The following is a 115,343-nucleotide window of genomic DNA, read 5'->3' as shown; positions in this document are numbered from 1 at the left end:
TTTACCAGTTCGAGCGCAAGGTCCACACCGCCCGCAAGGAAGGCGAGTTGACCGCCGAGCAGATCGGCGAACTGTGGCTTTCCGTCCAGGGCGAGAGCCTGGGACCGGCGATCAGGATCTCGGAGGGTTATGAAAGCTGGTGGACCTATATCCCCCACTTCATCCACTCGCCCTTCTATGTTTATGCCTATGCCTTCGGCGATTGCCTGGTGAACTCGCTTTATGCAGTCTACAGTCAAGCCGCTCCGGGCTTCCAGCAGAAATATTTCGAGCTTCTGAAGGCCGGCGGCACCAAACATCACTCGGAACTGCTGAAGCCCTTCGGCCTCGACGCCACCGATCCATCCTTCTGGTCCAAGGGCCTGTCGATGATCGAAGGCCTGATCGACGAGCTGGAGGCCCTGGACAAGGCTTGAGGCATTCCCTTAATGCACGCCCATGCCCATAATACACTGCCATGAATGAGAAAGCGCCCTTCGCGCTCTTTCGCGACGACCCCGCCGGCCGGAGCCTCGTCTTCGACCGGCCGAAGGAAATCGTCATCGCCCGGACTGCCGCCGAGGTGCTGCCCGCACTTCGGCGCCTGGAAGAGGCGCGCCTCGCCGGTCAGTGGCTGGCGGGCTATATCTCGTATGAGACAGGCTACGTCTTCGAGGAAAAGCTCCGGCCGCTGATCGTCGACGACCGGCCGACGCCGCTGATCGCCATGGGCATATTCGACAAACCCTCGGGCAACAAACATCCGCTCGCCGGACCGCCCAGCACGATCGTGGACGACGGTTCTTCGCAGGGCTCCTTCCTCAGCGAACCGCATGCCGGCTGGGATTTTGCGACCTACCAAGAACGGTTCGACCGGCTTCACCAGCACCTGCGCAACGGCGACTGTTACCAGGCGAACCTGACCATGCCGGTCGCAGCACGCTGGCACGGCGATCCGCTTTCCGCTTTCTGGTCCCTCGTCGCCCGCCAGCCGGTGCGCTACGGCGCATTCGTCGACCTCGGCGGCCCCGTCATCCTGTCGCGTTCGCCCGAACTGTTCTTTTCGGTCGATGCGGATCGTTTCATCGAAACCCATCCGATGAAGGGCACCGCCCCGCGCGGCGCCACCGCGGAGGAAGACGAGGCGATCATCGCGGAAATGCTCGCCGACGAGAAGACGCTGGCCGAAAACCGGATGATCGTCGATCTCCTGCGCAATGACATCTCCGTGGTCAGCGAGGTCGGCACGCTGTCGGTTCCGAGGTTGTTCGACGTCGAAACCTATCCGACCGTCCACCAGATGGTGAGCCACGTGCGGGCAAAGCTGCTGCCCGAAATCGGTTTGCCCGAGATCCTCGCCGCTCTCTTCCCCTGCGGCTCGATCACCGGAGCGCCAAAAATGTGGGCCATGCGCATCCTTGCCGATCTCGAAAGGGAGCCGCGCGACGTCTATTGCGGCGCCGTCGGCTGGTGCGATCCGGCAGGCCCGATGCGATTTTCGGTGGCGATCCGCACGATCACGCTTTTCAACGACGAAAAAGCCGTCTTCAATGTCGGCGGCGGCATCGTCTTCGACTCGAAGGCGGAAGCCGAATATGACGAGTGCCTTCTGAAGGCACGCTTTGCGGTGGGCGACCAATGGATTTCTCGCTGATCGAAACAATGCGCTGGGAACCGGGCAATGGCTTGCTCCGGGTCGACCAGCATCTGCGCCGGCTCAGCCGCTCGGCGGATGCGTTGGGTTTCCGCCAGCCGCCGGCGGATACGCTGAAACAGCTTGAAGCGGCCGCAGCCGGCGGCGAGACGCCGCTCCGCGTCCGCCTGGTCATGACCTATCGCGGCAAGATCGAGATCACCACCACGCCGTTCACGCCTCTGCCCGCCGACACGCTCTGGCGGATCCGCGTCGCCAGGACGACGCTTCCCTCGGACGATCCCACCTATCGCCACAAGACCTCCCGGCGAGAACTCTACGAGACTGCCCGCGCGGAGTTTACACCGGAAGAGGCGGACGAGGTTCTGCTTCTCAACGAGCGCGGCGAGGTCTGCGAAGGCACGATCACCAACGTCTTCGTCGAACAGTCGGACGGTTCGCTGCTGACCCCGGCGCTGTCGAGCGGCCTCCTGCCCGGCATCCTGCGCGCCGACCTGATCCGCGAAGGAAGAGCGAAAAGCCAGGTCCTGCGCCTCGCCGACCTCGGGAACCGCCGCTTCTTCGTCGGCAATTCGCTGCGCGGCCTGATCCCCGCCGAACTTGTCGCCCAGGCTGCGCGATTGGAAACGCCAGCAGAAGCGCCTCGCCCTACCGCGCGCGCCGCCAAAATGGCGAGAGCTGGTCGATAGATGACCGCGCCCAGCCCCCTCGCGGATCATCTGCTTGCGCTTGAAACCGCACTGCAGACCCGCGAAGTCCGCAGTTCCGAGGAAAAGCTGCGCGAACTGCTGACGCCGGAATTCCGCGAATTCGGCCGCTCCGGCCTCGCCTACACGTTCGACGACATCGTCACCCACCTCACCGCCGAGACCGGTCCGGACAACAGTTCGATCTCGGATTTCAGCGCAACGATGCTGAGCGACACGATCGCGCTCGCGACCTATCGCGGCACCCGCGTCAAGGACGACGGCAGCAGGCTCTTTACCAACCGCAGCTCCATCTGGCGCCTCGACCCCGACGGCAAATGGCGCATGGTCTTTCACCAGGGCACCGCGACGGAGTGATCAGCCCGCCAGGTCCGTGCGGGCTTTGCGCCGGCGGCCGTCGAACACTTCGATGATTTCAATATCCTCGTCCAGCATCCGATAGATCAGAGAATAGACGGATTGCGGCACGATGAGACGGCGCACGCCAAGCTTCGCCGTCTGCAGGCCCGCTTCGGGATGCTCTATCAACAGTTCCGCGATGTCGAGCAATCTCGCCGCCATCTCGTTTGCTGCCTGGGGGTTATGCTCGGCGATGTAGGTGCGAAGATGTACAAGATCGGCAATCGCCGCCTCAGCCCATATGAGCCTCATCGACGGGTCTTGATGATGTCCGGCTTCGGGGCGGCACGTTCGTCGGCCGTCCCCCAGGTCTTCAGCCAGCCGGCCACCGCTTCATGCGACACGAAACCGCCCCTATCGGCGCGCTCGACCGCAGCATCAAGGCCCTGGATCTCCAGCTCGCGTTGCGAGAGATAGTCTTCGAGCGCTTCCTCGGCGAGCGCGGTCGAGGACCGATTGGTAGCCGAAGACAATCGGTCGAGCCGTTCCTTCATCTCTCCCGAGATGCGAAGTGAAACCACATGCGACGTCATGAACCATATGTCTCCGATTTTCCCGACATGTAGCACAAAATCCGATGTCATGAAAACTCTCCTACACAGCCAACGGCGGCTCTTCGGAGGCCTTCACGATCTGGTTTCTCGCGACTCCCAAGGATCCGCAACGACGCCCGCCGCAATCGAATAACCTCCTCGATTCATCTGCCGAAAATCGACAGGCTCTTTATTGTGACGAAGTTTTATGATCTAGAGCGCCGCGAATTGCCCGAGTGCAGCCTTTAATTTCCATTCCACTGCCGAATAAGCGGGGCAGCGGCCCACCAGGCCGCGATCAAGGAGAAAGACATGTCAGAGACTACCTATCCGGTTTATGGCGAAATCACCGGTCCGATCGTGATGATCGGTTTCGGCTCGATCGGCCGTGGCACGCTGCCGCTGATCGAACGCCATTTCAAGTTCGACAAGAGCCGGATGGTCGTCATCGACCCGCGCGACGAACCCTCCGACATGGAGATCCTGAAGAAGCACGGCGTCCGTCACATCAAGGAATATGTGACTAAGGACAACTACAAGGACCTGCTGAAGCCGCTTCTGACAGCTGGCGAAGGCCAGGGCTTCTGCGTCAACCTCTCGGTCGACACCGGTTCGCTCGACCTGATGAAACTCTGCCGCAAGCTCGACGTCCTCTACATCGACACGGTCGTCGAGCCCTGGCTCGGCTTCTATTTCGACAAGAACATGAAGAATGCCGAGCGCACCAACTATGCGCTGCGCGAAACCGTTCGGCATGAAAAGAAGAAGAACCCCGGCGGCGCGACCGCCGTTTCCACCTGCGGCGCCAACCCGGGCATGGTCTCCTGGTTCGTCAAGCAGGCGCTGGTCAACCTCGCCAACGACACCGGCCTGAAGTTCGACGAACCGGATCAGCACGACCGCGAGGGCTGGGCGAAGCTGATGAAGAAGCTCGGCGTCAAGGGCGTCCACATCGCCGAACGCGACACCCAGCGCACCAAGCACCCGAAGCCGCTCAACGTGTTCTGGAACACCTGGTCGGTCGAAGGCTTCATCTCCGAAGGCATGCAGCCGGCCGAACTCGGCTGGGGCACCCATGAGGAGTGGATGCCGAAGAACGGCAAGAAGCACAAGAAGGGCAACAAGGCCGCCATCTATCTCGAACAGCCGGGCGCCAACACCCGCGTCCGTTCCTGGTGCCCGACGCCCGGACCGCAGTATGGCTTCCTGGTCACCCATAACGAATCAATCTCGATCGCCGACTATTTCACGGTGCGCGACAAGGACGGCGAAGTAACCTTCCGTCCGACCTGCCACTATGCCTACCATCCGGCCAATGACGCGGTTCTGTCGCTGCATGAGATGTTCGGCAATGGCGGCACTCCGCAGCCGGTCCACCACGTTCTCAACGAGGACGAGCTGGAGGACGGCATCGACGAACTCGGCGTGCTGCTCTACGGCCACGAGAAGAACGCCTACTGGTTCGGTTCGCGCCTGTCGCTCGAGGAAACCCGCCGTATCGCGCCTTACCAGAATGCCACCGGCCTGCAGGTGACCTCCGCCGTTCTCTCCGGCATGGTCTGGGCGCTCGAAAACCCGACGGCCGGCATCGTCGAAGCAGACGAGATCGACTACAAGCGCTGCCTCGAAGTGCAGCTGCCTTATCTCGGCCCGGTCGAAGGCCACTATACCGACTGGACCCCGCTCGACGGCCGCCCGGGCCTCTTCCCGGAAGACATCGACACCAAGGATCCGTGGCAGTTCAAGAACATCCTGGTTCGCTAATCTCGCGAACGGGTTCGCTAGTCTCGCGAATGGGTTCGCTGATTTCGCGAACGGGTTCGCTGATCCAATAAAGCACAATGGAAACCGCCTGCCTCACCGCAGGCGGTTTTTTGCATGTTGAAAGCTCTTGCCTTTTCAAGGCCACATCTTGCGTTACATAGGGCGATGGCGGCAAGGTTTGCCAACCGAAGCCGGACCGAATCGCGGGAGACTGATCATGAAATTTAAAGTGAGCTTTGCGCTCATCGCCGCAGCCAGCTTGACCGCCTGCGTTTCTTCCCCTCCACCGCAACAGATGGCGGCCGTGCAGCCGCAGGGCGTCGAAGGAAGCTGGGTCGATCCGAACGGCATCGTTTCCTCGTTCCAGGCCGGCACGTTCAACACCCGCTCCAGCGACAGCAACACGCTGCTCGCCTCGGGCACCTATACCAGCCTCTCGCCGACGCTGGTCGAGATCAACATGACCTCGCTGGTGCGCAAGACCCAGTCGCGCGTCAACTGCTCGCTGGTCAGCATCAACCAGCTCAACTGCACGCAGGATAGCGGCGCGCAGTTCTCGCTTGCCCGCCGCGGTTAAGGCGGCGCATCCTCGACCGCACATCGCGACCCCGCTCCGGCGGGGTTTTCGCGTTTTGCGCGCATTCATTTCCCAATGCGCCACTGTCACATTTCCCTTGAACCCACCGTCGGTTGATGAAAACATGCCCGCCGGAACGGTTGTCACATTGAAAAACTAGAACAGATAAAAGGGGCGGCGCAGCCGGCCGAATTAAGAAAGAGGAGAGATCAGATGAAGAAGACATTGGGGTTCGGGCTGCTGACTGCGTCGGTCATGGCTCTTTCGAGCGGCGCGGCATTTGCCGATTTCGAACTCAATATCCTGCACATCAACGACTTCCATTCGCGTCTTGAATCCATCAATGCGACGGATTCCACCTGCTCGGCCGAGGATGAAGGCAAGGGCGTCTGCTTCGGCGGCGCAGCCCGGCTGCTGACCGCAATCAACCAGACGCGCGACGCGCTGAAGGCTCAGAACAAGAACGTCATCCTCCTCAACGCCGGCGACAACTTCCAGGGTTCGCTCTTCTACACGACCTATAAGGGTGCGGCCGAAGCCGAAGCGCTGAACGCCATGAAGTTCGACGCGATGACCGTCGGCAACCATGAATTCGACGACAGCGACGACGTGCTTGCTACCTTCCTCGATAAGATCCAGTTCCCGGTCGTTACCGCCAACGTCGTTCCGAGCGCCGCCGCCAAGATCGGCAACCGCATCAAGCCGTCGCTGGTGCTGACCGTCGGCGGCCAGAAGATCGGCATCGTCGGCGCCGTCACCAACGACACCGCCGAGATCGCCAATCCCGGCCCGAACATCACCATTGCAGACGACGTCGCCAAGATCACCGAAGCCGTTCAGGGCCTGAAGGCTCAAGGCGTCGACAAGATCATCGCGTTGACCCATGTCGGTTACCCGCGCGACCTCGCCATCATCGCCAAGATCCCGGATGTCGACATCGTCGTCGGCGGCCACACCCACACACTGCTCTCGAACGTGGCCAAGGGCGCCGAAGGCCCCTACCCGACCTGGTCGGACAATCCAGGCGGCTACAAGGTCCCGGTGGTCCAGGCTTTCCAGTATTCGAAATATCTCGGCGACATCAAAATCGTCTTCGACGACAGCGGTGTCGTAAAAAGCGCCGAGGGCGAGCCGATCCTCATGGATAAGTCGATCACGCCCGATCCGGCCTTTCTGGCTCGCGTAGCCGAGCTGAAGAAGCCGATCGAGGACATGAAGAAGAAGGTCGTCGGCGCTTCCGACGCGGTCATTGATGGCGACCGCCGCGTTTGCCGCGCCAAGGAATGCTCGATGGGCAACCTCGTCGCCGACGCCATACTTGACCGCACCAAGGGCCAGGGCATCACCATCGCCATCCAGAACGGTGGCGGCTTGCGCGCGTCGATCGATGCCGGCGAGGTCACCCAGGGTGAGGTCGTCAGTGTCCTGCCCTTCCAGAACACGCTCGCGACCTTCCAGCTTACCGGCGCCGATGTCGTCAAGGCGCTCGAAAACGGCGTCAGCCAGATCGATGACGGCGCAGGCCGCTTCCCGCAGGTCGCGGGTCTCAAATATTCCTTCGACAAGTCGAAGCCGGCCGGAGCCAAGGTCAGCGACGTGCAGGTCAAGGAAGGCGACAAGTTCGTACCGATCGACCCGGCCAAGACCTACGGCGTTGCCACCAACAATTTCATGCGCGCAGGCGGCGATGGCTACGCCATCTTCAAGACCGGCGGCAAGAACGCCTATGACTACGGCCCGGACCTCGCCGACGTGACGGCGGAATTTGTTGCCGCACACAATCCCTACAAGCCCTATACGGACGGCCGCGTCACCGACCTGACCCCGGCCAGCTATACCCCGCCGGCCAAGCCCGCGCCTGCCGCCCCGCCGGCAGCTGCTCCGGCTCCGACGGCTGCCGCTCCCGCTACCCCGGCTCCTGCCGCCCCTGCACCTGCCGCTCCGGCCCCCACGGCAGCCGCTCCGGCCGCGCCGGCGAGCCCTGCCCCGGCAGCACCCGCAGCTCCGGCACCGAACACCATGGCTGCAGCTCCGGCGAAACCTGCTCCGGCAGCGGCTCCCGCCGCACCGAAGCCGGCCGGCCCCACCAAGTACACGGTCGCCAAGGGTGACTCGCTCTGGAAGATCGCCGAAGCCACCTATGGCAACGGCGAGAAGTGGACCGAGATCGCCAAGCTCAACGCGCTGCGCCATCCAAACGTCATCCAGGTCGGCGCCGAGCTGGAACTGCCGGCGAAGTGACACCGCTTGACCCGGATCAAGGTTCGGGCCGGCGACTTCACGCAACACATTGGGACGATTTGTCCCGATCCCATGATCGGCCCAGGCTTTCCCGGGCCGATTTTTGTTTCTAAGTAATTTGCGAAACAAACGAGTGCGTCGTCGCCCGTGCAAGACTTAATCGAAAGTATCCGCATGACCTCCCATTCCGCCCATATGCCCTCCGATCATCCGAAGGTGAGTTTCGGCAAAGTCGGCGTATTGCTCGTCAATCTCGGCACCCCAGACGGCACGGATTACTGGTCGATGCGGCGTTATCTCGCCGAGTTTCTCTCCGACAAGCGGGTGATCGAGTGGTCGCGGTTCTACTGGTACCCGATCCTTTACGGCATCGTGCTCAACAAGCGGCCGCAGAAGGTCGGCAAGGCCTATGAGGCGATCTGGAACAAGGATTTTAACGAGAGCTACCTGCGCACCTATACCCGCAGCCAGGGCGAACTGATGGCCGAACGGCTGAAGGATCTGCCGAATGTCGTCGTCGACTGGGCGATGCGTTATGGAAAACCGTCGATCGCCGAACGCATCGACGCCTTGAAGGAAAAGGGCTGCGAGAAGATCGTCCTCTTCCCGCTCTATCCGCAATATGCCGCCTCGACCACCGCTACTGTCAACGACAAGGCCTTCGAGCACCTGATGAAGCTGCGCTGGCAGCCGGCCTTGCGCACCGTGCCGCCCTATCACGACGAACCGGCCTATATCGAGGCGCTGGCGGATTCCGTCAGGGCGAAATACGCGGCGCTCGACTGGGAGCCGGAAATGCTGATTGCGTCCTTCCACGGTATCCCGCAATCTTATTTCAAGGCGGGAGACCCCTATTACTGTCATTGCCAGAAGACTGCCCGGCTCCTGAAGGAGGCCCTCGGCTTCACGGACAGGAACTTCATGATCACCTTCCAGTCCCGTTTCGGGCCGGAGGAATGGCTGCAGCCCTATACCGACAAGACGGTCGAAAAGCTCGCTCAGGACGGCATCAGGCGCATCGCTGTCATGAATCCCGGTTTCGTCTCCGACTGTCTGGAAACGCTCGAGGAAATCGCCGAAGAAGCGGGCGAGATCTTCCGCCACAATGGCGGCGAAAAGTTCGCCCATGTCCCCTGTCTGAACGACAGCCCCGGCGGCATGACGGTGTTGGAAAAGGTCGTCCGCCGCGAGCTCCAAGGCTGGGTTTAAGGCGCCTTACCGAACTTCGGTCGCCTTGAAACCATCCGTGGCGGCCTTCCAGAAATCCGGGTCCTCGTACTCCGTCGGGTCTTCGATGCCGGCGAGGTGAAAGGCTTCGCGCCGCTCGACGCAGGTGCCGCAGCGGCCGCAATGCAGGGTACCGCCCTTGTAGCAGGACCAGGTCTCGGCAAACGGCGTTCCGTGCCGGGCGCCATCAGTGACGATATCCGCTTTCGATCCGGCGACGTAAGGCGCAAGCAGCCGGATCGACGCGTAGCCTTCCAAGGCATGATCCTGCATCGCCTGGAAGGCATCGATGAAACCGGGCCGGCAGTCGGGATAGATGAAATGGTCGCCGCCATGCACGGCGATCGCCACCGCATCCGCATGCCGCGCCGCGGCCACGCCGAAGGCGACCGACAGCATGATCGCATTGCGGTTCGGCACCACGGTCACCCGCATCGTCTCCTCGGCATAATGTCCGTCCGGCACATCGAGATCGTCGGTCAAGGCCGAACCGGTCAGCCGGCTGCCGATCCCGCGCATGTCGATGATCTCGTGGAAGACGCCGAGCCGCGCGGCGCAGGCGGCGGCGAAATCGAGTTCCTTGCGGTGCCGCTGGCCATAGTCGAAGGAAATCAGCCCCAACAGCTCCTGCTCTGCGGCAATCCTGTGGGCGAGCGAAACGGAATCCAGTCCGCCGGAGCAGACGACGATGGTTTTCATGGGCGTTTATCCTTGTTTTGACCGGGTAGGCTGCGACCGGGTGTTCTCACCCGCTCTCTAGACCGCCGGTGCGTCCTTGTGAATAACCTGGGGCGACATCGACGGCGTCGAGCTGTCATTTCTTCCCTGCAAAGAACGTGCTAACTCATCACGTGTGACCTGGCGGGCTTACCGCCTGCAATGGAGGAATGTCATGAACTTGGGCGGCCTGGGTGGCTTCGATATCGTCGTGATCGGCGTGGTGGTGCTGATCATTCTGGTCCTGTTTGCCGGGATCAAGACTGTGCCGCAGGGTTATCGCTACACTGTGGAGCGCTTCGGCCGCTACACCCGCACGCTGGACCCGGGCCTCAACCTGCTGACACCTTTCATCGAGCGCATCGGCGTGCGCATGAACGTCATGGAGCAGGTCCTCAGCATCCCGACCCAAGAGGTCATCACCAAGGACAATGCCAGCGTCTCCGCAGATGCGGTGTCCTTCTACCAAGTCCTCAATCCGGCCCAGGCCGCCTACCAGATTTCCAATCTCGAAAATGCCATCCAGAACCTCACCATGACCAATATCCGCTCGGTCATGGGTTCGATGGATCTCGATGAACTGCTCTCCAACCGTGAAGTCATCAACGAGCGGCTGCTGCGCGTCGTCGACGAGGCCGTCGGTCCCTGGGGCATCAAGGTCACCCGCGTCGAGATCAAGGACATCCAGCCGCCCGCCGACCTCGTCGAATCGATGGGACGGCAGATGAAGGCCGAGCGCGAGAAGCGCGCCCAGATCCTCGAAGCCGAAGGCTCGCGCAGCGCCCAGATCCTGCGCGCCGAGGGCGCCAAGCAGGCAGCCGTTCTGGAAGCGGAAGGCAAGCGCGAAGCAGCCTTCCGCGAGGCAGAAGCCCGCGAGCGTCTGGCGGAAGCCGAAGCGCGGGCCACACAGGCCGTCTCCCAGGCGATCGCCGCCGGCGACGTGCAGGCGATCAACTATTTCGTGGCGCAGAAATACACCGAAGCTTTGGTCGCGATCGGCAAGGCGCCGAATTCCAAAATCGTGCTGATGCCGCTGGAGGCTTCGTCGATCATCGGTTCGCTCGGCGGTATCGGTGCCATTGCCAAGGAGGTTTTCGGCAATGGTTCTGGGCATGCCGCACCGCCGCGCCCACCGGCCGGCCCGCGTCCTCAGCCCGGTCCGCGCACCACGCCGATCCTCAATCCGTTCAACCCGACGTCTTCAGAGACCTGAGCCATGCTGCATGATGCTGTGGTCAATCTTGGTCCCTGGAGTTGGTGGATTTTAGGCGTCGTCCTGTTGTGCGCCGAACTCGCGGCACCAGGCGTGTTCCTGATCTGGATCGGCGCGGCCGCGATCGTCATCGGCGCGCTGTCTCTGGCGCTCTGGGACGCGGCCTTCTGGAGCTGGCACGTCCAGCTTCTGCTGTTTGCAGTGCTCTCAGGCGCCTTCGCGCTGGCAGGCCGCCGTTTCTATTCCAGCCGCAACCAAGCGACCGACGAACCCAATCTCAACCGCCGCGGCGAAAGCCTGGTCGGCCGCACCGCAACTCTCCACGAGCCGATCGCCGAGGGGCGCGGCCGCATCCGGCTCGACGATACATGGTGGTCGGTGATGGGACCGGATCTGCCGGCCGGCACGCAGGTGAAGGTCGTGGCGGCAAGCGGCCGAGACCTGAAGGTCGAAGCGGCCTAGTTTCGCCGGACGGAAGCGGCTTGGAGCCTAGCTCGATATCAAGCCACACCGACGCGCAGCAGGTCATGAAAGTGAACGATGCCGATCGGCTTACGCTCTTCGTCGACGACGAGCAGCGCGCCGATGCTGTGCTTGTTGAGCAGCGCCATGGCCTTGGTGGCGAGCGTTTCCTTGCTAATGGTCTTCGGATTACGCGTCATCACCTCATCGACCCGCGTCTCGCGCAGGTCGAGATGAAGGTGCCGGGAAATATCGCCATCGCTGATGAAGCCGCAGAGCCTGCCATCCTCGTCGACTATGCCGACGCAGCCGAAGCGCTTGCGCGACAGCTCCTGGATCGCCTCCAGCATGAGGACGCCCTTTTTGACCAAAGGCATGCGATCGCCGGTATGCATCAGATCGCCGACATGGCTGAGCATCGCCCCGAGCTTGCCGCCCGGATGATAGACACGGAAATCGGTTGCCGAAAAACCGCGCGCTTCGAGCAGCGCCACGGCAAGCGCATCGCCCATCGCAAGCTGCATCAGCGTCGACGTGGTCGGCGCCAGGCCGTGCGGGCAGGCTTCCTGTTCCTTGGGCAACAGCAGGACGACATCGGCCTCGCGGGCCAGCGTCGAAACCTCGCCTGACGTCATGGCGATCAGCGGAATGGAGAAGCGACGGGTGAAGGAAACGATGCCCTGCAGCTCGGCCGTCTCGCCGCTCCAGGACAGAGCCAACACCACGTCCCCCGAGCCGATCATGCCGAGATCGCCGTGATTGGCTTCGACGGGATGCACGAAGAAGGAGGGCGTGCCCGTCGAGGCGAGGCTGGCAGCGATCTTGCGGCCGATATGTCCGCTCTTGCCGATGCCGGTCACGACCACCCTGCCGTCGATGTCGCCGATCAGTTCCGCAGCCTTGCGGAAGGCTTCGCCGAGGCCGTTCTGAAGCGCCAGCTCCAGCGCATTAAGCCCTTGTTTCCCGAAGGAAATTGTCCTCAAGGCGGAATCGACAAGGTCGTTCTCGACCAGTTGCAAAGCTCTCTTGATCATGGGCAAGCCTTAACGCTTTTCGCCCACCAAGTCTATCGGCTTCGGGCCGGGGCCACTAAGTTGGCCGCTGCCATAGCGTCGCAACCAAACGTTAACCACATGGCTTTACGTTTGGGTAAGCATTTGCGATTGCCCGGGCAGGCCTATGAAGATCACCACAACGACAGGCGGGACGCGCCAGAGGCGCCGGACGGCACTCGGCCTTCTGCTGGCCTGTTCGGCGCTTGTCTCGCCCGCAGCCGCCCAGACCCGCAACGTGTTTCCGCCGCAAAGCGGCTCTCTTCCATCGGTCACAGACACCAGTTCGCCCGCGTCGAATCCCGCTTCCGGCACGGCCTTGAGAGGCAATACCTCGGCGCAGCCGTCCGCCAACGCCGCCGACGACCAGAATCAGGATGACCCGAATGTCGCGACCGGCACCACGCCCGGCCGCAACCGTGCGGCAACCCAGGAGCCTCCCTATGAGGACGACCTGAACCAGCCCCATGAAGAGCCGCTCGACCGTGGCGCCGAGCCGGTCGAGACCCAGGAACAGCCCCGCGAACCGGGTGATCCGACCGGCATTCGGATGGGCAGCTTCCTGCTCCGTCCTTCGATCAACCAGGGTATCAACACCGAGATCCGCCGCTCGAGCGGCACCAAGATCCGCCGCGATTATCTGTCGACGGCGATCCGAGGCACGCTGACCTCCGACTGGTCGCGCCACTCGTTGACTGTCACAGGTGAAGGCACGCTGGAGCGCAATCTCGGCAGCAGCAGCCAAGGTGAGCAGCCGGAAGCGAACATCAATGCCGACCTGCGGCTCGATCTCTCCAACGATACGGTCGCCCATGTCACCGGCGGCTATAAGTTCTCCCGCGAGAACGACTACGATCCGAACGCGCTCGGCGGCGCATCGACCCAGTCGGGCGTCCATGAATTCACCGGCGGCGCCTCCGTCCAGCGCGACTTCGGCAAGATCCGCGGCACGGCCGCACTCGACCTTTCCCGCGCCTCCTATACGGATGCAAAGCTCTCCGACGGCACGATCGTCAGCATGAAGGATCGCAACCGGACCGGCATCGACGGTCGACTGCGGCTTGGCTACGAACTGTCGCCGGCGCTCGTTCCCTATGTGGAAGTGGCGACCGGCCACACGTTCTATGACCTCAGGCACGACAATTCCGGTTATGCCCGTTCGTCGCAGAGCTATGCCGCGCGCACCGGCGTCGAATTCGATCTTGGCGAAAAGCTGCGTGGCGAAATCGGCACCGGCTACGAGGTCGTCGATTACGAGGACGACCGCCTGAAATCGGTCGGCGCGGTCACCTTCAGCGGCAGCGCCACCTGGTCGCCGCAGCGCGGCACCAATGTCGATCTCGGCCTGCGCACCACGGTGCAGGATTCGACCACGCCCGGCCAGAGCGGCTGGGTCGAATACCGCGCGACGGCAGCCTTGACCCATGAGATGCGCGACAACCTCATCGCCCGGCTGACCGGCAGCTCGACTTTGCGCAATTTCCCGAGCGGCGGCCCAAGCGACGAAACCGTCTGGATCGGCGGTGCAGGCCTCACCTGGGCGATCAACCGTTACCTCGACCTGACCGGCGACGTCGAATACGAACAGGCGGGCGGCGGCGGCACCAACGACAAGATCGTCCGCGCCGGCGTCGGCCTCACCTTGAAGCGTTAAGCTTTCGTTCGACCGGTCATCCATTCCATCAGCGCATTCTGCGCATGCAGCAGGAAGGCTTTCGCCGGCGTGCTCTGGCAGGCCGCGTGCGTCATCGCATCCGCTGTGACTTCCTGTCCGCGCGCCACCGGCGGACAGGGGATGAAGATCGCATCGGGACGGCAGCGATCGAGAACCGCCGCCGAGATCCGGTAATCCGCAAGCGTACTTTCAGCGACCCCGCCCGGCCAGCTATCGGTGAAGATGACATCCGCATCCTCAAGCTCCCGCATATCCGTGCTCCGCCGGAAATTGTCGTTGAGCAGTGCCGTGTCGCCCACGTGCCAACCGTCCGGATAAACCTGTACCACCTTGATCGGCAGCGAGATCGACGCCTCGATCCAGGACCGCAGAATATTGGCGTCCGGCGCCACGCCGACGATCTTCAACCCCTCGATGCCGCCCCTTTTGGCTCTGACATAGGCAAGGTCTCCGAGCGTCTCGCAAGGATGGTTCGATCGCGTCCGGGCATTGATGACCGGTGCCCGGACGTATGCCGCAAGCTCCCGGAGCGACGTGAGTTCCGGCGTGCGGATGACAACCATGTCGAACCAGTTGTCGAGATAACCCGCCAGGTCGGCGATCGTCTCACGCCCGCCGAGGCTCGCCGGCACATGTGCGCAAATGCCGCCCATCGCCTGGATGCCGAGATCGAAAGCTGTCGTATTGCGCCAGCCGCCGTCATCGACGATCAACGCGACCCGACGGCCCTCGAGGCTTTTCGGCATCCGCCGCTCCCGCCACGCCTCGGCAAGCACGCCGGCGCGATCGAGGATCGCCGTTATGGCACCCGCCGAAAAATCGTGGAATTCCAGAAAATCGAGACCCGCAGAGACAGCCATGGCACCCGGCACCGTGAAAACAAAACCCCTCATAGCAGGACCATGAGGGGTTTGCGTGACGTCCGGACCGGCAAATCGCCGGTCGGAAAGATTTACTTCAGCGAGGCGAGCAGCGCCTTCATCGGTCCTTCGATTGCAGGACGGATATCGGCGCGCTGCAGGGCAAAGGCGAGGTTTGCCAGGATGAAGCCGTCCTTGGCGCCGCAGTCGAACGTGTCGCCCTTGAACGGATAGGCGGCGAATTCCTGAGCCTTGGCGAGCGTCAGCATGCCGTCGGTGAGCTGGATCTCGTTGCCGGCGCCGCGCTCCTGGGTTTCCAGGATCTTGAAGATCTCCGGCTGCAGGATGTAGCGGCCGTTGATGTAGAGGTTGGACGGTGCCGTGCCTTTGGCGGGCTTTTCGACCATCTGGGTGATCTTGAAACCTTCGCCAACCGGCGCGCCGATGCCGACGATGCCGTATTTATGCGCCTGGTCCGGATCACATTCCTGCACCGCGACGACGTTGCCGCCGCTTTCGGCATAAAGATCGACCATGCCCTTCAGGCAGCCCTTGCCACCGGCCATGATCATGTCCGGAAGCAGGACTGCGAAAGGCTCGTTGCCGACGATGTCGCGGGCGCACCAGACCGCATGGCCAAGCCCGAGCGGCACCTGCTGGCGCGTGAAGCTGGCGGTGCCGGCAACCGGCAGAAGGCCGGCGAGCAGGGTTAGCTCGGCATTCTTGTTGCGCTCGCGCAGCATCTGCTCCAGCTCGTACTGAATGTCGAAATAGTCTTCGATGACCCCCTTGCCGCGACCCGTCACGAAAACGAAGTGCTCGATCCCGGCTTCGGCCGCCTCATCCACGACGTACTGGATGACCGGCTTGTCGACCACGGTCAGCATTTCCTTCGGCACTGCCTTGGTCGCGGGCAGGAAGCGCGTGCCCAGACCTGCTACCGGAAACACTGCCTTACGGATCTTTTGTTGTTGTGCCACTCACGCCTCCTGAAAGCACGTCATTGTGCGAATATTCAAATCTCGGCATCTAATGACGAATTGCTACCGTTTCGCAAAGACTGCCGTGGGTCCGGTTTCTATGGTAAAGAATTTGTTGACCCAATCCTGTTATTACATCGTTAAGCCGCATGCCACTCTTGCCGCAAGGCTTGGTAAAAAGAAGACTGGACCCGACTGCCGATGAAGACCCTTCGCACCAACCTCTTTCGAGGGTTTGCCTTCTCCCTGATCGCCGGGCTCGCCGCGGCGGCCATGCCGATAGATGCCCAAGCAGACGCCGGTTTCAAGGCGTGGATCGTAAAATTCTACGATACCGCCGCCAAGAGCGGAATCACCCGTTCCACCTATGAGAAAGCGTTCGCCGGTGTCAGCGAACCCGATCAGGACGTGCTTGAGAAGGCGAACTATCAGCCCGAATTCACGTCCAGGATCTGGGATTACCTCGACAGCCGCGTGAACCCTTATACGGTCAAGATCGGCCGCGAGATGGCGGCCAAGCATGGCTCGACGCTTGCTGCACTGGAACGCCATTTCGGCGTCGACAAGAACATCCTGCTCGCCATCTGGTCGATGGAATCCAACTACGGCGCTGCGCTCGAAAAACCCGAGCGCCTGCACCACGTGCCGCAGGCGCTCGCCACACTTGCCTGGGGCGATCCCAAGCGTGCCAAGTTCGCCCGCACCCAGCTGATCGCAGCGCTCAAGATCCTGCAGTCGGGCGATATCACCCCCAAGCAGCTGACCGGCTCCTGGGCCGGCGCCATGGGCCATACCCAGTTCATCCCGACCAGTTATCTGCTCTACGCGGTCGACGCGGATGGCAACGGCAAGCGCGACATCTGGCATTCGGTCCCGGATGCGCTCGCCACGTCCGCCAACCTGCTCGCCAAGAACGGCTGGCAGAGCGGCAAGACCTGGGGTTATGAAACCGTGCTTCCGGCCAATGGCACCCGCTACGAAGGCCAGACCAAGGCGCTCGGCGAATGGGCGAAGCTCGGTTTTGCCCGCCCGAACGGCAAAAGTTTCCCGCGCGGCGCCGACAGGGCGACGCTGAAGATGATGGCCGGTGAGAGTGGACCGGCCTTCCTGATGCTCGGCAATTTCTTCACCGTCAAGAAATACAACGCCGCCGACAGCTATGCGCTGGCCGTCGGCCTGCTCGCCGACGAGATCGCCGGCTTCGGCGGCGTCCAGCAGAGCTGGCCGCGTCCCGACGGCACGCTCGACATCAAGCAGAAGTTCGAACTGCAGAACCGCATGAAGCAACTCGGTTATTACGAGGGCGAAGTCGACGGCAATTTCGGCTCCGGCTCGAAGGCTGCGATCTCGGCAATCCAGAAACGCCTCGGCATGCAGCAGAGCGGCGAGCCGTCGAAGTCGCTTCTCGAAGCTTTGCGTTGACAAGAAGGTGCTTCGCGCCACATCGTTTACAAGGAATCTCCCGCAAGCGTGCGGGACGGCGGAGACATGAAGGCTTTGCATAAATCCGGGCAAAACGAGGCCGGCTGCAACGGGGCCGGGCTGAACAAGCCCCTGCGGAGCAGAGGATGGGCACGCTTGGCTCTCCTCCTCCTCGCGGTGCTGCTCGCCCTGCCGGTCGCGCCGCGGCCGGCCGCCGCCCAGGAGCCTCTCCCGCGCCGCAACCTCTTCGATTACCTGTTCGGCGGCCCGCGTTACGAGCGCGACGACCGCTATGAGCAACCTCCTCCTTATAGCCGACGCCGTTACGACCGGGATGGCTCGATCATCGATATGAGGCCGCGTCCGCGCCGCAGCACGGGACGGGCGGCCGCTCCACGCCCGGTGCAGCCAATGGTGCCGGCGGCGCCGGAACCGGTTGCCAAAATCGACAATGCCAAACAGGTTCTGGTGGTCGGCGACTTCATGGCCGGCGGCATCGGCAGCGAACTGGAAACGGCGTTCGCGACCGCTCCCGGCGTCGCGATCACCGAGCGCAGCGACGGCTCCTCCGGTCTCGTCCGCGAGGATCACTTCGATTGGCCGGGCGAACTCCCCGCCATGCTCGACGAGGTGAAGCCGGCCGTCGTCGTCGTCATGCTCGGCGCCAACGACCGCCAGCAGATGACGATCGGCAACACCAAGGAAAAGTTCCGCAGCGACGCCTGGTTCAAGGAATACGAGCGGCGGGTGACCCGGCTCGTTGGCATCGTCACTTCCCGCAAGCTGCCGCTTCTCTGGGTCGGCCTGCCCTCCTTCCAGTCGCCGACCGCAACCGCAGACGCCGTGACGCTCAACGCCATCTATCGCAACCAGGTTGAAAAGGCCGGCGGCGAATTCGTCGACATCTGGGAAGGTTTCGTCGACGAGGACGGCAAGTTCGTCATCACCGGCTCAGACGTCAACGGCCAGCAGGTGCGCCTGCGCGGTTCCGACGGCATCACCTTCACCAAGGCCGGCAAACAGAAGCTCGCCTTCTACGTGGAAAAACTGGCCCGCCGGCATCTCGGCGAAATGGCAAGCCCCGATGTCATCAAGCTCGATGGTTCCAACCTGCCGGCACTATCGTCCCTTCCCGCCTCACCCGGCCAGGCGGTCCCGACCCATCCGATCAGCCTCTCCGACCCCGAACTTGACGGCGGCAAGGATCTTCTCGGCGCAGCCCCGCTCCCGCCGGTCCTCGTCGAAACGCCGCGCGACAAACTGGTCAGGCGCGGCGAACTGGCCCCCGCACCGGCCGGACGGGTTGATGATTACAAGGTGAAAGTGGCCCAGTAGCAGCAGTTGTCATCGTTGGCGTGGGAGCAAGATCGCTCCCACGTTATTGAATTCCGCTCCCGCTTACCGCGGCAGAACCGAGCTTCCCATCAGCGCCTCGTCGATCGCCCGTGCTGCCTGGCGGCCTTCGCGGATCGCCCAGACGACCAGCGACTGGCCACGGCGCACGTCGCCGGCGGTCCAGAACTTGTCGACTGAAGTCTTGTAGTCCTTGTCGTTGGCGACGACATTGGTCGAGCCGCGGCGGTCGACATTCAGCGTCAGCTTGCCTTCGAGCTCGTTCAGAACACCGTCCGTCAGAGGGCCTGAAAAGCCGATGGCGATGAAGGCGAGATCCGCCTTGATGATGAAATCCGTGCCGGCGATCGGCTTGCGGCTTTCGTCGACTTCGCAACAGCGCACGCCGATGAGCTGGCCGTCTTCGCCGACGAATTCGAGCGTCGCCACCTGGAACTCGCGCACCGCACCTTCGGCCTGCGAAGACGAGGTGCGCATCTTGGTGGCCCAGAACGGCCAGACGGCGAGCTTGTCTTCCTTTTCCGGCGGCTGCGGGCGGATGTCGAGCTGGGTTACCTTGACTGCGCCCTGGCGGAAGGCCGTGCCGACGCAGTCCGACGCCGTATCACCGCCGCCGACGACGACGACATGCTTGGCACCGGCGAGGATCGGGTCGGCCGGCCAGGCGACGCTGTCGATGTTTTCGCGGCCGAGGCGGCGGTTCTGCTGCACGAGGTAAGGCATCGCGTCATAGACACCATGCAGCTCGACGCCTGGAATGCCGGCCGGCCGCGGGGTTTCCGAACCGCCGCAATAAAGAACGGCATCGTGTTCGGCGATCAGCTTCTCGACGGGAATGTCGACGCCGATATTGGCACCGTAATGGAAGGTCACGCCTTCGCCGGTGATTTGCTCGACGCGACGGTCGATGAAGTTCTTCTCCATCTTGAAGTCCGGAATGCCGTAGCGCAGCAGGCCGCCGGCCTTGGACTCGCGCTCGTAGACATGCACCTCATGGCCGGCGCGACCAAGCTGCTGGGCAGCCGCCATGCCGGCGGGGCCGGAACCGATGATCGCCACTCGTCTGCCGGTATGAACGGTTGCGGGCTGCGGCGCGATGAAGCCGAGCTCATAGGCCTTATCGGCGATGGCCTGCTCGACCGTCTTGATCGCGACCGGCGCATCCTCGAGGTTCAGCGTGCAGGCTTCCTCGCAAGGGGCGGGGCAGACGCGGCCGGTGAATTCCGGGAAGTTGTTGGTGGAATGGAGGTTGCGGATCGCCTCCTCCCACTTGTTGTTGTAGACGAGGTCGTTCCAGTCCGGGATCTGGTTGTGAACCGGACAGCCGGTCGGACCGTGGCAATAGGGAATGCCACAGTCCATGCAGCGCGCCGCCTGCTTGGTGACCTCCGCATCCGACATCGGGATGGTGAATTCGCGGAAATGGCGGATGCGGTCGGAGGCCGGCTGATACTTGCCCACCTGCCGGTCGATCTCCAGGAAACCCGTTACCTTGCCCATGTTCTACCTCTACTTCGCCGCTACCGCAGCCAGTTCTCAATCTTCAATCCCGGCACCCGGGAAAACTCACTCTCGTTGTTCGTCACCAAGACCGCATCCAATGCAAGGGCATGAGCAGCAATCCAGAGGTCGTTTGGACCGATATTCTTGCCCTGTCTCAATGCCTGCCGGATGTCGGCATAGCGCTGGTCTACCGGCAGGTTGAGCGGAGCGACATAAAACCTCCGCGTGACTGCGGCGACCTTACGCGCCAATTCCTCAGAGCCGTTCTTCTTGACGCCATACCAGACCTCACCATGGGTGATGATGCTGATGAAGACGTTCTGTTCTCCCACTTCAGCCAACCGCTCGAACACCTTGCCGCGAGGATCACGGACGATGGCCGAAACGATGTTGGTATCGAGCATGAAGCGCATCAAAGGTCGATCTCATGAAGCGGCGCCAGATCGTCGTCACTCGCGATAAAATCTTCCCCAGTCCAAGCTTCAGCTTGCCTGAGATAGTCGATCAGCCCGGCAGTTACCGCCGTTCGAATGAGGATCGATCCATCTGGCTGCTTCACCATCACGACCTTGTCCCCATCCAGATCGAATTCCTTCGGTATGCGTACTGCACGGCTGCGACCATTTTTGAAGATGCTGACGGTAACGCCACCATCCTCACGAGACTCCCTTATGTGTTCGTTCATCTCCATACTCCATCGTCGTCATATGCCGCCAGCATATCACAGCAATGATGCCCGGTGAAGTTACTCCGCAGCGACGCCCATCCGCATCCGCTCCATCTCCACCAGAGCACGGCGGTATTCGACCGGCATGACCTTGCGGAATTTCGGGCGGTATTCGCTCCAGCGGTCGAGGATTTCCTTGGCGCGGTTGGAGCCCGTGTAGTGCAGGTGGTTGGAGATCAGCTGGTAGAGGCGTTCCTCGTCGTGGCGCGTCATGTCCTCGGAAACGTCGACGCGTCCCTTGTGCATGAGGTCGCCACCGTGATGGTGCAGCTTCTCCAGCATGTCGTCCTCTTCCGGAACCGGTTCGAGTTCGACCATCGCCATGTTGCAGCGCTTGGCGAAATCGCCGGTCTCGTCGAGCACGTAGGCGACGCCGCCGGACATGCCCGCCGCGAAGTTGCGGCCCGTCTCGCCGAGCACGACGACGATGCCGCCGGTCATGTATTCGCAGCCGTGGTCACCCACGCCCTCGACCACCGCGATCGCGCCGGAATTGCGAACGGCGAAACGCTCGCCGGCAACGCCGCGGAAATAGCACTCGCCGGTGATCGCGCCGTAAAGCACGGTGTTGCCGACGATGATCGAGTTCTCCGCGACGATCCTGGAGTTCTCCGGCGGGCGCACGATGATGCGGCCGCCCGACAGGCCCTTGCCGACATAGTCGTTGCCGTCACCGACCAGATCGAACGTGATGCCGTGCGCAAGGAACGCACCGAACGACTGTCCGGCCGTGCCGCGCAGCGTCACATGGATCGTGTCGTCCTTGAGGCCCTTGTGGCGCCAGCGCTTGGCAAGCGCACCCGAAAGCATGGCACCGACGGAACGGTCGACGTTTTTGATCGGCACTTCAAAGACCACCGGCTCCTTGTTCTCAAGGGCAGCCTGCGACTTCTCGATCAGCTTGCGGTCAAGAATGTCGTCTATCGGATGCTTCTGGCGCTGCGTCCAGTAGGTCGCCTCCTTCGGAGCCTCCACCTTGTGGAAGATCTTCGAGAAATCGAGGCCCTTGGACTTCCAGTGGGCGATCATCTCGTCCTTTTCCAGAAGCTCGACCATGCCGATAATCTCGTCGAAGCGGGTAAAGCCCAGAGACGCCAGGATCTCGCGCACTTCTTCGGCGACGAAGAAGAAATAGTTGATGACATGCTCCGGCGTGCCCTTGAAGCGCTTGCGCAGAACCGGATCCTGCGTCGCCACACCCACCGGACAGGTGTTCAGGTGGCACTTGCGCATCATGATGCAGCCGGCGGCGATGACCGGAGCGGTCGCAAAGCCGAATTCGTCGGCACCCAGCAGCGCGCCGATGATGACGTCGCGGCCGGTCTTCAGGCCACCGTCGACCTGCAGGGCGATGCGCGAGCGAAGACCGTTCAGCACCAGCGTCTGCTGGGTTTCGGCAAGGCCGATTTCCCAAGGGGAACCCGCATGCTTCAGCGAGGTCAGCGGCGATGCGCCGGTGCCGCCGTCGAAACCGGCAACCGTGATATGGTCAGCACGCGCCTTGGCCACACCTGCGGCAACCGTGCCGACGCCCACTTCCGAGACGAGCTTGACGGAAATGTCGGCGGTCGAGTTGACGTTCTTCAAGTCGTAGATCAGCTGCGCCAGATCTTCGATCGAATAGATGTCGTGGTGCGGAGGCGGCGAGATGAGGCCGACGCCCGGCGTCGAATGCCGGGTCTTGGCGACCGTCGCGTCGACCTTGTGGCCGGGCAGCTGGCCGCCTTCGCCGGGCTTTGCACCCTGCGCCACCTTGATCTGCAGCATGTCGGCGTTGACCAGGTATTCGGTCGTGACGCCGAAGCGGCCGGACGCGACCTGCTTGATCGCCGAGCGTTCGGGGTTCTGAGAACCGTCCGGCAGCGGCATGTAGCGGTCGCTTTCCTCGCCGCCCTCGCCAGTGTTCGACTTGCCGCCGATCCGGTTCATGGCGATGGCGAGCGTCGTATGCGCCTCACGGCTGATCGAACCGAACGACATGGCGCCGGTCGAGAACCGCTTGACGATATCGACGGCCGGCTCCACCTCGTCGATCGAGACAGGCTCGCGGCCGATCGCTTCGGCAGACTTGATCTTGAACAGGCCGCGAATGGTGTTCATCCGCACCGCCGTCTCGTTCACCATCTCGGCGAATTCGCGGTACCGCTCCTGGCTGTTGCCGCGCACCGCGTGCTGCAGCGTTGCGACCACATCCGGCGTCCAGGCATGGCTTTCGCCGCGCATCCGGTAGGCATATTCGCCGCCGATATCGAGCGTCGAGGCCAGGACCGGGTCCTTGCCGAACGCGGCGTGGTGCCGGGAAACCGTTTCCTCAGCGATCTCTTCCAGACCGACGCCTTCGATGTTCGAAGCCGTGCCGAAGAAATACTTCTCGACCAGACCCGAAGACAGGCCGATGGCATCGAAGATCTGCGCACCGCAATAGGACTGGTAGGTCGAGATGCCCATCTTGGACATGACCTTGAGGATGCCCTTACCGACCGCCTTGATATAGCGATAGACGATTTCCGAGGAATCCACTTCCTTGGGGAATTCGCCGCGCATGTGCATGTCGGTCAGCGTGTCGAAGGCAAGATAGGGGTTGATGGCTTCCGCGCCATAACCGGCGAGACAGCAGAAGTGATGGATCTCGCGCGGCTCGCCGCTCTCGACGACGAGGCCGACCGAGGTTCTGAGCCCCTTGCGGATCAGGTGATGGTGCACGGCAGCCGTCGCCAGCAGTGCCGGGATCGCGATGCGGTCCGGGCCGATCTGGCGGTCGGAGAGCACGATGATGTTGTAGCCGCCCTTGACCGCTGCTTCCGCGCGTTCACAGAGACGGTCCAGCATTTCCGGCATGCCTTCGGCGCCACGCTCGATATCATAGGTAAAATCGAGCGTCTTGGTGTCGAACCGGTCTTCGGTGTGGCCGATCGAGCGGATCTTCTCGAGGTCGCCATTGGTCAGGATCGGCTGGCGCACTTCCAGGCGCTTGGCGTTCGCAGCCCCCTCGTGGTCGAGAATGTTCGGGCGCGGGCCGATGAACGACACGAGGCTCATGACCAGCTCCTCGCGGATCGGGTCGATCGGCGGGTTGGTGACCTGCGCAAAGTTCTGCTTGAAATAGGTGTAGAGCAGCTTCGACTTTTCAGACATCGCCGAGATCGGCGTGTCGGTGCCCATCGAACCGATGGCTTCCTGGCCCGTCGTCGCCATTGGCGACATCAGGATCTTGGTGTCTTCCGAGGTGTAGCCGAAGGCCTGCTGACGGTCGAGCAGCGACACGTCGCGACGTAGCGCCCGCGGCTCCACCGGCTTCAGATCTTCGAGGATGAGCTGGGTCTTGTCCAGCCACTTGCCGTAGGGATGCTTGGTCGCAAGTTCGGACTTTAGCTCCTCGTCGGAGATGATCTGGCCCTTTTCCATGTCGATCAGCAGCATCTTGCCGGGCTGCAGGCGCCACTTCTTGACGATGTTCTCTTCCGGCACCGGCAGCACGCCCGCTTCGGACGCCATGATGATGCGGTCGTCATCGGTGACCATGTAGCGGGCCGGACGCAGGCCGTTACGGTCGAGCGTCGCGCCGATTTGGCGACCGTCGGTGAAGGCAACGGCGGCCGGACCGTCCCACGGCTCCATCAGGGCGGCATGGTATTCGTAGAAGGCCTTACGCTCCTTCGACATCGACTGGTTGCCGGCCCAGGCTTCCGGGATCAGCATCATCACCGCATGGGCGAGCGAATACCCGCCGCGCACGAGGAACTCGAGCGCGTTGTCGAAACAGGCCGTGTCCGACTGGCCTTCGTAGGAAATCGGCCAGAGTTTGGAAATGTCGTCGCCGAAGAGAGGCGAAGAAACCGACGCCTGGCGCGCCGCCATCCAGTTGACGTTGCCGCGCAGCGTGTTGATTTCGCCGTTATGGGCGACCATGCGGTAGGGATGCGCGAGCTTCCAGGACGGGAATGTGTTGGTCGAGAAGCGCTGGTGGACAAGCGCCACCGCCGTCTCGAACCGAGGGTCGGCAAGATCCTTGTAATAGGCACCGACCTGATAGGCGAGGAACATGCCCTTGTAGACGATCGTCGAGGACGACAGCGACACCGGATAGAAACCCATGTCGACGCCACCGAACGCGTCATAGATGCGGTTGGAGATCACCTTGCGGATCAGGAACAGCTTGCGCTCGAAATCATGGTTGGTCGCGGCATCCTTGCCGGCGCCGATGAAGACCTGAACGTGATGCGGTTCGGTGGCGGCGATGTCAGGCGCCTTGGAGAGTGACGCGTTATCGACCGGCACATCGCGGAAACCGAGGAACTGCTGCCCCTCCTCCGCGACGACGTCCTGGATTACCTTCTTATAGTGCTCGATTTCATCCGCCTTGCGCGGCATGAAGATGTGGCCGACGGCATATTCGCCGGCCTTCGGCAGGGTGACACCCTGCTTTGCCATCTCCTCGCGGAAAAAACGGTCGGGGATCTGCACCAGAATGCCGGCACCATCGCCCATCAGCGGATCAGCGCCGACGGCACCGCGATGCGTCAGGTTTTCGAGGATGAACAGGCCATCCTTGACGATCTGGTGCGACTTCTTGCCCTTCATATGGGCAATAAAGCCGACGCCGCAGGCATCGTGCTCATTGCGCGGGTGATAGAGGCCCTGAGCCATCGGCAAACCGCCGGCGGCAAATGGAACGCGAACTGTCGTCTCAGCCGACATCGGGGCTTCAGCGCCGGATATCTCGGAGATGGTCTTCGTCATCGTCATTCCTCCTGTTGGCCGCCTTCGGCAGCGGGCAAAGTGGCTCTCAATTGTCTCTTGGGGATGACAGGGCCGAGGCTCCATCCCGTGCTTCATGCGATGGCGCCGCTCCGGTGCGGTTGCAGCTTCGCAGCGCAACATAACCCGGATCGGCGCGAACGTCAGCGGGAAAGACACGCAAAATAACGCTTCTTTTCCCGAAATTAGGACAGCACTTCTGTCCTAATTTCCAAAATCTATGCCATAGAAGTTAACCCGCGACAAGAGCGGTCATTAAAAATCTCCCGCCTTTTGCGACAGAAGATTACGCCGAATGGCGTAGATGTGGAAATTTAATTACAATCGAGGGCGTTTTAAAGCGTGGCGGGTGCTGACCTAACCGTTTTGGCCGCTCGACCGCCCTCGCCGATTGATTACCGGTTCAAAAAGATTAATCTCCCCAAGCTTCCGAGACAAAACTTCCAGGGTATTTTTCAGAATGTTTTTCGCTTCCGACAATTGGGCCGGCGCCCATCCTTCGATCAATGAACGCCTCTCCAAGGAGTCGACCCGGTTTGCCGCCGCCTATGGCAACAGCGATCTCGACAAGGCGGTCGAAGCCCGTTTCAACGAGATTTTCGAGCGGGACGTCTCGGTCTATTTCGTCTCTACTGGTACGGCTGCCAATTCGCTGTCGCTCGCCAGCATCGCGCGGGTCGGCGGCGTCACCTTCTCTCACACGGAAGCGCATGTAATCGAGGATGAGTGCGGCGCGCCCGACTTCTTTTCGGGCATGCGCATGGTCCCCGTCGAAGGCGAAGACGGCAAGATGGATCCGGAGAAGCTCAGCGCCCGCATCGCCGGCTTTCCGCAGGATTCGCTGCATCACGGCCGCGCCGCTGCCGTCACCCTCACCCAGGCGACCGAGACCGGCACCATCTACACGCTCGACGAGATCGACGCGATCACCGCGATTGCCAAGGCGAACGGCCTGCCCGTGCATATGGACGGCGCCCGTTTCGCCAACGCACTGGTCTCGCTCGACGTCTCCCCCGCCGAAATGACCTGGAAGCGCGGCATCGACATCCTCTCCTTCGGCGGCACCAAGAACGGCTGCTGGTGTGCCGAAGCGATCGTGTTCTTCAATCCGGAACTCGCCAGGGACTTCGCCTTCATCCGCAAGCGCGCCGCCCAGCTCTTTTCCAAGACCCGCTTCATCTCGGCCCAGTTCGACGCCTACCTGCAGGATGGGCTCTGGCTCAACATGGCAAGCCACGCCAACAGCATGGCCGACCGCCTGCGCGCCGGCATCGGCTCGCTGAACAGCACGCGGCTTGCCTGGGACACGACCTCCAACGAGGTTTTCGCCGTCCTCAACAAGGCGTCGGCAGAAGCCGCCGAAGCAAGGGGTGCAAAATTCTACGGCTGGCCGGTGCCGACCAACATGCCGGAGCCGGTCAGGGACGACGAAACCCTGATCCGCCTCGTCACCTCGTTCGCCACCACCGAAGAGGACATCGACCAGTTTTTGGCGATCTGCAAGGCGGGTTGAAGCCTCAAGCTACACCTGACGCTGCGGCGCGATCTGCGCCACGATCAGGCTCGACAGCGCTTCCATGAGCGCGGCATCGGCGCCGCGCCGTGGGACCAGCACGAACTCCACGTCTTCCAGCACCGGCAGCCGGTCCGCGGCGATTTCCTTGAGCCCCGCCGGCGCCATGCTGCGCGGCTGGACAAGCACGCCCATGCCGGCCCGCGCCGCCGCCGTCAGTCCACTCAAGCTGCCGCAGGTGCAGACGATCCGCCAGGCCATCTTTTCCCGGTCGAGCGCTTCCTGGGCGACACGCCTCGTAATGCTCGGCGGCGGAAAGGCGATCAGCGGCAACGCATCGCCACGCGACAGGACATGGTCCGGATCGCGTGCCAGCCAGACCAGCGGTTCGCGATAAAGCAGCCGCCCATGCGTCTCGCCGATATGCCGCTTGGCGAGCACCAGGTCGAGATCGCCAATGTCCTGCATCTGGTAAAGCACGGCCGAGAGCGCCACGGTCAGTTCCAGATCGACCAGCGGATAAAGCCGGATGAAATCCTCGAGGATCGAGGTCAGCCGGCTCGCCACCACGTCTTCCGAAACTCCGAGCCGCAACCGCCCACGCAACCGGCTTTCGCCGAACAGCGAGGCGACCTTGCCGTTCAGATCCAGCATGCCGCGCGCATAGCCGACGAGTGCCTCGCCCTCCGCCGTCAGCCTCACCTGATGGGTATCGCGAAACACCAACTGACGGCCGAGCGATTTTTCCAGCCGTTGGATATGCTGGGTGACGGTCGACTGGCCGACGCCCAGCCGGGCCGCCGCTTCCGTGAAACTGCCGGTCTGCTGCAGCATGACGAAACTGTTCAGGTGATGAAGGTTCAGCATGGCTATCCGTTACCGTGATAACTGTTAGTGTTTGAATTCTGCTTCATGATAAGTGAAGGGTAAATCCTCAAATCCGAGGAATCTCGCCCATGAGCCGTTTTCTGCCGGACCACTTCACGGTCGTTCTCGTCTGCACCGTCATCCTCGCTTCGGTCCTGCCGATCCATGGCATCTATGCGGATTGGTTCAACGTCGCGACCGACATCGCCATTGGCCTGTTGTTCTTCCTGCATGGTGCGCGCCTGTCGCGCGACGTAGTGGTGGCCGGCGTCCTGCACTGGCGCCTGCACCTGACGATCCTGCTGACGACATTCGCGATCTTCCCGATTCTCGGGCTGATGATCGGATTTATTCCGGAAGATATCCTGGCGGCACCGCTTTATGCCGGCATCCTCTTCCTTTGCGTGCTCCCGTCGACCGTGCAGTCCTCGATCGCGTTTACCTCCATGGCCGGCGGCAACGTGCCGGCGGCGATCTGCGCCGCCTCCGGCTCCAACATCTTCGGCATGTTCCTGACGCCGCTTCTCGCCGGCATCCTGCTGTCGACCACCGGTGACGCCGGTTTCTCCTGGGATGCGCTCGAAAGCATCCTGCTGCAGCTTCTCGCCCCCTTCGTCGTCGGCCAGATCCTGCAGCCCTGGATCGGCAGCTGGATCCGCTCGAAGAAGAAGATGCTCGCCCCCGTCGACCGCGGCTCGATCCTGATGGTCGTCTACCTCGCCTTCTCGGAAGCGGTCATGGAAGGCCTGTGGCACACCTTCTCCGCGCTCGATATCGGCGTCGTCATCCTCGTCGACATGGCGCTGCTGGCAGTCGTCATCTGCATCACCATGTTCGGCAGCCGCGCGCTCGGCTTCAACAAGGAAGACGAGATCACCATCACCTTCTGCGGTTCGAAAAAGTCGCTCGCAAGCGGCGTGCCGATGGCCAATGCCATCTTCTCCGGCCAGTCCTCGTCGATCGGCGCCATCGTCCTGCCGCTGATGCTCTTCCACCAGATCCAGCTGATGGCCTGCGCCGTCATCGCCCAGAAATATGCGAACCGCCTGAAGGCGAAGAAGAAGGCTGTCGCGGCACCGGCTGCGGCTTGAGGGGCCGTGTTATTCACCTTTTACGATGAGAGATAGTAAAACCCAGGCGCTTTCCAAAGCGCTTGGGTTTTACTATATTGAGCCATGCCGACCGTTTTACGCTTTGCTGGCCTGCGCGTCGTGATCTATCCCAACGATCACCGTCCCGCGCATGTTCACGTAAAGGGCGGTGGAGAAGCGGTCTTCATCCTGAATTGTCCCGGCGGACCACTGGAGTTGCGGGAAAGCTACGGTTTCAAGCTCACGGAACTCCGCCGCATCGAGGAAGCCCTCGCAGAAGAAATAGCCGCTCTTTGTGCGGCATGGAGTGCCCATCATGGCGATTTCTGAACAGGAACTGAGAGCAGCCGAAGAACGTATGCAGGCTCTGCGGGAGGCGGGTTATGCCGTGTCGGCCCGTTATGATCGACGCTCGTCCCGCGTCGTGATCGGACTGAACACTGATGTCCAGGTGGCTATTCCGACGGGAAAGATCGAAGGCCTTTCCGAAGCCTCCCCGGATGAACTCTCCGGGATTGAGATCAGCCCCACGGGCCTTGGCCTTCATTGGCCGAAACTTGACGTCGACGTCTATGTCCCCGGCCTCCTCCAGGGCATTTTTGGATCGAAACGCTGGATGGCCGCTCAATTGGGTGCAGCCGGAGGTAAGGTCCGCTCAGCGGCGAAAGCGGCAACGGCCCGGGAAAATGGTCGCAAGGGTGGCCGTCCGCGAAAGACCGCAGCAAGTTAATCCCCCAAAAAGCGAAAAACGGCCCTTCCCCCAAGAGGAAGGGCCGCATTGGGCTTGCTCGACTATATCGACCGGGTGCCCGGCAGCGGGTTAGTTGACCTGCTGCGGGGTGACCTGAGCCTCGATCGTCTTCGGAGCGACTGCGTCTGCGGCAATCGCGATCCGACGGGGCTTCATGGCTTCCGGAATGTTCCGGAGGAGATCGATATGGAGCAGGCCGTTCTTCAGCGAAGCGGACTGCACTTCGACATGATCGGCGAGCTGGAAGCGGCGCTCGAAGGCGCGCTTGGCGATGCCGCGATAGAGGTATTCGCTCTGTTCGGCAGCAGTTTCGTCTTCGCTCTTTTCACCCTTCACGGTCAGCACGTTCGCATGGGCTTCGAGGCTCAGTTCCTTTTCATCGAAACCGGCAACGGCCATGGTGATGCGATAGGTGTTATCGCCGGTCCGCTCGATATTGTAGGGCGGATAGCTCGGCGTCTGATCTGCCGGCCCGCGATTGTCGAGCAGGTTGAAAAGACGGTCGAAACCGACGGTGGAACGATAAAGGGGCGAGAAATCGACGTGACGCATGGAGTCCTCCTTGGGAAGCGACGTTGCGGTTTTTATCTGGGTTTGCGCATCCCTTGATAGGCGATGCGGTCCCGTTCAGCGGACCCGTTTGGCGCCCGCAGAGTTCAGATGGGGATTGGTTTCCGCGGCTTCAAGAGCCCGGTTCGGGGCGCAGTTTTGCGCGTGAACCTGACATGAACGGCCCGTTTCGGGCCGGTTCAGGATCGTTTTGATAGAAAAGACAGTGGAAGGCAGACTGTCTCTCTCGACCGAAGCTCCATTCGTCCCTTCGCTTCGGTCATCAATTGCCGGAATCGCTTGGGGTATCCCTAGCCCCGCGATTCCGGCTTCTTTTTTCCTGCTGAAAACGCCTTCAGTCCTCGGCCCGAGACTCCAGCGATGCGCCCGGCAGATAAAGCAGGATCGGCCTGATTTCGTAGACCGCCGTCGGATTGGCCCGGCGCAGATCTCGGGCGGCAGCAATGGCCCCCTCGATCGTCGGAAAATCCACTACGTAGAGGCCGAGCAATTGCTCCTTGGTCTCGGCAAACGGTCCGTCGATGACCATGCCTTCGCTCTTGCCGCGCAGCGTCACCGCGCCCTCCGTCGGCCCGAGCCGGGCGGCAGGTCCCAGGGATTTCTGCGCAACCAGGCGGTCATTGACCTCGAGCAGCTCGGTCATCAGCGCCTGATCCTCCTCCTCGGTCCAGGATTGGACCACCCCCTCCTGGTGATAGGCAAGAATTGCGTAATACATGGCTTGTCTCCTCCCGATCTGGCCGGCATTGCGCGCAGAGCTCCATGGCCTTGACTACACATATTTGATCGCCACCGCGCAAGTCATCCGTCCAATCAGTGATTGCGGCAACCTCTCAGGTTGCGGTTGCCCCTCATCCGGCTGCCGCCACCTTCTCCCCGTTCTGACGGGGAGAAGAGGATATGCCGCACCCTCCTCGTCCCTCATAGGTCCTTGGGAAACACTAACTTCTTGCGAAAAGAGGGAGCGACGAACCGGCCACTTGCGTCCTTCTTCCCGTCAGAACGGGGAGAAGGTCCCGGCAGGGGGATGAGGGGCAACCCTGCACGCACCCCAACCCACATCACATCCTCCAAACAACAATCTCCTTGACGTCCCGCCGCCGCTGGCTGACGCTGGCCGGCATGAGCGAAGCAGCAGATTCCATCGGCGACATTCTCCACCCGACCCCGGGCAACCCGGCGCCGGCCAATTATTCGGCCGGCTATTTCACCGGCCATCGCGGCACAAGGTTGCGCTACGGTCTGTTTCGCTCCGAGATATCACCGGCGATCGGCACTATCGTGCTCGTGCAGGGCCGCAACGAGTCCATCGAAAAATACTTCGAAACGATCCGTGACCTCAACGCCATGGGCCTCTGGGTCGCGACCTTCGATCTGCGCGGCCAGGGCGGATCGCAACGACTGACGAAAAACCCGCGCAAGGGCCATGTCCGCCGCTTTTCCGATTACGAGCGGGATCTCGAGATCTTCCTCGAACATATCGTACTGCCGGATGCCCGCCTGCCGTTCTTCCTTGTTGCCCATTCGACCGGCGCCCTGATCGCGCTCTCGGCCGCCCCGCGGCTTTCGAACCGCATCAACCGGATGGCGGTTGCGGCGCCCTATATCGCGCTCTCGGGTCAGGGTGTCCCGGAAGGCTTCATCCGCACGCTTGCCGGGATTGCGAGCTGGACCGGTTTCGGCCGCGTCTCGATGGGCACCGATCGCAGCAACCGCGCCTTCGAAGGCAACCCGCTGACCTCCGACCGCAAGCGTTTCGCCCGCAACATGGAGATCGGCGCCGCCCATCCGGAGCTGGCGATCGGCCCGCCGACGGCCCGCTGGCTGCACGAGACGTTCAAGGCCGCTCGCCGCGTATCTTCTCAATCGCATCTGACCAGGATCACCATTCCGACCCTGATCCTCGCTCCCGTTCTCGACGCCATCGTCCCCTATGCGGCGCAGGAGGAACTGTCGCGTAATTTCCGCGCCGGCCAGCTCATCACCATCAACGGCGGGCGCCACGAAGTGTTTCACGACAAGGATATCTATCGCGCCCAGGCGCTCGCGGCGATCGAGGCCTTCATGCCCGGCCAGGATGGCAGCTTCGGGCTTTCCGAAACCGCTGCTTGATCCGCGGGTCTGTCTGCCAACCTATTTGCCGGAAAGCAGCTTCATCGCTTCCGCATGCACAGCCTTGCTGCCTGCTGCAAGAATATTGCCGCCGTTTTCCGGGCGCCCGCCGTCCCAGGTGGTGATGATGCCGCCCGCCTGCTCGATGATCGGGATCAGCGCGCCGACGTCATAAGGCTTCAGGTTGTTCTCGACCACGATATCCACATGGCCGGAGGCGAGCAGCACATAGGCGTAGCAATCGCAGCCGTAACGGAACAGCTGCACCTTTTCCTCGACCGAACGGTATCTCGCCAGATCGTCGCCGGCAAAGATATGTGGCGACGTGGTGAACAGGGTGGCATCGGCAAGGCTGCCGCAGTCGCGCACCGAAATCTGGCGCTCGCCATCCGGGCCGGAATACCAGGCGCGGGTGCCGTCGGCGAAATAACGCTCGCCTATAAAGGGCTGGTCCATCATCCCCATGGCGGCGCGGCCGTTCGACTGGAAGCCGATCAGCGTGCCCCAAACCGGCAGGCCGGAAATGAAGGCGCGCGTACCGTCGATCGGATCGATCACCCAGACATGTTCGCGGTCGAGGCCGACATTGCCATGCTCTTCGCCGAGAATGCCGTGCTCGGGAAACTTCTCACTGATCATCGCCCGGATCGCCGTCTCGGCGGCGCGGTCGCCTTCGGTCACCGGGTCGAACCCGCCCGGCAACTTGTTGACCACCGAAAGGCCGGTTCGGAAGCGTGGCAGGGTCTCGGCCTTGGCGGCGGCAGCAAGCGCATCGAAGAAGTCGCGATCGGGGAGCATGGGGAGATCCGCTGAGGAAGAGGTGATCTCTTCTAGGATACTCGCCTGAAACTGAAAACCGGATTCGCGTGATCCTGGGCAGAAAATCAAAAAACAATCGACCGGCGCCGAAAAACTCACCAAACCGCCCAAAAATGGCGCATATTTAATCAGTCAAAAAAGATGCTTGACATTTGTGCAGCGCACTCATAGCTTCAATGCACAGTCTTTGACTGTAAATACCCTCCTTGGGTGTTTCCTCCCTAGACTTAGCCGCGCCCACAAGCGCGGTTTTTTTTGCCCGCAATCGAGCTGGCGAGCCAGTCGCCCCGGCAGGCGGTAGACCAAACCTGTGGAAAACTTTTAAGGGAAGTTATTCGGCTGCGAGCGCGCTGTCGCCGCCTGCGAAGTCGACGACGAAGTCCGCCATCTGCCGCATGAAGGTCGAAAGTGCGGCTGCGATCACCGGGAATTCCGGCCGTCGAGCAAGCGTCATCTCGTCCACATAGAGCGCGCGGTTGATCTCGATCTGCAGCGCGTGCAGGCCGCGCACCGGTCGTCCGTAATGTTCGGTAATGAAGCCGCCGGCATAAGGTTTGTTGCGCACCGCCGAAAAACCCATGCCGTCGAGGAACTGCATCGCCGCCCGAGAGAGCTCGGCCGAGGCGCTGGTGCCGTAGCGGTCGCCGATGATGAAGTCGGGCCGCACATCCGAACCGGAGAGCCGGATATTGCCTGGCATCGAATGACAGTCGATCAGGATGGCAAGCCCGAAGCGGGCATGGGTGCGGGCAATCAGTTTGCGAAGGCAGGCGTGGTAAGGCTTGTAGATCGTTTCGATGCGGGACATCGCCTCGTCGACGGGCAGCCGGCGGCGGTAGATCTCCATGTTTTCGGCGACGATCCGCGGAATCGTGCCCAGCCCGCCTGCGACCCGCATAGAGCCGATATTGACGAAAGGCGGCAAAGGCCCGTCGAACATCCGCGGATCGAGCTCGTAGGGCTCCCGGTTGACGTCGAGATAGGCGCGCGGGAAATGGGCGAGAAGCAGCGGCGCACCAAGCTCCGGTGCGTCGGCGAAAAGCTCGTCGACATAATGGTCTGCGGAGCGGCGGATGGCGAGCGAATCAAGGCCGCTTTCGGCGAGAAATTCAGGCGGGTAGAAGCTGCCGCTATGAGGCGAATTGAAGACGAAGGGGATAGTCTGCGTGGCGGGCTCCCTCACTTCGAAATGTCCAAAATCACCTACGTTGCAATCCATCCTGCCTTTACCATGTCACGAACTTGTTCAGGAACTCATGTTGCCAGTTGCCCGAGGCGAAGTCCATACTATCTATACCCTACCAAATCCTCTTACACCCTCATTAAACGGATGTTTACCGCGCGTAGGCAGTGTAAGAGATACCGACAACTCTAAAAATTTGCATTGGATAACGGTCCTGGAGATGATTCAGAAAATCCTTCTCGCCGAAGACGATAACGACATGCGTCGTTTCCTGGTGAAGGCGCTTGAAAAGGCGGGCTACAAGGTCGCGTCCTTCGACAACGGCGCGAGCGCTTACGATCGCCTGCGCGAAGAACCCTTCTCGCTGCTCCTGACCGACATCGTCATGCCGGAAATGGACGGGATCGAACTCGCCCGCCGGGCGACGGAACTCGATCCTGACCTGAAGGTGATGTTCATCACCGGTTTTGCCGCCGTCGCGCTGAACTCCGATTCCAAGGCCCCGAAGGATGCCAAGGTGCTGTCGAAGCCCTTCCACCTGCGCGATCTTGTGGACGAAGTGAACAAGCTTCTGGCGGCCTGAAACCGGAAACCCGGCCGCAAAAGCCCTGATCTGCAAGGCCTTCAAAAAACCTTCGCATTTCCTAGAAAAAACCTGTTGACGGCCCGACCAGTCTATGGTCTATGCGCCGCCACGGATGGGCGTGTAGCTCAGCGGGAGAGCACTACGTTGACATCGTAGGGGTCACAGGTTCAATCCCTGTCACGCCCACCATCCGGTTTCCCTGCCCGCGCAGGCGTTTATGAGGTTAACGACATAACCCATTGTCCTCCTTTAATTTATTTGCCCAAGTTTCGCCCATGAAATCGCCGTTTGGCGGTTTCTAAGTGGTGGGGCGAGTGGTGCCCGTACGTGTCACGAATGGTCTTCTCAGAAGTCCCCGTGAAGCCAGAGACCTCCCAGAATGGGACACCTCGCTGAAGCATCCAGGTGATGCAGGTGTGCTTCATGACGTGCGGTGTAACCTCTTCGCCGAGGCCGGCCAAGTCGCGAGCACGATCCCAACCGCGCCTCTCTTTCTTGATCAACCTGCCTGCATATTCGACCGGCCCGATGGTCGTGATTCTGCGCCAACGGCTGACGTGTGGAATTAAGTTTTCGGGAATCGGAACCGGTGTTCGGCGCTTGTTCGTTTCTGTTTGCCCCTGCCCTCGCCTATAGAGAATGCCATTATGAAGATCTATCCACCCGCCGGACGAATTCGCGCCCCAGCGCAGCGCAAGGATCGCCTCATGTCGGGTGCCGCTATAGAGAGCCAGCAGGATGAACCGGGCTACATGGTAGGCGGGCTTGAACATCCTACCCCATTTGACCGGCTCCCGTGTCTCGATGTCGTACGCGACTGGAACGATCCCTAGTGACCCTGCCAAGAGCATTGCCACTTCAGAACGCGTGAGCCAACGTTCGCGAGCCGGTGACTTGGCCGGGAAGGTGACGGGCACGGGGTAGAGAAGCTTTTTCTCCCTATGGGCGAAGTTCAACGCCGAAGCGAGTGTTTCGAGTTCTCGCCGGGCAGTTCCTGCCTTCACGGCGCGCTTGCCAATCCTACCGCTGGTACGCGCCGCGACATAACCGCGGCAGGAGGTGCCGTCGATAGACGAGCACATCTTATCGCCGAAGAATTCGAGAAGAGTCCCGATGTGCCAACCGACGAGTTCGGGATGAGCAAGTTCCGGCGCACGCTGTTCACCGTAGAAAGCGAGTATATTAGCGACCGGCACCTCGCCCGGATTGCCCCGCCCCCATTCCGGGCGATGTTTTTCCGCTAAATACGTTTGGAGGGCGATCTCAGCCTTTGCGCGACCATCTTCGCCGCATCCCGTGCTACGCTCAGTTGTTCCGTCGAGGATGACCCATTGACCCGCACGACCCGAGCGGGGTTTACGCCAGTGGAGTCGGGCTCCTTTTGATTTTCGCGGCATTTCATCCTCATATCGACGATATCGCCGAGGGTTGTATAAATTTTGCCTGCTACCCGCTCATGGGCGAGGTTACCTTTCTCGATTTCTCTCCTAAGGCCGTTTGCCGTCATCGAACCGTCGGGAAAGCCTAGTTGGGCAGCTACTGAAAGCCTGAGGGGGCTATCCCGCTGTATTTCGCCTACAGCAACAAATTCTGACGAGGCCATCGCCAACGCCTCCTTCTATCTAAACAACCGGCGCTAGTTGTGCCAGTAGCACTATCATCACCTCATTTACATATGGGGGGATGTATGTCAAGGCTACTTGTGCCAGTAGCCCAAGGAGAAGACATGACCGAGCCCCGCGAAAAACGTGTCCCATTCATGATGTCAGAACGCGAACTACTGGAGGTGGACGAATGGCGATACGCGAACAAAGTGGCGACGAGAGCAGATGCGCTTCGCCGACTTTGCAAACTCGGCTTGGCGCTGGATCAACTCCTGCCCCAATTGCAGGAGGCGCTCGATGAAGCCCGAGGTGCTGCCACTAGAGCGCAGCGGGAGCTGTCGGGCGCCTCTCCAGGGAGGGACAAACAAAAGTCCCAAATCCCCGTCGAACTCGCTCTTACGTCGTTAAAGATGGGCACCGCGGTTGACGCAATGACGAGACGGGCTCGCATTTTAAAACAGTTTGAATATCCAGAAGAAAAACTAAAGGGGCTGGACGAACAAGGTGACGAGGTAACGGCCGCCTTCAAGGTTTTGGAGGCTCACCTTCAGCGCAAGCGCGACTAGCTGCCTGGGATTTTCTATCGTGATATGCCGTAGCGCTCGCTGGTTGCGAATTTCCTTAGAACTACTCTTGGTTGACATTTTGTAGTTTTTGTCTTATAAGTTGCATGTCATCGCAGTTTAATCGCCAATTTTCGAATGCCTGCGACTGACGACCCTGAGCGCCAATTTGGCGCTCTTTGCTTTTCAGGAGAACCCTCATGCACGCATCATCAAATGCAGTTTCGCACACCCGTTCATCGAAGATCACATTGCCGCCGGTTTCGATACTCGGTGGGCCACCGACAATAGCCGCCGTAACGCCAACGGCAGCAGCGGCCGAAGCCCCCATCCCCCTGCACATCCTCGTCGGCCTCGATGATCAAGGCAAGGCTCACGCATCCTGGTTCGGTGAAGAGGATGGCGATGCCGCAGCCGTCGCCGCCGACCTCATGGATATGGCGTTGCTCGATATTACTGGCGAGGAGCTGAGCGCCATCGCGGCGAAGCTGCCACGAGGCAAGCTGTTCGAAAGTGGCAAGGCATTCGTACCGTTCGTCAAGCGCACGGTGTACGACCAGCTCGCGACGTACTTCGATGAGGAGTTCCTAGCCTCGACTGCCGCTCGGGTGGAAGCTGCACAGGCGGCAGCAGCCGAAGGATATGCCAAGGCCAGCAAGGGCGAAGTGCCGCCCCGCCAGCCGGAAGATTGGTCGAAGATCATGGTCGGTGATTTGGTTCTGGCAGAAGACGCCCCGTCGGAAGGTTGGTTCGAGGCCGAGGTGATCGAACAGTCCGCCAACGACCAGTTTCGTCTGAAGTGGCGTGATTGGCCCGATCTTCCGAATTTCACCCGGGGCATCACCGATATCGCCCTGCTGCATCCCAAGCATGTGGCCGCGTGAGGCGATCATGCAGACGATCACGATATTGCCGATGATTGATATCGGTCCAGGCCCTTACAACAACCTTCGGCAGCTTACTGCGATGAACGTGGACAAGACCCGACTGATCAGCGACCTCAACGATCGGCTAAGAGAAACGTTCAGCGGCGGGAGGGTGATGTTGACGCGTGTTGTTCAAGCTCTCCCCGACGATGAGCGGGCGCAGCTGCTGCAGGCCGTGCGCCAGTTTGATGCCTTCGATGCGGCCAACGATCCGCACGGCGAACATGACTTCGGTCGCGTGCTGGTGGCAGGGCAAGGGTACTTTTGGAAGATCGACTATTTCGATAGCGACCTTCAGTACCTGTCACCCGATTCAGCCGACCCGGCGGTGACGACGCGCGTCATGACAATCATGCGGGAGGACGAATATTGAGCCTCCTGCTTCAAGTGAACGTTGACCCCAAAAGCCGCGATCGTTTCGCGGCTTCTTTTTTGTCAGCTGTTGCTCGGTTTTCGTCCTGCTCGCATTGCCGCAGGTCGGGGCCGGGCCGGGTCAACCTCAGCAAAAAAACGGCCGACCCGGACATCCAAGGCCGCGGCCAGAGCTTCCAAGACCAAGATAGTGACGTTCTCCTCGCCCCGTTCGATTCGGCCGACGTACGACCGGTCGATCGCCGCCTCAAGCGCAAGCCGTTCTTGAGAAAGGCCTCGCTCGACGCGCAGCTCGCGCAGATTCCAACCGATGAGTTTGCGGGCGTCCATGATGGCGCACAAGGCCACATTGAGTGCTTGACAATCGACGGACTGTCAGTCCCATATTCGTTGCAACACGTTTCACCTCGCAACCGAACCGATGCTTCCGGGGGAGCTCATCGCATCCGGGTATGCAGGTATTCTAAGGAACTGGACGATGACCGCCTATATTGACGCCATGCGCCGCTATATCGACTTCTCTGGGCGATCGACGCGAGCGCAGTTTTGGTTCTACCACCTCACGCTCGTCGGAATCGCGGTGGGCGCCTTCATCATCGATATCCTCATCAGCGGAGGCGGTGAACCGCAGCCGCTCATCTCTGCAGTGGTCGTGATGGGGCATTATATCCCCTCGTTGGCAATCATCGTCAGACGACTTCACGATTCCGGCAGCAGCGGTTGGCTGGTGTTGTTGTGCCTGATCCCCGGTATTGGGATCGTCGCCTTCATCGCCATCGGCTGCTTCGAGCCTACGCCGGGGCCGAACAGGTACGGCCTACCCCCTCAGCCTCACGCACATCCCGCCCTTGCTGCAGTCAGGGCAGCACCTCAACCCGCAACCGGGTCGGTGGTCGACCGCATCGAGAAGCTCGCAGCGTTGCGTGCGTCTGGTGCGATCGATGACGCCGAATACGCGCAGTTAAAGAACCAGATCTTGACCGGCGCAGGTCGCTGACGCTGCGGACCGCTGGCTTGCGGCCCCTCCCGCTGGGCGGGGTGCCTATTCATTTGGGAATCAAAAAAGTTCGTGAAATTTGGAGGGACAATGAAAATCGCGATCGGGATTATTTCGATGTTTTTGGGATTGCTGGTGCTGCTGCAGTCCTGCACGGTGGGCACCGCGTCCCATATGCTCGGGGAGCAAGCCACGGCGGATGCCGGTGCGGTCGGCATGCTGGTCGGGCTTCTCTACTTCGTCGGCGGAGCCTTTTCATTTGGCCTGCCGGTGGTGGCGATGGTTGTATTCGCGGTGGCCTCACTGCTGGCTTTGGCGGCGGGTGCACGCGGGAGCTTCAGCGACATGACGGTTTGGGCGGTCGTCGCCCTCATCCTCGCTGTAGGGGCCTTTTTCGCGTGGCGTTCGGCCCGCAAGGCGACGGTGGCGGCGAACAATGCGTAGTTTCATCCGTGCCGCCCTGATCTCGATTGGCCTGCTGGCGGGGGCAGGCAGTGCTCGCAGCGAGGACTTGCCCTATTTCGTTGGCAACGTCTGGGGCGTGTGGCAGCACCTCCCCCCGAAAAATGCCGAACCTGACGACAAGCCTCATTGCAGGCTGGGAACCACGACGTGGCCGAACAGGGGGCTGAACTTCGTGTACGTCCTCACCAGCGTCGATTACATCGAGCCCTGGCTGCAGATCTATTCAGAGAGCTGGGAGCTGACGGTCGGTAAAAAGACGAACGTCGACCTAATGACCATCGCCGGACCGTTAGGCTTCGAGCTGGCAGCTGAGAGCACCACATCCCTCGTTGGCTCAACCGATCCCAAGGTTGTCGGCAAGGACAAATCCTTCAACGTTGAAGCTGCCCTTTCCTACATGCTGGACTCGCGCCGAACAGGCATCAGCACGCGGGTCAAGTTCGCCGGTAACGAGCCGGAATGGTATATTTCGCCCATGGGGCAGTTCGAAACGTATCAGATCAACGCCAAGCTTAACGGCTGCATCGCCGACCTTCGTGGCAAAGCGGCTGATCTCTTCAGGCGCGACGGCGGCAAGCCTGACCGCAAAACCTCACCGTTTGCTGATTAGCTCGAATTCCACATCCTACCTCACACATGAACGCTCACTCGCACAGGTAAACAGCTAGCCTTAAAAATGTCCAATTTCGCGATGGCCCCCTTGCGCGTCAACAGAGGGTTATGGTAGCGCTCGCTTAGGTAGCAATCGCATCACCTTTTCCGAGTAGCCGCGGGAAATAAATGGAGCAACGTTGGTAGGGTTTCCATTTTTTCGAGAAACATCGATCAAACAAGATAGCAAGGAGCACGCTTGGCAATGATGAATGGTGATAACCGTCTATGAACCGCTACTTATGGTGCTTCTACAAAATAGACATACCCGCTTTCTTCATATTTCTCACCCCCATCTCCACTTACTTTCTTTTCCCGAAAGCTCCGAGTCTTGAGATTTATTCAACGATTGGCAGGGTTTTATATCCCAGGCTCAATTGTGACGTTGCGGTCATTTTGTCTTTCGGCGGCGTTTACCCGGAGTTCTACGCTCTCTCGTATTTTCTCGGGCTTGCTATGGCTTTGTTTTTTTTGCTTACACACATCGTCAATATCTGCATCAGCGGAAGAAACATACTTAACTTTTTCAAATTTAAGCGCGCGCCCCATTTCCCTCCTAGTGTTGTATTCCTGTCGTTACTTTCTGCGAGCCTTTTCTTCTTTTTTACGCTTTCCACTTGGAAAACCTCCTCAGCAATCGGCTGCTCATGGTTCTCGAAATCCAATGATGCCCACCAATTTCAACAACAATTTTGGAAAACCCTTTTGTTTATCGGGTTCGCGTGGTTCGCGATCTACTCAGCTATAGTTGGGAGCACCGTAAGCTTGCTTCGAATTTTGAATAGAAATCGTTAATAATCGGCTGGAGGCAAAAGATGACTGATCAAAATTCACGGACATCGTATTATGGTCTTGATCCTTATGGCTTGATGGATGCGACATCGGATGGGCTATTGGGATTTCTTGGTGCCACCTTTGATGCAGCGGCAAAGCTAGAGCGAAATCCTTTAATTGGAACGACGATGAAGGTTACAGGCCTAGGCCTGATGACCGGCGTTGCCGCACTGTTTGAAATCAAAAATCTAAGCGAGGCAGCGGGGAAGACTGGAGTTGACCCAGAGGCATTGCAGGTCGAGGCTGCAGGAAGTCTTGGGCGCATCGCGGGTGGGCTTTTTTTCGGAACAGTCGGAACTGGCAGCTTGAACCCTTTGGGAGTGATTGCTGTCGGTGCCTTCGGGGCCTATGCAACTGGGCAGGTTGCAGAGTTCGGCATGAGAACCTACCTCGACTGGGACAAAAATCTGGACTATCCGGATCACGGATGGCAGCTAAGCCCCTATGCTCAGCGTTACGAGCCTAATCCTTACCAAAAGCTCGATCCAGAATTAGGGAGCGTTCGGTACTCGGGTTATACGGGCATCAACACTGGCTTTGACACCCCTTCCGAAATCAATCCTGGCGATCGGCCAAGCTCGCTTCCCGTGGAGCCAGAAATTGCACCTACCGCATCCGCTGTTGACCTAGGAAATTTACCGGTCTCGGATCCCTACTTTTTTGCACCAAATCCTGTTGTCACTCCGACAAACCCGGTACCTACGCTTGAGCAAGTCGTACCGACGCCAATCGAGCCTATCTCGCCCCCTCCCTCCCAACCGAGTGCGCCTCCCAGCCCTAGCGTCGACCCTCAGGGTGGAATAGACGGGCATTACTGGGGTCCGGGTCGTGGCAACGGCTTTGGTGGCGGTTTCGGCAATGGAGGAAACGGAGAGTACTACGACGGGAGCGGTAGTGGTTATGGCGGGGGCGGCTCCGGCGGGGGGCGTGGCGGCTCCGGCGGGGGGCGTGGCGGCTCCGGCGGGGGGCGTGGAAGCGCCGGCGGCGGCGGCTGGTATGATGCCTTCTCGGGCTACGACTGGGCCAGTCCCCAAACTTTGGATTATTATAGTGGTGGCGGTCAACGCGATAATCAGGACAGCCATTACAATGACTATGGCGGCTCTAGCGGTGGTGGCAGTGGCAGCGGGCGCGGGAGCGGCGGCGGCGGCAGCGGCAACGGCGGACCTGCGAGCGGCGGCGGGACGACCGGCGGTCATTCGGGCGGCAACAGTGGTGGCTGGGACGGATTCGAAGGCGTTCCCGTCCTTCTCGACCTTCAAGGCGATGGCCTCGATGTCGCTGAACTCTCAGCTTCGAGCAAATTTATCGATTTGAACGGCAATGGTTATCAGCAGCGAACCGCATGGGCCGCTGACGGCACAGGGGTGCTTGTGCTGGACGCCGATGGCGACGGAAAGATTAGCCGCTCCAATGAGTTCATCTTCACGGAGTGGGACTCCTCTGCGAGCGGCGATCTTGAAGCCATCAAGAACGTTTTCGACTCCAACGGCAATGGCAAGCTTGATAGCGGTGACGCACGGTGGTCGCAGTTCAAGGTCGAGGTCGATGGCCAGCTCGTTTCGCTGGATAGCCTCGGCATCGTGTCGATCGACCTGACGCCAACGGGTAGCGGCCAAACCTTTACCGACGGCTCCGCCATCACGGGAACGGCAAAGTTCACCCGCGCCGACGGCACGACCGGAACGGTCGGCGACACCGTCCTTGCGGTTGACGGCAAAGACTACGTTATTCGGCAGGCAAGCACGACCAACGACGACGGCTCGATCACCAACACCATCCTTGGCTACAACAAAGACGGCAGCCTTGCCTTCCGGAACCTCGTTACGACAAACACAGACGAAAACACCGTCCAGACGCAATTTGACGACGACGGGAACGGGACAATCGACCGGTCCCAGACCAATGCCATGTCGGTGGATGACCTGGGCGGGCGCACGAAGACTATTTCCAATTTCAATGCCGATGGTTCACTGCGCGACTATACCGTAACGGTCACCAGCGCTGATATGTCGACGATTACGACGACGATCGACCAAGATGGTGACGGGTGGGATGACCAACGCCAAACCTTTGTCAAAGATGCCGACGGCTCGTCGACGACCACCACTGAGCGTTTGAGCTCCGATGGCACTATTCTCAGCAGGCTCGTTATCGACGCCGCGGCTGATGGCTTGAGCAAGACCAGCATCATCGATATCAACGGTGACGGCAGGAGCGACCTTCTTATATCGGAAACCACGGTCATCGCCGCAGATGGAGGCCGGTCCAGGACTGTTACGCAACAGGCGGAAAACGGAACCCGTCTGTCCGAAACCACGACTACAACCTCGGCCAACAACAAGACCAAGACGATTTCCGAGGATACTGACGGCGATGGCAGCATAGACTCCCGCTCCGTGACCGAAACGGCCGTGTCGGCTTCGGGAGATATCATCGCTCAATCGTCGATCTTCAACGGCAATGGCACACTGCGCGGCAAGACCACCATTATCACCAGCGCCGATGGACTATCAACGTCGGTCTCCTCGGACGTTACGGGCGACGGGGTAGCCGACCGGATCGCGAGTGACACCAAGATCATCGCCGGTGACGGCACTCAGACGCAGACGCTCCGGACCATTAGCGCGGACGGCACCTTGTTATCCAAGTCGGTCACCACGACCAGCGGCGACCGCAAGACGATGACGATTGCCTCCGACACAAACGGCGATGGCGCGAATGATATCGTTTCGAACACCGCAGTCGGGGTCAACGGCACCACCACCACCGTTCGAGTGTTGAACGCCGACGGCTCGCTCGTGCGCCAGAGCGTTGCCGTGGCTTCGGCCGATGGTCTGACGAGGACCACTCGTGAAGACATCGATGGCGATGGCACCGATGATCGGACCATCTCCACCGTCCTTGTCGCAATTGGCGGCGACACAGAAGAGACGGACACGATTACAAGCGGCAGCGGTGCCCTGCTTGGCAAGACCGTCACCATCACGAGTGCCGACAGCCTTAGCCAGGTGGTCCAAGTCGATCTAGACGGTGATGGTACCTTTGACCAAACCACGATCGACGTCATTTCTCTCGACGCGGGTGGGGCGCGAACCGAAACCGTGACCGTCCTTAGCGCCAATGGTACCCTCAATGGCCAGGTGACCACCATTGTTGGTGAGGATCGCAAAACGACGTTTGTCGAAACCGATACAAACGGTGACTATATTTCCGACAACGTCCAGATTCGCTCTGTAAGCCCCGACGGCCAGATATTCATCGAAAGCGCCGACTTATATCTGGGCAATGTTATCGCGATGCGCTCGCATAACATCAGCGCAGATGGTTTGACCGTTACTTCCATGATGGATTTGAACGGTGACTTTCTCATGGATCGTGTGGCGACCGATCAGACGGTGATTGGAGACGACGGTAGCCGCACGCGAACGGTCTCGGTAGCAGCAGAGAACGGAAAACTTCTAAGTGGAACGACGACCGTCACCAGCGGTAGTGGCTTGTCCGTCATCACGAGCGACGACCTGAACGGCGACGACACAGTTGACGTGGGTCACACGCAGAACGTGACACTGAATGTCGACGGATCGGTAACGAAGACGGTTTCATCCAGCGCGGGGACGACGCTCATCGGCAGCAGCGTGACGACTGTTAACGCCACTGGCTTCGCCTCTCAGATCGAAGTCGACGCTGATGGCGATGGTACGATCGATAGGCATTCTGTCACGATCAAGACGCTCAATGCCAACGGATCGTCGCAGACGACGGAACTCGTGAAAGCTGCGGATAATTCGCTTCTTTCAAGCATCACGACGCATCTCAGCGCCGACGGCAAGTCCGGCAGCAAAACGATCGATCTCGACGGAAACGGAATAGTCGATGTTAGCGAGACCGTTTCGACCAACGCGGCCGGTGTGTCGACCAATGCCGTGGAGACCTATAACGCTAACGGTAGCCTGAACAGTCGGTCGGTAGTGAGCTCTGCTGCAAGCGGGCTCTCCAGGACATCGAGTTCCGACGCAGACGGTGATGGCGTCTTCGATCACGTTGTAACGGATATAACCACTATCGATAGCGACGGCGGGCAGACGCGCACCGTCTCAAAGTTCGGGGCGGGTAGCACGCTCACGTCGCGGATCATCACTCGCGTTAGCGCCGACGGCTTGACCAAGACCGAGACATGGGCCGATGGAAGTGGTGCGACGGTACGTTCGTTAAGCGACGTTACTGTTCGCGATGTCGATGGCGGACTGACAGAAACGCTCTCCTATTTCAAAGCTGATGGATCGCTCGAAAGCGAGCAGATAACGACGACCCCGTTCCACGGACTGATGACTACCGTCTCGCTCGATATTGATGGGGACGGCAGGGCCGACCAGTTCTCGATCCTGATGAAAAATAGTGAGTCGATCGAGCAGGTCTTGGCGGATCTGCCAACAAATGGTGAATTCAACGACTACAGAATTAAAAGGATTAAGTCGTCCGCAGACGGTCTAAGCCGCATCGTTGAATTCCACAGTGATGCCAGTGGCGATGACACTACCGACAAAAAGGTCAGCAGCGTCGCCGTTCTAAATGCCGATGGTAGCAAGACCACGACGATCCAGGAGTCCGTTTCCAGCGCAGATGAGTTCGTCCTCACGTCGACAACGATCGTCGACCTTTCCGGTGACGGGCTCAGTGTCTCCACCCAGTGGGATACCACCGGTTCAGGCTCCTTCGACAAGAGCCAGACCGATATCACCGTTTTGAACGCTGACGGTTCGCGAGAGCGGACAATCAGTACCTACAATGGCGCTTCACTTGCCAGCCGTTATGAGATCACCAAAAGCGCGAATGGGCTATCGGTGACGGAGAAATGGGATAGGTCAGGTTCCGATTCCTATAGTCAGACCGCAACGGACGTAACGACGATCAACGTAAACGGGACGACTACGCGAACGATTACTAATACAAAGTCCGACGGAACGTTGATCTCGAAATCCGTCACGACCACGGACATTAGCGGGAGGGTTCTTTCGACTTCGGAAGAACGACCAGACTTTATCAATCAGAGTCGAACGGCAAAACGCGAGGTTCTAGCGGATGGAGCAGTCCGCGAAACATTCACCCAGTCGAATTCGGCCGGGAGCGTTGTCGACAAGACCACCGCCCTTACTAGCGCCGATAAGCTGACGGTCACCGTCGAACGCGACGTCAACGGCGACGGTATCGTGGACCAGCGCCAGCAGACGGTTAGGACCGATGCCGGCATCCTGACGTCCGTTACGACCGACCTGAGGAGCGACGGCACGGTCCGAGACAGTTTCACGAGCACGGTTTCGGCCGATGGGCGTAAGACTACCATCGACTGGGACCTCGACGGTGACGGCAGCATTGATCGGCGCCGCGTCATTGATGACTCTCGGTATGCAGACGGCAGCCGAACAACGATGTCCGCCGATACCGATCTTCGGACGGGAGCTCTTTCATCCACGGCAATCACGCAGTTCTCGGCAGACGGGAGGACCGTGTCCACCTCTCAGGACGTCGACGGCGATGGTACTGTGGACCAGGTCGAAACCACGACGACCGATGCCACCGGGGCGGAGATCTCCATCGTTACCACCAATGCGACGGCTTGCGATGTCAAATACCTCAATCAAGGTGGGGTGTATTGGAAGCAGGCGGTCGCAGTTGCTAGCGAAACCAGTACTTCGCTCGACGGCAGAACCTCGACCCTTAAATATGATTACGACGGCGACGGCATCTTCGAGACGACCATGCAGACGGTCGTGCGAATAGACGGTTCAGTTGTCACCAACATTGTTGAGACGGTCGCTGGTGGAGCAATTACAGCGGTCGGTACGATTTCGACAAGCGCCGATGGGCTGATCACCAAGCTTTCCAAGGATACCGACAATAACGGTACCTTTGATCACACGGAAACGGCCGTCAGGCATGGTGATGGTTCGGTAACGCTGACCAAGTCCGACTTCGACGCAAACGGCAACCTGACAAAGATGGTCGCCGACAAGATCAACTCCTTGGGATCCCTGACTGGCGGCATCACCTTCGATGGACAAGGGCGAAGGACCGTACAGACGGACCTCGGAGTTGACGGCAGCTCTGTCACGACAACCTATGATCCGGCAAGCGGACAAATCCTGACCATCACTCGGTTCAACAAGGCCGGCCTGCCGACAAGTGCATCCCTCTACGACCCGCTCAACACGGATGGGTGGTCGAGAGTCGAACAACAGTTCGACGCATCGGGTAAAAAGGTCGCGGCGACCGAATATGGCGACGATGGCAGCTGGGGTGAACTGACATTCGATATCACAACCGGAGCCCAGCAACGCGTCCGGTATTTTAACGCCGGAGGACAACTGACCAGCGTCGTTGACTTCGACGTTACCAGTTCAGCCGGATGGTCGCGAGTGACGAGGACATACGATACCGCTGGCAGAGTCACCGCTGAACTCTACGTCAACGACAACGGCACCAAGACGCAGATCAACTATGATACGGCCGGTCGCAAGACCGGGCAGACAGACGTTGCAGTCGATGGCACTTTCGTTGCCACGACCTATGACGCGGCAAGCGGACAAATCGTTGCCGCAACCCGATGGACCAGTGCGGGCGTTCAAACCGGCGCCACGATTTACGATCTCTTGGGAACGCAACTTTGGACGCGGGTCGAGCAGCAATTCGACGCATCGGGTAAAAAGACGGCGGAAACGCAGTACAATGACAACGGAACTAAAGCCGAGATAACATTCCACGTGACTAGTGGTGCTCAGCAGCGCGTCCGGTATTTCAACGCCGGAGGACAGCTGAGCAGCGTCGTCGAGTTCGACGTGACCAATTCTGCCGGGTGGTCGCAGCTGACGAGAACATACAACACGGCTGGCGGGGTTACCGCTGAGCTTTACGTCAACGACAATGGCACCAAAACGCAGATCAACTACGACACTGCCGCTCGCAAGACTGCGCAGATCGAAACGGCAACGGACGGAAGCACGGTTACAAGCACCTTCGATCCCGCCAGCGGCCAACTGTTGAGTATTAGCCGGCACACCGGTGCTGGAGTGCAAACGAGTGCGGTGATCTACGATCCCGTCGGCGTACAGCCTTGGGCGAGGGTCGAACAGCAGTTCGACTCGGCTGGAAACAAAACAATTGAAAACCAGTATAACGACAATGAGACCAGAACGGAGATTACGTTCTATGGGGCCAACGGGGCGCAGCAGCGTATTCGGTACTTCAACGCCGGAGGTGAACTGACTGGTCTGGTTGACTTCGACGTTACCAATGCTGCCGCCTGGTCACAGATCTCCAAGAATTATGACGCAGGCGGTCAAGTCGCCGCTCAATTGACCATCAATGACGACGGAACAAAACTTCAATATAATTATGATCTCGCAAACACCCAGGCTTGGTCTACTTATGCCCAGCATTACGACTCCGCTGGGCGCCTATATTATGTCGATCAGGTAAACGATAACGGCACCCACAATACCGTAAACTACGACGTCGCCAATACGCAAACCTGGTCCAGGTACGAGCGATCGACTGACGCCGCTGGAACGGTATTGAGCGAGGTTAAATTTGGAGACGATGGCCTTCGTACAACCTTCCTCTATGACGTCAGCAATGCGCAGGCGTGGTCGCGTCAGGAGCAAACCTACGACGCTTCCGACAGATTGTTGAGCGTCAATCAACTGAACGACAACGGCACTCGGAACACGACCAACTACGACGTGAGCAACGCCTACATCTGGTCCCGCGAAGAGCGATATTTGGACGGCGCGAGCAATATCCTGCAGCAGACGACCTTCAATGACGACGGAAGCCGCAACGCCTATCACTACGATTTGCCAAACATGCAGGTGTGGTCCAGCATTGAGCAGCGTTACAACGGCGCGGGTGTCCTGGAATGGCAACTCAACCGATGGGATGACGGCTCTACCGAGAAGACAACTTATAATGTTTCAAACAATCAGCCGTGGTTGAAGCAGGTAGAAACGAAGAACGCTGCTGGAGCCATCACCACTTTATTCGACTACTTCACCGACAACTCAAGCCATCGGAGATACTGGGATCTGGCAGGCGTTCAGGCGTGGTCCCAGCTTGAACAATACGTGGACGCGGCAGGTAAGGTGACGGCTCAATACCTTGTTCGGGACAACGGGGTTGTGGAGGAATACCGTGCCAGCGGGCTAACCGCTCGGCAGATGGCGACGTTTGATCCGAATTACTACCTGTCCCAATACCCCGACATTGCAGCCAGCTGGAATGCTCCGCCAATCGAACACTTCATTCAGTACGGATGGAAGCAAGGCCGCAATCCCAACGCCTCGTTCGATACCAATTTCTATCTGAATACCTATCCCGATGTTCGAAACAGTGGCGTCGACCCGTTCGCTGAATGGCGTACTCAAGGCTACGCCCAGGGGCGCGCGCCGAACGCGACCTACCAGGTGTTCGACGCGCGGCGCGCTTCCGATATCGCCGGAATCTCCGAGCCTGCATTCGCCGATCTCCAATTGGCCCGAATTGCCGAAATGCGGGATTTTCTCGGCCGCGCTATTGCCACGTTCCACGAGAGCAGCAGTGATAATGCAGGAGTACAAAACACACTTCAGCAGCGTAAGAAAAAGCTTATAGATATCCTCAACTCAGATAATCGCACCCTTTTAGCGAGATATCCGGAGTACGTTTCCAATCGTTTTGGTGTGACATGGGTGCGGCCGATCGTCCTCGACCTCGATCGTGACCAGCACATAGATCTTCGAATGTTCTCTCCCGCCGAGTTTGAAGCTGGCGACGGCCCACGCTTCGATTGGGACGATGACGGGATCGTCGACGGTAGTACCTGGGCGGGGGCTTCTGACGGATGGCTGGCGATTGACCTTGCGGCCGACGGAGGCGTCGGGCCCGATGGCATCATCGACCAGGCAAGGGAGTTGGCGTTTACGATGTGGAAAACGCCGGGCGAACTTGCTGAAGAACAGCAATCGATTTCCGATCTGGATGCGCTGCGCCTTGTGTTCGACACTAACCACAACAATGTCTTGGACGCAGGAGACCAGCGCTGGAGTGAGTTCCGGATCTGGCAGGATGGCAACCAGAACGGAGTAGCCGATGCAGGAGAGCTTCGTACGCTTGAAGAGGCCGACATCCGGTTGATCGGTCTTGTTCCGTCGTCCGATGGGGCACGCGATTTCGCGGATGGGTCGGCCATCACCGGAACCAGTTCCTACTTGAAGGGAGATGGAACGAGTGCGCTCGTTGGCGACGTCACGCTGACCTACCAGCATGCACCAGTGCCAGCGCAATCCGCTTTCCAATAGAACTCACTTTCGAATGCTCAACATTAGCCTGCCCCCGTCAGAGGGGCAGGCGATCTTTCACTTGCGATCCGGCGTCAGACGACTTTCGACAGATTGACCTTTCCTCATGGATACTTCGCCCGTTTCGCTGCAAGCCCTTGGCGCCCCACCGTCATCAGAAGTCCGAAAGGATGCAGGCTTAACAGCGCTCTGCCTTGTCGCCGGCTTTTACCGCATAGCCGCTCAGGCCGAGGTTCTTTCAAAGCAACTGGCGTTGCTGCAGCCGGCGACCGCCGACGATATTCTTCGCGCATCACGGTTAGTTGGGCTGAAAGCTCGACAGGTGAACCGGCTGTCAGCTCTCCGCCTGAGCGGTCTACCTACTCCCGCTATTGCTTGTTTTAAGAACGGGGGCTTCGCGATCCTGGCTGGGGCAACCTCAGCTGGCGAATATCGTGTCGTCGACCCCAACACGATGGAAGCCCGCGAACTCGGCGCAGCGGCGCTTCTGGAGATGACGGATGGACGCTTTGTCCTCCTTCAGCGCAAATTACTAGGGCCGGGCGCCTCAGCTGCAACCTTCGGATTCCGTTGGTTCCTGCCGTCTCTCTGGCGCTACCGCCGGTCGTTGAGTAACGTGCTGCTGGCGAGCCTGTTCGTTCAGCTGTTCGCGTTGATTACCCCTATGTTCTTTCAGGTCGTGGTTGACAAGGTTCTCGCACACCGAAGCTATTCAACCCTAACCGTCCTGGTTGTCGGACTTGTTGTCGTTGGCTTGTTCGATGTGATCCTGCAATACCTTCGCACCTATGCACTTTCGCATACAACCAGCCGGATCGACGTCGAATTGGGAAGGCGCTTGTTCCGCCATCTGCTTAATCTGCCCTTGAGCTATTTCGAGACACGGGCGGCCGGCCAGACGGTGGCGCGGATGCGGGAACTTGAAACAATCCGCGAGTTCCTGACCGGGCAAGGGCTATTCAGCGGCTTGGACGCTATCTTTGCATTCGTGTTCATAGCCGTGCTTTTCGCATATTCGACGACGCTCGCCTGGATTGTCATCGCCTCTATCCCCTTCTATGTCGCGATCGGATTCTTAATCCGACCCTTTCTGCGTGAACGTATCGACGAGAAATTTGAGCGAGGCGCATTCAGTCAGCAACTGCTCGTCGAGTCCGTCGTTGGCATGCAAACATTGAAAGCGTCTGCAATTGAGCCGGTGGTCGCTTCGCAGTGGGAAGAGCGACTGGCGGGCTACGTCCGCTCCTCGTTCCTCGCGACCATGCTTGCGGCAAAGGGGCAAAACGCAATTCAGTACGTCAGTAAGATCACGAGCGCTGCACTTCTACTGTTTGGTGCACAAGCGGTTATCAACGGCGAACTCAGCGTTGGGGCGTTGGTTGCCTTCAACATGATCGCTGGGCAGGTGGCTCAACCGATCCTTCGTCTATCCCAGCTATGGCAGGATTTCCAGCAGGTGCAGATTTCTGTCACGCGTCTGGCCGACATCTTGAATGCGCCAGCAGAGCCGCGGCCATCGCAGCCGATTTCATTGCCGAAGCCCCGCGGAGCGATTTCCTTCAAGAACGTCAGCTTTCGATACTCGCCAAACGGGCCGGAGATCCTGAAGGCGGTCAATCTTGATATCGAGGCCGGTGAGGTAATCGGCATCGTCGGGCCCTCGGGATCGGGCAAGTCGACAATGACGAAGCTAATGCAGCGCTTTTACATCCCCAATTCTGGTCAGGTGTTCGTAGACGGCTTGGATATTGCCCAGGTGGATCCTGCCTGGCTCCGGTCGCATGTGGGCGTTGTCCTGCAGGAGAACTTACTCTTCAACCGCAGCATTCACGACAATATCGCGTTGGCGAACCCGGCGATGTCTCGAGAAGCGGTTATTAATCTGGCACGCTTGTCAGGTGCCGACGAGTTCGTCGCCAAGCTCCCAAGCGGTTACGACACCATGATCGAGGAGCGCGGCGCGAACCTCTCTGGGGGCCAGCGGCAAAGGATCGCCATTGCGAGGGCGCTTTCCACCAATCCCCCGATCCTTATTCTGGATGAGGCAACCAGTGCGCTTGACTATGACAGTGAGCGGATTGTGCTTTCAAACATGCGTCAGATCGTCCGCGGGCGGACCGTGGTCATCATAGCTCACCGCTTGGCGACGGTGAGAGCGTGCAATCGGATCATCGGCATGACCGAAGGCCGCATCGTAGAAATCGGCACCCATGACGACCTGATCCAGCGCCCGGATGGGCTTTATGCTCATCTCTGGCAATTGCAGAGCGGCATGGCCACCGCTACGATAGGGACGCCCGCATGAGCCCGCAGCGCCCGTCAAATAGGAAACCTAGCCACCGCGGCGATAGCGAGTTCCTGCCTGCTGCAATTGAAATCCTTGAAACGCCGGCTTCGCCGATACGCGGGGCATTGATCTGGCTGATCTGCACGTTCGCTGCGCTCAGCTTGGTATGGGCGTATTTTGGTCATTTCGATATTCTCGCCACCGCACAAGGGAAGGTCCAGCCGATTGGTCGAGTGAAGATTGTGCAATCGGAGGAACTGGGCCGGGTGGTTGTCGCGAACGCGGCGAATGGCACAGTGGTGACGAAGGGTGATATCCTCGTCGAACTTGATGCCACTGCCGCCAAGGCGGAGGAGCAGGCACTTGAATTCCGCCGTCAGGCTCTGGGCGGGGAGATTGCCCGCCGTTCAGCTTTGAGGGATGCCGTGAAGGCATGGTCCACGAAGGACATACTGGAATTTGATGTAGAACCGGATCTTCTTCGTCCATCCTTTCCCGAAGGAACAATCGCCGCAATCAGGGACCGGGAACAGCAGCTCTACGAGGCCGAGCTTGCAAAGCTTAAAGGCACCATATCCAATCTTAGGGCACAGCACCGCAAAGGAGTTGCGCAGGTCGAAAGCCTCGAAAATACCATTCTCGCGCAACAGGTGTTCGTGTCGACCCTTGGTCAGCGGGTATCCATGCGGAGCCGACTGGTCGATGTTGAGGCCGGGACCAAGGCGGTGGTCATCGATGCACAAGAGGCCCTGCAGGAGGCTGAACGTGATCTTGTTTCCCGTAGGGGCGAACAGCGCGAAGCTACCTCCGCGCTGGAAGTGGTCAGAACCGAGGCAGCGAGTCAGTTCAGCATATTCTTGTCAGACAACATGCAGCGCTTGACCGAAGCCCTTCGTGAAGCTGATCAGGTGGTGCAAGAATTGGCGAAGGCAAATCGCAAATTGGCGGCAATGACTATTCGAAGTCCTGAGACGGGCGTCGTCCAAGCATCTGCGATCACCACGCTCGGGCAAGTAATATCTCCCGGGACGGAGTTGATGCGGATCGTGCCAACTGACCAGAAGCTCGAAATCGAAGCCTTCATTCCGAATCGTGATGTTGGTTTCGTGTCAGCAGGTCAGGAGGCTGTCATCAAGGTCGAGGCCTTCCCCTTCACCCGCTTCGGAAGCTTGCACGGGGAAGTGCTGCGTGTGGCCACGGACGCCATTCCTGAGCCGGACGCTCGTCAGCTGGAAGAAATGTCGTCAGGGCAGTCACAATCGCTCGTCCCAGTCACCAACGCGCAACGCGTACAGAACCTGGTATACCCTGTCGTCATCAATCCGCATCAAACCGCTCTCAACGTAAACGGTCAGATGATACCCCTTGCGCCAGGCATGACGGTCACGGTTGAAATCAAAACCGGGCGGCGCCGAATTCTTGAATACCTTTTCTCGCCACTTGCCGAGGTAACGTCGACTGCGATGGGTGAGCGTTAAAGGTTCGGCTGTCACGCCTGGGTATAGGCTGGTGTAACGTCACGTTGTCGTGCCCCGATGCCGTAACATCCGGGTTGACATCGACTGTTTGTGACAAGGTAGCCTTGAGCCTAAAGCTTGAGGTGACATATGGCCCGCATTGGCTACGCACGCGTCAGTACGACTGATCAAGATCTGGATATTCAGCACGCCAGGTTGAAGGCTGAGGGCTGCGAGATAGTCCGATCGGAGAAAATATCGGGAGCAAGTCGAGAGGGACGAGGTGAACTGGCCACGGTCATTGAGTTTCTACGGCCGGGCGATGAACTGGTCGTTTCGCGCCTTGATCGCTTAGGTCGCGATACCCGGGATGTGCTCAATATCATTTATGAATGCGAGCAGCGCGGGGCCTTCGTTACGGTGCTGGACCCGCATGTGACGACACGTGGCGAAATGGGGCATCTGGTGCTGACCGTTCTAGGCATGGTGGCCCAGATGGAGCGCCGTTTTATCAAGGAAAGGCAGCGGGAGGGTATCGAACGGGCCAAGTCAGCAGGGCAGTACAAAGGTGGAAAGGTCCGAATCGATCATGAGAAAATTCGCCACCTTTCGGCTTCGGGCATGGGCGTCACGATAATCGCCAAAGAAATCGGTTGCTCGCGAATGCATGTCTATCGCGTGCTAAACGCGCAGAACGCATGACCGCTTTGCGCCTTCAATGTCGCCGCCGGGTGAGCAGGTTGTTGTTCCTAAAAGCTGTCGTAGGTCTACATTGACGATCGCTGCTGTGCCGACGATCGTCGCTCTTAGATTTTCCTCAGATTGATGCCCGTCGCTGTGCTAAAACCAAGCGGAGTCATTGCTCACCTTCTGTCAATTGGTATGTGAACGGTAAATGTATTTGAGATCGAGCATCGACAAACCCGAGAGCACATCAACATCCGACGCCGAGCTGAACGGTCCGGTGCCCGCCTCTCCACGACGTTCAAAGAGACAATTCGCTGTCGCTGGGCTGTTTGCTGGAATAGGTGGCCTAGAGAGGGGCTTTCACGAACAGGGCCATCGAAGCGTTCTGCTCTGCGATGCCGACGATCGTGCCCGAGCCGTGCTTTCCAATCGCTTCCCAAAGGTGAGGATCTCCGACGATGTTCGGGCGCTCGGCGAGCTTCCGGAATGCGACGTCCTGACCGCGGGATTCCCTTGTCAGGATCTTAGCCAAGTCGGCCGGCGGCAGGGAATATCGGGGCCTAACTCGGGGTTGATCGATGTCGTGCTCGACCTGCTCCTGAAAGCACGGCCAGGACCAACCTGGCTTGTTCTTGAGAACGTGCCTTTCATGCTGAGCCTCGACGGCGGCCGCGCGATCGATCGGATTGTGACGGCACTTGAGGCAATGGGTTTCATGTGGGCCTATCGCACCGTCGATTCTCGCGCGTTCGGATTACCGCAACGCCGCCGCCGCGTCGTGATCCTAGCCTCGCGCTACGAAGACCCTCGACCCGCACTTCTTGGTGTGGACGCCTCACCTCCTGTCATGGACAAGCGCGGCGCTCATGCCTGCGGGTTTTATTGGACAGAGGGGAATACGGGGCTCGGTTGGGCCATCGATGCGACACCGCCCTTGAAGGGCGGTTCGGCGCTGCACATCCCTTCGCCGCCTGCCATCTGGTTTCCACAACGTCGCTTGATCGGCGTGCCCTCGATTGAGGATGCGGAAAGACTTCAGGGATTCGACGCAAAATGGACAGAAGTTCCGGGGGAGGATGTCCGCCAGACACGCCAGCGCTGGCGTTTAGTCGGCAATGCTGTCAGCGTGCCATTTGCCTCTTGGATCGCGCAGCGATTGCAAACGACTGGCGACTATCATTCGAATGACGAGTTCCACGTTGGCGGAACACGCTGGCCGAGCGCGGGTTGGGGCTTCGAAGGCCAGCGCGGTCGATCCGCGGTGTCGGAATGGCCAGTATTGAAGCCGCAGTTGCACCTTTCTTCATTCATATCGCGCCCTCTGAAACCATTGTCCCGAAAGGCGACTGCCGGTTTTCTCTCTCGTCTCGAACGAAGCACGCTGCGTTACGAGGAAGCTTTTCGCCTCGATCTCCATCACCATATTGCAGCGTATGACGCATCCGAAACCAGTTGATGCCGTCGCGCCGGCGACGTCCAAACGAATGGCAGCGACGGCAGGGCGCAACAATCGGCGCGAGCGCGCCTTGCGATCCGAGCTCCATCGGCGTGGACTCCGATTTCGGCTGCACCAACGCCTACTAACCAACTCGCGGCGAACCGTGGACATAGTTTTCAGCCGCTCACGCGTTGCCGTCTTGCTTGACGGCTGCTTCTGGCACGGCTGCCCAACGCACGGCACTTGGCCCAAGAATAATGCGGCATGGTGGCGGGAAAAGATCGAAGCCAATACTGCGCGCGATCGCGACACGGATCGCAGACTGACAGACGCGGGCTGGCACGTATTGCGTATATGGGAGCACGAACCAATCGAGGTCGCCGCCGACCTGATCGAAGCATTGGTGCTCCTATGCAGCAATGCAAAATCTCTTCCCGCCTTGCGTCAGCCGACCGGCAAGCCTGACAGCAATTAACAAATCACGATGTGACATCGGCGCGCCAGAAAAGCAAGGCTGCGCAATTCGCTCGATTCCGGATTAATTCAATCTGACGGCGAAGAACGTGCCGTTTGGGCTGTTCTCGACCACAAAGGGTTCCTGAATCGCCGCGATTTGAACATGAGCCGATGCCATCGGGTCGAAGGAAACCACGCTTTGCGTGGTCCAAGAGCCGACGCCCTGATCGAAGAATATCGTTCCCGCCCCTTTCGCGGATCGGAATTCAAGCCGGCGCCGGTGCGGCAAATGCTGGTGCAGGCGAAGCTTTGCCGTCGGAGCAATCGTCGCGAGCAGGTGGCGAAGGACAATGTCACGTTCGGTGACATCCGGCCAATCGTCCCTCAAGGTCTTGCCCACGCGCGGGCGACGACCGTCACGGCGTTGGATTAACGTGTCAACGTTGATGAGTGTGTCGGGGTTCGAAAACCCCATCAAGAATTCGGTCACAAGCCGCGCCACCAGTGGACTGAAGAGATACCGATCCGAATAGGTCAGCTCAAGGCACGGCTCGTCGAAGACGGTCGCCAGCGCCTCGTTGCGCATAATCATCGCACGTCTTAGCCGCTCCCCGAAGCCGCTCGCCGGGCCATCGATCTGGTCGTCAATCTCGAAGATGTTTTCACGCATGCGTTCGATCAACAAGGAGGATGTATCGATCGGCACGACCGCTCGCCCGTCGAGGTTAATCGGACCACGTACGACCGGGGCGGTCGAAGTGCTCGCCCAGGTCGCTGAGATGCCACCGGCCGCAGGATCGAGGGATCGCCAAGCCGTCGCTTGATCGCCTCGGTCAGTGATCGCGAGAAGGTTAAGTTCAGCGGTGGAAATGTTCCGCAGGTGCGCCCGTGCGCGCTCGATCCAAAGAGCAATACGCCGCCGTGTTACAGCATCGGCTCCTGCGACTGCGCTTGCATCGACCAGTACCGACACCGCTCGTCCGCGAGCGCCCCATCGCTCGACAATTGGCGCCATCGGCCAAGCGTCGAAATCCCATTCCAACGGCGTGCCGTGTAGAACGACTGACAATTCGGTGGACGAATCGGTGGACATCCTTTCGTTCAGAGCGTCGGCAAGGGGCGCCGCCTCGTAAACGGTGGCATCTCCGAAAAATCGATGTTGTTCGGGAAGCGCGATGCGACCGAGTGTAGCTCCGAGCAATGCTGCCGCTGCCGCGCGATCAGTCGTGTCGGCTACGTGCTGCGCGTCCGGTGCTAGGACGCAACGCGGACAGGCACGCTGTGCTTCGGGATCGCCGCAGCGACCGGGACGCATGCATTCCAGAAAGGTCGTAGCCTCGCGCAACAGGTTCACGGGATCTCGCGAAATGGTGGTTGAGAATCCAGCGCCGCCGCTTGCACGATCGAAGACCACGGCGCTGAAATTGTCGCGCCCACGCGCGCTCGGCGCGGCAGGCGCCGCGAAACCCATTTCGTCGGCGTCGATACCCAGTCGCTGGGCGACGGCCTCCCGCAGGGCAAGCGCGACGGTGAGCGCCACGTCCTTGGAACGACACTCGTAGAGCTGGATCTCGCAGAGGTCGGTGCGGATCTCGTGACCCAGCATCAGATTACGGGTGACGGCATATGGCGCGAATTCGGGCGCACCACTGCAGGTGACCTGATCGATTGCCGTTGGCGCACCACGCAGTGGCCTATGACCGGAGAGTCCCGGTCCACCGGCGGCATCGGATTCGGATTCGGCCCGGCCACAGTGGAGACAGAGAGCATAGCCGTGACCGTGGTCTCCCGGGTTGAACCAGAACACGGTACCGTCGGCGCTTGCGCGCACGCGTCCGACGTCGGGATCCGGGAGCGAGCGCCATGGGGCGTCCCGCGCGGACACCCAAGGATCGACGACTTTGCTGCTCCCAACGTCGGAAGGGTCGTCGTGGACGTGGAAGCGAACGTCGACAGAGAACCCGTTCGGACTGAGATAACGCCTGGGTTCGAGGTTACTCGATCCGCATTCCACGCACGGTGTCTCCTCGACCGCGGACGGCTTGGACGAAAGCGCGCCGCAGGTCCTGCAGGACCACATAGTCCTCAAGCTCTGGATCTCGCGCAAACCAGCTTCCGACACCGGTCGTTGCCAATTGAGGGTGACACCCGCCGATTCCCGCACCACCCCGTCGACGACGATCCCTCGTCCTGGCGCGTACTCATAGATCCCTACTTCGCGCGACCGCGATGGATAGCCACGGCCGAAACTTCGCTCTTGGGGCTCCGCACCGGCATCGCTTGCTCGTTGCTTCGCGACCTTTTCACTGGCGGTTTCTGTCACGAATTGAACGACGTCAGTCGGAAATCCATAGGATGGCAGGAACCCGCGCCCGGCGAGTTCGCCAAGCAGATAACCCCGTTCGAGGCGCCGACGTTGAAGTTCACGGGCCTTGTTCACGGCCGCTAGCTCAACGTCGCCCGATACCGTTGCCGCCACCTCTGGCGCGAGCGCCTCCCATTCGGCGCGGACCTCGGCCGAGATGCGCTGGATTCGGTCCCGAAGAACCTCGACCAGGTCCCAACCCGGCATGACAGGCGTTCCCGCGAGCAAGGTCCTCAACTGATCCGTTAGCGCAGTATCGCCCGGGACTCGATCGAGCCACGCCTGGAACGCCGTCGCCGGTGGCGAGTCCGTGGCGGTATTCGAATCGTCCAACAGACCGAAGAATGTTCCGTTCGTGAGCTTGTGGAGTTCCGCGCCCAATCCGGAGAGAAACCGGGCCAGCAGGAGCGCCGCGGCGTGACGCGTTGCGATCGTCGGACTCTCAAGGCTCACGCGAGGCGTCTTGACCTGCCGCAGCAGGTAATCGAGCGGATTGGCAATGGTCATGCGATCGAGAGGACGATCCTTGCACAATGTCAGGCCTACAGCGATCGGTTGACGTTGACGTCCCGCGCGACCGACGCGTTGCCGATAATTGGCGATCTCGGGCGGTGCGTTGCTGTTCAGCACGGCTTCGATGCTGCCGATGTCGACACCCATCTCCATTGTGGTCGAACAGCCCAGGACGTTGATCTGTCCAGCCTTGAACTCGCTCTCGTACCGTCTGAGCGTCGTGCTGGCCTGTTGGGCGGAATGCTCGGCGGCGCGGAGCCACGGCAGGAATTTGGCCGCGCGATCGTGCTGATCACCCCACCGGCCGGCATCTCGAAGCTCCGTGACGATCGGATCGGCGGCCAACCATTCGTCCAGGCGATCTTCGTCGACGGCATGACCGAGCGCATCCCGGCGCCAAGGGTATTTCAATGTCGGCATCCTGATAGGTGCCGCCACGGGATGAGTTCCATCGACGTCGTAAGGGCTCAATCCGCGCAACGTCGTATCGAGGACCCGACGCGTGGTCGGGCACCAGTATGCGTTCTCGACCTTCGCGACGGAGAGATCACCGAGTTTGAGGCGGTAGCCATTGCCGGTGTCGACCATGAAACGCATGAGCGTGCGCCACGCGTCGGCGAGCACTTCACCAACTGCGTCCTTATCGCTACGATTGTCGGGGTCGAGCCTCACGGCTTGAAACAGCAGCCGGACGACGCGGGTCAGACGCACGCCATAGGGGTTCGGCCAAAGACGAACGTACCTGCTCGATTTCTCGCCAGGCGCCCAAGGTTTGACCTCGATGTGGCTCTGCCGTCGGTCGATCCAATTGAGCCACCAGCGATCGAAGTCCAGGGCAACGTTGGTCCTGAGGAAGTGCGTCACCAGCAGCCTTAGAAGGTCTCGCCAGTCGGCGTCGTTCAACCCTAACGTCCGCACCGATGCCGGAAGCGGCGTCGCTGCATCGTCGATACCGGGTAGCTCGAACCGAAACAGACCCAGTGTCTCGGCCGAATTTGCGCGGACCGGCCGTCGCATGGCTTCACGATAGAGCAGGAATTCCGCGAGGGTCTCCGGGTCACCGAACCGAGGATCGCGGTTCGTCGTCGTCCAGAGCGAGCGCAAGAAATGATCGACGGTCGTATGGGTCGACAACCGTCGAACCAGGTCTTTCCACGGTTTCGGTCCGCTACCGATCATCTTGGCGCGCGCGCGCTCGAGATCGTCGGCGAGGCTCGCAAACATGGCGTCCTCGGGCGACTGTCGCAATCGAGCGATACGGTCTTCGAGTAGCGTCAGTGCCGCGGGATCATAGGACGGGCCATCTTGGACGAACTGATAGATGAAGCCGCGAACGAAGGTGCGCTCGGAGGCGATCTGGACGTTGGCCGCGTGTCGCGCGGTCCCCTGCCGTGCATCTGTGAAGGTGATCAATCGCCGCCCGTCGAACGGGAGTGGCTCGTCCGACTTGGGTTCCGGCGAGAGATCCGCAAGAAAGCCAGGCGTAATCTGCGCCATGAGAAAGGGCGCTCCAGCCACCACCGCTCGCATCGCCCCGCGCTCCGGATCGACACGGCTCGGCGCCTTGGCGCACGCGGGACAGGTAGACGTGTCGCGACTGGCAGAGAAGGTGAAGCTTCTCTCGGCGGCCGCATCGATTGCTCCCGTGGCGAGATCCACGTCCAGTCGGATGGATCCAGCCTTGATGGGTAGGCTCAGATAGCGGCGTGAGACGATCGTCGGCGCGATCGGCATGCTCAACTCCGCCTCGTCGTCGTCCGCGGCGTCGGTGGAATCCTCTCGCTCCAGCGTTTGTTCGAAGCCATCCTCGTCGTTTCCGTCGCTCCAAGGCGCGATCCGCGACCCACGGTCATATTCCTCGGCTCGCAGAGCCCCTTCTCCGCAGAGCGTGCAGCAGACCCATTCGAGAACGATCGACGCACAGTGCGGGCAATGCTCGCGAGCGTCGGAAAATATCGGACCAAACGTCCAATCGGACCCTTCGCGAAGCGACGGGCTCTCCGGACATTCCGGATTTATGCATACCCACAGCCCAGCGACGGTCTTGTGGAACAGATGGATGCGATTGGGCAGGACGGAATCGTTGCCGCTCGCTGCCATGACCGGGTCCGCATTCGGGTCCCGTGCGCGGGCGGTTTCGACGAGCATAGCGGTCGCATCGGCGGAACCGCCGGCCAGCGTCGCCACGCGCTCCGACCATCCGCCCCACGAGAATATCTTGCCGTTCCGCAATTCTTCGCGCGTTACGCGCAGCATTTCCGAGGCAGCCAACATTTCCCCGCTGACAAGCGGATCGAGACCGGCCAAGTCGTGTGAGCGAAGATGGCGGCTCTCGAAAAGGTCCGGCGCGGGCGGCAGCGGCGCTCGGTACCCTTCGATGACGTGAATCGCATCCGCGGGCGCACCGGAGAGATCCTGAAGGAAACGATGGAGGTCGCTAGCAGCGTTGACGCCCCCGATCGTGGCCGAGGTGGCCACGTACCTTATCTCGCTGGGTTGGCGACCGAACGCCAGCGCGACACGGCGCAACAGGAGCGCGACTTCGGCCGCCTGGGCACCCATGTACGAATGCGCTTCGTCGAGGACGATGAAGTCCAATTTGCCCTGCGATGCCGCGAGGATGGGCGCGTCGTTCTGGCGAATGAGCATGTATTCGAGCATCGTGGCGTTCGTTACGAGAACGGGCGGCGGGGACGCTCGCAAGGAGAGGCGATCACTAACGCGCCACGGCTTTTCGGCGCGTGAGGCCGCCCGAATGCTCTCGGGCGTCTCGCCGTTGTAGAGGCAATATCGCAGACTGCCGCCAAATGGCTCGAACCAACGGCTGAGCCGTTCTTCCTGACTACTGATGAGCGCGTTGAGCGGGTAGAGCATTAGCGCGCGAACGCCGTCGAGCGCATGCCGGCCACCATCGGAGAGGCGCACCAGCCGATCCAGGATCGGTACGAGAAAGCATTCGGTCTTGCCCGAACCGGTTCCGCTGGAGACGATTACGGATGCCGGTTCGGCCGCGGTGAGGCAGCGCCACGCATTCGCTTGGTGGACATAAGGCGGAAAGGAAACCGAGCGCAGTACGTCGATCGTACGGGGGTCCAGGATCGCGGGATCGAGAGCCTCCCAGCCACCGGCCAGGGGGAGCCAAGGAAATGCCCCTTCGACGAAGGGCTCGGCAATCAGCGATCCTTCGGCGCCGGCGGGAGCGGCCCAAGTCGTGCGCAGATGCTCCGCGAGCGTCCGCGACTTCGGTCGCAGCATACCGAGAATGGCGTCCGCCGCCTGCTGCGGCAGGCGCACCATCATTCGGTCCAAGTCGATCATGCCCGCCCCTTTTCCATCCTCGCAGCACCCCGCAATTGTTCGTCTATCCCGATCGGCACCATGGATTCGAAGAATTCGGGGTCGTAGAGCCAAGCGTCTCTGCATCGCCGAAGTTCATGAGCCGAGAGCGCGACCTTGCCGGTCGCGTGATCGGCAACGGCGAAGGGTGCAGCGATGATCTCGCCGAAGGCCTCGTCGTAGGGACTCCAACGTATTTGCTGTGCCGACTTATTGCTGGGAGAGAGCAGGCCTTGCGGGGGCGGATCGGTTTCGACATGTCGCGCGATGAGCCGATCGATTTCGGGCCGTATCGTCTCGCTGGCACCGAGCTTCAGAAACTGTCCGTCAGCGCTATCGATCGACAACCCTACGCGTGACATTTCGGCCGTCATGAGCACGAGGAATACAGCTTTGGCGTGCCCAGCCAACTCATGACGTAATCCCACGATGTCGCCAAGCGCCGACAAGATGCTCCGATAAGTGATCGCGTCGTCGATGCCGGCTTCCGTAAGCCGACGGCGGGTATCCTCGATCCGTGCCGCGAACGCGTCGAGCCAGTTCGCGATCGTCGTCGACGACCAAATGAATGGCAGGTCGCGTTGCAAGTCAAGCAAGGCGGCGCGCTCGTCGAGGGTGTCGCACGCCGCCAGTAACAATGCTGCGAGACCCGGCGATCGATCTAGCGCCTTCAAGGCGTCGATGGATGAAATCGGCAACCCTTCTCGTCGCGCAAGAGCCAAGAGATTCACGATAGTGCGCCGGTCAGAGGCGGCGACTTGGGGCTGCGCATAGGCCTCGACGAATGCGATCACCCTCGCGGCGGAAGCATCGGTGCCTATGGCACGCTCAAGGAGCGTGATGCCCGCAGTCGCAGCCCGTGCGGCGGCCGGGACGATCCGCGGGCGGAGCTTCGCACCGTTTTTGCGGCGGCCGAAGACTAGCCAGGGTCCCGGCGGCAGCAATCGTGACATTTCGGCTCGCATCGCAGCTTGCGTCGCCGGAGCTGTCACGGGGGATGTGCCTGCAGATGGGTGAGCGAGGGCGAATGCCCGCATATCGAGCCCGTAGGTCGTTGTCAGAACGGAGAAGGCGTTGGCACGTGGCGCATCGAAAAGATCGACGTCCTCGGCATACCAACGAATCTCCGCAATCTGATCCGCGGTGCCGATGGCGCCAAGCGTCACCTTCGCGTCGAGGCTTTCGGAGCTCCCGAGAAGTTGCCGCATCGAATCTGCGAATGCGGAGAGCGGCACTTCGCCCGAGATCTTTCGCATCACGCTCAATCTCGGGGCATCCACCGCCCGCAGTTCCATGGTCAGCGTGATGTCACTCGCTGCCAAGATGCGGATACCCTTCAGGTCATCGAGCGACAGCACCGAGCGAGGTGGCATCAAACGGTCGGAGGCGTCGAACAGACGGAGGTCATTGCCGGGGTCGGGAACCGTGAGGGTTAGCTCGGAATCCCAGCGGGCGCGCAGCACTATCGTCGCGATGCCCGCCGGTGGACCGAGTGACACGATCGCCGCATCACGATCGAACCCGATCTGGAGATCGGACGCGCCCTTCGCGGCGAGCATACGGGTTTCAAGTCCCTCGACCCGCAATTCCCGACGGCCACGATGCACGCTGATCTCGAAGGCCGCGGGCACGATGGCAGCTCCAATGGTGAGACGCAACTCGCCCCGTTCAATTACCGCGAGATCGACGGCACCCCAAGGCCGAGCCCCGTCGATGGGACGCCACGCCCCCCTCCCTTTCGGTCGCCAATGCACGTCTGCTCGGCGCGGTGCGGCGAGATGCCCGTCGCGCTCGATCCAGCATGAGGGTATTCCCCGGTACACCGGTTCGCGTACGCCGCGCAGGAGATTCCCGACAAGTACGAGGCGGGCATCGACGGTACGCTCGGCGCTCGTCTTCCACGTCCACGCGGTACCGCTGAGGTCGAGGCGCGCTGTTCCGGCAAAGCCGACCAACCGACGATCCGTACCGACAACCTGCCCGAGGTCTTCATATCCAGCAGAAAAGCTTACGGCGCCGAAGAATTCCGGTTTGACGGCAAGCGCAAGCATCGGGCGGCTGGTTTGCACTGGCGATGGCCCGAGCACACGCATGCTCGACGGCAATTCGGGTCCATCCACTCGCTCGAGATCGAGAGCGATCACTGGATCGTCGAGTGCTTCACCGCCGGTGGCGATAAACTCCGCGATCGTCGCCCCCCCGGCCTGAACGAGAAGGCGGGCTTCGTCTTGCAACGCGAGCGGGGCGTCGAACTGGTCCACGAAGGCCCTGAGTTCGTAAACCGGGCCATCTTCATCTTCGAAAGTCTCGATAGCGGCGACGGCCAGCATATCGTCGCAATAGGGCGCGCGCGGCAGCACCCGCAGCCGCCGGCCTTCTCGAATTGCCCCGCCGATGGACGTTGGTAGCCGTCTCAGGTCCACAGCGCCCGTTAGGCCCAGTGCCGCACGCGGCTGCCAGCCTCCTGCCGTGCGAACAAGATGCCGCGTCACGTCGAGCGCATTGGCCCCATCGGCACGCGTTCGAACGATCTGTTCGACCATCGCGCGAATGTCTTCGCATTCGACGTCGAAGGGAAGCTCTTCGCGCCAACCATGTCGGTGCTGGTCGAGGAATTGAACGGGATCGCCGCGGGATTCCATGGGCGGGAGCAACCGTCGCAATTCGACGATCTTGTCGCAAAGGTCGACTGCCGGATCGAACAGTGCCTGAGCCAGCCTGGTGGAAACTCGCCACGCTTCCGCGCCTACGGCATCGCGAGTGGCGAACCCCCGCTCGGCACACAACACGGAGTGCTTCAACCAGGACGAGATACGCGGATCCTCGCGAACGGAGGCAACCGGAAAGCCTGCTTCTCGAACGATCGCAAGTAAGCGCTCCCCACCGCTAGGAGCGGGACGCCGCCAGACATGCAGCCCCAAGTCGATCATTCCTTCGACGTCACGATACCGCACCGGAGCATGTGGGCCATATTCGAGACCTAGCGTCTTCAACGGCCGGATCCAATCCCAGTGGCCACCACCCCGCTCACGTCGAAACCACTCCGCGACGTGACAGATCACGAGAGCCGCACCATTACGATTTTGAAGAACAGTTCGCCCGGCGCGTCGTAGCATGTCACGCCGCCGCTCCAATTCGTGCGTTGCAAATCGATAGGCATAGAGAGGCCGTCCGTCAGGTTGATCAAGACCTCTGGTCGCCAGCAACGAAGAAAATGCGTCCCTTAGGTCAACCAAAAGCTGAATTTCTCCCCCGTCATTCGCTTCGGTGCAATATGCCGTATTCGAGCGGGAATAGCACTCTATATCTACGCCATTTCGCCAAAGTGCACGGCGGCCGGAGGAGCGTACTGTATTCGCAGGGGTTGGGGCGTATTCGTTACTTCTCCTCGTCGGCAACCTCCGCGATAGCGACGCTATCATCATCGGAACCAATTCAATCATGCCGCTCCCGGTCACGATGGGCCCACCGGTGAGGCCGCCGAAGCTCGGCGCCAACGCCGGGTCAAAATGGCTTAAAGCTTGACGGCGGTGCAAGCTGAACGGCCGCTATCTCCCCAGCCACACCGCAAGCGGAATTTCCGTTTACGGCCTCGAAGCGGAAATGTAACATCAAAATTTACGCGTTGGGCTCTCCTGTCACCAATGGCCGTAATTAACCTTGGTGTTACGGCGCTCGCGATCAAACTGTGACGTAACGGCAGCGTATACCCCAATGTTACTCGAAGATCGTTCCGCATCGCCGTGCCGATCGGTACGAACACCGTTGACATTAGCTTGCGCCAAAAAAAAGCCGTGCTTTCCAGCCCCGAGTTCTAGTCGGATTATCTGTCGCCGAAGGCGAGCTTCTGTTCCATGCCGAGGGCGATTTTCGTGGCGCGGGCCTGAATGCAGAGACTTGTAAATTTCGATCCGTAGACCGGTCAGGTATTTGAGTTTAAGCAAACGGAAATTATTTCCGTCAGCGTCGGCTCGGCCTGGGCTATCTGCTAAAGGCTTGACCGATCCTACCGAAAAATCGAACCAAGCTCGAAAGCCTCGCAATGATCGTCAGTCGGGTTCCTTGCCTGCCAAACATCAATTGGCTAATCTTTACGCATACGACCTTGGAAAGCGTCGATTGAATGGTATTTCAAGAACTAGACAATTATTCTTCATCGGAAGCGGTTGAAGCGATTGCGCATTTAAAGTCGCTGATCGAGACCCGGACATTCAAGAAAGAGCAACTTCAGGAAGACGGGGTTATTGCAGACTTGCGTCGGCTTGCCTGGGCGGCTTCGCGGGGATCGGTTCAGATACGCCTGGAGGCGCTTTCGGTTCTCGGCAAGGCAGCGGAGGTTTCCGTGCCAATAGCGGCGGCGGTCAGACCGCTGATAATAAGTGCGTTATCTGAAAGCCCCCCGCACACAGGAGACTGGGGCAACGCCGATGACAGGTACTACTTCGCCAAGGCGGTGTCGGCTTCGACCAACGAATGGATTGGTCGCTATGCTGCGCGTGAACTCGCGCTAGCCGGAACCTCAGAGGTCCGCTCCAAAGACGTGTGGGCGGAACTTGCGCTCGCTAACTGCGGCAGCATCGCCGAGGCCATCGAAGAAATAGCCGACGGATTAAAGAGCCAACAAGGTGAAGGACCGGACGACCCCCTCACTCCATTTCGCCGGCTCAACCGGGTGTGCGAATCTCTATTAAAGCCCCTCCGTGTTTCCGAACTTCCGGCGGGGTCGGGTCTGGGAGGGGCGCTTCGCTCCCTTTTCAGCTTGTCGGCGGGAAGTTCAACCGCAGAGTTCATAAAGGTTCGCGAAACGGCTGCGTTGTCAGCCATGGATCTCGTGATCACGATTCTGCGCCTTCGGGTTGATACGCTTTTCGACCGAGACATGTACAGAGCGGTGAGCGCGCCCTTGAACTGGTGGCGGCCCGCCACCCCTCCCCCCAGCGTGGATGAGCGCTTAAACCGCTTGGCTAATCTAGCGGTCGACGCGCTTCTTGTCGTGGCTCGGCAGGGTCACAAGGACGTCGAGTTGAGGCGATCAATAGCTGCCGCTCTGGGAAACAAGAGAATAGATGAGATAGCATCACGCAGGGCCACCGCCGATCCAGGCCTTTTGCCGGAAGTATCCCACTGGCTGTCGACCGGTCGGGAACTTCAAGCCGCGGCCAAGAACGAGACCCTCGGAGAGGTTCTCGACCAAGAGCTGGACGAGCTCATTGCACGGATGGCGATCGAGAGAAAAAGGTTCGAGATGACCCCCGCGGATGTGCGTCAGATCGGTGATGCCATCGAGGCCTTCGAACCAGTCCACGCATCGACTATTAAGACCGTCGGCACGCACCTTGACCTCCTTGGACAGTCGATCGACACCATCCTGCGCAAGCGCGGGATTTCGGTTTCGCCGGAGCGCGACGAGACAGTGAAATACGATCCCCGCTCGCACGACGCTTCCAGGCCGATAACAACATCGATGGAAGCGAAGGTGGTCGTACCAGGAGCAGTCAAAACGACGCCAGGGAGACCTCCGGTGATCCTGGTGAAAGCTATAGTGAAATAGGGCAAAGGGGACATGGGTGGACAAGGAACGCGCCAAAGACTTACTGATGAACCTGCTCGAGCGAGCGATGAGCGGCGAGCGGACTTTCCTGACTTCACGGGAAGTGGGGGCGCTCAAATCGCTTTTGCTCGACGAGGTTGAACAACCGAGCGCGGAAGCCGTTCCGGTGGCTCCCCTCTCGGCTCCGCAATCGTCGAAGGCTACGGCCGCCAAAACCTACAAGCTGGCTCTGGACCTCGGCAGCGCCGAAAACGAAGACTCCAATTCGATAGTCTGCGTGGATTTCGGCACTTCCTTCTCCAAAGCATTCGCGACCGTAAACGGAGCGGGCGGTACCAGATACGTCGATCTGCCTATCGGGGACGGATCCTCCGGAAGCAGGCTCACCACGCCGTCCGAACTTCTTGTAGCTGATGGCAAGATCTTCTTTGGCTCGAAGGCGCGCCAGCATGTTGAGGACACGCAGACGTCCACCGAAGCTATCATAGATTCCATCAAGCAGTTTATCACGCTCGGAAAGGAGGTCTCCAAGTTGGGTGCAGCACGACTACCCACAATTCAGGACAAGAACGGCAGCTTGACTCAGCGCGATGTGCTCGTTCTTTACCTCGCACATTTGATGCACCTCACCGAAACGGCTCTCGCAGGCGCGGGCTTACCCAGGAACCTTTTGCGCCGGTTCGCTCACCCCGCTTGGAAAGACCATTCCAAGGAAGAAAACGCCAAGGAGATGCGCCGTCTTATGGCGGAGGCGATTGTGCTCGCGCGCTCGGTCGGTGCTGACCTTGCAGACGTCATGGACCTCGCGAGTGCGCTGACGCTTCTTGAACAACTAAAGACCTTGTCCGAGGAATTGCTGCCGGTCGCGTTGATCGGCGAACCTGTGCGGGAGGCCACCGCAGCAGGTGCTGGCGCCCTGCTATCTACGCCAGAAAACACACGCCAGGCCTATCTTATCGTGGACGTTGGAGCAGGCACGACTGACGTCGCAGGTTTTCTTTGCGTCAACAACCCGGACTGGGATAAAGCGCGCGTCTTCGAAATCTCGACAGCCGCTACCGCCATGAATAAGGCGGGTAACATGCTGGATCAGATCCTACACAAATATATTCTCGATAAGAGTTCGCTCACCCAAGACACGACCGAATACCGTTCCGCGTCGCTGGACATCCGGCGACAGCGGCGGGCACTGAAGGAGCAGCTCTTCGCGGAAGGCCGACTGGTCGTTCTGCTTCCGACGGACGAAGCAGTCGAGGTCGAGCTTTCAGCCTTCCTCAATCTGCCTCAGATGCGGGACTTTTCGAAGACGCTCCACGACCTCGTAGCGGAATCGGCCGCGATCGTTGCAGGAGCCGCTTCGCGAATCAAGCTGGTGGCGACTGGAGGTGGCAGTCGGCTGCCGTTTGTGAGAAAGCTGGCGGAAGAAGGAGTTCGGCTCAACAAGCGGCACATTGAGTTCGATCTTGTCGAAGCGATGCCTACTACGCTAGCTGAAACGAACCCCGAACTCAGCGACGCGTTCCCCCAAGTCGCCGTCGCATTTGGCGGATCTCTTCCAGAGCTACCTGAACAACGGTCGAGTGTGCCGACAGGAATAGAGCATGCTCCGAAACGCCTTATCGCACCTATGTACAAGTCGTAGGAAAATCCGGCGGCCCACAGTGATTACTTTGGAAGAGGAGTCAGGCGGAAATTATTTCCGTTGAGTTCTCAACTTGGGTTGGATGTTATGGCGCGTTCTGTCTTCGTGACCGATGCGGCGAACCATTGCTCGACATGAAAGCGTTCGGATGCGTGTTCAATAGTACGTCCAGCCTCGCAAATGGGGCAGCCGGGAAGCGCTTTATGGTAAGCGGTGTTTTCCTCGCACATTGACCAAGCTCGATTGGGCATTCCGAAAGATGCCGCTACGACATTGATGGCAAGAATGCGCCAAAGGCGGTCATTACATGTTTGCTAAAGTTCGAGCGCATTACCTTCTGGATCGCGAGCGTAGGCGATCAATGCAATATAGGCGCCGGTCTATCTGACAACAGGAATGGGGGCTATACTTCGGGAAAAATGATGTCACATCATCATTGTCTCGCAAAGGATGCAGCTAAACCTATTTGGTGCCCATTTGAAGCCAGCGGCGATAGACGACTTGTCCACAAGACCTAAGCCTTTTTGAATAGCGTGAGGAATAGACTAGTGAAGAAGCCCCCAAACGCTGCTTCCACAACAGATATCGCCGCAGGAAGCGAGGATTCTGACTTTATGAACCCAGTGCCAAATAAATACATGACAAAAGCAATTCCCAGGACATAGGCAAGCAATAAAACGCTTAAGATGGTGATGAAGGTCCAACTCACGATTTTGCCGCTTGGACCCGAAGTTAATTGAATATCTCCTACAACGATACCGACATAGGTTCCAAAAACGGGCAGGAATACGGCCATTGTCGATACGTAATTTTCGATTAAAGTTATGCGATTTTTTAAGTAGAACGCAGAAAATGCGACGACCGCTATGTGGAGCGCTACTACAAGCATCGAATACAATGATCGTACCGTGCGTTCATACATAAACATATCCTATTTTTTAGCGTTGGTGTGCATACCCTTCGATTTAATCGGACAAATGTCGACCTATTTGTTTGGAAATCTCGCTCATTACAGCCGTTCGAACATTTTCGAAACCATCGTCGAAGTTCAGCGGCTGAAAATCTCCAATAGGCTTTCCTTCGGATGAAGGCCAGCGCTTAATGGCGGTGACGGGCAAGTCAACATAAAGGAGATAGTTTTCTGGTTCACCGTTCCAGTAGACATAAAACGCCCAATTACTACGCTCCCATATTCCCGGTCTGCCAGATAGCTGGTTTCCAAGAGTCAACAGTTCAACTTCAATACGACCTTGGGAAATCATGGCGCTGCAGGTAACTGCTACTCCGATCTCACACGGTGTCTCAATAACCTTTTCAAGAGCCGTTATCACCGAACTGTACAAGTTTCTTATTCCATCGCCACGTAGTGAATAAAACTGATCCCTGGTAATACTGATCATGCGCGGGAGTCCTCCTGCGCCAAATGAAAGCCGGAATGCCGCGAACCCAGCCTGCCGCAATCGAATTACCTCGTCTAACTCGTGGCCAGGAATAGTTTTTAAGCAGATGAGCCTAGTATCTTTAGAAAAAAGATATGGATAAATTTTATCAGCGGCAAGATAGTACTTTGAATTTTCTATATCTCCAGCGTTACATTCCCTGATTTGCGTCCCATTTCTGGTGAGTTTATTAAGCCCTTGCGATAAGCTCTCGTTTTGCCTTAGCAGGACATATAACTCCTGGGGATTGCTGCAGCCCCCATCGTAGCAGAAGTACGTTCCTACACAGTAATCTCGCACTGCCGAAAGCACGGCGGACCAATTCCCGGTCTTCACACTACAGAACTCGGAAAGTTTTGCTAAGCTTACCGGGTCCAACTTCCCCGAAATTCTCTGAAGAAATTCGCTCGCGGGTATTGTATATGGGGCATATACCCAGCCTTTTTTTGGGCCTTCCCCATTGTTGTATTCTATAACTCCCCAATCGTTCCTAATTTCCGTTACATTCACCAACTTCCCGTTATTTAAACGTTCGAGTACTGGATATCTTGAGCTTGGCCCAGTCCTTATATTAAGCCATCCGTCAGAAGGATCATTTATGGTGCGGGCTTCTGCGTGCAAAGAACCCGGCATCAAAAGAGCCATAAGGGCGATTAGGAGCGCGGGCGTTGCCATCGTAAAAAATCGCATGGTAACTATCCAAACTTCAACAGGGCTATCTACGTCGCCAGCCTACCCATTAAATAATGAATTGTAGAGTGTGAAAGACACATTGGAGAAATCGTTAGGCATCCTTGCCGTTTTCTATTCCGACCGGCGTGGCGCGCTGCCGCTCATGTTTCGTCTCACGACAGAAACTGGTGGACTCGTCTCGCCCTAGGCGCGGATAGCGGCCCCCTCGCCGTGGAGATTCCAGCCCAATCGCCGCCTCACGTGTACGCCCCCCCGAAAGTGGCTGGGTCGCAGTACACTGGAATCTGCTGCGGTCGGAACTAACTCTGTATCTGTATCTTTCAACGTTCAGTGACCTAGAATACAGCAATTGCCTCTACATTGCGGGCAACAAATTGATGTCAGCAAGTCCTATCATGGTCGGCATCCTCATCTCTGGCGGATCCGGCAACAGGCGGCGATTCTATGGATCAGTCGAACTCGACATGGTGCGGCCCGTCAAATCCTTTGATGCTATCCTCAACGCGGTGGTGATGGAACTGCAAAGGACCCAAGGCGCCAAGGTAAAGATGACGCTTGAGATTGAAGCCGAAGCCAGCGATGGTTTTGCGGAAGGTGAAGTGAGCGTCATTCGCGACAATGCTCGGCAGCTCAAGTTTAAGTCTGAGTCGACGGGTTTCGAGGAGTGATGTGTTTTCGAATTTCAGGGTTGGTCGCCGGCCGGCTCGGCGATCTTGAACGTTTCGCAGCTTTCGCCGTGCTAAACGCGCCAGCGAGTCTCCTGGCTGATTTGCCCGCGGTAGCCCCCTTCTTCCAGATGCCTCGCCTCATCGCTCCGGAAGCCGGCTTTGACCACCCGATACACGTTGACGAAGCGAAGCGCGCGGCGCGGGGTTGTCTAGCTGAGACTCAGTCCCTGGAGGTCGCGAAGGCGATACGCTCCAACGCAGTGAGTGGAATTCGCAGGAACCTCTTTCCCAACCTTCGATCCTGAAAGTACGGCGTCGATCCAGACGAGATATTTGAACCCCAAGCCCTAAAGGCTGACATAGCCTCAGCTTCGGGCACTCCCGCAAACCGTGAGACCGCCCCCTTTTCGATCATAACGAGTTTCTCACTATCCCATTGTGAGATGAAAGCTTGCGTATTGGTAAGATCCTCCTTGGCTGTCGCGATCGGGATGTGCCCAAGTCCGAGATGTGCGAGGATTGCCAAGGCAGACTGCCGCGCCGTGTCATCGCGGGTGCTCGTAGCGAGTTTCGGCGCACGATCAGCCTCATGCAAACGGGAGATCGCTTCAAAGGGTAAGGTCTTCTCCCAATCGACCACACAAGCCCGGATCAGTTCATCTCCCGCCGCAGCGAGCTGAGCGAACCTGACCGCGATTGACCTAACTAGACTATCGGCACCTGCCCCCGCTAAACGTTCGGTGTAAACCGATACATTGCGCGGAAATCGTAATTTGATTTCGTCTTGATGTTCGACGAGCCAACGGATCCACTTTAAATAGCTATGTCCAGAATAAGTGGCTATTCGGGCTGATAACTCATTTGTTTGGTTAGCCCGCTGCTCTTCCGTCCATGAAGATGGCCAAATACCCCCATTCTCGCGGAGTGGTACAGCAATCGTCATCAGTCGAGCATCTTGTCCGCTGCCCTTTCGCCTAGTTTTCAAGGTATCAAGATCGATTTCACCGGTTACGACAGCAGTGGTGCGCCAGCGCAAATTCGGGAAACTGGCGCCTTTCGAACGGGCCTTTCCCCTTCCATTCGACGCTGTATAGATGAAGGGAGATAGGGCCTGCTCAATTGCCGCCACATCCAGGGAGTTCAACTCATCGAAGACGGCAACGTTATCGGAGCAATACTGCAACGCCTCCTCGAATGCGCGCGGAGTGGAATCAAACGGCTCAAGCTCCCTATCGGATGGCGGACGAGTAATCCCGTTGATAAGTGCCGCAAGCGTCGTCTTTCCAGTGCGACTTTCGCCCCAGAAATAGATCACAGGACGCTCCGGTGACGGCAAAAGACCCAGCAGAGGCTGAGCAAAAGCAATCATGGTTGCCGCGGCGACGAAGTCGCTTTTCGTTGCGGCCTCGTCGATGAAGTCGATCAGTTCATCGTTCCGCGTCTCTGGATAAGATATGTACTTTTGACGTAATTCCTGATGGAGAAAAAAGTCCGCTTTATTTATTCCTTTGCATATCTGGCCATTGAAGACGAAACATTTCCCGTGCCAACCGCTCCGGACCGCGACCGTTGCCGAGGACGGGCGAACGCTTTTTAGTGCCTCGGCCAGCTGCTGCTTGATGACCGGCCGATCGAAAAATTGCAGCCCCGCGTTAATGAGCTCCGGCCCGCATTTTCTAGGATCGGTTGCATCTTCCGCAGGCATCCAGATACGCACTACCGGTGTGTTGCCGACCCGGGCATAGACGCCTAGACAGGGTCTAGCTTCGCCCTCGACTTGGGCTCCCTTCACCACTTCAATCACCAATTCTTCTGCCATGAGGCTCTCCGTTTTTACTTACTTGCTTACTTGAAATTTAACCGCACCTAGTAGCGGGGACGCAAAATGGCCCCACCCTGCAGTTTCGATACCCACCCCGCAGATCTACCCATCTTGGCCTCTAACTGTCATGTCGGATCCCCTGTTTGAGCAATTCATCGATAATCGGCTGCAAGTCACGGTGTTCGAATTTATCAATCACTCCGGCCGGAGGGCCGATACTGATAAGTAATTCGGTGACGTGATGAGCTGCCATCCAACCCAGCCATTCGACCTTGGCTGCTCCTGTCAGATGATTTGATCTGCCACGGATCAGGCGGCCATCTACTCCCACAATTTGACTTCGAAGTTCGGGGACCTGCTTAAAGAAATAACTCAGCACTCGAGCAAGGTCCGCTGGCGTTCTCACAGGCTCAAGTTGTACCGGCCGAAGAGCCGAGGATCGCTTTTTCAATACGGATTTAAAAGCAGCTCGAAGATCCATGCTGGGCACGCCGTCGACAAGGAGATGGCAGTGGGGTTCGAATAAGAACGCCCGACCAGACGTAGGAGTCGCGGAGATTTCCACCATGCCAACCGCCCAAAAGTCGGCGAATGATTTCTGGAGCAGGTTGAGGGCCCTGCGTATCCCGCGTTTGAAGGCGCCGATGTTAAACCGCGTGAGATCGCCAGATCGCCGCCGGTCGGCGGTATCGGCAAAGGTAAGATGGTAGAGATTTGTATAGGTAGAAGAGAGGGACTTATTCAGCTCTCCCAATCCCCAAGCCCGGGCGCGGAACTGCTCGAAGGCGCAAGCGGCGCTCGCTCTACGGAGGTCGACCCTGTTCCAATTGACATGAAAGGCATCGCAGGCGAGATCAACCTGCGATGCCTGGAGGGCTTCCAGCCGATTTAGCTGCGCAGCTGCGATGCCGTCCACCGAGAATGTATTAGAATTATGAATGCTTTTCAGGCACGCTCGCACCTCAAATTCGCGATCGTGCAGATAACGCTCCAGTCCATTTCGCCCAGTCGATGTGTTAGGCATGAGGACGTCCTCCTATGAAGCGACGTGCACGGAGCGCCGTCGTTGGAGGATGGCAAGTTCGGTCGAGCTTCTGCCAGGATGATTTTTGTTCACAATTCAGCTCGTCGCGCAGCCGTTCGGCAGCATGATAATCCATGTGTCACCTGTTAATTGGAGGATTGGTTCGCAAGCAGGGGAGGTAGCGATTCAGCCACCTCGCGCCTCCGCTATGCCGTTAGTCCCAGAGATCGCCGAAGTCTGTTAGATCAAGCTGATCACGACATCCGGGCGCGTGTATAAGGCGATTGGCTTGAACTCCGACACCAACCGTGACCACACGGTCAGAGATGCGGTGAACGCCGTAGTTCTGAGCTAGCTCGCATAGCAAGTCTTTCTTCTTCACGCAGGACGGCCTTGACGGATTATACAGGCTTCGCTTGATGTAGCTGTACAGTAAGACCTCATGGAGAAATGCGCTATCGCCGAAATCCCTTGTGATATGTTCATGCAGAGCAAGGGGAGTGACGCCATCATCGAAATCTTCGAAAATGGAAGCGACCTTCGCGGCCGCCTGAACTCGCCTCGTGCAGGAGAATTCGATCGCGAGAACCTTACGCCGCCGAGCTAAGTCGAGGATCAAACCGGTCGTGCCTATGAAAATTGAATCCCTGCGGGTTATCGAGGAGGCAAGACGTCGAAGTAAACGGTTCGCCGCAGATATTGGGATCCTTCGGGTATCACCTATTTTGACGGATAAATCTTCGAGAATGAAAGCGCCGCGATACCAGGATCGCCGGTCAAATCGCTCTGTACGGCGGAACGCTGACAGCACCGAGGCCATGTCAGATCCGCACTTGAGACACCGCCCATCCATACACGGAGAACCGTCGTTACACGGTGGAAGTGGAGGATCGCCTTCTTCACAGTTGAAATAGTTGTTCAGTACCTTTCGTTGGCGCTCGCCGAACTTGAATTGCATGGCTTATCCTCAAATTTTGGGTTGGCGGCATGCGCTCGGCAGGCCGAGTTACAAAGCTTATTTACCGCGTGATAATGGGACCTTCGCGAGCGTCATTTGCCCAAGGTTTGCCCAAGCTACGCACTACACGTGCTTGAGATATCGACGTCCTTACGGGGCCGCATAACCGGGAAGCCGCAATTTACGGCACAGTCACTGCGTTGACATCGTAGGGGTCACAGGTTCAATCCCTGTCACGCCCACCATCCAGTTCAAAACGTTGAGAAATCCGCTTCGGCGGATTTCTTCGTTTCTGCCCCTCCCTTAACGAATTCGTTCCAAAACGGCACATCTTCTCCCTAAACTCTTCACCAGCCTTGCTGGCGATTTGGTCATTTGCGCCTGTTATGGTGTTACAAAATCAAGGGGAGTATAGCATGGCGCAGTTCAAGAATTTGGAGCATCTCGTCCAGACCGGCGCGCCGGCCTTCGACAAGGACTGGATGCCCGGACAGAAAGTGCCGAATGCCGGGATCTACCGGTGCCGGACCTGCGGCGACGAGATCGTCGTCCACAAGGCCGCCGCCATCCCGCAAATCCATCACGAGCATACCGTCCTTGGCCCGGTAGTCTGGAAGCTGCTCGTGTTCGCCCAGAAACATCCGTCGCGCCCCTGACCTCCGCATCTGCGCAGAGCAGTCTCGCCGCATCGAGACCGGTCTCTTTTTTTCGCTCGAGCGTACCGAATCGGCCTCAACCCGCCTCGTAGCACGACATGGAATATGCCAAATGCGACCCACCGCGTCATTGATGCGGATTTTCCCCAATTTGCCCCGCCCGACCTTCGGCGGGGCTTTTTTGTTTCAGCGGCCCGATTCCTTGCGCTTCACCCGCGGGACGTCAGGAGAATCAGAGAATCGCATTGCCGGCCGCAAAGGCGAGCACGACGAAAATCAGGAAAACGACAAGGAAGATGAAGAACAGGATTTTCGCGATCCCTGCCGTCGCGGCGGAAATGCCGGAAAAGCCGAGGAAGCCGGAAATCAGCGAGATGACGAGGAAGATGAGAGCCCATTTCAGCATGGAATTGTTCCTTCACGTTGATGGTCCGATAACGCGAAGAAATGTTCCAGGGTTCCATAAACGTGCCACTCGTAAGCCTCGACTGCGAAGCGGCGTATCTCCAATATGTCCCTGCCCTCTGCGCGATATCCGCGAAACGTGAATTGGATTGCGACACATGATATTGAGCACCGAATACGACCGGATGCTGTCTCTTGCCAGTAAAGCCGCCGTCGCGGCTGGGAATGCAGTGATCGAACAGTGGGAAGCATCCCGCAGCCAGGTCCGCTTCAAGGGGCCAAGCGATCTGGTGACCGGCGCCGACCTGCTCTCGGACGAGATTATCCAGGCGGCGATCAAGGCCGAGTTTCCCCTCCACCGCATCCTCTCGGAAGAAGACGCCGACAGCCACCGCTTCGATTACTCAGGTCCCTTGTGGATTATCGACCCAATCGACGGAACCGCGAATTACGCAAGGGGACATCCCTATTTCGGCATTTCGGTCGCTTTCGCCATGGATGGTGACGTTCTGGCGGGTTGCGTCCATGCGCCTGCTTTGGGCGAAACATTCACCGCGGCGAAGGGCCAGGGCGCCTTTCTGAACGGCCGCCCGATCCGGGCGTCCTCGCCGGATAGCCTGGCGCGTTCGATCGTCAGCACCGGTTTCCCGCATGAAAAAAGCGATCCCGGTCCGCTGCTGGAACGGGTGCGGATAATTCTGTCGATGTGCCAGGACATCCGGCGCGGCGCGGCGCCGGTTCTGGATATCGCCTATGTCGCAGCCGGACGGCTGGATGCCCACACGGAAACGCTGTTCCCGTGGGACGTCGCCGCCGCGGGGCTTATCGCGACGGAGGCTGGTGCAACCCGCAGCCACCTTGCAGGCGTTTCTGAAAACATTCCGCCTGATCTATCCGGAAACGCGGTCCTGTTCTCCTCGCCTGCCATTCACGACGAGATCGCGGCACACCTTCGGCGATGAAGGTCCCGTAGAATCCTGAAAGTCACAGATCCTTTTTCAGGCGGCCTGTAGTTGTCGCACGCCGGCTTACCGGAAGAGGTGGGCGGCTCCCGCCACACCGATCGTCACCCGATCCCCGGCGGCAAGCGTCTCGCGGCTCGGAATGTCGAGCCGGAAGGAGAAGCCTTGTGGGTCGCTGCCAAGCCTGATTCGTACGTCCGAGGTCGGACCGCAGAAATTGATGTCGGTGATCGTCCCCGAGGCGCCACTGCTGCCGTCCGGGCTGCTGTCCTGCATGACGGTAACCTGTTCGGGCCGCAGCATGATCTCGCCTTTGCCGCGATAGGCGACGTCGTCGACCGGCAGCACGCCCAGCGGGCTTTTTGCCTGTCCGCCGGCGATGTCGGCCGGCAGAACGATCGCCTCGCCGAGAAACGCCGCTGTCGCCGCATCGACCGGCCGCGAATAGACCTCGCGCGGGCTGCCCACCTGCGCAAACCGGCCGGCCCGCATCACCGCCACCTGGTCGGCAAAGGCGAGCGCCTCGCCCTGGTCGTGGGTGACCAGAAGCGTGGTGATGCCGGCCGCGGTCAGCACATCGGTCACCGCTTTGCGGGTCGCGGCCCTCAGACCCGTATCCAGGGCCGAGAAGGGCTCGTCGAGCAGCATCAGCCGCGGCTTGCGGGCCAAGGCCCTCGCAAGCGCTACGCGCTGCTGCTGGCCGCCTGAGAGCTGGTCCGGCTTGCGGGCAAGCATGGCCCGGTCAAGCCCGACCATGTCCATCAACTCCGCGATGCGGGCATTCTTGACCGAGGCCTCCGCATCGAGCCCGAAACCGATATTCTGGCGGATCGTCAGATGCGGGAACAGGCAGCCGTCTTGGGCCACGATGCCGATGCCGCGCTTGTGCGCCGGCACCTGGGACGAGCCGTCGGCAAGCGTCCGCCCATCGAACACAATGCGGCCCTCATCCGGAGCGTCGAAGCCGGCAACCAGGCGCAGCAGCGTGGTCTTGCCGCAGCCGGACGGGCCGACAATCGCCGTGCGGCTGCCGGCTGTCACCGACAGGTCGACGCCGTCGAGGGCGGCCACGGAGCCGTACTGTTTGCGCAGGGAGGTCAGGGTAAGCAGCGTCATCGCCCGGCGATCTTTTTCGATTGGTGATGGAGAAGAAAGGTGAGCGGCAGCGAAAAAGCCACCATCAGCACTGCATAAGGCGCAGCACCCGCATAGTCGATCTCGCCGGTCAGCGCCCAGAAGGCCATGGCGAGCGTGCGGGTGCCGTTCGGCGCCAGCATCTGGGTAGCGGTGAGCTCGTTCATGATGCCAAGCGAGGAGAGCGCGACGCCGGCCGCAGCGCCCGGTGCCGCAAGCCGGATCGTGGTCGCCAGCAGCGCATTGCCCGGCGAACGCCCCAAGCTTGCCGCCGCCTGTTCGATCTCGACCGGCACCTGCGCAATGCTGGCGCGCAAGCTCACCAGCGCGCGCGGCAAAAACATCACCACATAGGCAAGCACGATGGTGGCAACGCTCTGGTAGAGCGGCAGCATGGCCCGCACGGTGATCGTCACCAGCGCCAGCGCCACGACGACGCCCGGCATCGAACTCGCGAGATAATAGCAGCCTTCGAGGAACCGGCTGGCACGGGTCGGTCGGCGCACGGAAAGCCAGGCGATCGGCACGGCGGCTGCCGTCGTTGCAAGCCCGCCGATCAGGCAGATGACCAGCGTCTGCCACAGCGCCAGCCCGACCTCGTCGAGGCGCCAGACGTCGGCGCCGCCGGCGATCAGCCAGCGACCGAGGGTCAGCACCGGAATGCCGAGCGCAAACGCGGCCGTCACCGCAGGCAGGAGGAGAGCGACGTATTTCCACTTGCCGAGCCGAGCGATCTTCGGCCGGCGCGCGACGCCGGAGCCGAGCCGCGCATACCGGCTGCGGCCGCGCAGCGAGGCTTCGAGGCCGAGCAGCACGAAACAGCAGAGCACCAGCACCAGCGCCAGCATGTAGGCGGCAACGCCGTTATAGGTGGACTGGAACTGGTCGATGATCGCGGTCGTGAACGTGTCGAAGCGGATCATCGCAAACAGCCCGTATTCGGCCAGCAGATGCAGGCCGACCAGCAGCGCCCCGCCGCAAAGGGCAAGCCGGAGCTGCGGCAGCACGACGCGCCGGAAAACGGCGAAAGGCGCCAGCCCGAGCGATGCCGCCTGGTCCTCAAGCGCCGGGTCGAGCAGCCGGAAGGCGGCCGAAAGCGGAAGATAGAGAAACGGAAAATAGGCGACGACCGAGATCGCCACGCCGGCGGGAAGGCCGTTGAAACCGGGCCACATTCCGATCCAGGCATAGGAATGCACGAAGGCCGGCACGGCAAGCGGCGTGACGCAGAGCCAGGACCAGAAACGCGCGCCCGGCAGGTCGCTGCGCTCGGTCAGCCAGGCGAGCGAAACGCCAAGCACGGCGCAGATCGGAATGGTGAAGACGACGAGCAGGACGGTATTGGCCAGCAGCTCGCCGACCCGCGAGCGGAAGATCAGCTGCGAGGCCATCTCCCAGCCGGTCACCGCCGCCGCCCACAACACGAAGCCGAGCGGCAGGAGCGCCAGCAAAGCCACCACGACCGCGATCGTCAGCGTCCAGAACGATGCCGCCGGCAGGCGGTGTCGCGGCGCGATGGAGATCCGGGTATCTGTGGTGGAAGTCATTGACGGTCCGAAAATACGAGACATCGCAGGTACGCCCTGCGATGTCTCCATGCAACTGTTATCGACCGCTTTTAGAGCAGGCCGGCGGCGGTCATCATGTCGGTGACCTTTGCGTTGTTGAGGGTCGAGGGCTCGACCTTCGGGGCCTGTAGGTCGGCGATCGGGGTCAGCATCTTGTTGGAAGCCTCGCCCTTGCCGACGGCATATTCAAAGGAGGTGCCATCGCGCAGAACCTTCTGGCCGCCCTTGCCGGTAACCCACTTCAGGAAGGCCTGGGCCTGTTCCTTGTGCTTGGAGGAGGCGAGGACGCCGCCGCCCGAGATCGACACGAAAGCGCCCGGATCCTGGTTCTTGAAATAATGCATGCCGACGTTCTTGGTGTTTTCGCCGGTCTTCGCCACGTCGCCGAAATAATAGTAGTGATAGATCAGCGCGCCTTCGAACTGGCCCGCATTGACAGCCTTCATCGCGGTCGAATTGCCGCGGATCGGGGTCGCATTTTCCTTCATGCCCTTCAGCCAGGCAGCGGTCGCTTCCTCGCCCTTGAGCTGCAGCAGCGCACCGACGATCGCCTGGAAGTCGGCGCCCGACGGAGAAGCCGTCCAGCGGCCCTTCCATTCCGGCTTGGCAAGGTCGAGCATCGACTTCGGCAGCTTGTCTTCCGTCAGCTTGGTCTTGTCATAGGCAAAAACCGTCGAGCGGGCAGCGATGCCGACCCAGTTGCCGTTGGCCGGATGGAAGCCCGGCAGAACCTGGTCGAGCGTCGCCTTGTCGATCGGTGCGAACAGGCCCTTGCCGTCCACCAGCGCCATGGCCGGCGAGTTTTCGGTGAGGAACACGTCGGCCGGCGAATTGGCGCCTTCCTGCACGATCTGGTTGGCGATTTCGAGGTCGCCGCCCTGGCGGATGGTAACGACGATGCCGGTCTCTTCCGTGAAGGCCTGCGCCCATTCCTTGGTCAGCCCCTCGTGCTGGGCATTATAGATGGTCAGGCTATCCTTGACCTGCGCCGAAGCCGGCGAGGAAAGAGCGAGAACAGAAACAGCCAGGGCAACGCCCGCAGCCAAGGTGAACGAAGTTTTCAAGATCGCCTCCGCAAGAGAGTCAGGAATTTGACGAGGCCGTCATAACCAAAGCAGAGATTTGTGGTCAAGTTTATTTCGAGAGGCCACATAACAAAAGCGTGATTTACGTTTGAAATACAAACAGATACAGGGCCGGAAGCGAATTGGTCGCAGCACCAGCCCTTGGAACGCAATTGCACTTGGGCGGAAATACCGCCGCCAGCATGATCGCAATGTTCCGGCACGCATGCAAGTTGGTGACTTGCCGCATGCACGGCAATGCCGATTTCCGCGTAGGCGCACGAATCAGCTATGGCTAATTCGAACACATCGGGAACGGGCATGGCTGTTGCTTATCTGGAAAAGCTGAATGACGCGCAGCGGCGCGCGGTGGAGCACGGCTCGGACGTGCCCAAAGGCGGCCCGGCCGGGCCTTTGCTGGTCATCGCCGGCGCCGGTTCTGGCAAGACCAACACGCTCGCCCATCGTGTCGCGCATCTGATCGTCTCGGGCGCCGATCCACGCCGCATCCTGTTGATGACCTTTTCCCGCCGCGCCGCCTCCGAAATGGGCCGCCGCGTCGAGCGCATCTGCGCGCAGGTTCTGGGCGCCAATGCCGGCATCATGACCGACGCGCTCTCCTGGGCCGGCACCTTCCACGGCATCGGCGCCCGCCTGCTGCGCCTTCACGCCGACCAGATCGGCCTCGACCACGACTTCACCATCCACGACCGGGAAGATTCCGCCGACCTGATGAACCTCGTGCGTCACGAACTCGGCTTCTCGAAAACAGAGAACCGGTTTCCGACCAAGGGCACCTGCCTGCAGATCTATTCCCGCGCGGTGAATTCGGAAACGCCTCTGGACGAGGTGCTGAAACTCTATTTCCCCTGGTGCTCCGCCTGGGAAAAGCAGCTGCGCGAACTGTTCGCCTCCTATGTCGAGGCCAAGCAGGCCCAGAACGTGCTGGATTACGATGACCTCCTGCTCTACTGGGCGCAGATGATGAGCGAGCCGGCGATTGCGCAGGATGTCGGCGGCCGTTTCGACCACGTCCTCGTCGACGAATACCAGGACACCAACCGGCTGCAATCGTCGATCCTGATGGCGATGAAACCCGGCGGTATCGGCCTCACCGTCGTCGGCGACGATGCGCAGTCGATCTATTCCTTCCGGGCCGCGACGATCCGCAACATCCTCGATTTCCCGAACACGTTCGATCCGCCGGCCAACATCGTCACGCTCGACCGCAATTACCGCTCGACCAATACGATTCTGGCCGCCGCCAACGGCGTCATCGATCTTGCCCGCGAGCGCTTCACCAAGAACCTGTGGACCGAGCGCCAGTCGGAGGAGCGTCCCCGCCTCGTTGCCGTCAAGGACGAGGCCGAACAGGCCAATTACATCGTCGAAAAAATCCTCGAGAACCGCGAAACCGGCATGACGCTGAAAAACCAGGCCGTGCTGTTCCGCTCCTCCCACCATTCCGGACCCCTCGAAGTCGAGCTCACCCGCCGCAACATTCCCTTCGTGAAATTCGGCGGCCTGAAGTTTTTGGACAGCGCCCATGTCAAGGACATGCTGGCGGCGCTGCGTTTCGCCCAGAACCCGCGCGACCGCGTCGCCGGTTTCCGGCTGATGCAGCTCATCCCCGGCATCGGCCCGCAGACGGCCGGAAAAGTCCTCGATGCGATCGCCGCCGATCCCGAACCGCTCGCTGCCCTCCAGGAAATTCCCGCCCCGCCACGGTCCGGTGCCGATTGGCCGGCCTTTGTCGACATGCTCGCCGCCGTCCGCAAGGGCCAGGGCTGGCCCTCCGAGATCGGTCTCGCCCGTCTCTGGTATGAACCGCATCTCATCCGAATTCACGAGGATGCCGAGACCCGCAAGGCCGACCTTTTGCAGCTCGAGCAGATCGCCTCCGGCTATACCTCCCGCGAACGGTTCCTTACCGAACTGACACTCGATCCGCCGGATGCGACCAGCGCCGAATCCGGCACGCCTCTGCTCGACGAGGATTATCTGATCCTTTCGACCATCCATTCCTCGAAGGGCCAGGAATGGCGCTCGGTCTTTCTTCTGAACTGCGTCGACGGCTGCATCCCCTCCGACCTCGGCGTCGGCTCGACCGCCGAGGTCGAGGAGGAACGCCGCCTCCTCTACGTCGCGATGACGCGGGCCAAGGACCACCTGCATCTGATGACGCCGCAGCGTTTCTTCGTGCACGGCCAGGCGTCGCAGGGCGACCGCCATGTCTATGCCGCCCGCACCCGCTTCATCCCGGCGACGCTGCTGCAATTCTTCGAAACCGCCGCCTGGCCGGTCGTCGCCCAGATGACCGACGCCGAACGCCAGGCCCGCCACCAGGTCCGCATCGACGTCACCGCCCGCATGCGCGGCATGTGGCGGTAACAAAACTGTCCTAAGACTCGCCAGCAATCTGCCCCGGAACCGGACGAATTCTTATGGAAAAAATCGCAGTCTTCGACGGGCATAACGATGCGGTCCAGTTCATGCTGGACTATAAGCCTGGGGGCCGGGACTTCCTCATCCGGTCCGAGGCCGGCCATCTCGATCTTCCCCGCGCGATCGAAGGGCACCTGGTCGGCGGATTGTTTGCGCTACATGCCTATCCGGAGCGCAAGCCGGAAAACGATTTGACGGTCACCGACGATGGTTATGAGGTTCGTTATGCCGACGCCCTGGAAGAGGGTTATGCCCGCCGACTGATCGACGCCCAACTTGCCGCCCTCAATCTGTTGATTCGGCGCTCAAGTGGCCGGATGCGCCTCGCGACTGATGTCGGCAGCGTCGAGACCGCCCGGGCGGAATCCGCCTTCGCGGTCGTTCTTCATATGGAAGGCGCCGAGGCGATCGGTCCCGATCTCGACTATCTCCATATCCTCCATACGGCGGGTCTCCGCTCCCTCGGCCCGACACCGGCCCGGGCCTGACGGATATTGGAAGGGAACTGGTGAGAGCCTGTAATGCCCTCGGCATCATGATCGACCTTGCGCATCTGAACGAACGGGGCTTCTGGGATGTGGCGGCCTTGAGCACCGCTCCCCTCGTCGCCACGCATGCCTGTGCCCATGCACTCTGCCCCTCCACCCGCAATCTCACCGATCGGCAGCTTGACGCCATCCGCGATACAGACGGGGTCATCGGCTTCAACCTCGCCGTCTACGATATCCGTGCCGATGCACATCTGGACGAAAACACCCCTCTCGACACCGTCGTCTCCCACATCGGATATCTGATCGACCGCGTTGGCGTGGACCGCGTGGCGCTGGGGTCGGACTTCGACGGCACAGTCGTGCCACGCGAGATCGGGGATGCAAGCGGCCTGCCGCATCTCTTCGCTGCCATGCGCAAAGCCGGTTTCGACGAGCCGACCTTGAGAAAATTCGCCTTCGACAACTGGCTCCGCGTCTTCCGCCTCACCTGGAAGAACGGCTGAACAGCCGTATCCCGCCAAACCTGTCCCCCCACCTGTCGCATTGACTCCACCGGAGCCGGATGGGAAACAACCGGCATCGTTCAGACGGGAGGGGATGAATGGCCAGCCGTAAAATCGTTCTGGTGCAGGGTGCCTGGGGTTCGAGCGCGAGCTGGACGCCGGTTGCCGATATTCTGCGGGGCATGGGCCACCAGGTCTTCGTGCCGAGCCTCACCGGGCTCGGCGAACGCACTCACCTCTTCTCTGGCGCCATCAATCTCGACACCCATATCGGCGATGTCTGCGGCCTTGTCGAAGCGGAAGGCCTGGAGGAGTTCGACCTCGTCGGCCATTCCTACGGCGGCATGGTGATCACGGGGGTCGCCGATCGTTTCGCGGCCCGCATCCGCACGCTGACCTATCTCGACGCCTTCCTGCCGGAAAACGGCCAGTCGGCGCTCGATCTGCTCGGCCCGGAAGTGGCGATGGCCAACCTCGCCATGGCCGGCGAACTCGGCGGCGTGGCGGTGCCGCCTCCTGCCCGTCACGCGACCCGCGTGCCGGAACATCTGCGCCACTACATGACCAGCCGCTCACCGCAGCCGTTCGCGACGATGATCCAGAAGATCAAGCTGTCGGGTGACTATCAGAAGATCACGAAAAGGCTTTACGTCTCGGCCAATATCGACCAGTCGAAGATCTTTTCCGGCATCTACGCCAAACTCAGCGCCGATCCGTCCTGGGCATCCATGGAGGTGCCGAGCGGCCACATGCTGCAGCTCGAAATGCCGGAACAGGTCGCCCGCATCATCCACGATTTCATCGGCTGACTTTTCGCCCGACCGGTCCGACGAAACCGAAAGCGGCGGCGGAAACGACCGCCGCCGCACCTGGTATTACTGTACGATCGGCTTGATCGACAGCAGGATGTCGACCAGTTCCTTCTGGTGCTTTTCCTCGTCGCCCTTGGTTCCCCAATAGGTGACGACGAGGCCCTTGGTCGGCGATGTCTGGATCAGTGCGAGCCCGACGCTCACCGGACCGTTCTCGTCCTTGCCGTCCCAATCGAGCGTGGTCATCTGCATGCCGTTGAACTCCTCGACCGGAGTTTCCTTCAGCGTCTTGGGATCGACGGTGACGCCAACCTCCTTCAGGAAATCGATGGCGTCGGAAACCGTCTTGTCCATCGATTTCAGCTCCGCAACATCGGCGGAGAGATAGACGGCGTTGTCCTTGGACGTGGCATCGACCCCGGTCTCGGTTTCCTTCGGGTTCCAGCCATCAGGGATCTTGATGCTGGCGATCGGAGCGTCGCTCGGGAATTTGAGTGTTTTCGCCTGGGCCAGCGCGGGAGCGGCCAGGACGAGCATGCCAATGAGTAGAGCTTTTTTCATCTGAGAATCCTAGAAAGGTGGGAACCGCAGATGCTTTAACCAGCGGCAAAAAACGTTTAGCACGCAGCCCTTTAAGAATGGGTGGAGCAAACGCTCAAAAACCGGCGATCCCGCCAAACTCGCGTTAGGGTTTGCCACCTCCCCTTCGGCGTCGCTGGCAGGCACCTGCTGATCCATGCCAAACCGCAAGATCGGTCGAGCGCGTCATATTTGAAAGGGCGTAGATGGTGTCGCCACGGAGGAAGACTATGAAGGCGCCACTTGAAAACTACCATGCCCGAATGCAGCGGGTGCTGGACCATATCGACCAGCACCTGGACGATGATCTGGGCCTGGACGTGTTGAGCGGCGTCGCGGCGTTCTCGAAATACCATTTCCACCGGCAGTTCGCGTCCACCTTCGGGGTGTCCGTGCATCGCTATGTCCAGCTTGCGCGTTTGAAGCACGCTTCGCACCGGCTGGCTTCGAAGGACGCTCCAAGCGTCACGGACGTAGCGATGGATGCCGGTTACGATGCACCCGACGCCTTTGCCCGCGCCTTTCGGCAAAGGCTTGGCCAATCGCCTTCATCATTCCGGAAGTCGCCCGACTGGGCACCGTGGCTTGCGGCCTTCGGGCCTTTGAACAATGCGAGGAGCAAGCTCATGCAGATTACCTATACCAACGACGACGTGACTATCCGCGATGTCCCCCCGACGCCGGTGGCGATCATGGAGCATCGGGGCGACCGGGCAACACTCGGCGATACCATCGAGCGCTTCATTGCCTGGCGCAAGGCGGCCGGCTTATCGCCTGAGACGAGCCCGACCTTCAACGTCTTCCGTTCTGAGAGAACGCCTGCGATCCCGGCGGAGTATAGCATGGACCTGTGTGTCGGGACTGACCTGCCGATTGCGTCCGATGACGCACAGATGAAACCAGGCGTAATTCCGGGCGGGCGCTGTGCGGTCCTGCGCGTCTTCCACGATACCCACAATTTGGAACCCGCCGCGCTCTTTCTTTATCGGGATTGGCTTCCAGCCAGTGGAGAGGACGCACGCGACTTCCCCATCTATTGCCAGCGGCACTTCTCCCTCTTCCCGGGCGCGCAGGTCCATGATGTCGTCGTGGAACTGTTCCTGCCGTTGAAATAGTAGCGGTGAACGGCGGCCTGTCCTTCTGATCGTCAGAAGCGGACTGGCCGCCGTTCACCCCATCTCATTCGGCACAAGAGTTCCCGGCCTAGTTCTGGCCCGGCCCGCCGCCACGCCGTTCCAGAAGCTCGATCTGGATCTGCTGCATTTCCGCCAGACGCTCCCATTGATGCGCCATCTGGTGGTCGATCTTTTCATGGAGCTGGCGGATTTCGAGTTCGGCGCGCAGGTTGATCATGTAGTCGTTCTCCGAACGCATCCGGTCCTTTTCCTCCTGCCGCCGCTGGCTCATCATGATGACCGGTGCCTGCAGCGCCGCAAGACATGAGAGCACCAGGTTGAGCAGGATGAACGGATAGGGATCGAACGGGACTGCGAACAGGCCGACGACGTTCACCGCCATCCAAACGCAGAGCACCCCGAGGAAGCTCAGGATGAACGTCCAGGAACCGCCGAAGGACGCGACCTTGTCGGCCACCCGCTCGCCGAAGGTCGGGTTGCGCTCGAGCAGGTTGACGGCGCTCGTCTGCACCGTCGAGGCGCCCTTTTCAAAGCTGTCGAGCACGCGCTTGTCGAGGTCGGAAAGCTCGCCGCGTTCCTCGTCGAGCAACTTTTCCACATAACGGCGGCGATAACGGCCGAGATCCTCGTCGCAGATATAGCTGTCGGCGGTGCAGCTTGGAACTTCCTCTGCCACCATCGCGACGAGGTTCGGCCGCAGATACCCGGCCCTGTGCAGTCTCGATAACGGAAAGGTGCGACCGCAGACGACGCATTGCCCGGTATTGGTCGACGTCATATGCCTGCCCATGTCATGCCTCTACGCTGGTCTTTTCTGCATGCACCTGAAGCGGTGACAGGTGGAAGAGCCGCGGCGAGAATTTCTTCCGGAACTCTTCCGAACGGCCGATATAGATGAGCGTCACGCCTTCGAGACGGCTGAGCACGCCCAACAGCCGCTCCTGGGTTTCCGGTTCCAGGCCTTCCAGCACGTCGTCCATGATCAGCCAGTCCGGCTTGCGCAGCACCGCGTTGGCGATCGACAGCGACGCCTCCTCGTCCTTGTCGAGCAGCCGGTCCCAGCGCTCCACCTCGTCCAGCCGGTGCACGAGGCGGTCGAGCCCCACCCTCTCCAGGGCCTCGGCCAGCGCCTTGTCGTTGATGTTGCTCAGCCCGGCCGGATAGGTCATCACTTCGCGCAGCGTTGCCGTCGGCAGGTATCCGTCCTGCGGCATCAGGATCATGCTGCCCACCGGCGGCAGGCCGATTTCGCCGCGCCCCCAGGGCCAGATGCCGGCCAGCGCCTGGAAAAACAGATGCCGGTCGGCGCCCGGATCGCCGTTGATCATCACCCGCTCGCCCGGCTTGATGGCGCAATCGCCCTCCACCACGCGCACCCCGTGTCCGGCCGCGCCCTGCTCGGGCGCGCCGTAGACCGTGACGCCGCAAACGCTGATACCCTCCCCCCGGGACGTCTGGTGATAGGCGATCACCCCGCCCTCCCCAGCCGGCGTATCCATGGTCAGCAGTGCGTGGCGAAAGGAGGAGACGCGGTTCAGCGTCGCCCGCCAGTCGGCGATGACACTGAAATTGACAACGTACCAGCGAAGCGCCTGGTTGACCTGGTTGAAGGCCCCGACCGCCATCATCAGCCCGCCGAAGGAAAGTTCGCCGGAAAAATACATCGGCGACGCGATGATGATCGGTGCCACCAGCGCCAGCCAGCCGAACCCGGCCGAGACCCAGGTGAGGTTGGCGAGTGCCCAGGCGAGCTTGCGCAGCATGCCCAGCACGCCCTCGATCGCGAAATCCACCCGGACGCGCTCGCTTGCCTCGCCGCGTGCGAGCGTGATCGGCTTCAGGTTCTCGTTCGCCCGCACCAGGGCCGCGCGCAGGTCCGCTTCGCGCGCATAACGCTCGGCGTTGAGCCGCGGCAAAAGGTTGCCGACGACGTTGCTGAGCACAGATCCCAACAGCGCATAAAGGATCGTCGTCCACACCATGTAACCGGGGATCGAAATGGTGCGGCTGCCGAAATGGAAGGCGAAATCCGACGAGATCGCCCAGAGCACGCCGATAAAGCTTGCGAGCAGGATCGTCGAGTTGACGAGCCCGATCGCCAGCGCCGTGGTGTTTTCCGCCAGGATGCGCGTGTCCTCGTGCAGCCGCTGGTCGGGATTGCTGGCGATCGCGCCTGCCCCGCCGAGCTTGAGCGCCCGGCCGGGCTTCAGCCAGACATCGGCGAGATCGCGCGCCAACCCCTCGCGCATCCGCATCGCGGTGATCTGGTTCAGCCACTGCTGGACGACGTTCAAGAGCGTCAGCGAGAAGGCGATAATGCCAAACACGACGAGCTGGTTCAGAAATTCCGGCATGTCGCGCCGTTCCAGCGCGTCGTAGAACGGCCCGTTCCACTCGTTCAGCCGGTATGTCGCATAGGTCGTCGCAAAGATGACGATGAGCAATGCCGAGATCAGCACCAGGACGCGATTGCGCACCGGCGCATTCCAGAATGCCTTGCCCATCATGCGGAGCTGGCCCCCCAGGGAAAGCTCGAAATTCTGCAGTGCCGTTTCCGGGGGCTGCGTCATCGTGTCCGAACTCCTTGCGACTGATCAACTCTCAACGGCGCCGCACCCTTACTATGGCAGGACGGCCTCTACAGATATGGGGAGCGAAGGTCGCCCGCGCGACCGCTGACGCTGTTTCCAATCGCCCCATTGATGGTTTTAAACGAGAAATCCTCAGATTTCCTTGAAGAGAATACCCTAATCGAAAAGATATTTCACCGGGATCGGCAGACCAGGTCCCGCAGACTCTGATGCGGCACCGCCTTAACCCGCCTTCCGGAAGGCCCGGCTGGAAACTGAAACGGAGTTCAGGCACGGGTCCTTGGCATTGGCGTAGACATAGCCGTCGGCTTTGTGGATGGGGCCGAAATCCAGGCCGTTTTCGGCGCTTCGCCGGCAGAACGCCTCGACATCTTCGACGTCGAAGACAAGCTTGACGATCGCCTGGCCGCTCCTTAGCCCCCGGCCGGCCGGATGCAGCATAATATTGACGCCACCGTCCTGCGCCACCAGTTCGACGATCCTGTCGCCCAGCATCCGCATTGCCCGGAAGCTGAAATGCGTCTCGTAAAAGAGCGCTGTCGCCTCGACGTCCTTCGCATAGATCACCAGCCTGCCGAGCGGCACGATATCCTCCAAAGGTTTCCGACCCCATCCCCAGAGTTACCCAACATCTCCATTTCCCGCTACAGCGCTTGTAAATTATCTCCTTTTATGTTAATGACCGACCAGTCAGTCATAATTGAGAACATATACGATGCCCGAGAGGAAAAGAGAGAAACGCGACCCGCAGCAGCGGCGAGCCGATATCCTGGCCGCCGCCTTCGCCTGCTTTTCCGAGCGCGGTTTTGCCGCCACCCGGATGGAGGATGTCGCGGCCCGCGCCGGCATCGCCAAGGGCACCGTCTACCTGCATTTTCCGGACAAGGAAGCGCTGTTCACCGAACTCGTCTCCGGCATCGCCACGCCCATCCTCGGAGAGATCGAGGGGCTGGTAACCAACGAGGCGATCGCGCCGCGTTTCGCGGTGTCGATGTTCTACGCTCTTTTCAAACGCGAGGTGCTGGAGACCGACCGCCGCCATCTGCTGCGGCTGATCCTCGCCGAAGGTCCGATGTTTCCTTCCGTGACCGAATTCTACCACCGCGACATCATCTCCAAGGGTCTTGGCGTGCTGCGCATCCTCCTGAAACGGGCGGCCGCCCGCGGCGACCTGCGCAATCCAGCCATTGCCGACGTGCCGCAGATCGTCATCGCCCCGGCGCTGCTGTCGATCGTGTGGACGACGTTGTTCGAGGCTTACGAACATCTCGACACCCAAAAACTGTTCGACGCTTTTCTCGAAACCCTGTTCGTGCCGGAAGGAGGAGCGAAGTGAAGCGTATCCTCATCATCATTTTCCTGGCGGGCGCCGCCATTGCCGCCCTGCCCTTCCTCTTCGCCGATAAGCCGCCGCGCCCCTATCAGGGCTGGGTCGAGGCAGACACGCTGTTCATCGGTGCCGAAAGTGCCGGCCGGCTCACTCAAGTCGATATCGCCGAAGGTGCCACGATCGCGGCCGGCGCGCCGCTCTTCAGGCTAGACTCATCCAGTGAAGAGGCCGCCGTCGCCGCGGCCCGCGCGTCGCTTGCCCGCTCCCAGGCCGAACTGGATCTGGCGCATGCCGCCCAGAAACGCCCCCAGGAGATCGACGTGCTACGCGCCTCCGAGCGCGAAGCCTCGGCCCGGCTGGAGCTTGCGGAACAGGATCTCGACCGCACCCGGGTTCTCGTCGAGCGCGGCACCGCGACCCGCGCCAATCTCGATACCGCGACCGCCACCGAGGCCGCCAACCGCGCCGCCCTCGACAACGTCCACAGCCAGATCATCCTCGCCGCCCTCCCCGCCCGCGATGAGACGCTGCGACAGACGGAGGAATCGGTCGCCGCCGCGAAGGCCGATCTCGCCTCGGCGCAGGCAGCGCTGGCCCGCCGCTCGGTTTCGGCACCCGCCGCCGGCAGCATCGAGACGCTCTATTACAGGAACGGCGAAGTCGTCCCGGCCGGCCGGCCGATCGTCGCGCTCCTGCCGCCCGAAAATGTCCGCATCCGCTTTTTCGTGCCGGAAACCGAGATCGCCCGCCTGTCGCTCGGTCAGCCGGTCCATGTCACCTGCGACGCCTGCCGGCCGTCCGACGCAAAAGTCAGCTTCATCGCCAGGAACGCGGAATACACGCCGCCGGAAATCTACAGCCTCGAAGAGCGCGCCAAACTCGTCTATCGCGTCGAGGCCATCCCGACCGACCCGAAGGCGCTTCGCCCCGGCCAGCCGGTCGACGTCCTGCCTGGGCCACGCCTATGACCGCCGCCGAAACCTACGAAGTCGACGCCCCGGAAACGGTGATCGACGTTCATCACCTGACCAAGAGCTTTGGCGGCCGGAAGGTGGTCGACGACCTCTCCATGTCGGTGAAGAAAGGCCGCATCCACGGCTTTCTCGGCCCCAACGGCTCTGGCAAGACGACCACCATCCGCATGCTCTGCGGCCTCTTGACGCCCGATAGCGGCAACGGCACCTGCCTCGGCTTCGACATCCTGACCGAAAGCGACCGCATCCGCCGTCGGGTCGGTTACATGACCCAGAAATTCTCGCTCTACCAGGACCTCTCCATCCGAGAGAACCTGGAATTCGTCGCCCGCGTCTATGGCCTCTCCGACGCTCGCGGCAAGGCGACCGCCGCCATCGAACGCCTCGGACTCAAGGGCCGCGAGAAACAACTGGCCGGCGAGCTTTCCGGCGGCTGGAAACAGCGCCTCGCGCTCGGCGCCTGCATCCTGCCCGAACCGGCACTTCTTCTCCTCGACGAACCGACCGCCGGCGTCGACCCGAAGGCCCGCCGCGACTTCTGGAACGAGATCCACGCGCTTGCCGCCAACGGCCTCTCGGTGCTGGTCTCGACCCACTATATGGACGAGGCCGAGCGCTGCCACGAGATCGCCTATATCGCCTACGGAAAACTGCTCGCCGAAGGCACGGTGGACGAGGTGATCGCCGGCACCGGCCTCGTCACCTTCACCGTCTCCGGCCCGGGCGCCGACCGTCTGCAAGCGGAACTCGAACAGGCACCCGGTGTCGACATGATCGCTCCCTTCGGTACCAGCCTGCATGTCGCCGGCCGCGATGCCGCAGCCCTGGAAGAGGCGATCGCCCCCTATCGCGATCGGCCGGGCCTCAAATGGGAAAAGGGCGAACCGACACTCGAAGACGCCTTCATCGACCTGATGCGCCGCTCGGAGGACAATTTCAAATGACCCCGGCGCCCAGCAACACCAACGGCAATGGCAGCTCCTTCGGCCGGTTCTGGGCGATGACGGTCAAGGAATTCATCCAGATGACCCGCGACCGCATCACGCTCGCGACCATGGTCATGCTGCCGATCATGCAGCTCTTCCTGTTCGGTTTTGCGATCAACACCACACCGCACAACCTGCCGACCGCCGTGCTGATGCGCGAAAACAGCGATGTCGGCCGCTCCATCCTTGCCGCGTTGAAGAACACCGATTTCTTCGAGGTGAAGACCGTCGTCACCCGCGCCGAGGACATGGATGCCCTGCTGCAGTCCGGAAAGGCCCTGTTCGTCGTCGAAATTCCCGAAGGGTTCGAACGGTCGCTGCGCCGCGGCGATTCGCCCTCATTGCTGGTCGCGGCAGACGCCACCGATCCGGTAGCCGCGAGCTCGGCGCTCGGTGCGCTCTCCGGCATCATCTCGACCGCCCTCGAAAACGACCGCCAGGTCGCCTTCACTGAGCCGGTAAAGCCCGCCTTCCAGATCGTCCAGCACCGCCGCTACAACCCGGCCGGTTCCTCGACCTTGAACATCGTCCCCGGCCTGCTCGGCACGATCCTGACGATGACGCTGCTGATCTTCACCGCCCTCTCCGTTACCCGCGAGGTCGAGCGCGGCACGATGGAGAACCTGCTCTCCATGCCGATCAAGCCGCTGGAGATCATGCTCGGCAAGATCGCTCCCTACGTGCTGATCGGCCTCATCCAGGCGCTGGTGATCATCGGCGTCGGCGTCCTTGTCTTCCGCGTGCCGATCCTCGGCGATCCCCTGTCGCTGACCGCCGCGACCGCCCTCTTCGTCATCACCAACCTGTCGATCGGCTACACCTTCTCGACGATTGCCGCCAACCAGCTTCAGGCCATGCAGATGGCGATGATGTTCTTCCTGCCGAACATCCTTCTCTCCGGCTTCATGTTCCCCTTTGCCGGCATGCCGAACTGGGCGCAGTGGATCGGCGAGGCGCTGCCGCTCACCCACTATATCCGCATCGTCCGCGCGGTGATGCTGAAGGGCGCCAGCATCGAGACCTTGGCCTATGACACGCTGGCGCTCGCCGGCCTGATGGCCGTCGCCATGCTGATCGCGGTCCGCCGTTTCCGCCGCACGCTGGATTGAAGGCCGCAAACCCTACGTATTTCACCGGTATTGCCGCGTTGCGATAAGCTTGGAATACGCCTTGCTTTATTCTCGTGCATTGCACAAAATCCCGGCAACGATCATCGATCGGTCAGCGTAAAGGCCGGCAAGGGGAAGTATGTCGATCAAGGCGAGTATCTACCACCTTACCCATTACATGTACGATAAGCCCGTCCGTCTCGGACCGCAGATCATCCGCCTCAAACCGGCCGCCCATTCGCGCACCAAGGTGCTCAGCCATTCGCTGAAGGTGACCCCCTCCAATCACTTCGTGAACCTGCAGCAGGACCCTTACGGCAATTACCTCGCCCGCTTCGTTTTTCCGGACCCCGTCACCGAGTTCAAGATCGAGGTCGATCTCGTCGCCGACATGACGGTCTACAATCCCTTCGACTTCTTCGTCGAAGAGGACGCGATGAAATGGCCGTTCAGCTATCCGCCGGAACTGGTCGAGGACCTGTCGATCTACATGGTGCCGGAGCCGCCGGAACCGGCGCTCGTCGATTACCTGAAGACCTTCGACATGTCCCCGGGTCAGCCGACGGTCGACATGATCGTCGGCATCAACGCCCGCCTGCAGCAGGCGATCGGTTATGTCATCCGTATGGAGCCGGGCGTGCAGACGCCGGAACAGACGCTGACCTCCGCCATGGGGTCCTGCCGCGACACCAGCTGGCTGCTTGTCCAGATCCTGCGGTATCTCGGCCTCGCCACCCGCTTCGTCTCAGGCTACCTCATCCAGCTCACCCCGGATCTGAAGGCGCTCGACGGTCCCTCCGGCACCGAAGTCGATTTCACCGACCTGCATGCCTGGTGCGAAGTCTATCTTCCCGGCGCCGGCTGGGTCGGTCTAGACCCGACTTCCGGGCTTCTGACCGGCGAAAGCCATATCCCGCTTGCCGCCACCCCGCATTTCCGCAACGCCGCGCCGATATCAGGCGGCTATTTCGGAGAGGCTGACACCTCCTTCGCCTTCGACATGAAGGTCAACCGCGTCGCAGAACATCCGCGCATCACCAAACCCTTCTCCGACGAATCCTGGGATGCGCTGAACGACCTCGGCGAACAGGTCGACCGCGTGCTGAAGGCGCAGGACGTACGCCTGACGATGGGCGGCGAGCCTACCTTCGTGTCGATCGACGATTTCGAATCCGGCGAATGGAACACCGATGCCGTCGGCCCCACCAAACGCGAAAAGGCCGACATCCTGATCCGCAAGCTGCGCGAGCGTTTCGCGCCCGGCGGCTTCATGCATTACGGCCAGGGCAAGTGGTATCCGGGCGAAACTCTGCCGCGCTGGACGTTTTCGCTCTACTGGCGCAAGGACGGCCGGCCGATCTGGACCAATCCCGACCTCGTCGCCGAGGAGGGCCGCGATTACGGCATCGGCGAACAGGATTCCGCCAAGCTCCTGACCGGCATCGCAAGCGAACTCGGCATTGCCCCGGACATGGTCGTACCGGCCTATGAGGATCCGGCGGAATGGATCATCAAGGAAGGCAACCTGCCGGACAATGTCGATCCGTCCAATTCCAAACTCAAGGATCCGGAGGAGCGCAACCGAATCGCCCGTGTCTTCGAACGCGGCCTGACCAGCGCCAGCGGTTATGTCCTGCCCGTCCAGGCGTGGAACGCGCAGGCCACCGGAAGCTCGGCGGCTAAGCGCTGGATCAGCGAGAGGTGGCGCACCCGCCGTGGCAAGATCTTCCTCGTGCCCGGCGACAGCCCGGTCGGTTACCGCCTGCCGCTCGGCACCCTGCCCTATGTTCCACCGTCGCAGTTTCCCTATATCCACGAGGCCGACCCCTCGATCCCCCGCCAGCCGCTGCCCGAGGCGATCATCCCGGCCGGCCGCGCCATGCCTGAATCCTCGTTCAAGGCAGGCGACGCTGCCAATCCCGGCCGCGTCGAACAAACACTCGGCGAAATCGGCGGCGCGGTGCGTACCGCGATTTCGGTCGAGGCCCGCGACGGCCGGCTCTGCGTCTTCATGCCGCCGGTCGAAAAGATCGAGGACTATCTCGAACTGATCGCCGCCGCCGAAAACGCCGCCACCGCACTCGGCCTTCCCGTCCATATCGAAGGTTATGCGCCGCCGCATGACGAGCGCATCAACGTCATCCGCGTCGCACCGGATCCCGGTGTCATCGAGGTCAACATCCATCCGGCCGCCAGCTGGAAGGAGACGGTGTCGATCACCACCGCGATCTACGAAGAAGCCCGCCAGAGCCGCCTCGGCGCCGACAAGTTCATGATCGACGGCCGCCACACCGGCACCGGCGGCGGCAACCACGTCGTGGTCGGCGGCGCCAACCCGAACGACAGCCCGTTCCTGCGCCGCCCCGACCTGTTGAAAAGCCTGGTGCTCCATTGGCAGCGCCATCCGTCGCTCTCCTACCTGTTCTCCGGCCTGTTCATCGGCCCGACCTCCCAGGCGCCGCGCATCGACGAGGCCCGCCACGATTCGATGTACGAGCTGGAAATCGCGCTTGCCCAGGTGCCGGCGCCCGGCCAGGGTGCTCCGCCACTGCCGTGGCTGGTCGACCGGCTGTTCCGCAACCTTCTGACCGACGTCACCGGCAATACTCACCGCTCGGAAATCTGCATCGACAAGCTGTTCTCGCCGGACGGCCCGACCGGACGGCTCGGCCTCGTCGAGTTCCGCGGTTTCGAAATGCCGCCGAATGCCCGCATGTCGCTTGCCCAGCAATTGCTGGTCCGGGCGCTGATCGCCCGCTTCTGGAAGAACCCGCTGCAGGGCCGGTTCGTGCGCTGGGGAACGGCGCTCGCCGACCGCTTCATGCTGCCGCAATATGTCTGGGCGGACTTCATGGACGTCCTCCAGGACCTGCGCGAAAACGGCTTCGACCTGCGTCCCGAATGGTTCGAGGCGCAGCTTGAATTCCGCTTCCCCTTCTTCGGCGAGGTCGAATACGAAGGTTCCAAGCTCGAACTGCGCCAGGCGCTCGAACCCTGGCACGTGATGGGCGAGCAAGGGGCGATCGGTGGCACCGTGCGTTATGTCGATTCGTCGGTGGAACGCCTCCAGGTCCGGCTCGAAACCACCAACCCGGCCCGCTATACCGTGGCCTGCAACGGCCGTGCCGTGCCGCTCAAGGGCACCGGCACGTCCGGCGTCTCGGTTGCCGGCGTCCGCTTCAAGGCCTGGCAGCCGTCCGCCGGCCTGCACCCGGTCCTGCCGGTTAATACGCCGCTCACGTTCGACATATATGATACATGGTCCGGCCGTTCGATCGGCGGCTGCATCTATCACGTTGCCCATCCGGGCGGGCGTAGTTATGACACCTTCCCGGTCAACGGCAACGAGGCGGAAGCGCGCCGGCTCGCCCGGTTCGAACCATGGGGGCATACCGCTGGAAGTTATACGCTTCTGGCCGAAACGCCGTCGCCCGAATTCCCGCTGACGCTCGATCTGCGCCGGCCGCAAGGAGTCTGAAACGCCCGATGTCCAAGACACCGGCAACCGAACGCAAGGCAAAAGAGGGGATCGCTCGCGATCCCCTGCTTGGTTATGCCGCGCTGCCGGGCGTTGCCGACGAGATGCTCGACGCGAACGGCCAGATCCGGCCGGTCTGGCGCAACCTGATCTCCCATCTCGGCCGCATGACCGAAGGCGAGCTGCGCGAGCGTTTCGCCCGCGCCGACCGTTACCTGCGCGATGCCGGCGTTTTCTACCGCACCTACGGCGCTCAGGGGAGCGGCGAGCGCAACTGGCCGATCAGCCACGTGCCGGTGCTGATCGACGGCCGGGAATGGGAAACCGTCTGCAGGGGCCTCGTGCAGCGCGCCAATCTTCTGGAAGCGCTGATCGCCGATATCTACGGTGAGAACAAGTTGGTGCAGGAAGGTTTCCTGCCGCCCGCGCTGATTGCCGGAAATTCCGAATTCCTGCGCCCGCTGGTCGGCGTCAAGCCGGTCGGCGGTCACTACCTGCATTTCTGCTCCTTTGAGATCGGACGCGGCCCGGACGGAAACTGGTGGGTGCTTGCCGACCGTACCCAGGCGCCGTCGGGTGCCGGTTTCGCGCTGGAAAACCGCGTCGCCACCACCCGCGCCTTCTCCGACATCTATGCCGAGAGCCATGTCCACCGGCTGGCCTCCTTTTTCGGTGCCTTCCGCGATGCGCTGCAGTCTCACAAGCAGCACCCGGACGACCGCATTGCCGTGCTTTCGCCCGGTCCCGCCAACGAGACCTATTTCGAACACGCCTATATTGCCCGCTATCTCGGTTTCATGCTGCTCGAAGGCGAAGACCTGACGGTCGTCAACGACCGCGTCATGGTTCGCACCGTCGCCGGCCTCAAGCCGGTCGGCGTGCTCTGGCGCCGTCTCGATGCGGCTTACGCGGATCCGCTCGAGCTCAACCAGCATTCCCATATCGGCACCCCCGGCATGGTCCAGGCGCTACGTGCCGGCGCGCTCACCTTCGTCAACGCGCTCGGCTCCGGCATTCTCGAAACCCGCGCGCTGCTGGCATTCGCGCCGACCGTCTGTCGGCGGCTGATCGGCGAGGACCTGATCATGCCCTCGATCGCCACCTGGTGGTGCGGGCAGAAAAAGGAACGCGAGCACGTCGCCAAGAATATCGAGCGGATGGTCATCGGTCCCGCCTATTCGCGGTTGCCCTTCTTCGACGACAACGGCCAGTCGGTGCTCGGCTCGTCGTTGCGCAAGACCGCCAAGGAAACGGTCGGCGAATGGCTGGCGACCGAAGGCGCCAAATTGGTCGGGCAGGAGGTGGTGACGCTTTCGACGACGCCCGTCTATGTCAACGGCAAGCTCACCCCGCGGCCGATGTCGTTGCGCGTCTTCGCCGCCCGCACCGAACACGGCTGGCAGATCATGCCGGGCGGATTTGCCCGCATCGGCGCCGGCGACGACGTGGCGGCGATCGCCATGCAGTCCGGCGGGGCTGCGGCCGACGTCTGGATCGTCAGCGACAAGCCGGTCGCGAGGGCGACGCTTCTGCCGCCCGAGGAGAGTTTCACCCGCAACATGCCCGGCAGCCTGCCGAGCCGCGCCGCCGACAATCTCTATTGGTTGGGGCGGTATATCGAGCGGGCCGAAGGCGCACTGCGCATCCTGCGCGCCTGGCACCAGCGTTATGCCGAATCCGCCGATCCGAACGCGCCGCTGCTCGCCGACGTCACCCGTTACCTCAAGGGCACCGACATCGAGATGGTGAAGGCGGTGCCTGCAACGCTTTTGCGCAACATCGACAGCGCCATCTATTCGGCGAGCAATATCCGCGACCGCTTCTCGCCGGATGGCTGGCTGGCGCTGACCGATCTTGCCAAGACCGCCCGCCGCTTCCACGACACCGTGCATGCAGGCGACGACGCCTCGCATGCCATGACCATCCTCCTGCGCAAGCTCGCGGGCTTTGCCGGTCTGGTGCATGAAAACATGTACCGTTTCACCGGCTGGCGTTTCCTGTCGATCGGCCGCCATCTCGAACGCGGCATGCACATGACCCGCCTGCTCGGCCACATGTCCGGTCCGGATGCGCCCGACGGCTCGCTCGACATGCTGCTCGAAATCGGCGACAGCGTCATGACCCATCGCCGCCGCTACAACGTCGCCACCGCAAGGCTGACGGTCGCCGACCTCTTGGGGCTCGACCCGCTCAATCCGCGCTCGATCCTCTTCCAGTTGAACGAGATCCGCACCGAGGTGGAACAGCTGCCGAACGCCTTCGTCAACGGCCAGATGTCGCCCTTCTACCGCGAGGCGATGCGGCTGCATTCCGGCCTTGCGGTGATGACCCCGGAAGGGATGAGCGAGGAGACCTACCGCAAGCTCGAACAGGAGATGGAGAAGCTGTCCGATATTCTCGGCCAGACTTATTTCAGCTGATGCTCTACGACCTCTCGCTCCACATGGGCTATACCTACGACGTGCCGGCCTCCGGCGCCCGCCATGTCATCCGCCTGCTGCCATTGTCGCTGCCCGACCGGCAGCGGCTGATCGCCGGCTCGATCACTGTCGGCCCGAATGCCGAGGAGCGGACCACCTTCGTCGATTTCTTCGGCCAGCCGGCGACCTCCGTGCTGCTGCGCGCGCCGCACGAAACGCTCGACATCCGCATGCAGGCCCGCGTCATGGTGGAAGCCACCTCGATGACCGCGGACCTGTCGCCGGAACTGACGACGCTCGCCGACGAATTGGCGGATTTCTGGTCGGTCGATGCCGCCTCGCCCCATCACCTGACGGGCGCCAGCCCGCGCCTTGCCGAGGAGCCGCTGATCGCCGCCTATGCCCGCGAGATCGTCAGGCCCGGCCAGACGGTGCGCGAGATCGCCCTTGCCGTCTGCGCCCGCATCTACAAGGACTTCACCTACGATGCCAAGGCGACCAATGTTGACACCACGCCGAAGGAAGCCTTCCGGCTGAAGCGCGGCGTCTGCCAGGATTTCACCCATATTATGATCGTCGCGCTCCGCAGCCTCGGCATTCCGGCCGGGTATGTCAGCGGCTTTCTGCGCACCATTCCGCCGCCGGGCAAGGAACGCCTCGAAGGCGCCGACGCCATGCATGCCTGGGTGCGGATCTGGTGCGGCGAGACCATGGGTTATATCGAACTTGATCCGACCAACAACATTCCGGCCGGCAGCGACCACATCGTCGTCGGTTACGGCCGCGACTATTCCGACGTCGCCCCGGTCATCGGCATGCTCAAGGGTTACGGAAATCAGAAAGCCGAGCAAGCCGTCGACGTCATTCCACTGAAATCGTGAAATCCCGCCCCGTTTTGGCGCTGATTTCTGTGGTCCGCTAAAATTGCAACGAATGGTTTAAACCTTCCTATACCCGCCAGGAATACACCGGAGATGTTCAAATGAATTGAACGGATCTGGGGGCTATGATGAGGCACACGCTTTTTGGGCGGTTGGTGAAGGACCGCGCAGGTAATTTTGGCATCATAACGGCAGCCATGCTTCCTGTGCTGCTGGCTGTAGGCGGTGTCGCGGTCGATCTGACCCACGTGATGGAAGAAAAGAACAAGCTGCAGGCGCTCGCCGACAGCGCCACGCTCGCCGCCGCGGCCGCCATGGCCGACAAGGGCACCATGACGGTTGAGGAGGCTCAGACCCTCGCCAAGAATTTCCTGCTTGGGCCCAAGAAGGCCGACATCCGGAACTCCGGCCTGCCTACCGCTGAGCAGGACGCCGCGATCGCCAAGATCGAGAAAGACACCACAGCCCTTGCGACCATCGCGACGACCTCGAACACTGCGGCCAGTTACGAAGTCAGCATGAAGTCCGCCTATGAGGTGCCGCTGACGGGGCTGACGTCGTTCGTCGGCTTCACCACCATGCGTGTCAGCGTCGACAGCAAGTCTGCGAGCGGCCGCGAAGGCAATGCGCTCTCCATGTATCTGGCGCTCGACGAATCGGGCTCGATGGCCTGGGATACGACGACGGTCGACCCGACCAACCCCACCAAGCAGGAAAGCTACGACTGCTCCACCGGCTGGCAGTACAAGACCTGCACCAGGACCGTGCCGAACTACCTGTCCAAGATGCTGTCGCTGAAGACCGCGGCCGCAGTGATGTTCGCGGAACTCAAGAAGGCCGACCCCGGCAACGAGCTGATCCGCGTCGGCGCCGACAGCTACGACGACAAGACCAAGACTGAACAGAAAATCGACTGGGGCACAACCGCCGTGTCCACCTATGTCAACAAGCTGCCGGCCGTCCCGGATGGCGGTACCGACGCCAGTGGCGCGATGACCAACGCCGTCAACGCGCTGAAGGCCGCCAATGCCACCGAAAAGACCGCGCACGACAGCAAGAAGAACACCTCCTTCGAGCGTTTCATCGTTTTGATGACGGATGGAGAAATGACCGGCAACAGCTCGAGCTGGAACAAGACGCTGGATACCAAGGTGCGTGGCATCTGCGATCAGGCCAAGACCGACGGCATCAAGATCTACACGATCGCCTTCATGGCCCCGGCCAATGGCAAGAGCCTGCTCGAATACTGCTCGAGCGGCAAGGCCGAATATTATTACGAACCGGACGACATGACGACGCTGGTCGAGAGCTTCGGCGAGATCGCCCGCAAGGCCGCCAAGACGGGTACCCGCCTGACCAACTGAACCTGCCTTCCAGAAAGGCCGCAAAAACGCCCCGCCCTCACCGGCGGGGCGTTTTTCGTTGGTCTTGTCCAGCCGATACACGCAAAGATAAATCGGTCATTGCGCAGTGTCATAACGGTGCATAAACTGTCTCTATACATCATGCCAGATGGACTGAATCGGACGCCCTTCCTCCCGCTCCCCAGAAAGTTGGCGACATATGAACAACACGTCTTCTCCGGTCGAAATTCCTCAGCCGGCCCCCCGCAGCTCTCGCCCCGAAATCATGGCGGAAGAGATCATCGAGCGCCTGACCTACCGTATCGGCAAGGACGCGAAGGTGGCGAAGCCCCACGACTGGCTGACCGCCACCATCCTGGTGGTGCGCGACCGCATCATCGACACCTGGATGGAATCGACCCGCAAGGTCTATCGGACCGGCGGCAAGCGCGTCTATTACCTGTCGCTTGAATTCCTGATCGGCCGCCTGATGCGCGACGCGGTCAGCAACATGGGCCTGATGCAGGAAATCCGCGACGCGCTGTCTTCGCTCGGCGTCGACATCGACGTGATTGCGGTTCTGGAACCGGATGCAGCACTCGGCAACGGCGGCCTCGGCCGGCTCGCTGCCTGTTTCATGGAGAGCATGGCGACCGTCGACATCCCGGCCTATGGCTACGGCATCCGCTACGTACACGGCCTGTTTCGTCAGCAGATGGCAGACGGCTGGCAGGTCGAGCTTCCGGAAAGCTGGCTCGCCCACGGCAACCCCTGGGAATTCGAACGCCGCGAAAGCTCCTACGAGATCGGCTACGGCGGCACGGTCGAGACGGTCGGCGGTTACGACGAGACGCCGCGTTATGTCTGGAAGCCGGCCGAACGCGTCATCGCCATGGCCTATGACACGCCGGCCGTCGGCTGGCGCGGAAAACGCGTCAACACGCTGCGCCTCTGGTCAGCCCAGCCGATCGACCCGATTCTATTAGATGCCTTCAACGCCGGCGACCACATCGGCGCCCTGCGCGAAAGCAACAAGGCCGAAAGCCTGACCCGAGTCCTCTACCCGGCAGATGCCAACCCGGCCGGCCAGGAACTGCGCCTGCGCCAGGAGTTCTTCTTCTCGTCGGCCTCGCTTCAGGACATCCTGCGCCGCCACCTGCAGCAATATCCGGATTTCACCAATCTGCATGAGAAAGTCGCGATCCAGCTCAACGACACCCACCCGGCCGTGTCGATCGCCGAGCTGATGCGCCTGCTGACCGACATCCACGGCATGGATTTCGAGCAGGCCTGGTCTGTCACCCGCCAGACCTTCTCCTACACCAACCACACGCTCCTGCCGGAAGCGCTGGAAACCTGGCCGGTGCCGCTGTTCGAGCGCCTTCTGCCGCGCCACATGCAGATCGTCTACGCGATCAACGCCCTGATCCTGATCGAGGCGCGCAAGCAGAAGAGCTTCTCCGATACCCAGATCCGCTCGATCTCACTGATCGACGAAAGCGGCGACCGTCGCGTCCGCATGGGCAACCTTGCCTTTGTCGGCTCACATTCTGTCAATGGCGTCTCGGCCCTGCACACCGACCTGATGAAGGTCACGGTGTTCGCCGACCTGCACACGATGTATCCGGCCCGCATCAACAACAAGACCAACGGCATCACCCCGCGCCGCTGGCTGATGCAATGCAACCAGGGTCTCACCTCGCTCATTCAGGAAGCGATCGGCGACGAGTTCCTAGACAATACGGATGCCTTGAAGGGGCTCAATGCCCATGCCGACGACAAGGCGTTCCAAGAGAAGTTCGCCGCCGTGAAGCGGGCCAACAAGGTGCAGCTTGCCAATCTCGTCGGCAGCCGCATGGGCATCCGCATCGATCCGTCGGCAATGTTCGACATCCAGATCAAGCGCATCCACGAATACAAGCGCCAGCTTTTGAACATCATCGAAGCCGTCGCCCTTTACGACCAGATCCGCTCGCATCCGGAACTGGACTGGGTCCCACGCGTAAAACTGTTCGCCGGCAAGGCGGCGCCGAGCTATCACAACGCCAAGCTGATCATCAAGCTCGCCAACGACGTGGCTCGCACCATCAACAACGACCCGGCCGTCCGCGGCCTGCTGAAGGTCGTTTTCGTGCCGAACTACAACGTCTCGCTCGCCGAGATCATCGTTCCGGCCGCCGATCTTTCCGAACAGATCTCCACCGCCGGCATGGAAGCATCCGGCACCGGCAACATGAAGTTCGCTCTGAACGGCGCACTGACCATCGGCACGCTCGACGGCGCCAATGTCGAGATGCGCGACCATGTCGGCGAGGAAAACATTGTCATCTTCGGCATGACTGCCGACGAAGTCGCCAAGGTGCGCGAAGAAGGCCACCAGCCCCGCGCCATCATCGAGAAGTCGCGTGAACTGGCCCAGGCGCTCAACGCGATCGCCACCGGTGTCTTTTCGCCGGACGACCGCTCCCGCTTCACCGGCCTGATCGACGGCATCTACAATCATGACTGGTTCATGGTCGCCGCAGATTTCGACGCCTACGCGGAAGCCCAGCGTAACGTTGACCAAATCTGGTCCGACCCTAAATCCTGGTATTCGAAGACAATTCGCAATACCGCCCGGATGGGATGGTTCTCCTCGGACAGAACTATTCGTCAGTATGCGTCGGAAATCTGGAGAGCCTGATGAAAAAATCGCCGCGCGTCGATGACGGGAGAGCCCCAGGCGAGATTCCGTTATCCGAGATCGAGGCGATTTTGGAAGGCAGGCATACCAATCCCTTTGCCGTCCTCGGGCTCCACAAGCTCGGGGATGGTTTCAGGGTCCGCTGTTTCGTGCCCGGAGCGGAAGCGGTCACCGCCCTTTCGCTGAACGGCACCGAACTCGGGGAACTGAAGCGCCGCCACGACGCCGGATATTTCGAAGGCGTCGTCAACGCCACCCATCTCCAGCCGATCCGTTACCGCGCCCGCCGCGGCGATGACGAATGGGCGGTGACGGACCCCTATACGTTCGGCCCGGTGCTCGGCCCGATGGACGACTATTTCGTCCGCGAAGGCTCGCATCTGCGCCTGTTCGACAAGATGGGCGCCCATGCCCTCAAACACGAAGGCGTCGAAGGTTTCCACTTCGCCGTCTGGGCGCCGAACGCCAAGCGCGTTTCCGTCGTCGGCGACTTCAACGGCTGGGACGGCCGCCGGCACGTCATGCGGCTGCGCGTCGATACCGGCATCTGGGAAATCTTCGCCCCCGACGTGCGGGCCGGCTCTGCCTACAAGTTCGAGATCGTCGGCAAGAACGGCAAGCTCCTGCCGCTGAAGGCCGATCCCTATGCCCGGCGTGCCGAACTGCGGCCCAACACCGCCTCGGTCACTGCACCCGAACTCTCCCAGAAATGGGACGACGCCGCCCACCGGGAATTCTGGGAAAAGGCGGACCACCGCCGCCAGCCGATCTCGATCTATGAGGTGCATGCCGGCTCCTGGCGCAAAAAGCCGGACGGCTCCTTCCTCTCCTGGGACGATCTCGCTTCGGAACTGATCCCCTACTGCACCGACATGGGCTTCACCCATATCGAATTCCTGCCGATCACCGAACATCCTTTCGACCCGTCCTGGGGTTACCAGACGACCGGGCTTTTCGCCCCGACCGCCCGCTTCGGCGAGCCGGAAGGGTTTGCCCGCTTCGTCAACGGCTGCCACAAGGTCGGTCTCGGCGTCATCCTCGACTGGGTGCCGGCGCATTTCCCGACCGATGCCCATGGCCTGCGTTTCTTCGACGGCACGGCGCTCTACGAGCATGCCGACCCGCGCCAGGGCTTCCACCCGGACTGGAATACGGCGATCTACAATTTCGGCCGCAACGAAGTCCTCTCCTACCTCGTCAACAACGCGCTCTACTGGTCGGAAAAATTCCATCTCGACGGCCTGCGCGTCGATGCCGTCGCCTCCATGCTCTATCTCGACTATTCGCGCAAAGAGGGCGAGTGGGTACCGAACGAATATGGCGGGCGCGAGAACCTCGAAGCGGTGCGCTTCCTGCAGAAGATGAACTCGCTTTCCTATGGCGCCCATCCGGGCGTGATGACGATCGCCGAGGAGAGCACTTCCTGGCCGAAGGTCTCGCAGCCCGTTCACGAGGGTGGCCTCGGTTTCGGCTTCAAGTGGAACATGGGCTTCATGCACGACACGCTGAGCTACCTGCAGCGTGAACCGATCCACCGCAAACACCATCACCACGAACTCACCTTCGGCCTCCTCTACGCCTATTCGGAGAATTTCGTCCTGCCGCTGTCCCACGACGAAGTGGTGCACGGCAAAGGTTCGCTGATCGCCAAGATGGCCGGCGACGACTGGCAGAAATTCGCAAACCTGCGGGCCTATTACGGCTTCATGTGGGGTTATCCCGGCAAGAAGCTGCTGTTCATGGGCCAGGAATTCGCCCAATGGAGCGAATGGAGCGAAGCCCGCTCGCTCGACTGGAACCTGCTCCAGTACCATCCGCACGAGGGCATGCGCCGCTTGGTGCGCGATCTCAATTTCTGCTACCGCTCGAAACCCGCACTGCATGCCCGCGACTGCGAGGGCGAAGGTTTTCAGTGGCTGATCGCCGACGACGCGGAAAATTCCGTCTATGCCTGGCTGCGTATGTCGCCGGGAGAAAAGCCCGTGGCGGTGATCAGCAATTTCACCCCCGTCTATCGTGAGAATTTCCGTATCCCCTTGCCAATCGAAGGCAGATGGCGGGAAATATTGAATACCGACGCCGAGATCTACGGCGGCAGCGGCAAAGGCAATGGCGGTCGCGTTCACGCTGTGAACGCGGGAGGAACCATCCAGGCCGAAGTCACGCTACCGCCGCTCGCGACGATCATGCTCGAACTGGAACAAGCATAAGGGACCTTGGGAGGGAACGATGAACGAGAAAAGAATTCAGCCTCTATCGCGCGATGCCATGGCCTATGTGCTTGCCGGCGGTCGCGGCAGCCGATTGAAGGAACTCACCGACCGCCGCGCCAAGCCGGCGGTCTATTTCGGCGGCAAGGCGCGCATCATCGATTTCGCGCTCTCCAACGCCCTGAATTCCGGCATCCGCCGCATCGGGGTGGCGACGCAATACAAGGCGCATTCGCTGATCCGCCACATGCAGCGCGGCTGGAACTTCTTCCGGCCCGAACGCAACGAGAGCTTCGACATCCTCCCCGCCTCCCAGCGCGTCTCCGAGACGCAATGGTACGAAGGCACCGCCGACGCTGTCTTCCAGAACATCGACATCATCGAGGCCTACGCGCCTGAATACATGGTCATCCTCGCCGGCGACCACGTCTACAAGATGGACTACGAATACATGCTCCAGCAGCATGTGGACAGCGGCGCCCAGGTCACCGTCGGCTGCCTGGAAGTGCCGCGCATGGAAGCCACCGGCTTCGGCGTCATGCATGTCAACGAGAAGGACGAGATCATCGCCTTCGTCGAAAAGCCCGCCGATCCGCCCGGCATTCCCGGCAATCCCGGTTTCGCGCTCGCCTCGATGGGCATCTACGTCTTCCACACCAAGTTCCTGATGGACGTGCTGAAGCGCGACGCCGAAACGCCCGGCTCCAGCCGCGACTTCGGCAAGGACATCATTCCCTATATTGTCGAGCACGGCAAAGCGGTCGCCCATCGGTTCGCCGATAGCTGCGTTCGGTCCGATTTCGAGCGCGAACCCTATTGGCGCGACGCAGGCACGGTCGACGCCTACTGGCAGGCCAATATCGACCTGACGGAAATCGTTCCCGGGCTTGATATCTATGACAAGTCCTGGCCGATCTGGACCTATGCGGAGATCACCCCGCCGGCGAAATTCGTCCATGACGACGAAAACCGCCGCGGCTCGGCGACCTCGTCGGTCGTTTCAGGCGACTGCATCATTTCCGGTTCGTCGCTCAATCGCAGCCTGCTGTTCACCGGGGTACGCGCCAATTCCTATTCACGCCTTGAGGGCGCGGTCGTGCTGCCGAACGTCCGGATCGGAAGACGCGCGCAGCTTCGCAATGTCGTCATCGATCACGGTGTAACCATTCCGGAGGGCCTGGTGGTCGGCGAGGATCCCGAAATCGATGCGAAGCGTTTCCGGCGCACCGAAAACGGCATCTGCCTGATCACCCAGACGATGATCGACAAACTGGACCTGTAACGCGTTATGGAAGTGCTTTCGGTTGCGTCCGAAGTCTATCCGCTGGTCAAGACCGGCGGACTTGCCGATGTGGCCGGGGCGCTGCCGCTGGCGCTGAAGGGGCATGGCGTTTCGGTCAAGACGCTGATGCCCGGTTATCCGGCGGTGATGCGGGCCGTCAAGGGCGCCAAGCTCCGTCTGAGTTTCGAAAACCTGCTCGGCGCCAGGGCCGACCTGCTCGAAGTCGAGCATCAGGGGCTCGATCTCCTGATCCTCGATTCCCCCGTCTTCTTCGACCGCCCGGGCGGCCCTTATGCCGATGCGACCGGCAAGGACCATTTCGACAACTGGCGTCGTTTCGCGGCCCTCTCCAAGGCCGGCGCGATGATCGCCCAGGGCGCCATGGCGGACGGCGATGGCGGCTGGCGACCGGATATCGTCCACGTCCACGACTGGCAGGCGGCGATGGTGCCGGCCTATATGCGTTATTCCGACGAGCCGGAAGTGCCGACGCTCACCACCATCCACAACATCGCCTTCCAGGGCCAGTACGGCGCCGACATCTTTCCCTATCTCGATCTGCCGGCGCACGCCTTTAGCATCGAAGGCGTCGAATATTTCGGCGGCGTCGGTTTCCTGAAAGCCGGGCTGCAGACGAGCTGGGCAATCTCGACCGTCAGCCCTTCTTATGCCGAGGAAATCCTCACCCCCGAATTCGGCATGGGTCTCGAAGGCCTGCTGACGATCCGCCAGGGCGATCTGCACGGCATCGTCAACGGCATCGACGCCGAGATCTGGGACCCGGCGACCGATCCCGCCGTGAAAACCCACTACAACGCCACCACGCTGAAGACCCGCGCCGAGAACAAGCGGGCGGTCACTGAGCGCTTCGGTCTCGACCGAGAGGCCGGACCGCTCTTCTGCGTCATCTCGCGGCTCACCTGGCAGAAGGGCATGGACCTGCTGGCCGAAACGCTCGACGATCTCGTCGCGATGGGCGGGCGGCTGGCGGTGCTCGGCTCCGGCGACCGGGCGCTCGAAAACGCCTTCCATGCCGCAGCCAAACGCCACCCCGGCAAGGTCGCCGTCCTCTCCATCTATGACGAGCCGCTCTCCCACCTGATGCAGGCGGGCTGCGATGCGATCGCCATCCCCTCGCGCTTCGAGCCCTGCGGCCTCACCCAACTCTACGGCCTCAGATACGGCTGCATTCCGGTCGTAGCCCGCACCGGCGGCTTGAACGACACCGTCATCGACGCAAGCCATGCCGCGATCGCCGCCAAGGCCGCCACCGGCATCTCCTTCAGCCCGGTCACCACCGACAACCTGCGCCGGGCGCTTCGCCGCACCGTTGGCCTCTACCATCAGCCGAAGGTCTGGACGGGGATGCAGAAGCAGGGCATGAAATCCGACGTCTCCTGGGAAAGGAGCGCCGGACTTTATGCCGGCCTCTATTCCAGCCTCATTGCCAAAAAAGGTTCCTGACCATGATCAAGACCGTCACCACCACTCCCTATCAGGATCAGAAGCCGGGCACGTCCGGCCTGCGCAAGAAGGTCCCGGTCTTCGCGCAAGTGAACTATGCGGAGAACTTCATCCAGTCGATCTTCGACAGCCTCGAAGGCTTCGAGGGCCAGACGCTGGTGATCGGCGGCGACGGCCGCTACTACAACCGCGAGGTCATCCAGAAGGCGATCAAGATGGCCGCGGCCGCCGGCTTCGGCAAGGTCATGGTCGGCCAGGGCGGCATCCTCTCGACGCCCGCCGCCTCCAACATCATCCGCAAGTACAAGGCTTTCGGCGGCATCATCCTCTCGGCCAGCCACAATCCAGGCGGTCCGACCGAGGATTTCGGCATCAAGTACAACATCGGCAATGGCGGCCCGGCCCCGGAAAAGATCACCGACGCGATCTTCGCCCGCTCCAAGGTCATCGACACCTATAAGATCGCCGATGTCGTCGATCTCGATCTTGACGCGATCGGCTCCTTCGACGTCGCCGGCATAGCGGTCGAGGTGATCGACCCGGTCGCCGACTATGCCGAGCTGATGGAGCAGCTGTTCGACTTCCCGTCGATCCGCGCCTTGATCGCCAGCGGCGTCAATGTCGTCATCGACTCGATGGGCGCCGTCACTGGCCCCTATGCGCGGCAGATCCTCGAAAACCGCCTCGGCGCCCCGGAAGGCTCGGTCCGCAACGCCGTGCCCCTGCCGGATTTCGGCGGCCACCACCCGGACCCGAACCTCGTCCACGCCAAGGAACTCTATGACGACGTCATGAGCCCCGACGGGCCGCATTTCGGCGCCGCGTCCGACGGCGACGGCGACCGCAACATGATCGTCGGCAAGGGCATGTTCGTCACCCCTTCCGACAGTCTCGCAATCATCGCCGCCAACGCCACTGTCGCTCCGGGTTACGCCCGCGGCATCGCCGGCATCGCCCGCTCGATGCCGACCAGTGCTGCCGCCGACCGCGTCGCCGAAAAACTCGGCATCGGCATGTACGAAACCCCGACCGGCTGGAAGTTCTTCGGCAACCTGCTCGACGCCGGCAAGGCGACCGTCTGCGGCGAAGAAAGTTTTGGCACCGGCTCGGACCATGTGCGCGAAAAGGACGGCCTCTGGGCGGTGCTCTTCTGGCTGAACATCATGGCCGCCCGCAACGAAAGCGTCGAAGAGATCGTCAGGAAGCACTGGGCCGAATACGGCCGCAACTACTATTCCCGCCACGATTACGAAGAGGTCGATTCGGAAGCCGCCAACCTGCTGATCACCGCTCTGCGCGACAAGCTGGCGACCCTCCCCGGCCAGTCGTTCGGTGCGCTGAAGGTCGCAACGGCCGACGACTTCGCCTATCACGATCCAATCGACGGTTCTGTCTCCAAGAACCAGGGCATCCGCATCCTCTTCGAAGGCGGCTCCCGCGTCGTCTTCCGCCTCTCCGGCACCGGCACCTCGGGCGCCACGATCCGCGTCTATGTCGAGCGCTACGAGCCGGACGCGTCGCGCCATGCGATCGACACCCAGGAAGCGCTCGCCGACCTCATCGCCGTCGCTGACCAGATCTCCGATCTGCGCAAGAGGACAGGCCGCGACAAGCCGACCGTGATTACGTGATGGCTTGTCGCGCTCAAATCGGGAGGCCGATGGATGCCTTTACCCCCCTCTGCCCTGCCGGGCATCTCCCCCTCAAGGGGGGAGATTGGCAAGACGCACTGCTTTCCTTCCTCGCCGACGCTAACGGTGGCCGAGACGTTGCTCCATCCGATCTCCCCCCTTGAGGGGGAGATGCCCGGCAGGGCAGAGGGGGGTAAAACCGTTGGCCAGACCCTCTGACCCGAAACTCGGCGTATCCCTGACCGCAGACGGCGCTGACTTCGCCGTCTGGTCGCACCATGCCGAGCGGATCGAGCTCTGCCTTTTCGACGCCGAGGGAAAGAAGGAAATCGCCCGCCACCGGCTGGTGCGTGGCCGCGACGATATCCATCGCATCTCGGTGCCGGCGCTCGGTGCCAGCGCCCGTTACGGTTACCGCGCCTGGGGTGCGTATGATCCCGATAACGGCTCCTGGTTCGATTCGTCGAAGCTGTTGGTCGATCCCTATGCCCGGGAACTCGATCGTCCCTTCCGGCACGACGCCCGGCTCTCCATGTTCGGCGTCGACACCGCCGATCTGGTCCCGAGGGCGATCGTCACCCGCGATCCGCTCGCCAAGATCGGCCGGCCGATCCTGCCGCCCGGCGGCTTCGTCTACGAGGTCGCGGTCAAACCCTTCACCATGCTTCACCCGGCGATCCCGGAAAAACAGCGCGGCACGGTCGCAGCGCTTGCCCATCCCTCGATCATCGCACACCTGAAGAAGATCGGCGTCGATGCGATCGAGCTGATGCCGATCACCGCCTGGATCGACGAACGCCACCTTCCCCCGCTCGGTCTCACCAATGGCTGGGGCTACAATCCGGTCGCCTTCATGGCGCTCGATCCGCGCCTCTGCCCTGGCGGCATCAGGGAACTGCGCGAGACGGTCGCAACGCTGCACCAGGCCGGCATCGGCACCATCCTCGACCTCGTCTTCAACCATACCGGCGAGAGCGATAGGCTTGGCGCAACGCTCTCCATGCGTGGCCTCGACAACCGCTCCTATTACCGCCATGTCTATGGCGAGCCCGGCCATCTGGTCAACGATACCGGCACCGGCAACACGGTCGCCTGCGACCATCCCTATGTCCGCCGGCTGATCATCGACACGCTCCGCCATTTCGTCGTCCATGCCGGCGTGGACGGGTTCCGTTTCGACCTTGCCCCCGTCCTCGGCCGCACGGAAAGCGGTTTCGATGGCAAGGGCGAGACCCTGAAGGCGATGATCTCCGACGAGGCGCTGAAGGACCGCATCCTGATCGCCGAACCTTGGGATATCGGGCCCGGCGGCTACCAGCTCGGCAATTTTCTGGAACCTTTCCTGGAGTGGAACGACCGCGCCCGCGACGACATGCGCCGCTACTGGCGCGGCGACCAGTGGACGACCGGCGCGCTCGCGACGCGGCTTTCGGGGTCATCGGATGTTTTCGAAAGGTCCGGCCGCAGCCGCACCGTCAACTTCCTCGCCGCCCATGACGGCTTCACCCTGATGGATCTTGTCTCCAACGAGCACAAACACAACGAGGCGAACGGCGAACAGAACCGCGACGGCCACGGCGAGAATTTCTCCTGGAACAACGGCGTTGAAGGCGAGACCGACGATGCGGCGATCAACGAGAACCGCCGCCGCGATGCCGCGGCCCTCATCTCCACCCTGTTTGCCAGCCGCGGCACGGTCATGCTCACCATGGGCGACGAAGCCGGCCGCAGCCAGCGCGGCAACAACAATGCCTATTGCCAGGACAATGCGATCACCTGGCTCGACTGGAGCAAGATCGACAAGGTGCTTGTCGAACACACCGCCATGCTC

At 60.7% G+C, this 115,343-nt stretch carries 85 protein-coding genes, 1 tRNA gene and 1 pseudogene (1 of these 87 running past the window's edge); 55 read left to right on the top strand and 32 right to left on the bottom strand.

The annotated features are described in order from the left end of the window. The 4 genes in view from AC1D3C_RS12255 to AC1D3C_RS12240 are tightly spaced (at most 41 nt apart) and all read left to right on the top strand, a layout consistent with a single transcriptional unit that may run on beyond the window. Positions 1 to 416, top strand: partial view of a M3 family oligoendopeptidase gene (locus AC1D3C_RS12255; protein WP_477483084.1) — the final stretch only. Its footprint begins 1,441 nt before the window's first position; only the last 416 of its 1,857 coding nucleotides appear in the window; its start codon lies off the left edge, out of view; the stop codon is at positions 414 to 416. A gap of 41 nt (positions 417 to 457) precedes the next feature. Continuing rightward, positions 458 to 1,633 (top strand): aminodeoxychorismate synthase component I, encoded by a 1,176-nt coding sequence (locus tag AC1D3C_RS12250; protein ID WP_477483083.1) that lies wholly within the window; start codon positions 458 to 460, stop codon positions 1,631 to 1,633. Further along, positions 1,618 to 2,322 carry an aminotransferase class IV family protein gene (locus tag AC1D3C_RS12245; protein ID WP_477483082.1) on the top strand — a complete coding sequence of 235 codons (705 nt, stop codon included), beginning with the start codon at positions 1,618 to 1,620 and terminating at the stop codon, positions 2,320 to 2,322. Before AC1D3C_RS12250 ends, AC1D3C_RS12245 begins: the two co-directional genes overlap by 16 nt. Beyond that, a complete protein-coding gene (locus AC1D3C_RS12240) occupies positions 2,323 to 2,697 on the top strand; it encodes a nuclear transport factor 2 family protein (RefSeq protein WP_477483081.1) in 375 nt (124 codons plus the stop codon). Here the strand turns inward: AC1D3C_RS12240 and AC1D3C_RS12235 are convergent, their stop codons facing one another. Together AC1D3C_RS12235 and AC1D3C_RS12230 are read right to left on the bottom strand one after the other, a co-directional pair. Further along, a complete protein-coding gene (locus AC1D3C_RS12235; RefSeq protein ID WP_477483080.1) occupies positions 2,698 to 2,991 on the bottom strand; it encodes a type II toxin-antitoxin system RelE/ParE family toxin in 294 nt (97 codons plus the stop codon). Continuing rightward, positions 2,988 to 3,323, bottom strand: coding sequence for a CopG family ribbon-helix-helix protein (locus tag AC1D3C_RS12230; RefSeq protein WP_477483079.1), 336 nt, complete (start codon positions 3,321 to 3,323; stop codon positions 2,988 to 2,990). The genes AC1D3C_RS12235 and AC1D3C_RS12230 overlap by 4 nt, the downstream gene beginning before the upstream one ends. A gap of 261 nt (positions 3,324 to 3,584) precedes the next feature. Between AC1D3C_RS12230 and AC1D3C_RS12225 the strand changes: the two genes are divergently transcribed. From AC1D3C_RS12225 to hemH, 4 genes are all read left to right on the top strand, one after another. Next, positions 3,585 to 5,036, top strand: a complete 1,452-nt coding sequence (locus AC1D3C_RS12225; protein ID WP_477483078.1) for a homospermidine synthase — start codon at positions 3,585 to 3,587, stop codon at positions 5,034 to 5,036. 217 nt (positions 5,037 to 5,253) lie between these two features. Beyond that, positions 5,254 to 5,613 carry an outer membrane lipoprotein Omp10 gene (omp10, locus tag AC1D3C_RS12220; RefSeq protein WP_038589461.1) on the top strand — a complete coding sequence of 120 codons (360 nt, stop codon included), beginning with the start codon at positions 5,254 to 5,256 and terminating at the stop codon, positions 5,611 to 5,613. A gap of 213 nt (positions 5,614 to 5,826) precedes the next feature. Then, a complete protein-coding gene (locus tag AC1D3C_RS12215; RefSeq protein ID WP_477483077.1) occupies positions 5,827 to 7,854 on the top strand; it encodes a 5'-nucleotidase C-terminal domain-containing protein in 2,028 nt (675 codons plus the stop codon). A gap of 174 nt (positions 7,855 to 8,028) precedes the next feature. Beyond that, positions 8,029 to 9,063, top strand: a complete 1,035-nt coding sequence (gene hemH / locus AC1D3C_RS12210) for a ferrochelatase (protein ID WP_477483076.1) — start codon at positions 8,029 to 8,031, stop codon at positions 9,061 to 9,063. 6 nt (positions 9,064 to 9,069) lie between these two features. Here the strand turns inward: hemH and queC are convergent, their stop codons facing one another. Further along, positions 9,070 to 9,780: a 7-cyano-7-deazaguanine synthase QueC gene (gene queC / locus AC1D3C_RS12205; protein ID WP_477483075.1), complete on the bottom strand. Its 711-nt coding sequence runs from the start codon at positions 9,778 to 9,780 to the stop codon at positions 9,070 to 9,072. A gap of 193 nt (positions 9,781 to 9,973) precedes the next feature. Between queC and AC1D3C_RS12200 the strand changes: the two genes are divergently transcribed. Then, on the top strand, positions 9,974 to 11,011 hold the full coding sequence (locus tag AC1D3C_RS12200) for an SPFH domain-containing protein (protein ID WP_477483074.1): 1,038 nt from the start codon (positions 9,974 to 9,976) through the stop codon (positions 11,009 to 11,011). A gap of 3 nt (positions 11,012 to 11,014) precedes the next feature. Next, the gene (locus AC1D3C_RS12195) at positions 11,015 to 11,473 is read left to right on the top strand and encodes an NfeD family protein (RefSeq protein WP_038545053.1); all 459 of its coding nucleotides are present in this window, start codon (positions 11,015 to 11,017) and stop codon (positions 11,471 to 11,473) included. 38 nt (positions 11,474 to 11,511) lie between these two features. Here the strand turns inward: AC1D3C_RS12195 and AC1D3C_RS12190 are convergent, their stop codons facing one another. After that, complete coding sequence (locus AC1D3C_RS12190) at positions 11,512 to 12,507, bottom strand: KpsF/GutQ family sugar-phosphate isomerase (RefSeq protein WP_477483073.1); 996 nt, start codon at positions 12,505 to 12,507, stop codon at positions 11,512 to 11,514. A gap of 145 nt (positions 12,508 to 12,652) precedes the next feature. Here AC1D3C_RS12190 and AC1D3C_RS12185 point away from each other — a divergent pair, with 145 nt between their 5' ends. After that, the gene (locus AC1D3C_RS12185; RefSeq protein ID WP_477483072.1) at positions 12,653 to 14,179 is read left to right on the top strand and encodes an outer membrane beta-barrel protein; all 1,527 of its coding nucleotides are present in this window, start codon (positions 12,653 to 12,655) and stop codon (positions 14,177 to 14,179) included. On the opposite strand, the gene AC1D3C_RS12180 is transcribed toward AC1D3C_RS12185, so the two are convergent. Next, positions 14,176 to 15,060: a Rossmann-fold NAD(P)-binding domain-containing protein gene (locus tag AC1D3C_RS12180; RefSeq protein WP_477483071.1), complete on the bottom strand. Its 885-nt coding sequence runs from the start codon at positions 15,058 to 15,060 to the stop codon at positions 14,176 to 14,178. The genes AC1D3C_RS12185 and AC1D3C_RS12180 overlap by 4 nt on opposite strands. Before the next feature lie 92 nt (positions 15,061 to 15,152). Continuing rightward, positions 15,153 to 16,040 (bottom strand): UTP--glucose-1-phosphate uridylyltransferase GalU, encoded by an 888-nt coding sequence (galU, locus tag AC1D3C_RS12175; RefSeq protein ID WP_038545092.1) that lies wholly within the window; start codon positions 16,038 to 16,040, stop codon positions 15,153 to 15,155. A gap of 201 nt (positions 16,041 to 16,241) precedes the next feature. Here galU and AC1D3C_RS12170 point away from each other — a divergent pair, with 201 nt between their 5' ends. After that, positions 16,242 to 17,462, top strand: a complete 1,221-nt coding sequence (locus tag AC1D3C_RS12170; protein WP_477483070.1) for a lytic murein transglycosylase — start codon at positions 16,242 to 16,244, stop codon at positions 17,460 to 17,462. A 156-nt stretch (positions 17,463 to 17,618) separates the two neighbouring features. Further along, positions 17,619 to 18,797, top strand: a complete 1,179-nt coding sequence (locus AC1D3C_RS12165; protein ID WP_477483069.1) for an SGNH/GDSL hydrolase family protein — start codon at positions 17,619 to 17,621, stop codon at positions 18,795 to 18,797. Between the two features lie 63 nt (positions 18,798 to 18,860). Here the strand turns inward: AC1D3C_RS12165 and AC1D3C_RS12160 are convergent, their stop codons facing one another. The 4 genes from AC1D3C_RS12160 to gltB are packed head-to-tail and all read right to left on the bottom strand — an operon-like array spanning position 18,861 to position 25,785. Further along, complete coding sequence (locus AC1D3C_RS12160; RefSeq protein ID WP_038545105.1) at positions 18,861 to 20,315, bottom strand: glutamate synthase subunit beta; 1,455 nt, start codon at positions 20,313 to 20,315, stop codon at positions 18,861 to 18,863. 20 nt (positions 20,316 to 20,335) lie between these two features. After that, positions 20,336 to 20,731 carry a PIN domain-containing protein gene (locus AC1D3C_RS12155; RefSeq protein ID WP_477483068.1) on the bottom strand — a complete coding sequence of 132 codons (396 nt, stop codon included), beginning with the start codon at positions 20,729 to 20,731 and terminating at the stop codon, positions 20,336 to 20,338. After that, on the bottom strand, positions 20,731 to 21,003 hold the full coding sequence (locus AC1D3C_RS12150) for an antitoxin (protein ID WP_247039558.1): 273 nt from the start codon (positions 21,001 to 21,003) through the stop codon (positions 20,731 to 20,733). The genes AC1D3C_RS12155 and AC1D3C_RS12150 overlap by 1 nt, the downstream gene beginning before the upstream one ends. 60 nt (positions 21,004 to 21,063) lie before the next feature. Continuing rightward, complete coding sequence (gltB, locus tag AC1D3C_RS12145; protein ID WP_477483067.1) at positions 21,064 to 25,785, bottom strand: glutamate synthase large subunit; 4,722 nt, start codon at positions 25,783 to 25,785, stop codon at positions 21,064 to 21,066. Between the two features lie 478 nt (positions 25,786 to 26,263). On the opposite strand from gltB, the gene AC1D3C_RS12140 reads away from it, so the two are divergent. Beyond that, positions 26,264 to 27,316: a threonine aldolase family protein gene (locus AC1D3C_RS12140; RefSeq protein ID WP_477483066.1), complete on the top strand. Its 1,053-nt coding sequence runs from the start codon at positions 26,264 to 26,266 to the stop codon at positions 27,314 to 27,316. A 9-nt stretch (positions 27,317 to 27,325) separates the two neighbouring features. Here AC1D3C_RS12140 and AC1D3C_RS12135 read toward each other — a convergent pair whose 3' ends face one another. After that, positions 27,326 to 28,183 (bottom strand): LysR family transcriptional regulator, encoded by an 858-nt coding sequence (locus tag AC1D3C_RS12135; RefSeq protein WP_477483065.1) that lies wholly within the window; start codon positions 28,181 to 28,183, stop codon positions 27,326 to 27,328. A gap of 89 nt (positions 28,184 to 28,272) precedes the next feature. Here AC1D3C_RS12135 and AC1D3C_RS12130 point away from each other — a divergent pair, with 89 nt between their 5' ends. From AC1D3C_RS12130 to AC1D3C_RS12120, 3 genes are all read left to right on the top strand, one after another. Further along, entirely contained in the window at positions 28,273 to 29,274 is a 1,002-nt protein-coding gene (locus tag AC1D3C_RS12130) for a bile acid:sodium symporter family protein (protein WP_477483064.1), read from the top strand. A gap of 84 nt (positions 29,275 to 29,358) precedes the next feature. Then, a complete protein-coding gene (locus AC1D3C_RS12125) occupies positions 29,359 to 29,604 on the top strand; it encodes a DUF4160 domain-containing protein (RefSeq protein WP_247038370.1) in 246 nt (81 codons plus the stop codon). Next, positions 29,591 to 30,004 (top strand): DUF2442 domain-containing protein, encoded by a 414-nt coding sequence (locus AC1D3C_RS12120; protein WP_477483063.1) that lies wholly within the window; start codon positions 29,591 to 29,593, stop codon positions 30,002 to 30,004. Before AC1D3C_RS12125 ends, AC1D3C_RS12120 begins: the two co-directional genes overlap by 14 nt. 90 nt (positions 30,005 to 30,094) lie before the next feature. On the opposite strand, the gene AC1D3C_RS12115 is transcribed toward AC1D3C_RS12120, so the two are convergent. Next, positions 30,095 to 30,577, bottom strand: a complete 483-nt coding sequence (locus tag AC1D3C_RS12115; protein ID WP_038545126.1) for an Hsp20 family protein — start codon at positions 30,575 to 30,577, stop codon at positions 30,095 to 30,097. A gap of 352 nt (positions 30,578 to 30,929) precedes the next feature. Then, positions 30,930 to 31,313 carry a YciI family protein gene (locus AC1D3C_RS12110; protein WP_477483062.1) on the bottom strand — a complete coding sequence of 128 codons (384 nt, stop codon included), beginning with the start codon at positions 31,311 to 31,313 and terminating at the stop codon, positions 30,930 to 30,932. A 425-nt stretch (positions 31,314 to 31,738) separates the two neighbouring features. Between AC1D3C_RS12110 and AC1D3C_RS12105 the strand changes: the two genes are divergently transcribed. Beyond that, the gene (locus AC1D3C_RS12105; RefSeq protein ID WP_247038378.1) at positions 31,739 to 32,707 is read left to right on the top strand and encodes an alpha/beta fold hydrolase; all 969 of its coding nucleotides are present in this window, start codon (positions 31,739 to 31,741) and stop codon (positions 32,705 to 32,707) included. Positions 32,708 to 32,728: 21 nt separating this feature from the next. On the opposite strand, the gene hisN is transcribed toward AC1D3C_RS12105, so the two are convergent. Together hisN and AC1D3C_RS12095 are read right to left on the bottom strand one after the other, a co-directional pair. Continuing rightward, positions 32,729 to 33,505 carry a histidinol-phosphatase gene (hisN, locus tag AC1D3C_RS12100; protein ID WP_477483061.1) on the bottom strand — a complete coding sequence of 259 codons (777 nt, stop codon included), beginning with the start codon at positions 33,503 to 33,505 and terminating at the stop codon, positions 32,729 to 32,731. Positions 33,506 to 33,857: 352 nt separating this feature from the next. Beyond that, a complete protein-coding gene (locus AC1D3C_RS12095) occupies positions 33,858 to 34,745 on the bottom strand; it encodes an N-formylglutamate amidohydrolase (RefSeq protein ID WP_247038363.1) in 888 nt (295 codons plus the stop codon). Between the two features lie 184 nt (positions 34,746 to 34,929). Between AC1D3C_RS12095 and cpdR1 the strand changes: the two genes are divergently transcribed. Both cpdR1 and AC1D3C_RS12085 read left to right on the top strand, forming a co-directional pair. Continuing rightward, on the top strand, positions 34,930 to 35,292 hold the full coding sequence (gene cpdR1, locus AC1D3C_RS12090) for a response regulator CpdR1 (RefSeq protein ID WP_037077221.1): 363 nt from the start codon (positions 34,930 to 34,932) through the stop codon (positions 35,290 to 35,292). 117 nt (positions 35,293 to 35,409) lie between these two features. After that, a tRNA-Val gene (locus AC1D3C_RS12085) sits at positions 35,410 to 35,484 on the top strand. A 65-nt stretch (positions 35,485 to 35,549) separates the two neighbouring features. Here the strand turns inward: AC1D3C_RS12085 and AC1D3C_RS12080 are convergent. Beyond that, on the bottom strand, positions 35,550 to 36,692 hold the full coding sequence (locus AC1D3C_RS12080; protein ID WP_477483060.1) for a tyrosine-type recombinase/integrase: 1,143 nt from the start codon (positions 36,690 to 36,692) through the stop codon (positions 35,550 to 35,552). A 329-nt stretch (positions 36,693 to 37,021) separates the two neighbouring features. Here AC1D3C_RS12080 and AC1D3C_RS12075 point away from each other — a divergent pair, with 329 nt between their 5' ends. The 3 genes from AC1D3C_RS12075 to AC1D3C_RS12065 all read left to right on the top strand — a co-directional run bounded on the left by AC1D3C_RS12075 (position 37,022) and on the right by AC1D3C_RS12065 (position 38,761). Continuing rightward, the gene (locus AC1D3C_RS12075; protein ID WP_477483059.1) at positions 37,022 to 37,465 is read left to right on the top strand and encodes a hypothetical protein; all 444 of its coding nucleotides are present in this window, start codon (positions 37,022 to 37,024) and stop codon (positions 37,463 to 37,465) included. A gap of 197 nt (positions 37,466 to 37,662) precedes the next feature. After that, positions 37,663 to 38,346, top strand: a complete 684-nt coding sequence (locus AC1D3C_RS12070) for a hypothetical protein (RefSeq protein WP_477483058.1) — start codon at positions 37,663 to 37,665, stop codon at positions 38,344 to 38,346. 7 nt (positions 38,347 to 38,353) lie between these two features. After that, positions 38,354 to 38,761, top strand: a complete 408-nt coding sequence (locus AC1D3C_RS12065) for a DUF3768 domain-containing protein (protein WP_477483057.1) — start codon at positions 38,354 to 38,356, stop codon at positions 38,759 to 38,761. A 62-nt stretch (positions 38,762 to 38,823) separates the two neighbouring features. Here AC1D3C_RS12065 and AC1D3C_RS12060 read toward each other — a convergent pair whose 3' ends face one another. Next, on the bottom strand, positions 38,824 to 39,090 hold the full coding sequence (locus AC1D3C_RS12060) for a helix-turn-helix domain-containing protein (protein ID WP_477483056.1): 267 nt from the start codon (positions 39,088 to 39,090) through the stop codon (positions 38,824 to 38,826). A gap of 148 nt (positions 39,091 to 39,238) precedes the next feature. On the opposite strand from AC1D3C_RS12060, the gene AC1D3C_RS12055 reads away from it, so the two are divergent. The 9 genes from AC1D3C_RS12055 to AC1D3C_RS12015 all read left to right on the top strand — a co-directional run bounded on the left by AC1D3C_RS12055 (position 39,239) and on the right by AC1D3C_RS12015 (position 57,383). Beyond that, a complete protein-coding gene (locus AC1D3C_RS12055; protein WP_477483055.1) occupies positions 39,239 to 39,757 on the top strand; it encodes a DUF805 domain-containing protein in 519 nt (172 codons plus the stop codon). A gap of 90 nt (positions 39,758 to 39,847) precedes the next feature. Further along, a complete protein-coding gene (locus AC1D3C_RS12050) occupies positions 39,848 to 40,201 on the top strand; it encodes a hypothetical protein (protein ID WP_477483054.1) in 354 nt (117 codons plus the stop codon). Then, entirely contained in the window at positions 40,194 to 40,832 is a 639-nt protein-coding gene (locus AC1D3C_RS12045) for a hypothetical protein (RefSeq protein ID WP_477483053.1), read from the top strand. Before AC1D3C_RS12050 ends, AC1D3C_RS12045 begins: the two co-directional genes overlap by 8 nt. A gap of 856 nt (positions 40,833 to 41,688) precedes the next feature. Continuing rightward, entirely contained in the window at positions 41,689 to 51,039 is a 9,351-nt protein-coding gene (locus AC1D3C_RS12040) for a beta strand repeat-containing protein (RefSeq protein ID WP_477483052.1), read from the top strand. A gap of 106 nt (positions 51,040 to 51,145) precedes the next feature. Further along, the gene (locus AC1D3C_RS12035; RefSeq protein ID WP_477483051.1) at positions 51,146 to 53,344 is read left to right on the top strand and encodes a type I secretion system permease/ATPase; all 2,199 of its coding nucleotides are present in this window, start codon (positions 51,146 to 51,148) and stop codon (positions 53,342 to 53,344) included. Further along, positions 53,341 to 54,804, top strand: coding sequence for an HlyD family type I secretion periplasmic adaptor subunit (locus AC1D3C_RS12030; protein WP_477483050.1), 1,464 nt, complete (start codon positions 53,341 to 53,343; stop codon positions 54,802 to 54,804). The genes AC1D3C_RS12035 and AC1D3C_RS12030 overlap by 4 nt, the downstream gene beginning before the upstream one ends. 129 nt (positions 54,805 to 54,933) lie before the next feature. Continuing rightward, positions 54,934 to 55,485, top strand: a complete 552-nt coding sequence (locus AC1D3C_RS12025) for a recombinase family protein (RefSeq protein WP_477483049.1) — start codon at positions 54,934 to 54,936, stop codon at positions 55,483 to 55,485. 193 nt (positions 55,486 to 55,678) lie between these two features. Beyond that, positions 55,679 to 56,926: a DNA cytosine methyltransferase gene (locus tag AC1D3C_RS12020; RefSeq protein ID WP_477483048.1), complete on the top strand. Its 1,248-nt coding sequence runs from the start codon at positions 55,679 to 55,681 to the stop codon at positions 56,924 to 56,926. Continuing rightward, a complete protein-coding gene (locus AC1D3C_RS12015) occupies positions 56,904 to 57,383 on the top strand; it encodes a very short patch repair endonuclease (RefSeq protein WP_477483047.1) in 480 nt (159 codons plus the stop codon). Before AC1D3C_RS12020 ends, AC1D3C_RS12015 begins: the two co-directional genes overlap by 23 nt. A gap of 63 nt (positions 57,384 to 57,446) precedes the next feature. Here AC1D3C_RS12015 and AC1D3C_RS12010 read toward each other — a convergent pair whose 3' ends face one another. Then, positions 57,447 to 63,560, bottom strand: a complete 6,114-nt coding sequence (locus AC1D3C_RS12010; RefSeq protein WP_477483046.1) for a DEAD/DEAH box helicase — start codon at positions 63,558 to 63,560, stop codon at positions 57,447 to 57,449. Next, positions 63,557 to 67,000, bottom strand: coding sequence for an STY4851/ECs_5259 family protein (locus AC1D3C_RS12005; protein ID WP_477483248.1), 3,444 nt, complete (start codon positions 66,998 to 67,000; stop codon positions 63,557 to 63,559). Before AC1D3C_RS12005 ends, AC1D3C_RS12010 begins: the two co-directional genes overlap by 4 nt. Positions 67,001 to 67,701: 701 nt before the next feature. On the opposite strand from AC1D3C_RS12005, the gene AC1D3C_RS12000 reads away from it, so the two are divergent. Together AC1D3C_RS12000 and AC1D3C_RS11995 are read left to right on the top strand one after the other, a co-directional pair. Then, positions 67,702 to 69,129, top strand: coding sequence for a hypothetical protein (locus tag AC1D3C_RS12000; RefSeq protein WP_477483045.1), 1,428 nt, complete (start codon positions 67,702 to 67,704; stop codon positions 69,127 to 69,129). Between the two features lie 16 nt (positions 69,130 to 69,145). After that, a complete protein-coding gene (locus AC1D3C_RS11995; protein WP_477483044.1) occupies positions 69,146 to 70,771 on the top strand; it encodes a hypothetical protein in 1,626 nt (541 codons plus the stop codon). 514 nt (positions 70,772 to 71,285) lie between these two features. Here AC1D3C_RS11995 and AC1D3C_RS11990 read toward each other — a convergent pair. Together AC1D3C_RS11990 and AC1D3C_RS11985 are read right to left on the bottom strand one after the other, a co-directional pair. Beyond that, positions 71,286 to 71,693 (bottom strand): hypothetical protein, encoded by a 408-nt coding sequence (locus tag AC1D3C_RS11990; protein ID WP_477483043.1) that lies wholly within the window; start codon positions 71,691 to 71,693, stop codon positions 71,286 to 71,288. A 43-nt stretch (positions 71,694 to 71,736) separates the two neighbouring features. Beyond that, positions 71,737 to 72,900, bottom strand: a complete 1,164-nt coding sequence (locus AC1D3C_RS11985; protein ID WP_477483042.1) for an SH3 domain-containing protein — start codon at positions 72,898 to 72,900, stop codon at positions 71,737 to 71,739. A 398-nt stretch (positions 72,901 to 73,298) separates the two neighbouring features. Here AC1D3C_RS11985 and AC1D3C_RS11980 point away from each other — a divergent pair, with 398 nt between their 5' ends. Next, entirely contained in the window at positions 73,299 to 73,571 is a 273-nt protein-coding gene (locus AC1D3C_RS11980; RefSeq protein ID WP_477483041.1) for a hypothetical protein, read from the top strand. Between the two features lie 220 nt (positions 73,572 to 73,791). Here AC1D3C_RS11980 and AC1D3C_RS11975 read toward each other — a convergent pair whose 3' ends face one another. The 3 genes from AC1D3C_RS11975 to AC1D3C_RS11965 form a co-directional block, all read right to left on the bottom strand. Beyond that, positions 73,792 to 75,390, bottom strand: coding sequence for a DUF927 domain-containing protein (locus tag AC1D3C_RS11975; protein WP_477483040.1), 1,599 nt, complete (start codon positions 75,388 to 75,390; stop codon positions 73,792 to 73,794). 121 nt (positions 75,391 to 75,511) lie between these two features. Next, a complete protein-coding gene (locus AC1D3C_RS11970; RefSeq protein WP_477483039.1) occupies positions 75,512 to 76,417 on the bottom strand; it encodes a hypothetical protein in 906 nt (301 codons plus the stop codon). Between the two features lie 214 nt (positions 76,418 to 76,631). After that, positions 76,632 to 77,375 (bottom strand): hypothetical protein, encoded by a 744-nt coding sequence (locus tag AC1D3C_RS11965; RefSeq protein WP_477483038.1) that lies wholly within the window; start codon positions 77,373 to 77,375, stop codon positions 76,632 to 76,634. A 416-nt stretch (positions 77,376 to 77,791) separates the two neighbouring features. Between AC1D3C_RS11965 and AC1D3C_RS11960 the strand changes: the two genes are divergently transcribed. Then, positions 77,792 to 78,031: a hypothetical protein gene (locus AC1D3C_RS11960; RefSeq protein WP_038545138.1), complete on the top strand. Its 240-nt coding sequence runs from the start codon at positions 77,792 to 77,794 to the stop codon at positions 78,029 to 78,031. A 232-nt stretch (positions 78,032 to 78,263) separates the two neighbouring features. Here the strand turns inward: AC1D3C_RS11960 and AC1D3C_RS11955 are convergent, their stop codons facing one another. Beyond that, entirely contained in the window at positions 78,264 to 78,437 is a 174-nt protein-coding gene (locus AC1D3C_RS11955; RefSeq protein WP_038545141.1) for a DUF1328 domain-containing protein, read from the bottom strand. A 157-nt stretch (positions 78,438 to 78,594) separates the two neighbouring features. On the opposite strand from AC1D3C_RS11955, the gene AC1D3C_RS11950 reads away from it, so the two are divergent. Continuing rightward, the gene (locus tag AC1D3C_RS11950; RefSeq protein WP_247038361.1) at positions 78,595 to 79,398 is read left to right on the top strand and encodes an inositol monophosphatase family protein; all 804 of its coding nucleotides are present in this window, start codon (positions 78,595 to 78,597) and stop codon (positions 79,396 to 79,398) included. Between the two features lie 66 nt (positions 79,399 to 79,464). Here the strand turns inward: AC1D3C_RS11950 and AC1D3C_RS11945 are convergent, their stop codons facing one another. The 3 genes from AC1D3C_RS11945 to AC1D3C_RS11935 form a co-directional block, all read right to left on the bottom strand. Then, positions 79,465 to 80,514: an ABC transporter ATP-binding protein gene (locus tag AC1D3C_RS11945; RefSeq protein WP_477483037.1), complete on the bottom strand. Its 1,050-nt coding sequence runs from the start codon at positions 80,512 to 80,514 to the stop codon at positions 79,465 to 79,467. Further along, positions 80,511 to 82,079: an ABC transporter permease gene (locus AC1D3C_RS11940; RefSeq protein ID WP_477483036.1), complete on the bottom strand. Its 1,569-nt coding sequence runs from the start codon at positions 82,077 to 82,079 to the stop codon at positions 80,511 to 80,513. Before AC1D3C_RS11940 ends, AC1D3C_RS11945 begins: the two co-directional genes overlap by 4 nt. 71 nt (positions 82,080 to 82,150) lie before the next feature. Then, positions 82,151 to 83,164, bottom strand: a complete 1,014-nt coding sequence (locus AC1D3C_RS11935) for an iron ABC transporter substrate-binding protein (RefSeq protein ID WP_247038355.1) — start codon at positions 83,162 to 83,164, stop codon at positions 82,151 to 82,153. 321 nt (positions 83,165 to 83,485) lie between these two features. On the opposite strand from AC1D3C_RS11935, the gene AC1D3C_RS11930 reads away from it, so the two are divergent. The 3 genes and pseudogenes from AC1D3C_RS11930 (at position 83,486) to AC1D3C_RS11920 (ending at position 87,412) form a co-directional block, all read left to right on the top strand. Next, positions 83,486 to 85,555, top strand: coding sequence for an ATP-dependent helicase (locus AC1D3C_RS11930; RefSeq protein WP_477483035.1), 2,070 nt, complete (start codon positions 83,486 to 83,488; stop codon positions 85,553 to 85,555). Between the two features lie 53 nt (positions 85,556 to 85,608). After that, positions 85,609 to 86,603, top strand: a pseudogene (locus AC1D3C_RS11925) (dipeptidase). A 98-nt stretch (positions 86,604 to 86,701) separates the two neighbouring features. Beyond that, the gene (locus tag AC1D3C_RS11920) at positions 86,702 to 87,412 is read left to right on the top strand and encodes an alpha/beta fold hydrolase (protein WP_477483034.1); all 711 of its coding nucleotides are present in this window, start codon (positions 86,702 to 86,704) and stop codon (positions 87,410 to 87,412) included. A 66-nt stretch (positions 87,413 to 87,478) separates the two neighbouring features. Here AC1D3C_RS11920 and AC1D3C_RS11915 read toward each other — a convergent pair whose 3' ends face one another. After that, positions 87,479 to 87,976, bottom strand: a complete 498-nt coding sequence (locus AC1D3C_RS11915; RefSeq protein WP_477483033.1) for a histidine kinase — start codon at positions 87,974 to 87,976, stop codon at positions 87,479 to 87,481. Between the two features lie 248 nt (positions 87,977 to 88,224). On the opposite strand from AC1D3C_RS11915, the gene AC1D3C_RS11910 reads away from it, so the two are divergent. Next, a complete protein-coding gene (locus AC1D3C_RS11910; RefSeq protein ID WP_477483032.1) occupies positions 88,225 to 89,109 on the top strand; it encodes an AraC family transcriptional regulator in 885 nt (294 codons plus the stop codon). Positions 89,110 to 89,197: 88 nt separating this feature from the next. On the opposite strand, the gene AC1D3C_RS11905 is transcribed toward AC1D3C_RS11910, so the two are convergent. From AC1D3C_RS11905 to AC1D3C_RS11895, 3 genes are all read right to left on the bottom strand, one after another. Then, on the bottom strand, positions 89,198 to 89,920 hold the full coding sequence (locus tag AC1D3C_RS11905; RefSeq protein ID WP_080719208.1) for a DUF1003 domain-containing protein: 723 nt from the start codon (positions 89,918 to 89,920) through the stop codon (positions 89,198 to 89,200). A gap of 1 nt (position 89,921) precedes the next feature. After that, entirely contained in the window at positions 89,922 to 91,700 is a 1,779-nt protein-coding gene (locus AC1D3C_RS11900) for an ABC transporter ATP-binding protein/permease (protein ID WP_477483031.1), read from the bottom strand. A 243-nt stretch (positions 91,701 to 91,943) separates the two neighbouring features. Next, positions 91,944 to 92,306 carry a VOC family protein gene (locus AC1D3C_RS11895; RefSeq protein WP_477483030.1) on the bottom strand — a complete coding sequence of 121 codons (363 nt, stop codon included), beginning with the start codon at positions 92,304 to 92,306 and terminating at the stop codon, positions 91,944 to 91,946. Between the two features lie 130 nt (positions 92,307 to 92,436). On the opposite strand from AC1D3C_RS11895, the gene AC1D3C_RS11890 reads away from it, so the two are divergent. The 14 genes from AC1D3C_RS11890 to glgX all read left to right on the top strand — a co-directional run. Further along, on the top strand, positions 92,437 to 93,057 hold the full coding sequence (locus tag AC1D3C_RS11890) for a TetR/AcrR family transcriptional regulator (RefSeq protein WP_247138249.1): 621 nt from the start codon (positions 92,437 to 92,439) through the stop codon (positions 93,055 to 93,057). After that, the gene (locus AC1D3C_RS11885) at positions 93,054 to 94,019 is read left to right on the top strand and encodes an HlyD family secretion protein (protein ID WP_477483029.1); all 966 of its coding nucleotides are present in this window, start codon (positions 93,054 to 93,056) and stop codon (positions 94,017 to 94,019) included. The genes AC1D3C_RS11890 and AC1D3C_RS11885 overlap by 4 nt, the downstream gene beginning before the upstream one ends. Beyond that, positions 94,016 to 94,969, top strand: coding sequence for an ABC transporter ATP-binding protein (locus AC1D3C_RS11880; RefSeq protein ID WP_477483028.1), 954 nt, complete (start codon positions 94,016 to 94,018; stop codon positions 94,967 to 94,969). The genes AC1D3C_RS11885 and AC1D3C_RS11880 overlap by 4 nt, the downstream gene beginning before the upstream one ends. Beyond that, the gene (locus AC1D3C_RS11875) at positions 94,966 to 96,120 is read left to right on the top strand and encodes an ABC transporter permease (RefSeq protein WP_477483027.1); all 1,155 of its coding nucleotides are present in this window, start codon (positions 94,966 to 94,968) and stop codon (positions 96,118 to 96,120) included. The genes AC1D3C_RS11880 and AC1D3C_RS11875 overlap by 4 nt, the downstream gene beginning before the upstream one ends. A 139-nt stretch (positions 96,121 to 96,259) precedes the next feature. Further along, the gene (locus tag AC1D3C_RS11870) at positions 96,260 to 99,598 is read left to right on the top strand and encodes a transglutaminase family protein (protein WP_477483026.1); all 3,339 of its coding nucleotides are present in this window, start codon (positions 96,260 to 96,262) and stop codon (positions 99,596 to 99,598) included. A gap of 8 nt (positions 99,599 to 99,606) precedes the next feature. Next, complete coding sequence (locus tag AC1D3C_RS11865) at positions 99,607 to 102,018, top strand: circularly permuted type 2 ATP-grasp protein (protein ID WP_477483025.1); 2,412 nt, start codon at positions 99,607 to 99,609, stop codon at positions 102,016 to 102,018. Then, entirely contained in the window at positions 102,018 to 102,899 is an 882-nt protein-coding gene (locus tag AC1D3C_RS11860) for a transglutaminase family protein (RefSeq protein WP_477483024.1), read from the top strand. The genes AC1D3C_RS11865 and AC1D3C_RS11860 overlap by 1 nt, the downstream gene beginning before the upstream one ends. A gap of 125 nt (positions 102,900 to 103,024) precedes the next feature. After that, a complete protein-coding gene (locus AC1D3C_RS11855) occupies positions 103,025 to 104,263 on the top strand; it encodes a vWA domain-containing protein (RefSeq protein WP_038545190.1) in 1,239 nt (412 codons plus the stop codon). 199 nt (positions 104,264 to 104,462) lie between these two features. Next, a complete protein-coding gene (locus AC1D3C_RS11850; RefSeq protein ID WP_247137101.1) occupies positions 104,463 to 106,925 on the top strand; it encodes a glycogen/starch/alpha-glucan phosphorylase in 2,463 nt (820 codons plus the stop codon). After that, positions 106,925 to 109,135 (top strand): 1,4-alpha-glucan branching protein GlgB, encoded by a 2,211-nt coding sequence (gene glgB, locus AC1D3C_RS11845; RefSeq protein ID WP_477483023.1) that lies wholly within the window; start codon positions 106,925 to 106,927, stop codon positions 109,133 to 109,135. Before AC1D3C_RS11850 ends, glgB begins: the two co-directional genes overlap by 1 nt. 19 nt (positions 109,136 to 109,154) lie before the next feature. Continuing rightward, positions 109,155 to 110,417, top strand: a complete 1,263-nt coding sequence (gene glgC, locus AC1D3C_RS11840) for a glucose-1-phosphate adenylyltransferase (protein ID WP_038545199.1) — start codon at positions 109,155 to 109,157, stop codon at positions 110,415 to 110,417. Positions 110,418 to 110,423: 6 nt separating this feature from the next. After that, positions 110,424 to 111,881: a glycogen synthase GlgA gene (glgA, locus tag AC1D3C_RS11835; RefSeq protein ID WP_477483022.1), complete on the top strand. Its 1,458-nt coding sequence runs from the start codon at positions 110,424 to 110,426 to the stop codon at positions 111,879 to 111,881. A 2-nt stretch (positions 111,882 to 111,883) separates the two neighbouring features. Then, entirely contained in the window at positions 111,884 to 113,512 is a 1,629-nt protein-coding gene (locus tag AC1D3C_RS11830) for an alpha-D-glucose phosphate-specific phosphoglucomutase (protein ID WP_477483021.1), read from the top strand. Between the two features lie 202 nt (positions 113,513 to 113,714). Continuing rightward, a partial coding sequence (gene glgX / locus AC1D3C_RS11825; protein WP_477483020.1) for a glycogen debranching protein GlgX occupies positions 113,715 to 115,343 on the top strand: 1,629 nt, incomplete at its 3' end.

The organism is Neorhizobium sp. P1_A6, assembly GCF_056406795.1.
Note: the sequence above shows the minus strand (reverse complement) of the source record. Positions and strands in the feature narration are given on the sequence as shown.

What these genes read in the sequence shown, in the direction of transcription:
- AC1D3C_RS12195 (WP_038545053.1), top strand. Translation starts at nt 11,015, where the DNA reads ATGCTGCATGATGCTGTGGTCAATCTTGGTCCCTGGAGTTGGTGGATT.
- AC1D3C_RS12180 (WP_477483071.1), bottom strand. Translation starts at nt 15,060, where the DNA reads ATGGCTGTCTCTGCGGGTCTCGATTTTCTGGAATTCCACGATTTTTCG.
- AC1D3C_RS12095 (WP_247038363.1), bottom strand. Translation starts at nt 34,745, where the DNA reads ATGGATTGCAACGTAGGTGATTTTGGACATTTCGAAGTGAGGGAGCCC.
- AC1D3C_RS11890 (WP_247138249.1), top strand. Translation starts at nt 92,437, where the DNA reads ATGCCCGAGAGGAAAAGAGAGAAACGCGACCCGCAGCAGCGGCGAGCC.
- AC1D3C_RS11905 (WP_080719208.1), bottom strand. Translation starts at nt 89,920, where the DNA reads ATGGGCAGGCATATGACGTCGACCAATACCGGGCAATGCGTCGTCTGC.
- AC1D3C_RS12185 (WP_477483072.1), top strand. Translation starts at nt 12,653, where the DNA reads ATGAAGATCACCACAACGACAGGCGGGACGCGCCAGAGGCGCCGGACG.
- AC1D3C_RS12190 (WP_477483073.1), bottom strand. Translation starts at nt 12,507, where the DNA reads ATGATCAAGAGAGCTTTGCAACTGGTCGAGAACGACCTTGTCGATTCC.
- AC1D3C_RS11985 (WP_477483042.1), bottom strand. Translation starts at nt 72,900, where the DNA reads ATGCGATTTTTTACGATGGCAACGCCCGCGCTCCTAATCGCCCTTATG.
- AC1D3C_RS12200 (WP_477483074.1), top strand. Translation starts at nt 9,974, where the DNA reads ATGAACTTGGGCGGCCTGGGTGGCTTCGATATCGTCGTGATCGGCGTG.
- AC1D3C_RS11880 (WP_477483028.1), top strand. Translation starts at nt 94,016, where the DNA reads ATGACCGCCGCCGAAACCTACGAAGTCGACGCCCCGGAAACGGTGATC.
- AC1D3C_RS11910 (WP_477483032.1), top strand. Translation starts at nt 88,225, where the DNA reads ATGAAGGCGCCACTTGAAAACTACCATGCCCGAATGCAGCGGGTGCTG.
- AC1D3C_RS12245 (WP_477483082.1), top strand. Translation starts at nt 1,618, where the DNA reads ATGGATTTCTCGCTGATCGAAACAATGCGCTGGGAACCGGGCAATGGC.
- AC1D3C_RS11940 (WP_477483036.1), bottom strand. Translation starts at nt 82,079, where the DNA reads ATGACTTCCACCACAGATACCCGGATCTCCATCGCGCCGCGACACCGC.
- AC1D3C_RS12235 (WP_477483080.1), bottom strand. Translation starts at nt 2,991, where the DNA reads ATGAGGCTCATATGGGCTGAGGCGGCGATTGCCGATCTTGTACATCTT.
- AC1D3C_RS12225 (WP_477483078.1), top strand. Translation starts at nt 3,585, where the DNA reads ATGTCAGAGACTACCTATCCGGTTTATGGCGAAATCACCGGTCCGATC.
- AC1D3C_RS11975 (WP_477483040.1), bottom strand. Translation starts at nt 75,390, where the DNA reads ATGGCAGAAGAATTGGTGATTGAAGTGGTGAAGGGAGCCCAAGTCGAG.
- AC1D3C_RS12135 (WP_477483065.1), bottom strand. Translation starts at nt 28,183, where the DNA reads ATGCTGAACCTTCATCACCTGAACAGTTTCGTCATGCTGCAGCAGACC.
- glgB (WP_477483023.1), top strand. Translation starts at nt 106,925, where the DNA reads ATGAAAAAATCGCCGCGCGTCGATGACGGGAGAGCCCCAGGCGAGATT.
- AC1D3C_RS12080 (WP_477483060.1), bottom strand. Translation starts at nt 36,692, where the DNA reads ATGCCGCGAAAATCAAAAGGAGCCCGACTCCACTGGCGTAAACCCCGC.
- AC1D3C_RS11990 (WP_477483043.1), bottom strand. Translation starts at nt 71,693, where the DNA reads ATGTATGAACGCACGGTACGATCATTGTATTCGATGCTTGTAGTAGCG.
- AC1D3C_RS12030 (WP_477483050.1), top strand. Translation starts at nt 53,341, where the DNA reads ATGAGCCCGCAGCGCCCGTCAAATAGGAAACCTAGCCACCGCGGCGAT.
- AC1D3C_RS11930 (WP_477483035.1), top strand. Translation starts at nt 83,486, where the DNA reads ATGGCTGTTGCTTATCTGGAAAAGCTGAATGACGCGCAGCGGCGCGCG.
- AC1D3C_RS11970 (WP_477483039.1), bottom strand. Translation starts at nt 76,417, where the DNA reads ATGCCTAACACATCGACTGGGCGAAATGGACTGGAGCGTTATCTGCAC.
- AC1D3C_RS12140 (WP_477483066.1), top strand. Translation starts at nt 26,264, where the DNA reads ATGTTTTTCGCTTCCGACAATTGGGCCGGCGCCCATCCTTCGATCAAT.
- AC1D3C_RS12240 (WP_477483081.1), top strand. Translation starts at nt 2,323, where the DNA reads ATGACCGCGCCCAGCCCCCTCGCGGATCATCTGCTTGCGCTTGAAACC.
- AC1D3C_RS12130 (WP_477483064.1), top strand. Translation starts at nt 28,273, where the DNA reads ATGAGCCGTTTTCTGCCGGACCACTTCACGGTCGTTCTCGTCTGCACC.
- cpdR1 (WP_037077221.1), top strand. Translation starts at nt 34,930, where the DNA reads ATGATTCAGAAAATCCTTCTCGCCGAAGACGATAACGACATGCGTCGT.
- AC1D3C_RS12060 (WP_477483056.1), bottom strand. Translation starts at nt 39,090, where the DNA reads ATGGACGCCCGCAAACTCATCGGTTGGAATCTGCGCGAGCTGCGCGTC.
- AC1D3C_RS12125 (WP_247038370.1), top strand. Translation starts at nt 29,359, where the DNA reads ATGCCGACCGTTTTACGCTTTGCTGGCCTGCGCGTCGTGATCTATCCC.
- AC1D3C_RS12005 (WP_477483248.1), bottom strand. Translation starts at nt 67,000, where the DNA reads ATGATAGCGTCGCTATCGCGGAGGTTGCCGACGAGGAGAAGTAACGAA.
- AC1D3C_RS11965 (WP_477483038.1), bottom strand. Translation starts at nt 77,375, where the DNA reads ATGCAATTCAAGTTCGGCGAGCGCCAACGAAAGGTACTGAACAACTAT.
- AC1D3C_RS11875 (WP_477483027.1), top strand. Translation starts at nt 94,966, where the DNA reads ATGACCCCGGCGCCCAGCAACACCAACGGCAATGGCAGCTCCTTCGGC.
- AC1D3C_RS11945 (WP_477483037.1), bottom strand. Translation starts at nt 80,514, where the DNA reads ATGACGCTGCTTACCCTGACCTCCCTGCGCAAACAGTACGGCTCCGTG.
- AC1D3C_RS12000 (WP_477483045.1), top strand. Translation starts at nt 67,702, where the DNA reads ATGGTATTTCAAGAACTAGACAATTATTCTTCATCGGAAGCGGTTGAA.
- queC (WP_477483075.1), bottom strand. Translation starts at nt 9,780, where the DNA reads ATGAAAACCATCGTCGTCTGCTCCGGCGGACTGGATTCCGTTTCGCTC.
- hemH (WP_477483076.1), top strand. Translation starts at nt 8,029, where the DNA reads ATGACCTCCCATTCCGCCCATATGCCCTCCGATCATCCGAAGGTGAGT.
- AC1D3C_RS11855 (WP_038545190.1), top strand. Translation starts at nt 103,025, where the DNA reads ATGATGAGGCACACGCTTTTTGGGCGGTTGGTGAAGGACCGCGCAGGT.
- AC1D3C_RS12215 (WP_477483077.1), top strand. Translation starts at nt 5,827, where the DNA reads ATGAAGAAGACATTGGGGTTCGGGCTGCTGACTGCGTCGGTCATGGCT.
- AC1D3C_RS12150 (WP_247039558.1), bottom strand. Translation starts at nt 21,003, where the DNA reads ATGAACGAACACATAAGGGAGTCTCGTGAGGATGGTGGCGTTACCGTC.
- AC1D3C_RS12040 (WP_477483052.1), top strand. Translation starts at nt 41,689, where the DNA reads ATGACTGATCAAAATTCACGGACATCGTATTATGGTCTTGATCCTTAT.
- AC1D3C_RS11950 (WP_247038361.1), top strand. Translation starts at nt 78,595, where the DNA reads ATGATATTGAGCACCGAATACGACCGGATGCTGTCTCTTGCCAGTAAA.
- AC1D3C_RS12250 (WP_477483083.1), top strand. Translation starts at nt 458, where the DNA reads ATGAATGAGAAAGCGCCCTTCGCGCTCTTTCGCGACGACCCCGCCGGC.
- gltB (WP_477483067.1), bottom strand. Translation starts at nt 25,785, where the DNA reads ATGACGAAGACCATCTCCGAGATATCCGGCGCTGAAGCCCCGATGTCG.
- AC1D3C_RS12055 (WP_477483055.1), top strand. Translation starts at nt 39,239, where the DNA reads ATGACCGCCTATATTGACGCCATGCGCCGCTATATCGACTTCTCTGGG.
- AC1D3C_RS11865 (WP_477483025.1), top strand. Translation starts at nt 99,607, where the DNA reads ATGTCCAAGACACCGGCAACCGAACGCAAGGCAAAAGAGGGGATCGCT.
- omp10 (WP_038589461.1), top strand. Translation starts at nt 5,254, where the DNA reads ATGAAATTTAAAGTGAGCTTTGCGCTCATCGCCGCAGCCAGCTTGACC.
- AC1D3C_RS12075 (WP_477483059.1), top strand. Translation starts at nt 37,022, where the DNA reads ATGACCGAGCCCCGCGAAAAACGTGTCCCATTCATGATGTCAGAACGC.
- AC1D3C_RS11960 (WP_038545138.1), top strand. Translation starts at nt 77,792, where the DNA reads ATGGCGCAGTTCAAGAATTTGGAGCATCTCGTCCAGACCGGCGCGCCG.
- AC1D3C_RS12230 (WP_477483079.1), bottom strand. Translation starts at nt 3,323, where the DNA reads ATGACATCGGATTTTGTGCTACATGTCGGGAAAATCGGAGACATATGG.
- AC1D3C_RS11830 (WP_477483021.1), top strand. Translation starts at nt 111,884, where the DNA reads ATGATCAAGACCGTCACCACCACTCCCTATCAGGATCAGAAGCCGGGC.
- AC1D3C_RS12015 (WP_477483047.1), top strand. Translation starts at nt 56,904, where the DNA reads ATGACGCATCCGAAACCAGTTGATGCCGTCGCGCCGGCGACGTCCAAA.
- AC1D3C_RS12120 (WP_477483063.1), top strand. Translation starts at nt 29,591, where the DNA reads ATGGCGATTTCTGAACAGGAACTGAGAGCAGCCGAAGAACGTATGCAG.
- AC1D3C_RS12045 (WP_477483053.1), top strand. Translation starts at nt 40,194, where the DNA reads ATGCGTAGTTTCATCCGTGCCGCCCTGATCTCGATTGGCCTGCTGGCG.
- AC1D3C_RS12160 (WP_038545105.1), bottom strand. Translation starts at nt 20,315, where the DNA reads ATGGGCAAGGTAACGGGTTTCCTGGAGATCGACCGGCAGGTGGGCAAG.
- AC1D3C_RS11860 (WP_477483024.1), top strand. Translation starts at nt 102,018, where the DNA reads ATGCTCTACGACCTCTCGCTCCACATGGGCTATACCTACGACGTGCCG.
- AC1D3C_RS12050 (WP_477483054.1), top strand. Translation starts at nt 39,848, where the DNA reads ATGAAAATCGCGATCGGGATTATTTCGATGTTTTTGGGATTGCTGGTG.
- AC1D3C_RS11915 (WP_477483033.1), bottom strand. Translation starts at nt 87,976, where the DNA reads ATGAAAAAAGCTCTACTCATTGGCATGCTCGTCCTGGCCGCTCCCGCG.
- AC1D3C_RS12170 (WP_477483070.1), top strand. Translation starts at nt 16,242, where the DNA reads ATGAAGACCCTTCGCACCAACCTCTTTCGAGGGTTTGCCTTCTCCCTG.
- AC1D3C_RS11870 (WP_477483026.1), top strand. Translation starts at nt 96,260, where the DNA reads ATGTCGATCAAGGCGAGTATCTACCACCTTACCCATTACATGTACGAT.
- AC1D3C_RS12115 (WP_038545126.1), bottom strand. Translation starts at nt 30,577, where the DNA reads ATGCGTCACGTCGATTTCTCGCCCCTTTATCGTTCCACCGTCGGTTTC.
- AC1D3C_RS12035 (WP_477483051.1), top strand. Translation starts at nt 51,146, where the DNA reads ATGGATACTTCGCCCGTTTCGCTGCAAGCCCTTGGCGCCCCACCGTCA.
- AC1D3C_RS11850 (WP_247137101.1), top strand. Translation starts at nt 104,463, where the DNA reads ATGAACAACACGTCTTCTCCGGTCGAAATTCCTCAGCCGGCCCCCCGC.
- AC1D3C_RS12155 (WP_477483068.1), bottom strand. Translation starts at nt 20,731, where the DNA reads ATGCGCTTCATGCTCGATACCAACATCGTTTCGGCCATCGTCCGTGAT.
- glgC (WP_038545199.1), top strand. Translation starts at nt 109,155, where the DNA reads ATGAACGAGAAAAGAATTCAGCCTCTATCGCGCGATGCCATGGCCTAT.
- glgA (WP_477483022.1), top strand. Translation starts at nt 110,424, where the DNA reads ATGGAAGTGCTTTCGGTTGCGTCCGAAGTCTATCCGCTGGTCAAGACC.
- AC1D3C_RS12070 (WP_477483058.1), top strand. Translation starts at nt 37,663, where the DNA reads ATGCACGCATCATCAAATGCAGTTTCGCACACCCGTTCATCGAAGATC.
- AC1D3C_RS11900 (WP_477483031.1), bottom strand. Translation starts at nt 91,700, where the DNA reads ATGACGCAGCCCCCGGAAACGGCACTGCAGAATTTCGAGCTTTCCCTG.
- hisN (WP_477483061.1), bottom strand. Translation starts at nt 33,505, where the DNA reads ATGCTCCCCGATCGCGACTTCTTCGATGCGCTTGCTGCCGCCGCCAAG.
- AC1D3C_RS12025 (WP_477483049.1), top strand. Translation starts at nt 54,934, where the DNA reads ATGGCCCGCATTGGCTACGCACGCGTCAGTACGACTGATCAAGATCTG.
- AC1D3C_RS12110 (WP_477483062.1), bottom strand. Translation starts at nt 31,313, where the DNA reads ATGTATTACGCAATTCTTGCCTATCACCAGGAGGGGGTGGTCCAATCC.
- AC1D3C_RS11955 (WP_038545141.1), bottom strand. Translation starts at nt 78,437, where the DNA reads ATGCTGAAATGGGCTCTCATCTTCCTCGTCATCTCGCTGATTTCCGGC.
- AC1D3C_RS11920 (WP_477483034.1), top strand. Translation starts at nt 86,702, where the DNA reads ATGGCCAGCCGTAAAATCGTTCTGGTGCAGGGTGCCTGGGGTTCGAGC.
- AC1D3C_RS12010 (WP_477483046.1), bottom strand. Translation starts at nt 63,560, where the DNA reads ATGATCGACTTGGACCGAATGATGGTGCGCCTGCCGCAGCAGGCGGCG.
- AC1D3C_RS12065 (WP_477483057.1), top strand. Translation starts at nt 38,354, where the DNA reads ATGCAGACGATCACGATATTGCCGATGATTGATATCGGTCCAGGCCCT.
- AC1D3C_RS11980 (WP_477483041.1), top strand. Translation starts at nt 73,299, where the DNA reads ATGGTCGGCATCCTCATCTCTGGCGGATCCGGCAACAGGCGGCGATTC.
- AC1D3C_RS12020 (WP_477483048.1), top strand. Translation starts at nt 55,679, where the DNA reads ATGTATTTGAGATCGAGCATCGACAAACCCGAGAGCACATCAACATCC.